Raw genomic sequence first — 93,811 nt, forward strand, 5'->3', positions numbered from 1 at the left:
GGTTGTTCGTCGGCGTGCAGACCCATCCAGTCAACGACCCGCGCGACGCACTGCTGACCAGCCTGCGTGAACAGGGCTACGAGGTGGTGGACCTGACCGACAACGAACTGGCCAAGCTGCACATCCGCCACACCGTAGGCGGGCACGCCGGGCCGGGCGCCGACGAGCGCGTGCTGCGTTTCGAATTCCCCGAGCGGCCGGGCGCGTTGCTGGGCTTCCTCGAAAGCCTGGGCAAACGCTGGAACATCAGCCTGTTCCATTACCGCAACCACGGCGCCGCCGAAGCCCGGGTGTTCGCCGCCCTGGAAGTGCCCGCGGAGGAGCGCGAAGGCCTGCCGGGCGCGCTGGATGCCATGGGTTATCGCTATTGGGACGAGACCGATAATCCGGCATACCGGCTGTTTCTTGGCTGAATTGTCGTAGATCAACACGTGCTGGTCAGGACAGGTGGATGCTTGAAAGTACCGAGATAAAGCCACTGAGGGACAAGACCATGAGCAGCACGTTTTTCATTCCAGCCGTGAATATCATGGGTATCGGCTGCCTTGACGAGGCCATGGCCGCGATTGCCGGCTACGGCTTTCGCAAGGCCTTGATCGTCACCGACGCGGGCCTGGCCAAGGCCGGCGTCGCCGAGCGGATCGTCGAGCAACTGGCGCTGCGCGATATCGATGCCGCGGTGTTCGATGGCGCCAAACCGAACCCGAGCATCGCCAACGTCGAGCAGGGCCTGGCGATGCTGCAACGCGAGAAGTGCGATTTCGTGATTTCCTTGGGCGGCGGTTCGCCCCATGACTGCGCCAAGGGCATCGCGCTGTGCGCCACCAACGGCGGCAAAATCGCCGACTACGAGGGCGTCGATCGCTCGGCCAAGCCGCAACTGCCGCTGGTGGCGATCAACACCACCGCCGGCACAGCCAGCGAAATGACCCGTTTCTGCATCATCACCGACGAAGCGCGTCACGTGAAAATGGCCATCGTTGACCGCAACGTCACGCCGATTCTCTCGGTCAACGACCCGGCGCTGATGGTCGGCATGCCCAAATCACTGACCGCCGCCACCGGCATGGATGCGCTGACCCATGCGGTGGAGGCCTATGTGTCCACCGCGGCGTCGCCGATTACCGATGCCTGCGCCGTGAAGGCCATCGAACTGATCAGCGCCAACCTGCGCCAGGCCGTGGCGGACGGCACCGACATGCAGGCGCGCGAGAACATGGCGTATGCCCAGTTCCTCGCCGGCATGGCATTCAACAATGCGTCGCTGGGCTATGTGCACGCCATGGCGCACCAGTTGGGCGGCTTCTATGACTTGCCGCACGGCGTGTGCAACGCGGTGCTGTTGCCCCATGTGCAGCGCTTCAACGCCCGGGTGGCCGCGGCGCGGCTGCGGGATGTCGCGGCGGCGCTGGGTGCGCAGGTGCGCGAACTGGACGCGGAGCAGGGCGCGGCGGCGGCGATTGCCGCGATTGAGCAACTGAGCCGGGATATCGACATCCCGCCGGGATTGGCGGCGTTGGGGGCGAAGGTGGAAGACGTACCGATCCTCGCGGCCAACGCCCTGAAAGACGCCTGCGGCCTGACCAACCCACGGCCGGCGAGCCAGGCGGAGATCGAGGCGGTGTTCAAGGCGGCGTTTTGAGTTTGGGTTGAGGGAGATTTCATCGTGACCAGGCGCTAGCCGAGGGTTTTTCTTCGCTCTCAAGATCGAGCGCTGTCCGCGCATCGCGAGCACGCTCGCTCCTACAGTCGTGCATGCGCCAAGGCCCGCAACGCCATTTCCGCAGGCCATGGTGCGTTGCAACTTGTGTAGGAGCGAGCTTGCTCGCGATGCGCGGGTAGCGCTCGATCTCAAGAGCGCTGGAAAACTTCCGGCATACGCCTGGTGGCTACTACCCTCAATCACACCAAAAACCTACCCGCCTGAATCCTTGCCAGCCCGCCACCGCATCTCTAACCTTGCCGGTCTTTGCGTCTTGCCCCCGAGCCCCCATGACCCGCAGCACCTCCCGCACCACCGGACGTCCCACGCTGGCCGAAGTGGCCCGGCTTTCCGGGGTTTCCCCGATCACCGTGTCCCGCGCCCTGCGCGGTGTCGCCACGGTGGCGCCGGAGCTGGTGGAAAAGGTCCGCGCCGCTGCCACTGAACTGGGTTACGTCGCCAACCCGGCCGCTCGCGCCCTGGCGTCGGCGCAGAGCCAGTCGGTGGTGGTGCTGATTCCTTCGCTGTCCAACCAACTGTTCGTCGAAACCCTCGACGCCATTCATGACGTCCTGCGCCCTCGCGGCCTGGAAGTGCTGATCGGCAATTACCACTACGACGTCACGGTGGAAGAAAACCTCATCCGCAATTACCTGGCCTATCAGCCCCGCGGCCTGCTGCTCACCGGTTTCGAGCGCAGCGACGCTGCCCGGCAGATGCTCGCCGCCAGCCGCGTGCCTTGCGTGCACATGATGGAACTGAGCCACGCGCCGGGAACGCTGTCGGTGGGTTTCTCCCAGCAAGACGCCGGTCGTGCCGTGGCCCGCCACTTGATCGAACGCGGGCGGCGGCGCCTCGGCTTTATCGCCGCGCAACTGGATGCACGGGTTATGCAGCGCGCCGAAGGCTTCCGTCAGGCCCTCCTTGAGGCCGGGTTGTACGATCCGTCCCTGGAATTGCTGGTGCCGCAGCCGTCGTCCATCGGACTGGGCGGTGAGTTGTTCAGCCAGTTGCTGGCCCGCCACGGCGATATCGACGGCCTGTTCTTCTGTAACGACGACCTCGCCCAGGGCGCGATCTATCAAGCTCAACGCCAGGGCATCGCGGTGCCGGAACAGGTGGCGATGGTCGGTTTCAATGACCTGCCGGCCTCGGCCCATATGGTCCCGCGACTGACCTCGATCCGCACGCCACGGGCCGCCGTAGGCCATCACGCGGCGCAAGCGCTGCTGGCCTTGCTTGACGGAAAGAGTGGGCAAGCGCTCACCCGCGACCTCGGTTTTGAGCTGATGGTGCGGGAAAGCAGTTGATTAAAGCCGATAAGCGGTGCTGGCAGACTGCTTGCAGCGCGCTTTGGCGCATCTACGCTTAGCTCAATTCCGCCCATGGAGTGAGCGCGACATGTTTGACTCCCATCGCAAAACCGATCTTGCAGAAATCGAGCGGTGTAACCGGGCCTTGGCAGAAGCCAACGCGAAACTGGCTGCGATCAGCCGTTCCATGGCGATGATCGAGTTCAGCCCCGACGGAGTAGTACTCAACGCCAACGAGCACTTTTGCAACACCATGGGCTACCGCCTCGAAGACATCCGCGGTCAGCACCACCGGATGTTCTGCGAGGAAGCCTTCACCAAGACCGAGGACTACCGCCAGCTCTGGCGCGACCTGGCGCGGGGCGAGCCGCGCAGTGGCACGTTTTTGCGGCTGAATCGGCAACACAAGGAAATCTGGCTCGAAGCCAGCTACATGCCGGTGTTCGGCACGGGCGGGCAGGTCACCAGCATCATCAAGGTGGCGACCGATATCACCGAACGGGTGGTTCACGAGCACGAGGCTGACTGCCTGCTCGAAGCCATCGGCCGCTCGATGGCGGTCATCGAGTTCACCCCCGACGGGCGGGTGATCAAGGCCAACGACAATTTCCTCACCACCATGCGCTACCGCCTCGACGAGGTGGTCGGCCAGCACCACAGCCTGTTTTGTCACAAGAGCGAAAGCGAGTTGCCGGCCTACAAGGCGTTCTGGGCTTCGCTCAACCGCGGCGAATACCATTCGCACCGCTTCGAGCGAGTCAACAAGCTGGGGCAGATGGTCTACCTCGAAGCCTCCTACAACCCGATCTTCGACACCCATGGCCGGCTGTACAAAGTGGTCAAGTTCGCCAGCGATATCACCCAGCAGGTCTGCACCCAGCAATCCGCCGCCGAGGCCGCCCACGCCACCTCGGTGCAGAACGACGCCTGCGCCCGCAAGGGCTCGGAGGTGGTGCAGCAGACCGTGCATGTGATCGAAGAAATTTCCCACGACCTCAATGAAGCGGCGCGCAGCATCGATGCGGTGAGTCGCCAGTCGGAACTGATCGGACAGATTGTCCAGACCATCCGCGGCATCGCCGACCAGACCAACCTGCTGGCGCTCAACGCGGCCATCGAGGCGGCCCGGGCCGGTGAGCACGGGCGCGGGTTCGCGGTGGTGGCCGATGAGGTGCGCAACCTCGCGGCGCGCACCAGCAAGGCGACGCTGGAGATTGTCGAGGTGGTGCGGCAGAACCACGACCTATCGCTGAATGCCGTGGCCAGCATGCAGTCAAGCCTGAGCCGCACCGGGCTGGGAGTGGAACTGGCCAATGAGGCCGGGGAAGTGATCCTTGAGATCCAGCAGGGCTCGCAGCATGTGGTGGATGCGATCAGCCAGATCAATTCGACGTTGCAATTGCATTAGCCTGTCGGGCCTCATCGCTGGCAAGCCAGCGATGGGGCCCTCAGCTCAAACAGCCGCCGCCAACTGCGCCACCACATGCTCCCGGCGAATCCGCGCCAGCGGCACGCTGACCAGCGCCAGGGTCAGGATCACCGTCACGGCGATGCCCCACGCCGCAAGGGTGAAGCCGCCGAGGGAAATCAACCCGCCGGAAATCGCCGGGCCCACGGCCAGGCCGAGGCTGAGGAAGCTGCCGGCCGCCGCCACCACGCGACCTTCACGGTCCAGTTCCGCCGCCAGGCCGGTCAGGTAGCTCAGGGCGTAGAAATAGGTGATGCAGATGGTCATGACGCCGGCGGTGTACATGGTCTTGGAGTGTTCGCCTAGCACGTAGGCGAGGCTGGTGCCGCCGGTCAGCAGCACCGCGAGGATCACCGGGGTGCTCATGCCGAAGCGCTTGCCGATCATCGCCGCCAGCAGCGGGCCGATCAGGCCGACCACCGATTGCACCGACAACAGCACGCCCAGTTCATCGCCGCTGTAGCCGACCATGGTGCCGATCCGTTCGACGAAGGCCCAGCCCATGGTGTCGCGGGCCTGAAAGACGAACATCGCCAGCATCATGCAAACCGCCGGCAGGCTCAGCAGCACATTGCCTTTGCCGCCGGCCGGGCTGGCGATAACGGTTTCCGGCAGCGGTGCCCGTTGGGCCATCGCCGGAATCGCCAGCAGCATCACTGCCATGGTCGCCGCCATCGCGTAATACAGGCCGGGCAGGCCGTACAGCGCCATGACCTTGGCGTAGCCCAGCATGACCACGATCATCAGCAGCACCGACAGCACGTTCATGTGCCCGGCGATGCGGTCCGGGTGTTTGGCGCTGGCCACCGCGGCGTTGCCGCAGGCCAGGGCCAGGCCCGCGCCGATGCCGGCGATGCAGCGCACGGCGGCGAGGGCGTAGAGGTTCTCGATGTTGGCGCTGACCAGGTTGGCGGCGATCGCCAGCAGGGTGCCGGCCAACGCCAGCGTGCGGCGTGGCGCGCGGCCCATGAACGGCGCGACCAGCAGCGAAGCGAGCATGGTGAAGCCGAATTCCGCCGACATCAGCAACCCGGCCTGGGCTTCGTTGAGTTGCAGGTCGTGGATGATGGCGCTGATCAGGAACGGCAGGGCCCAGAGGCCCAGCAGGCCAACCCCGTAGGCGGACCCCGCGGCGGAGAACACCAGGCTCCAGCTTTCAGGCAGGACGTTACGTATTGTTTTCATTGTGTATTCCCGGAGTGCACGCAAAAAAGCGCGCCATTATCGGCGCGCTGATGGAGATTTACTGCTGACTTTCGTCGACCGGCGTGCCGTCGTCGTACTGCGACAGCCAGGTCACCATGGCCTCGCGGTAACGGGTGAAGCCCTTGTAGTCCACCAGTTCCTGGTCGAGGTCGCGGATTACGCGGTGCATGCGCTTGGCCCATTGCGGGGCGAACTCGGCCAGTTGAGCGAGGCTGACCAGGTAGGTGCGCACCGGGAACAGCACGGCGTTGCTGCGCGGCAGGCGGTGCAGCGGTTGCAGCTCGATTCGCAGGTTGACCAGCTCGCCGGCGTTTTCCGCGGTGACGATGGTGCGGTCCGGCGCCCAGTCCGGCAGGGTCTCGGCGGAGGTTTCCAGGCGCGGGTTGACGGTGATCGACCAGTTGGTGCGGCGCACCGGGTGGCCGGGACGCAGGCGCAGGAGGAATTTCAGCGCGCGCTGCAGGATGCCCATTTCATGCAGCTTGGGCACCGGGCCGTGGAATTCCATGAAGCTCATGCCAAGGTTGAAGCGCAGCGAGTAGTCGGCGCGCTGGGTCGCCATGCCGGCGCCCATCACCAGGGTGTCGTCGCGCTCTTCGAGAAGGATGAACTCGCCCTGGGCCTGACGGGTGATGTATTCCATCGGGTCCATTGGCAGGGTGCTGGCGTCGCCGAACACGAAGGTGTCGTCGAGCTGCAGCGGACGGTTGATCCAGTGCCACTGGGTGCCTTTCTTCTCCAGGGTGAAATGCTCGGGGTAGTCCCGGGAATAGGACTCCATCAGCAGTTCCAGCAAGTCCCACTGCGCTTCCATCATGTGCGGCAGGGCGGCGTAGTGCACGCCCGGCTGGCTTTCGAGGATCTGCGCGCGGTGATGGCATTCGGAGATGTAGTGTTCGTCGATGTCGAACTGGCCGCGCAGCGCGCCCTCGCCGAACGGTACATGCGGCTCGACGTTCATCGAGTACATGTACTGGTCTTCCGGGTAGGGGAAGGGCAGGCGCAGCACCGCGTCGCGGCTGTTGCTGTAGGTGAAGTCGCTGGCGTCGACGTCGGCGTAGGTTTCGATCGGCTTGAATACGGTCATGTGTTGTCTTCCTGTCTCAGAGGTCTACGACCAGGCGGCTGCAGTTGGCGCGGGATACGCAGGGCATGAATTTGCGCTTGCTCAGCTTGTCTTCGTCGCTGAGCCAGTCATCGCGGTGGTCGAGTTCGCCCTCGACTTCCAGCACTTCGGTTTCGCAGTAGCCGCAGGCGCCGCCGCGGCACAGGTACGGCACGGTGTAGCCGGCCTGTTCGGCGGCTTCGAGCAGCGACTGTTCGGCCGGCACTTCGATGGTCACGCCCTGGCGCGCCAGGGTGACGCTGAACGGCAGGCCGTTGGAGCCTTGCTCGACGAAGCGTTCGTAGTGGATGTGGCTGTCGGTCCAGCCCAGGGCGTGGGCGCTTTCGACGGTGTCGTCGATCATGCTGTCCGGGCCGCAGACGTAGACGTGGCTGCCCAACTGACGGCCGGCGAGGATACGCGGGATGTCCATGCGCTCGTCCTCCCCCTGCACATACAGATGCACCCGGGCGCCGTAGCGGGCTTGCAGTTCGCGACCGAGGGCGAGGTGCTCCGGGCCGCGCACGGCCAGGTGCAGCTCGAAGGTGGACTGCTTGAGTTGCAGCTCTTCCAGTTGCGAATACACCGGGGTGATGCCGACGCCGCCGGCGATGAACAGGTGCTGGCGGGCGTGCTTGGCCAGCGGGAACAGGTTGGCCGGTTGCAGGATTTGCAGCAGGTCGCCTTCGCTCACCCGGTCGTGCAGGTAGCGCGAGCCGCCGCGGCCTTCGCTGACCCGGCGCACGGCGATCTGGTAGGCGCTGGCGTCGTAGGGCGAACTCATCAGCGAGTAGGCGTTGCGGTGAGTCTTGTCGCCGTCTTCGAGCACCACCACCACATGGCTGCCGCCGGAGAAGGCGGGCAGGCTCTTGCCGTCCGGATCGACCAGGGTGAAGCGGGTGATTTCCGGGGTCAGCGGTTCGATCCGGGCCACGCGGACGGCGAGGGTGCCGTTATGGGTATTCATGTGTCGAGCTCCTCGGCAGCGGGCAGTTCGCCTGGGACTTCGCCGTCGGCCTTGATGCCCTGGAAGGCGGCCAGACGACGGGAATAGTGGTCGCGCACCACGAGGTTGAGCTGGCAACCGGGGCAGGTGAAGACACGCTGCGCGACGTTTTCGGTGTAGGTGTCGCAGTGCGCGCACCAGACCCGGCGAACCAGGGTGCCGCTGTGTTCACGCAGCACTTCGTCGCGGTTCAGGTCGACTTCGTTGGCGGCCTGCATGGCGGTGCCGATAAAGCTTTCCGAGCCGCTCAGGTACAGGCGGGTGCCCATGCGGGCGGCGCCGAGGCGTTCGCGCAGGGCGTCGAGCAGCGCCTGGTTGCTGGGGAACACTTCCAGTCCCGCCACGTCGGCGTCTTGCAGGTCCTGCAAGTGGGTGTGGCCGGAGAAGGATTCGGTGGAGTAGAGCAGGGCGCTGTTGTGGCGCTGTTCGGCGGACATGTCCGCGATCAGGCGCAGCATGGCCGCGCCGCCGCTGCCCTGGCCCGCGATCAGGTGGCGCAGGCCGCCCGTCATGGGTTGCAGCCGGTCGTAGACCGGACGGCTCTTGATGCCGGTGATAAGCATGGGTGACACACCTCGTAAGTCGTTACCCCGGTTTGGGCCGGTGGGTAACAATGGCGACCGGTTTCTGCTTCGTGTCGGGGATAAAGCAGAACCTATGCCATATTGCCTATGGTTTTATATGTTTTATCGCAAAGGCCGGTTTTGAGCCGGTTTCATCAGGTGTTGCAAAGGTGAAGGGTGGTGCCGGCGACCGGATCGGTGCTGCGAAATGGGGCGCAAGGCACCCCTTCGGTGCGAATCAGTGCTTGAACATCACGTGGCGGACGCAGGTGTAGTCTTCCAGGCCGTACATCGACATGTCCTTGCCGTAGCCCGACTGCTTCATGCCGCCGTGGGGCATTTCGCTGACCAGCATGAAGTGCGTGTTGACCCAGGTGCAGCCGTATTGCAGGCGCGCGGCCAGGCGGTTGGCACGGCCGACGTCGCGGGTCCAGACCGAGGAGGCCAGGCCGTAGTCGGAGTCGTTGGCCCAGGCCAGGGCCTGCGCTTCGTCGTCGAACGGGGTGATGCTGACCACCGGCCCGAAGACTTCACGCTGAACGATTTCATCGTCCTGGCGGGCATCGGCCAGAACGGTCGGCTCGAAGAAGAAGCCCGGGCCGTCGACGCGGTTGCCGCCGGTGACCACACGGATATGCGGCTGCGCCTTGGCGCGCTCGACGAAGCCGGCCACGCGCTCAAGGTGATCGCGGGTGATCAGCGGGCCGAGTTCAGTCTCCGGGTCGTCCTGCAGGCCCATGCGCAGGCTTGATACCGCCTCGCCCAACTGGCTGACGAAGCGCTCGTAGACCCCTTTCTGAACGTAGAGGCGGCAGGCGGCGGTGCAGTCCTGGCCAGCGTTGTAGAAGGCGAACGCGCGGATGCCTTCGACGGCGGCGTCGATATCGGCGTCATCGAAGATCAGCACTGGCGCCTTGCCGCCCAGTTCCATATGGGTGCGCTTTACGCTGCTGGCGGTGCTGGAAATGATGCGCGCCCCGGTGGCGACCGAACCGGTCAGCGAGACCATGCGCACCTTGGCGTGATTGACCAGTGGCTCGCCGACGCTCGGGCCCCGGCCGAAAAGGATGTTGACCACGCCGGCAGGGAACAGCTCGGCGATGATTTCGCCGAGGGCCAGGGCGGTCAGCGGCGTCTGCTCGGACGGCTTGAGCACCACGGTGTTGCCGGCGGCCAGGGCCGGGGCGAGTTTCCAGGCGACCATCATCAGCGGGTAGTTCCACGGCGCGATGGAAGCGACCACGCCCAGTGGGTCGCGGCGGATCATCGAGGTGTGGCCCGGCAGGTATTCGCCACCCGCGGAGCCCGACAGGCAGCGGCTGGCGCCGGCGAAGAAGCGGAAGACGTCGGCGATGGCCGGGATTTCATCGTTGAGGGCGGCCTGATAAGGCTTGCCGCAGTTCAGCGATTCGAGGCGGGCGAGGGTTTCGGCCTCGGCCTCGATGCGATCGGCCAGCTTCAGCAGCAGGTGCGCGCGGTCCTTCGGCGGGGTCTGCGACCAGCCGTCGAACGCCTGGTCGGCGGCCTGCACCGCGGCGTCAACCTGAGCGCTGCTGGCTTCGGGGATGTTCACCAGGACGCTGCCCTCGGCGGGGTTGTACACGGCGTAGGGAGCACCTTGCCCATCGATCAACTGGCCATTGATCAGGAGTCGGGTTTGCATGGCGTATTCCTTGGTTGGATTTGTTGACGGAAATCGCTGATGCAGGCGCGGACGTCGTGAATGCTCGCGTTCCTGCTTTAAACATATGAAACCATATCTTAAAGTTTGATTCTTGCCAACTGGCTTGAAAAAGCTAAGTCGAGGCGAGTTCGGCGCTATCAAGCGTCCGGTTCTTCGCTATAAGATGCGGGATTGAATTTTTTCGCCGAGGCTGGCTTCAGGCTCTGCAATGCTCGATAGGGAGAGGCAATGACTGCCCTTAATAGTGCTCGTAACACCGCATTCATCCGGCTGCGCCAGGAAGGGCGCACCGATGAGGTGGCGCGCCGGCTGGTGGAGGCCATCGAACTGGGGCTGTTCGCCGAAGGCCAGCAGTTGCCCAGCGAGGCGGAACTGGCGCTGCAACTGGGCGTGGCCACGGTCACGCTGCGCGAGGCGCTGGTGGTGTTGCGCCAGCGCGGGTTGATCGAAACCCGGCGCGGGCGTAACGGCGGCAGTTTCGTCTGCGCGCCGATCGAATTACCCGAGGCGTTGCTGCTGCAACGCCTGCGCGACATGAGCGGCCCGGACCTGCGCGACCTGGGCGATGAGCAGACCGCCATTTCCGGCACCGCCGCGCGCCTGGCGGCCCGGCGCAGTTCGCCCGAGCAGCAGGCGCGCATCGCCCATCACATCGACATGCTCCGACAAGCCGCCTCGCGTCAGGCGCGGCATCGCGCCGATGCCCGTTTCCACATCGAGGTGGCCGCGGCCGCCCAGTCGCTGCGCCTGACCAACGCAGAGATGCGCTTGCAATCCGAAGTGGGCGAACTGTTGTGGATGGACGCGGCGGGCGGCAGCGATGTGGCGGTGGTCGAGCAGGAACACCAGGCGATCCTGCAGGCGCTGGTCGCGGGGGATGCGGTGCTGGCCGGCGCGCTGGCCGAGGCCCATGTCAGCCGCGGTATCAAGCGCCTGATCAGCCTGCGTCTGGAACTGCTGGCCGAAACCGATGAAGACTGAAATGGCGTGACACAACGCCTGATGACATAACAAGAAATGCCGAACCTGCGTGAGGTAATGCCATGTTTGCCCTGAGCGATAACGCGTCCTTTTCGGCCTGCGCCCAGCAGTTGGACAGCACCCTGGGGACTATTTTCAACCAGGTCCGCGAGTTGGTGGAGGACACCCGCTCGCTCTGGGAGCGGGTTCTGGCCGAGGGCCGGCAGCCCGCCGCGAAAGACCTGGCGTCCTTGCGCCCGGCCATCGACCGCCAGTTGCTCGCGACCGGTGCCTTTGGTTGCGGTGGCGGTGTGATCGTCGAGCCCAACTGTCTGGCCGACCGGGAAATGCACCTGGAATGGTGGTACCTGGCGGACGGCGGCAAGACCCTGCCGCTGCGGCCCAATTTTGACCGGCGCCGCGAGAATTACTACGACTACACCGAAATGCCCTGGTACCGCCGTCCCCGCGATACCGGCAAAAGCGTGGTGGAGGGGCCTTACGTCGACCTCTACGGCACCAACCTGTACGTGTTGACCTTCACCATGCCGATCATGGTGCAGGGGCGTTTCATTGGTGTCGCCGGGCTCGACCTGTCGTTGCACAACGTCGAACGCCTGCTGGTGCGCAGCTTGATGCGCCTGGACCATGAGGCGGTGTTGTTGTCCGCCGATGGTCGGGTGATCGCGTCCAACACGGCCAACTGGATGGTGGGGGACCTGGTCTCGACGTTGCTGAGCAATATGCAACTGGACGAGATTCGTTTGACCTTGTCGGAGTCGGAGACGGGGTGGTCGCTGGTGCGGTTGCCGGGGTTGCGCAAGGCGCTTTGATCTTTTATTGCGAGTATCGCGAGCAAGCGCGCTCCTACAGGGTTCAATCGCAATCCTGTAGGAGCGAGCTTGCTCGCGATGCGGCCCCATCAATCAAGCCTGCGCAACAACCTCTCCAAACTCTCCTCCAGCCGCCCCTTCAGCACCTGCAATTCCCCATCCCCCAACTTCTGCGCACACCCTCGTTCCAGCGCATCGCAATGCGCCACCAGCCCGCGCGCCTTGAGCATTTTCATGCCGCCGCGAATCCGGTGGACCAGTGCCTTGAGCGCCGGTCGCGGCGAGTCCGGGCCGAGGGCGCGCAAGGCAGCAAGGTCCAGGGTGGTGCTGTGGGCCAGTTCGGCGATCAGGCGCTGGATCAGTTGCGGGTCGTTGAGGGTCAGGTGACGCAGTTCATCGAGGTCGAAACCGCTGTCGTCCTCGCTGGCTGCCATGGCGGGCGTCACGTCCAGCCCGCTCAGGTGCTGGCGCAAGGCGCCAAGGCCGATGGGCTTGAACAGGCAGTCATCCATTCCCGACGCCACGCAATGCTCGCGTTCCTCGGCCTGGGCATTGGCGGTCAGGCCGAGGATCAGGCAGCGGCGCCGCTGGCTCGCGGCCTCTTCAGCGCGCACCGCCTGGGCCAGCTCATGACCGTCCATGCCCGGCATATTGCAATCGGTGATCAGCACGTCGAACTGGCCGTCGCGCCATAGCTGCAACGCCGCGCTGCCGTCGCTGGCCTGGCTGACGCGGTGGCCGAGTACGCCGAGTTGCTTGTCCAGCAGCATCAGGTTGGCCGGGTAGTCATCCACCACGAGGATGTTCAGCGCCGGGCTGTTGGCCTGCGTCTCGCTGGTCACTTGCGCGCGCTCCAGCGGGCCGGCCCACGGCAGGCTCAGGTCGATCACCACCCGGGTGCCCTGGCCGGGTTCGCTGGAAAGCCGCAGCGCGCCGCTCATCAATTCGCACAGGGTCCGGCTGATCACCAGGCCTAGGCCGGTGCCCTGGCGCGCCGGCTGCTGGCCGACCTGGGCGAACGGGCTGAATAGCCGCGCCTGATCGGCGGCGCTGATGCCGATGCCGCTGTCCCGCACGCTGAGTTCGATGCGGGCATTCAGGTCGTCGCTCGCCGCCTCGATGTTCAACTCGACCCGCACCACGCCGTGTTCGGTGAATTTGATGGCGTTGCTCAGCAGGTTGGACAGCACCTGGCGCAATCGCAGCGGATCGACCAGCACCGACCGCGCCGGGCCGCGCAGGTCCAGTTCCAGGGTCAGGCCCTTGAGCCGGGCGCTGCTGTCGAAGACTTGCGCGGCACTGCGGATCAGCAGCGGCAGGTCGGTAGGTTCGGGGGCCAGGGCCATGTGCCCGGACTCGATGCGGGCGATGTCGAGCACGTCACCGATCAGTTCCAGCAGCCCGCTGGCGGAGTCGAACGCGACCTGCAACGACGGCTGGTCGATGCGGCCCTGGGCGGCATCTTTCAGGGCCAGTTCCAGCAGGCCGATCACCGCGTTCATCGGCGTGCGGATTTCATGGCTCATGGTGGCGAGAAACGCACTCTTGGCGTGGTTGGCGTTGTCGGCCTGTTCCTTGGCCTGGCGCAGTTCGAGCAGCAGTCCTTCGCTGATTTTCAGTTGCCGTTGCAGCGCCTGTTCGGCCTCGGTGCGCTGGCCGATCAGGCGGCGCAGGTAGCGGTTCCAGAACACCACGGCGGCGATCAGCAGGCCGGCGACCACCAGAATCTGCAGCACCAGCTCGCGGTAGTTGCGCCACGGGTTGTCGCTGATCAAGGCATTGGTCCGCCAACGGTTGGCAAGCTGGGTCATCTCATCCGGCTCGATGCTGAGCAGGGTCTTTTCCAGGATCGAATGCAGCAAGGTGTTGCCGTGAGCGGTGGCGAACGCGGCGGTCGCCGGGGTGTCGTCGAGCAGCGCGGCGATGCGCAGGCGGTCCTTGAACAGCCGGCTGATGAAATAGGCGGCGTTGATCTGTGAGCTGATGGCGGCATCGGCGCGGCCCTGAGCGACGTACTCCATCAACGCCAGCGGGTCATCGACTTCCACCAGTTCGATAGCCGGGTGCTCGCGGCGCAAGGTCTGCGCGTACGGCGTGCCACGGATCAGCGCCAGGCGTTTGCCGGCCAGCGCTTCGGCGGTGTCGGGGGCATTGGCGTGGGCGGCGGTGACCAGCACCCGTGGCGTGGTCAGGTAAGGCCGGGTGAAATCAAGGGTACGGGCGCGCTCGGCGCCGTAGGGCAGGGTGCCGACCAGATCGGCCTGACCGTCTTCGACCAACTGGATCATCTCCGGCACCGAGGCCGCCTCGACGACCTGGAAGTCGAGGCCGGTGCGCAGGCCGATCTGTTCCAGCAGGTCGGCGGTGATGCCGCGAAACTGCTGTTTGTCATCAATGAACGTCAGCGGCGCAAAGTACTTGTTGATCGCCACTCTGACCTTGGGATTAGCGCGGATCCACGCCAGTTCGTTCGGCGTCAGGACCAGCGCGCCGCGGTTGAGCAGGACGCTGTTGAGGCCGCTGCTCCAGCGCCGGGCGACATTCATCCGGTCGCTTTCCGACAGGCTGTCGAGGGCCTGGTTGAGCACCCGCAGCAAGGTGCTGTTGTCGTGTTCGAGGGCGAAGTTGAAGGACGAGCGCAGCGGTTTGACGTAGTAGCTGATCTGCACGCTGTCGCGGTAGTGGTTGCCGATCAGGTAGTCGGCGCTGATGGCATCGCCGATGAAGGCGTCGGCATCGCCCTGGGTCAGGGCCGACAACGCGGCCATGCTCGACGCATAAAGCTGCAGGTTCGCGCGGGGATAGACCTCGCGGATGCGTTCGGCCGGCAGGTAGTGATCGACCATCGCCAGGCGCAGCCCGGCGAGGTCATCGTCGGGGTTGCGTGGTTTGCCCAGTGGCGTGGCGATGACCGCCTGATCCTCGGCGTAGGGCAGGCTCGACAGCAACTCGCTGTCGGCGCCCTCGAAACCGTTGGCGCTGCCTAGCAGGTCGATTTCGCCACGGTGCAGGGCCTGGATCGCCTGGCTGCGGTCGGGGTAATGCAGCACCTGGACGCCGACCCGCAACTGCTCAGCCAGCAGCCCGGCGTAGTCGGCGGTGAGGCCTTCGTAGTCGTGCTGGCTGACGTTGATGTCGAAGGGCGGGTAGTCCGGCGCCGAGGTGCCCAGGCGCAGGACTTTCTTGCGTTCCAGCCATTGCCGGTCGGCGCTGCTGAGGATTGGCGCCGCGCTGCTGCTGACCGAACGATCGAGCAATTCGCGCTGGGTCACCGGCTCGCTGGCCGGCAGCGGCCCGGGCAGCAGCAGGAGCAAGCCGCCGAAGCCCCAGGCGCAGAACAGATGGGCGTTCATGAGCGCTTCAGAGCATTTCGTGGCGGTTGGCCAGGTCGAGCAGTTCCGCCAGCGAGCGGACCTGGAGCTTGTCCATGATGCGGGTCTTGTAGGTGCTGATGGTCTTCGCGCTGAGGATCATGGCGTCGGCGATTTCGTTGTTGCTTGCGCCTTTGGCCAGTTGCCGCATCACCTCGAACTCGCGATTGGACAAGCGCTCCAGGCGCTCGGCCTCGGAGTTGGAGCGGGGCGCCATGCGCAGGGCGTCGGGCAGGTAGGAGTAACCGTTGAGCACGGCCTTGAGGGCGCCGCTGAAAATCTGCAGATCCTCGTCCTTGCGCACGAAGGCCGACGCGCCGGCCTCGATGCAGCGCTTGGCGAACAGCCTGGGCGGCAGCCCGGTGAACACCAGAATCCGTGGCGGCGGGTCCAGGGCGCGCAGGCGTTCCAGCACGCTGAGGCCGTCGAGCCGCGGCAGGCCGAGGTCGAGAATCACCACATCGGGGCTGTGTTCCTGGCTCAGGCTGACGGCGGTGACGCCGTCGTGGGCCTCGCCGACGACCTCGTAGCCTTCGCGCTCAAGCAGCAGGCGAGTGGCAAAACGAATGGTGGGGTGATCATCGACGATCAGAATCTTGTGCATCGCAGGCCCTGCATCAGGAATGGATTTTTCCCGAGTCACTCAGGAGAGGAAACCGCCGGTTCTGACGGGCCGCTCACGATACGTCGAATCAGGTTCGATGAGTACGAGGAGTATAGAAGCGTGGAACAATTCCGGCTGGATAGATGAAAAGTCCTACAGGAACTGTGAAGAGTCTGTCAGTGGTACACGGCGCCAAGGGCGTTGGGCGCCGGGTGTGTTGCTGACGGGGCAGGGGGAATTGTGCTGACACGCCGTTTCCCCTTGAGTCGCTTGAAGGGTCGGCTCAATGCGCCGGATGCGCGGCGAGGGTGGCGCCCGGCGCCAGTTTGAGCGCTTTGCCGACCTCGGCCTGGATCGCATAGGCCGGCGCTTCCACCGCATCGAAATTGCGCGTGTAGCGCGCGGCGAACCCTTCCACGCCCCATTGCTGGTATTGCTGCACATGCTTGAGTTCGTGGGCCCACAGGGCGACGTTGTCGCGGGCGTCTTCGGCAGTGCGGAAGACGATCACGTCGACCAGGGTCACGGCGCTGACGTCGGGGTTCTGCAGGAAGGCGCTGGCCGCGTCGAGTTGCTGGGTGTTGCCGACCTGATAGCGGGCGGCATCGAGCACCTGGAAGTCGTACCAGCGCTCCAGTTGCGCGCGGATGTGCAGCGGAATCGGTTCGACCCCGCTGGCCACGGCGCTGTCGCGTGACAGCGCGAGCCAGTTGGCCAGCCCCGAAGAGGCCATGCGCGTGACATTGTCGAGCAGGGTGAACAGGTCATCGGCCTGGCCCGTCGCCGGTGTGGCGGCGGATGCGCCAGGCGCGGCGCCGAGCGCCAGGCACAGCAGCAGCGAGGGGCACAGCCTGAAGGGAACGCGGAGGGACATGTAGCTCCTGCCGGGGATCAGCGGCGAATGTCGGGGATGTGCAGTTTGACCGGTCGCGCAAACTTTAGTTACTGCCGTCCGACAAATTGTCCGGGGGCTTGAGTGGGAAGGGCGGCGCAGGCATCCTTCGCGCTTTGATCTGCCTGGAGCCGTCATGGACGCCTCGACCCTTCTGCTTTACGTCATCGCCGCCAGCGCGGTGATGGTCACGCCCGGCCCGGCGATGCTGCTGGCCCTCAACAACGGCGCCAGCCACGGCATGCGCGTGGCCGGCTTCGGCATGGCCGGGGCGATGCTCTCCGACCTGATCCTCATTGGCGCCGTGGGTTGCGGCCTTGGCGCCTTGCTGCAAGCCTCGGAGCACTTGTTCAGCCTGGTCAAATGGGTGGGCGCGGCGTACCTGCTGTATCTCGCGGTGATGCTCTGGCGTGCGCCGGTGCAGGCGTTGAGTACCAGCGGCACGGCGGTCGCTGTGAGCGGTCGTTCGAGCTTTCTGCGGGCGCTGTTCGTCGGCCTGTCCAATCCCAAGGGCTTGCTGTTCTTCTCGGCATTCCTGCCGCAGTTCATTCGCCCGGACCAACCGGTGTTGCAGCAGTACCTGGTGCTCGCGGTTGTCACCGCGTCGCTCGACTGCCTGGTGATGATTGTCTATGCCCTCGGCGGGCGACACGCGGTACGTGCCTTCTCGGCGCGGGTGATGCAATGGATCAACCGCGGCTGCGCCGGCATGCTCGCGGTACTGGCGGTCGGCGTCAGCCTGTACCGCCGCAACGACCTGCACTGATTCCCCTCACGGCACTTGCTCCAGCGCCTTGCGCGCAAATCCCCGGCTGGCCGCCAGCACGGCCTCCCGGGTGTCTTCCCCGGCGAGCATCCGCGCCACCAGCAGCGCCCCGACACACTGACTCAGCAGCACCCAGGCCAAGGCTTCGTCCTTCAGCGTGACAGCCCACGCCTGGTGCAACGTTTTCAGCCAGTGCTCGGCTTCTTCCCGCACCTTGATATCCGCCCGGGCGATTTCCGCGCCCAGGGCCGGAATCGCGCAGCCGTTTTCCGGGTTGTGCAGGTGCGCCAGGCTCAGGTACTGGTCGAGGCAGCGTTGCAGCTTGTCCCGGTTCAGCTCGCCGGCCTGGGTTTGCAGGTTGATGAAACTGTGGGACAGCTCCTCGCGGACGATCTCGCTGAACAGGTCGTCCTTGGACGGGAAGTGGTTGTAGAAGGCGCCGCCGGTCAGGCCGATGGCCTTCATCAAGCCGGCCACGCCGGTGGACGAGAACCCGCCCTGCTTGGCCAGGGCGCCGCTGCTTTGCACCAGCCGCTGCCGGGTCTGTTCCTTGTGGTCGTTGGAATAGCGCACCTGGGAAATCCTCTGTTACACGCTTGACGAATGTGCGGATCGTAGCATAGCGTTCGTTCACTAAACGATCATTCATCAATGAGGCGACACCCATGACCGATAACAACAAAAAAGTCGTACTGGTGATCGGCGCTGGCGATGCCACGGGCGGCGCCATAGCCAAGCGGTTTGCCCGTGAAGGCTATATCGCCTGCGTTACCCGGCGCAGTGCCGACAAGCTGCAACCGCTGCTGGATGAAATCCGCGCCGAGGGCGGCCAGGCCCATGGTTTTGGCTCCGATGCGCGCAAGGAGGAGGAGGTCGCGGCTCTGGTGGAGGAGATCGAAAGCAGCATCGGCCCGATTGACGCCTTCGTCTTCAATATCGGCGCCAACGTGCCTTGCAGCATCCTCGAAGAAACCCCGCGTAAGTACTTCAAGATCTGGGAAATGGCCTGCTTCGCCGGCTTCCTCACCGCGCAGGCGGTGGCCCGGCGCATGGTCACCCGTGAGCGCGGCACCATTCTCTTTACGGGCGCCACCGCCGGTTTGCGCGGCGCCGCCGGCTTCGCTGCCTTCGCCGGGGCCAAGCACGGCATCCGCGCCCTGGCCCAGAGCATGGCGCGGGAGTTGGGACCGCGTGGCATCCACGTTGGCCATGTGGTGGTGGATGGCGCCATCGACACCGCGTTTATCCGCGACAGCTTCCCCGAGCGCTACGCGCTCAAGGACCAGGACGGCATCCTCGACCCCGCGCATATCGCCGACAACTACTGGCACCTGCACGCTCAGCCGCGGGATGCCTGGACCTTCGAACTGGACCTGCGCCCGTGGATGGAACGTTGGTAAGCCCCGTCGCTCGCCCTGGAATGACCCCATCTGCGCACAAGGACCTGAATCTCATGAGCAAGACCGTCGAATTCTTCTTCGATCTCGGAAGCCCCGCCAGCTACCTGGCCTGGACCCAACTGCCGCGGCTGCGTGCCGAGCACGGCGCCAACGTGGTGCTGCGCCCGATGCTGCTGGGCGGCGTGTTCCAGGCCACCGGCAACAGCTCGCCGGTGACCGTCCCGGCCAAGGCCCGCTACACCTACGCCGACTTCCAGCGCTATGCCGCCCGTTATGGTGTGACGCTGCGCTTCAGCCCGTATTTCCCGATCAACACCCTGACCTTGATGCGCGGCGCGATCGGCGTGCAACTGCGCCAGCCGGAGCGTTTCGAAGATTACCTGGCGGCGATGTTCACGGCGTTGTGGGTGACCGGGCGCAACCTCGGTGACCCGGCCGTGGTGGCCGAGGTGCTGACGGAGGCGGGGTTCGAAGCGGACGGCTTCGTCGCGCTGGTGGGCGATGCCGAGGTCAAGGCGGCGCTGAAGACTGTGACCGAAGAAGCGGTGGCCCGCGGGGTGTTTGGTGCGCCGACGTTCTTTGTCGGCGAGCAGATGTTCTTTGGTCAGGACCGCCTGGACTTTGTGGTGGACGCCCTGGGCTGATCGGCCGTCGCGCGCTGGGCGGTGTCCTTCACGAACACCGCGCCAGCGCCGGCCGGGGTTTGCCGCCGCCGCGAAAGTCGCTCGGGCTCATCCCGGCGTGCTTGCGGAAGAACCTGCTGAAGTAACCGACATCGACGAAGCCCAGCTCATGGGCGATGCCTTTAACGCTCAGATCGGAATGCCCCAGGCCGCGCTTGGCCTCCAGCACCATGCGGGCGTTGATCACGTTCATCGGGGTCATGCCCAAGTGTTCCTGGCACAGGCGGCCGAGGGTTGCGACCGTCATGCCCAGATCGCTGGCGTAGGCGTTTAGCGGGCGATGCTCGCGAAAATGCATGTCCACCAGTTCGCGGAATGCGGTGAGCTGCTGGCTGCGACGGGACGGCACGCGGCGCTGCGCGTCATCGCCGCCCAGATGCTCGTGGCGCAGGGCCTGGACAAACAGCGCCAGCAGCAGCGACATGCTGCACGCCACATGCTCGCGGGCCCGGTTGTGGTACTCCTCGCTCAACGCGCGGCACAGCGGCAGCAGCGGGTCTTCGTCCTCGCGCCAGTGCGGCAGGGCGATCACATGGGGTTTGCGAATCTGGCTCGACAGGCTAGGTGCCAGCACCTGGGCGATGCTTTCCAGCGGATGCTGCGCCGCCGTGATGACCTGGCCCTCGACCTGGCCGGCCCAGTGGAAACCATGCACCACCTGGGCGGGCACGAACACCACGCACGGCGCCTGCACCGGCACCCGGTCGCTGTCGAACAGCACTTCACCGCCGCCGCTCTGCACGTAGAGCAACTGCAACAGGCCGTCATGGCGGTGGGCGGCGATTTCCCAGTTGTGGGCGCCGGAGCGTTTCGAGATCGACTCCACATGCAGCGACTCATGCCACACCGGCTGGGCCGTCTCGCCGTAGAGGGCGTAATTGGGGATCTTGTTCATGTTCTTGTAATTGTGTGATCGCGACCCGGCCACTGTGCCACAGCCCTGGCCGGGCATCAGGCGTGGCCGGCGATTTTGTCGAAAATGTCTGGACGGTTGCAGGTTTTGTCCATTCTTGCCGCAGGGCCGCGGTCCTAGTCTGTTCGCCAGAACAAGCGACACTCTGGAGAGCAGCATGAATAACAACACTTCCTCCCATTGGCTGGGCCTGGACGCCGCCGTTTGCGTGGTCACCGGCGGTGCCGGCGGGATTGGCGCGGCGCTCGCGGCGGCATTGGTGGAGCAGCAGGCCCATGTGGTCCTGCTGGACCGCGACGCCGATAAATGCCGCGAACTGGCGGCCACCCTTGGCGAACACAGCGTCGGCGAGGTCAGCGCCCTGGCCTGCGATATCGCCGACCCGCGCAGCGTGGCCGAGGCGGCGGCCAAGGTGCAGGCGCTGCACGGCCGCTGCGATGTGCTGGTCAACAACGCCAGCGTGCTGCGTCCGGGGGCGCTCGAAGGCCTGGACCTCGATCACTGGAATCAGGTGCTGGCGGTCAACCTCAGCGGCTATCTGCTGTGCGCCCAGGCGTTCGGCCGCTCGATGCTGGAGCGCGGTAGTGGCCGCATCGTCCATATCGCTTCGATTGCCGCCCATTTCCCGCAGCCCAACAGCGGCGCTTATAGCGCGGCCAAGGCCGGGGTCAGCATGCTGTCGCGTCAGCTCGCGGTGGAGTGGGGGCCGCGCGGGGTGCGCAGCAACGCGGTGTGCCCGGGCTTGATCCGCACGCCGTTGTCGGCGGCGTTCTACGCCGACCCGGAGATCGAGCGTCAGCGCAGCGCCATGACTGCCAATCGCCGTATCGGCGAGCCGGTGGATATTGCCCAGGCAGCGCTGTTTCTTGCCAGCCCGCGGGCCGATTACATCAACGGTGCCGAACTGACGGTGGATGGCGGCCTGGAAAGCATGCCCATGGCGCTGATTCCGCGTCCCGGTTTCGAGGGGGCACGGTCATGAACGAGAGAAGCTGCGATGTGCTGGTGATTGGCGCCGGTGCCGGTGGCCTGGCCACCGCGATCACCGCGAAGAAACACGGGCTGGATGTGCTGGTCATCGAGAAGGACGACTGCTTCGGCGGCACCACGGCGTTTTCCGGTGGCGTGCTGTGGGTGCCGGGCAATATTCACGGCAAGGCCCAGGGCGCCGGTGACAGCCGGGAAAAGGCCCTGACCTATCTGCGCAATGAAACCGGCGCCTGCTTCGATGAGGCCGGGGTCGAGGCGTTCCTGCGCTACGGCCCGGAGATGGTGGAGTACTTCGAGCGGGAAACGGCGGTCAAATTCGTCCCCACCCTGTACCCGGACTACCACCCCGAGGTGGGCGGCGGCCTGGACATCGGTCGCTCGATTCTCGCCGCGCCCTACGATATCCGTGGCCTGGGCGCGGACATGGCGCGCCTGCGCCCGCCGCTGAAGACCATCACCTTCATCGGCATGATGTTCAATTCGTCCAATGCCGACCTCAAGCACTTCTTCAACGTCACCCGTTCCCTGACCTCGTTCGCCTACGTCACCCGGCGCCTGTTGACCCACCTCAAGGAGCTGGCGCTGTACCGCCGTGGAACCCAGGTCACCAGCGGCAATGCCCTGGCGGCGCGGCTGGTGCGCTCGGCGCTGGACCTGGGCATCCCGATCCTCACCGGGACGCCGGCTCGCCAGTTGCTCAGCGAAGGCGGGCGGGTCACGGGCGCGCTGGCCAGCGAAGGCGGGCGTGAATTTCGCATCAATGCCCGGCGCGGCGTGGTGCTGGCCTGCGGTGGTTTCTCCCACGACCTGCAACGGCTGAAACAGGCCTATCCCCATGTGCGTCGCGGTGGCGAGCATTTCTCGCCGGTGCCGGCGGGTAATAGCGGCGACGGCGCGCGCATGGCCGAAAGCCTCGGCGCTCGGGTGGAAATCCGTCTGCAGGCGCCCGCTGCGTGGATGCCGGTGTCCAAGGTGCCCATGGGCGGCGGGCGCTATACCGCGTTTCCGCACCTGCTCGATCGCTACAAGCCAGGGGTGATCGGCGTGCTGCGCAGCGGCCGGCGTTTCACCAATGAATCGGACTCCTATCACGATGTCGGCGCGGCGCTGATCGACGCCTGCACCGGAGAGACGGAAACTGCCATGTGGCTGGTCTGCGACCGGCGCACCCTCGGCAAATACGGCCTCGGCTACGCCAAACCGGCGCCAATGCCTCAAGGCCCGCTGCTGCGCAACGGCTACCTGTTCAAGGGCCGCACCCTCGCCGAACTGGCAGCGCGCACCGGCATCGATGCCCAGGGGCTGGAGCAGACCGTTCGCCAGTACAACCTCGGTGCGGTAAAGGGCGAGGACCGCCAGTTCGGGCGCGGCACCACTACCTTCAACCGCTACCTGGCCGATCCCGCGCACCAACCGAACCCGTGCGTGGCGCCGATTGGCGAAGGCCCGTATTACGCAGTGAAAGTGATCATGGGCGATCTCGGCACCTTCGACGGCATCCGCACCAGCGTCGTCGGCGAAGTGCTTGGCGCCGACCAGCGGGCGATTGCCGGCCTCTACGCGGTGGGCAACGACCGCGCGAGCATCATGGGCGGCAACTACCCCGGCGCCGGCATCACCCTCGGCCCGATCATGACCTTTGGCTACATCACCGGCCGCCATCTGGCCGGCGTCGACCAGGGCCTTGACGATGCCGGTGCTGCGCAGGAGGTGGCGTGATGGACAAGGCCATCGTCGATCACCGCATCTACACCATCAGGCCACGGTGCATGGCGGCCTTTCTCGACGCCTTCGACCAACTGGCGATGCCGATCCTGCTGCGCCACCTCGGCGCGCCGCTGGCGTTCTACACCAGCAGCATCGGTCCGCTGAACCAGGTGGTTCATCTATGGGGCTACGACAGCCTCGACGATTTCGAAAAACGCAGTGCCGCGCGCGACGCCGACCCGGATTTCGCCGCCTACCTGCACGCTACCCGCGATCTGGTGCTGGCCCAGGAGACCCGCGTCATCAAGCCCGTGCACCTGCGCAGTCTCGACCGCCGTTGAGTTGCCGACCGCCGCACGCCCACACGCGTGCGGCGGATTTCCGCGTACTGCAACCACACACAAAAACAACAAGAGGCAAGGGCAGTGGACACTTCCAACAGCATCAACATCCGCCGGCTGATCGATGATCAGCCGGTCAGCGGCTACCAGAAATGGGTGGTCTTCCTCGGTTTCCTGATCATCGCCCTGGATGGTCTGGATGTGGCAATCATCGGCTTCATCGCGCCGCAACTGAAAAGCGAATGGGGGCTGGGGCCGCAGGACCTCGGCCCGGTGCTCAGCGCCGCGCTGATTGGCCTGGCCTTGGGCGCGCTGGTGGCCGGGCCTCTGGCGGACCGCTACGGGCGCAAGCTGGTGCTGTTGGGCAGCGTGTTGCTGTTCGGCGGCTGGACCCTCGCTTCGGCCTTCGCACCGAATCTGGAAACCCTGGTGGCGCTGCGTTTTCTCACCGGGCTCGGCCTCGGTGCGGCGATGCCCAACGCCAGTACCCTGGTCAGCGAATACGCGCCGACGCGCAGCCGTTCGTTGCTGATTACCCTGGCGTTCTGCGGGTTTTCCCTCGGCGCGGCGCTGGGCGGCTTCGCCAGCGCCTGGATGATTCCCAACCTGGGCTGGCGCAGTGTGCTGGTGCTGGGTGGCGTGCTGCCGTTGCTGGTGGCGCCGCTGCTGTACTGGCGGCTGCCGGAGTCGGTGACCTTTCTGGTGCGCCAGGGCGCCGACCTCGAGTGCATTCGCGCCATCGTCCGCCGCCTGGCACCGGAGCGGGTCGGGCCGGGCACGGTCTTCACCTTGCCGGCAGCCGTGACGGCAGGCGGCGGGGCGGTCGGCACCATCCTGTCGCCGGGCTATCGCTTCGGCACCCTGATGCTCTGGGGTGGTTACATCCTCGCGTTGTTTCTGGTCTATCTGTTCAGCGGCTGGTTGCCGACGCTGGTGAAGGAGGGCGGTGGTTACTCGGTGGCCGAGGCGGCGATCGTGACCGCCTGCTTCCAGATTGGCGGGCCGGTGGGCGCGATTTCGGTGGGCTGGGCCATGGACCGCTGGAACCCGCAACGGGTACTGATGCTGGCCTTCGTGTTCAGTGGCGTGGTGATTTTCGCCATCGGCCAGGTGGCCGGTGCGTTTGCCTGGTTGTGCGTGATCGCCTGGGCCGTGGGCTTTGGCCTGAACGGCGCCAGCGTCGGCATGAATGCGCTGGCGGCGGCGTTCTACCCGGTCGAGGTACGGGCCACCGGCGCCAGCTGGATGAGCGGCATCGGTCGTCTCGGGGCGATTCTCAGCGCCTTCGCCGGGGCGCAGATGCTGGCGGCGGGCTGGAGCTTCGCCCAGGTGTTCGCGTCATTGCTGATTCCGGCCGGGCTGGCGGCGCTGGCGGTGTTGCTGCAGGGGCGCCAGACCGGTCGAAGCGCCCCAGTGGCCGTCCGCGCGCGCTAGTTAGTTGTCCAGCCGCTCCAGCAGGCTCCAGGCCAGCTTCACCCGCTCGCTATTGGGGTAGTTGCGGTTGGCCAGGATCACCACGCCACGCTGTTGCTCCGGCACGAACGCGATATACGCGCCGAAGCCGTTGGTGGCGCCGGTCTTGTTCACCCAGGCCCGTTGCTGCGGCGCCAGCGGCGGGTCGAGGGCCTTGACCGGCGCGCCCTGCAGCGCGGTGAGGTTGTCGTTGCCGTCGAGCAGGGTCTGCAAGGTCAGAGGATAGGCGTATTGCTCCCAGATCAGGTCCTGGGTCATGGCGCCGCGCTGGAAGTAGCCGCGATGGGTTGCCTGCACGGCCTGTTCATAGGGTGCGGCGAGTTTCACCCGGCCGAGGTTGATCTCGACGAAGCGCAGCAGGTCGCTGCTGCTGCTTTTCAGCCCGTAGGCTTGGTCGGCCAGCACGCCGGGATTGACCCGCACCGGGGCGCCGCCCTTGTCGTAACCCCAGGCATACAGCGCCTGTTGGTCTTTCGGCACGGCGAGATAGGTGTGCTTGAGTCCAAGTTCGGGCAGAAGCTGTTCCTGCATGGCCGTGACAAACGGGGTTTGCAGTTGCTTGGCGGCAATCACGCCGAGCATGCCGATGCTCGGGTTGGCGTAGGTGCGCCAGGTGCCCGGCGGCTGTTGCGGCGTCCAGACCTTGAGCCACGCCAGCAGTTGCGCGTCGTTGCTCACGGCATCGGGGAATTGCAGCGGCATGCCGCCGGTGGTGTGGGTGGCGAGGTTGATCAGCGACAGTTTGCCGAACGGCGTGCCGGCCAGTTCCGGCAGGTAGTCGCCAGCGCTGGCGGTCAGCGACAGCGTGCCCTTGGCCTGGGCGTAGCCGGCGAGGGTGGCGGTGAAGGTCTTGCTGATGGAACCCAGCTCGAACAGGGTGTCACGGGTCACCGGCTGGCCGCTGGCCTTGTCGGCCACGCCGAATTCATAGAAGTGCTGGCGGCCGTTATCCGTGATGGCGATGGCCAGGCCAGGAATGGCGTTGTCACGCATCAGCGCTTCGGCGGCGTCGCGCACATGTCGGTCGAAGTCGGTATCGGCCCAGGCGACCAGGGGCGTGGCGCAGAGCGCAACAAGGGCAAGAAGGCGCATGGAAAGCTTCCGTGTCGAAAAACACGCACCCTGCTTGAGATGGGCGGAAGTATCAAGGCCGATACTTCCGCCGTGTCACCTCAGGACTTGAAGCGGCCCACCAGGCCACTCAGCTCCTGCGACAACTCCGACAGCCGTCCGGAGTCCTGCTGCGCCGAACGGGCCAGGTCCTCGACCCGCCGCGCTTCGTCGTAGATCTGCTGGATATGCCGGTTGATCTCTTCGGCGACGCTGTGCTGCTCTTCCGCCGCCGCCGAGATCTGCAGGTTCTGGTCGCGGATCTCGTTGACCGACAACTGGATGCCTTCGAAGCTGTCCTGCGCGCTGGCGATGGACGATACGCTGGCACGGGACAGGTCCAGGCAGCTTTCCATTTTCTGCGAGACTTCCTGGGTCTTGCTGCCGAGGGTGCCGAGCAACTGATCGATCTCGCCGGTGGAATCGGAGGTGCGCTTGGCCAGTGCCCGCACTTCATCGGCCACCACCGCGAAGCCGCGGCCCTGATCGCCGGCCCGGGCCGCTTCGATGGCCGCGTTCAGCGCCAGCAGGTTGGTCTGTTCGGCGATGGCGCGGATGGTGCCGAGGATCTGGTTGATGTCGCGGCTGCCCTGTTCCAGCTCGACCATGGCCTGGGACGATTCAGTCAGGCGATTGCTCAGGCGGTTGACGTTATTGGTGGTCTGCTCGATCTGCTGCTTGCCTTCGGCAACCCGGCGGTGGCCATTTTCCGCCGCGTCGGCGGCGCTGCTGCAGGAGCGGGCGACTTCGTTGGCGGTGGCGACCATCTCGTTGAAAGCGGTTGACACCAGTTCGACGGCTTCGCGCTGGCGCCCGGCGGCGTCGTTCATGTTGCCGGCCATTTCGCTGTTGGTCTGCGAGGCGCGTTGCAGATTGCCCGAGGCGGCGCCGATGTGCTGGATCAACTGGCGGATCGCCGCGAGGAATTTGTTGAACCAGCCGGCCAGCTCGGCCGTTTCATCCTTGCCTTGCACCTGCAGGTCACGGCGCAGGTCGCCTTCGCCTTCGGCGATCGACTGCAGGCCGGTGCTGACCTGGCCGATCGGCTTGACGATCACCCGCGAGAACGCCGCCGCAACGAGGGCGAAGACCAGCGCCAGGACGATGACGATGATCGCCGTGAGCCAGGTCATGCGGGTGGCGGTGCCCATCACTTCCTTGTGCTCGATCAGGCCGATGAAGTGCCAGCCCAGGCCCGGGGAGGTCCAGGTGTTGGCCATGTAGCGCACGCCATTGAGTTCGACTTCGGTGACGCCCTGGCCGGTGGCTGCCAGGTGTGCGTACGGCGCGCCGAGGTCGGCGAGCTTCTTGAAGCTGTGGCTGGCGTCGCGCGGATCGACCAGCACGGTGCCGTCCTCGACCAGCATCACGTAGCCGCTGTCACCCAGCTTGATGCTCTTGATCAGCTCGGTGAGGTTTTTCAGCGAGACACTAACGACGAACACGCCCTTGGCCTTGCCGGCCTCGTCGAGCAGCGCCCGCGCGGTGCCGACCAGGGCCACGTCATCCTTTTCGTAGTAGTACGCCGCCGTGCGCACGGTCTTCTGCGGGCTGGCCATCGCGGCCTTGTACCAGGGGCGGGTGCGCGGGTCGTAGTTGGCCAGTTGCGGGTCATCCGGCCACTTGGCGTAGCTGCCGTCTTCCAGGCCGATGGACAGAATCGCCGCGGCCGGATGAGTGGCGCCATAACGGGAAAAAGCTTCAATCACTTGTTTCGCCGCTGGCGGCAGTGGTTGGCTGGGGGCGTCGGTACTGATGTACTGTTTTAATTGTTCTACAGAGTTGTATACAGGATCTTTGGACATTTGATCGACGTTCTGTGAAGTGCCGTCGAAGAACTGCCGCATATTACCGTCGATCTGGCGTATTTCACGGGTGCTGCTTTCGACGAACTGATCGACCGCATCACTGCGGATACTCAGCACCGACAGGGCACCGACAAGGCTTACCGGAATAAATGCCACCAGTACGAAGGCAAGTATGAGTTTGTTCTTTATTTTCATCGTGAGGTACATCCATGCAGGCAGATGGCAGTGTTGTTTGCGGTAATGGCAACTTGCTATTTTTTGCTTCATCAGACCGTGTACATAAATATTTGGCAAGTACTTCGTATACACGTTGCGAGTTAATTGTTTTGATCTGTTGGTCAGGTTTTACCCTGTTGCTGACTGGCCTTTCTGTTCATCCGATGGAACTCCGTCCTCGGCGTGCGCATCCTAGACTGAGTAATACCTGTCATTTCCGGAGGATTCCGTCATGCGGCGTACATTGCTCGTTTCTTCGTTGTTGCTCTGCCTGCCTTTCGGCACGGCGCTGGCCCGGGTTGATGCTGGTGATGTCGCCACTTCGGCCGGTGTCTCCGCTTCGCTGTATTCCACCTTCAAGGACGACAAACGGATCATCCCGGCGCGTGACGAGGCGTCCAGCTTTGTCGCCAGCGGTGGCGCGATCCGCGGCGCTTACCTGGAGTCGGTGCTGCAACGCGTGCGCCAGGAAAACCCCGGCATCCAGGCCAGTGACGAAGAACTGGCGCGGGCGATTCTGGTGAGCGATCACTTCGGTGATGAGCGCTGAAAACGGCACCAGGCGGACGGCTGGACGCCGCGCGGGTCTTCGACTTGACTGGTTACACCCCGTGACCTGACCAGGAGATGACCATGAGCAGCAACACCGTTCGCCTGTACCGTGTGTTCAAGGCGCCCGCCGAGCGCGTCTACCGGGCGTTTCTCGACGCCGAGGCGATGGCCAAATGGCTGCCGCCCCACGGCTTCACCTGCAAGGTCGATCACTTTGACCCGCGGGTGGGTGGCACCTACAAGATGTCCTTCAGCAATTTTTCCAGCGGCCAGCGCCACGGCTTCGGCGGTGAGTACACCGAGTTGCTACCCAACGAGCGCATCCGTTACACCGATCGTTTCGACGACCCCAACCTGCCCGGCGAAATCATCGCGACCATCACCTTCAAGGCCGTGTCGTGCGGGACCGAGGTGCATATTGTCCAGGAGGGTCTGCCCAGCGTGATTCCGCTGGAAGGCTGCTACCTGGGCTGGCAGGAGTCGTTGAATCAATTGGCGGCACTGGTGGAGCCGGAAATCCCCGGCTGAGGCGCTTTCCGCGAGAAAGGGCATCGTATTCATGTTTTGTTACTGTTTTAATGGCGAGTCCAGTTGCACGGACCGCCTGAATCATGCCCGAAGCTCACGACGCCGTTCTCCCATCCCGCGCTGAAACCTCGCCACGCCGCCGCGCCTTGCTGGCGGCTTGCGGCGCGCACGCTGTACACGATGGCCTGACTGACCTGATCTATGTGCTGCTGCCGATCTGGCAGGTCCAGTTCGGCCTGAGCTATGCGCAGATCGGCCTGCTGCGCGGCGCGTGGTCAGCCACCATGGCGGCGTTCCAGTTGCTGGCCAGCCGTGCGGCACGGCGCTTTGGTCGCGAGCAGTTGCTGATTGGCGGCACCGTGCTGATTGGCGTGGCCTACCTGCTGGCGGGGCAGGCCGGTGGCCTGATCGCCTTGTTCGCCGCGCTGGTGCTTGGCGGACTTGGCGCCAGCACGCAGCACCCGCTGGCCTCGTCGCTGGTCAGCGATACCCACGAGCCCGGGGCGCCGGTCAAACAGGCGCTGTCGCATTACAACTTCGCCGGTGATATCGGCAAAACCCTGATTCCGGCGCTGGTGGGCGTGTCCCTGACGGTAATGAGCTGGCGCTTGAGCGTGACCCTGGCCGGGGTGCTCGGCTTGCTGGCGGCGCTGGCGATGTACCTGTTGATCCCGCGCGGCAACAGCGAGCATGCGGCCGCCGCGAAAAAGGTCGGCGATCATGCCGGCACCGGCTCGGTGGCTGGCCTGCGGGCGTTGCTGGCGACCGGCTTTCTCGACAGCGCCGTGCGCATGGGTTTTCTCACCTTCCTGCCGTTCCTGCTCACCGACAAGGGCGCGGGTACGGCCGGTATCGGCCTGGCGTTGACCCTGCTGTTTATCGGCGGCGCCTTCGGCAAGCTGATCTGCGGCTACCTGGGCGCGCGTTTCGGCCTGCTGAAGACGGTCTGGCTCAGCGAGTCGCTGACGGCGGCGCTGGTGGTGGCGGCGGTGTTCCTGCCGCTCAACGCGCTGATGATCATGCTGCCGCTGCTCGGGCTGGTGCTCAATGGCACCTCGTCGGTGCTCTATGGCGTGGTGCCGGAACTGGCGGCGGCGGGCCGGCGCGAACAGGCGTTTGCCCTGTTCTACACCGGCACCATCGGTGGCGGGGCGCTGGCGCCGATCGTCTTCGGACGCCTGGGGGATGCCAGCGGGGTGCCGTTCGCGCTGATGGTGCTGGCGGCGACCCTGCTGTTGACGCTGCCGCTGACCTGGTATGTGGACCGCGGCCTGCAGCGCTGACACTCAGCCTTCTGGCAAGGCGTCGAGGGCTTTGCGCAGGGCGTCGGCGTCGGTGAAGGTCTGCTTCGACACCAGCGTGCCGTTCTCCAGTTGCAGCACCAGCACCTGGGCTTCGCCGACCGCGTACTGCGGCACCACCTGGCCGTCGCGGTCGAGCACCACGCGGTAGTTGTAGTCGCGCATTGCAGGGACGGCGAACAGCTTGCTGATCAGCGCCGGCATGCGCTGGATATCGGCGACGAACACCGCATGGCGGGCTTCCAGGTAACCCTTGGGCTGTTCCGCCACGGCGGCCTTGACCAGCTTGGCGCCGTCCATGTCGCCAGCGGCAAGCAGGACCCGGGTGCCGGCGTCGAGGCTGAAGGCCTGGTCATGCTGGTCGTTGAGGGTGAAGGGCTTGAGGGTGTCGCCGACTTCGGCGGCGTTGGCCATGAACGGCAGCAGGCCCAGCAGCAGTACGCAAGCAGCTTTCACGAGTCGAATCCTTGAGCAGATTGGTAGGGAATTGCAGCAGGGGCGCAGCATAGCAAGCTCTGGTGACGTCGACCTGCGGCATGCTGCCGCTTACGCATGACCTCGTCCCAGTTCACCCGGCGACAAACCGAACAGCCTGCCAAACGCTGCGCTGAAGGCCGATAGCGAGTCGTAGCCACAGGCCAACGCCACATCGGTAACCCGCTCGCCGCGCTCCAGCGCCGGCAGCGCGCTGACCAGGCGCATGCGCTGGCGCCAGGTGCGGAAGGTCATGCCGGTTTCCTTGAGAAACAGCCGGCTGAGGGTCTTTTCGCTGACCCCGGCTTTTTCGCTCGCATCCATCAGGCTGATGCTCGCATGCGGGCGGGCCTGGGCTTTGCGGCACAGCGCGCGCAGGCGCGGGTCGCGGGGTTGCGGCAAGACCAGATCGAGCTCTTCGGCCAGACGCAGGCGATCCACCAGCACCTCGGCCAGACGGCCGTCGGCGCCGCTCAGATCGTAGTCCACCGGCACCTCGCCAAAGGAGCGGATCAGCTCGCGCAACAGCGGATCGACGGCGATCACCCGGCATTCTTCGCCGGGCCAGAGGGCCAGAGCGGGATCGAGGTAGAGGCTGCGAATGCAGGCGTCGGCCGTGCAGGTGACCCGGTGCGCGACCTGCGCCGGCACCCACACCGCACGGTGTGGCGGCACCACCAGCCGGGCGTTGTCGGTGTGCACTTGCAGCACGCCGTGCAGCGCGTGGGACAACTGGCCCCACGGATGCCGGTGGCGATAGTCGAGGGCGATGTTCGGCAAACTGCTGCGCTGCCCGTACAGCGGGCGCGGCAGGGCGGTGAGGTCGCTCAGTTGCAGCTGGTTTTGTCCGTTCGACGACATTAGTGGCGTTCTGGCGTTAGTCGGAAATTGCCGGACACCTTATCGTCTCCGCCACTTCCACCACAACACGTCGGGAACGCACGATGAAACACCTGCGGTTACTGTTCGACAACTTCACCCTGGCCCTGCTCGCGGTAGTCGCCCTGGCCACCTGGTTGCCGGCGTCCGGCGCGGTCGCGACGTTCTTCGAAGGGCTGACGCACCTGGCCATCGGCCTGTTGTTCTTCCTGCATGGCGCCAAGCTGTCGCGTGAGGCGGTGATCGCCGGGGCAGGGCACTGGCGCCTGCACCTGCTGGTGTTCGCCTGCACCTTCGTGATGTTCCCGCTGCTCGGGCTGCTGCTCAAACCGCTGATCCTGCCGCTGGTGGGCGATGCGCTGTACCTGGGCGTGCTCTACCTGTGCGCCTTGCCGGCCACGGTGCAATCGGCCATCGCCTTCACTTCCCTGGCCCGCGGCAACGTGCCGGCGGCAATTTGCAGCGCGGCGGCGTCCAGTTTGTTGGGGATCGTCCTGACGCCGTTGCTGGTGATGTTGCTGATGGGTGTTGAGGGCGACAGCGGTTCAAGCCTCGAAGCGGTATGGGCGATCGTCCTGCAACTGCTGGTGCCGTTTGTCGCGGGGCAACTGGCGCGGCGCTGGATTGGCGGCTGGGTGGCGCGCAATGCCGGTTGGCTGAAGGCGGTGGACCAGGGCTCGATCCTGCTGGTGGTCTACACCGCGTTCAGCGGTGCGGTGGTCAGCGGGCTGTGGAATTCGGTACCGGTATCGCATTTGCTCGGGCTGACGCTGGTGTGCTGTGTGTTGCTGGCGCTGGTGCTGTTCTGCACCCAGAGCCTTGGGCGCTGGCTGGGGTTCAATGTCGAGGACCGCATCACCATTCTGTTCGCCGGATCGAAGAAGAGCATGGCGACTGGCGTGCCCATGGCCCAGTTGCTGTTTGCCGGCAGCGCGGTGGGGGCGCTGATCTTGCCGCTGATGCTGTTTCACCAGATTCAGTTGATGGTGTGTGCGGTGCTGGCGCAGCGGTATGCGGGGCGGGGGAGTGATGTCTGAGGCTTGGATCGAGCGATGCGCATCGGTATCTACACATTTTTCGGTCATGTGGTGGTTGGAAGGCGCTTGTCAACAGACCGAGGAATGGCCACCAGGCGCATGCCGGAAGTTTCTAGCGCTCTCAAGATCGAGCGCCGCCCGCGCGGCGCTCGATCTTGGCAACGCTGAAAAAACGCCGCCATAAGCATTCCTTACAAATCAATGATGACTTCGTCGTAAAGCTGGTCTGGCGCCAAACGCTCGGTGTCGTGCAGGTGCGAGTCCTTGGCCAGTGCTTCGAGCAGGGTGCGCCTTGGCACTTCGGTGTTGCCGGCCTCGTCCTTGCTGCCGTACTGCTCGGGCAGGGTGGACAGCACGCTGGTCAGGCGCCCGGGCTTGTCGGCGTTGCCTTTCTTGTGGAAGTCGTCCCACAGGTTTTTCGGCGTCGCGTTGCGGCTGCCATGGTGGCCGACCTTGTACAGGTCTACCGAGCTCAGCCGTTCGGCGACGCCGGGCTGGCTGAGGGCATAGCGCCAGTTTTCAATTTGCGCATCACCAGGGAACAGCAGTTTCTTCTCGCCGATCTCGAACAGCAGGATCAGGCTGGTGTTGTTCATCGCCTTGTCCAGCGCGGTGACGATCGACATCCATTGCGTGCCGCGACTCTCGCGCACGCGCTGGGCGATCCAGCGCGCCCGCCGTGGCAGCTTGCCGCCGGGGCTGTAGGGCGCCTCTGGAAACGGCGAGGTGCTGGCGCCACGGCTGACCCGCTGGCCGAACAGCAGTTCGGGCTGGCGCAGCCAGTATTGCGGGTCGTCCTTGGCCTGGCGGCGGACTTCCGCCCTCTGTTCCACGGTCGGCGGGCCGAGGACCAGGGTGGTAACCCCCGGCAGCACGCCGGTCAGCGGGTCGTCGGTGCCGTAGTGGGCGTAGGCGGCGCGGGCGCCCGGGCGGTTGCCCATGTCGATGAGGTTGTTCACCGCAGCCTTGTTCTTGATGTTGTTCTCGCCGAGGAAGCCCAGGCGCCGGGTCTGTTCCGGGCTGAGGCCCTTGGGTTGGGTTTTCAGGCGTTCGGTAAGGTTTTCGGCGAGCTGGTTCATGCCGTCCAGGGCCTGGGCATGGGCACTGGCCAGCGGCGCGGTGGCTTTTTCCGGGAGGTCCGGTTGCTCGGTCCAGGGTTGCAGGACCACATCCGGCTCCAGGGCGCGAATGATATCGCCCGGTCCCTGGCCGTCCTTGCCGGGGGTAAAGCCGCTGATATGGTCGGCGTGGCGGTGGGTGGCGACCAGCGCCTGCAGCTTGCCGCCGCAACGCGCCTTGATGTCGTTGGCAATCTTGAGGATCTGCGCGGACTTGCTCATGCCTTTGGGCATGCCCACGGTGCCGAAGTCGATCAGCACATGGCGCTGGCTGTCGTCCGGGTAGACGAAGCGCAGCAGGAAACAATCGCCGAAACCGACCTGGTAGGCGAACAGGTGCAGGCGGACCGGGCTCATGGCTGCACCTCCCCGGCGGGCGGTTGCATGGCCCGGGCCCGGTGGATGCGCACCAGGTCGGCGGCGGAGCCGGGCGCCGCGCCGTTGCTCTCGGGACCGTACAGCCATTCCAGGCGCCGCACCTGCCAGCGGGCATCGGTCAGCGGACGATCGATGTGGTACTTGATGCGCCCGTATTGATCGAAAATCAGCGTCCCGGCGCCATACACGGTCATCGCGTCGGTGGTCGCCATCCACGCCGGGCGCGGCTCCTTGAACACCGCCTTGAACTCGGCGCCGAACAGATTGACCCGGCTGGTGTACTCGCAGACCGTCTCGCGCAGGATGAAGCCGTCCGGGCCGAAGCGCAGGCTGGGACGGACCGAGGTCACCTCGGTGTAAGCGTCGGTGTCGATGTGCAGCGTTTCGCGGTTCTCCCAGATGAAACGGAACACCTCTTCGGAGTCGCGCAGCATCGAGTCGAAGTGGCTGCTGCGGTACTGGATCTTTTCGTTGTCGGCGAAGGTCAGCCAGCAGCCGTCGGCATCGGTGCGCCCGGCGGGCACCTGGATGCCGTAGGCGGCGAAAGTGTCGCGGATGATCTGCCGGTAGCTGTAGCGCGAATCGTCCGGCGCCACTTCGGCGTCCACGGTGAGCAGCGCGGCCAGGTAGTGGCCGAATTCCAGGTCCAGCGGCGGCGAGTAATCGAGGGCGCGGATGGCGATGGTCAGCAACTGGTCGGCGGCCTTGGCGCCTTCGTCGATCACCGCGTCGAGGTTGTAGCGGTTGTTGCCGAAGGTGCCGAGGGATTTGCGCCGTGCCACCCACAGCTCCAGCATGCTGCGCAGCATGGCTGCGGCGAAGATTTCACCGCGGCTGTGGGGCTCGGCGTAGTCGGGGCTGTCGAGGTAGTCGGTGGACGGGCGCAGTTGCACCGAACGGCGCAGCGGGTTGGCGCGCAGGCCGGTCATGGCCTGGCCGAACTGCTCGCCGAGGCCGAACAGCAGCGTGTCGGCCAGGGCGTCGATTTCCAGGGCGTCGCCGTCGATCAGGCGCACGCCGTCCTGTTGCTGGATGTCCACGCCGCGATAGCGGGTCAGGGCGAACTCGATCACCTCGCGCAGGGAAAACACCGAGAGCAGCGCCACCACATCGGCGAAGCCTTCATGAAAAGCCGCCTGGTCCGGGCCCGAGGCGTTCATGAAGCCGGCGCGCAGGCCGTCAAGGATGGCGTGGGTCGCCTCGTGGGCAACGATGTCGTGGGAGAGGGCGGTGAATACCCAGTCCTCGCCGTCCTGGAAGTAACCGAACATCAGCGCGCGGTCATCCCGCGAGTAAAAGGCATTCGCCTCGACGAAGGCGTGGGGGACGATGTGCAACTGGTGCCCGTCGAAGCCCCAGGCGATGCGCCGGCCCAGCGCCAGTTCGAAGCGCGACAGGGTACGCATGACCACCGCGTAGACCTGCTGGCAGTGAAAGCGCGGGTCTGCCAGCACGCCGGCCTGCGGCGGATCGAAGGGGTCGACGGCCTTGTCGCCTGGCGCCTGCTGGTAGGTGTGCGGGGTGTACAGGCGGTTGGCCGAGGCGTCGAAGTCGATCACCTTGACCCGGTAGCCGGTGGGCCCGTCCGCCAGCGACTCCAGCGGTACGCTGACCTTGGCGAACAGCGGCGTGCCGTCCGGGCTGGCCACCGCCGGGTCCTGGGCGAGGATGGTGAAGGGCTGGGTATTCGCTTTCGCCGCCATGGTTGCTGTACTCCCCTGTTCAATCCGTCGAAGTGGGTGTGCTGCGGGTATCAGCCCTGGGCGAAGTTGCGCAGGGTGTCGCCTTCCATGCGGTAGCGCACCCACTCGTCCTGGGGCTGCGCGCCGATGGAAAGATAGAAGTCGATGGCTGGCTGGTTCCAGTCCAGCACGCTCCATTCGAGGCGACCGCAGTCGTTGGCGCAGGCCACTTGGGCCAGGTGGCGCAGGAGCGCTTTGCCGGCGCCGGTGCCGCGGGATTGCGGCGTGACATACAGGTCTTCGAGGTAGATGCCGTTGCGGCCCAGCCAGGTGGAGTAACTGAAAAAGTACACGGCAAAACCGATGGCCTGGCCGTCACGCTCGCAGATCAGTCCCTTGGCGGTGCTGTCATGACTGAACAGGCTGCGCTGGATGTCGTCGACGCTGGCGATCACTTCATGGCGGGCGCGCTCGTACTCGGCCAGTTCAGTGATGAAGGTGAGGATCTGCGCGGCGTCTTCGGGTTGGGCGGGGCGGATGTGCAACGACATGAAAGGCATTCCGAGGAAAAAGGTGCCGACATCGTAGTCCACTTTACTGGCGCTCGTCAGAGGGTAAGTGACAGCGGAACAGTAAAGTGTATGTGCGCAATAGTGCGGAACTGTATCGCTGTGCCGAGAAGGTTTCCCGGTAGGGTTTTACCTACAACGCCAAAGGGCGCGACGCCCCGATAATCAGGAACACCGCCATGCTGCTGACCTCCCTCAATCTGCTTTCAGCCTTCGTTCTGTTCGCCTTCGTTTCCTCGATCACCCCGGGGCCAAACAACACCATGTTGATGGCCTCGGGGGTGAACTTCGGCGTGCGTCGAAGCATTCCGCATGCGCTGGGGGTGAGTATCGGCTTCATGCTGATGGTGCTCGGCGTCGGGCTCGGCCTGGGCGAGCTGTTCAAGCTCTACCCGATGGCCTACACCGTGCTGCGCTATGCCGGTGCCGCGTACCTGTTGTACCTGGCGTGGAAGATCGCCACGTCCGGGCCGATGTCCGTCAGCGATGGGCAAAGCCGCAAGCCGCTGGGCTTCTGGGGCGCGGCGGCGTTCCAGTGGGTCAACCCCAAGGCTTGGGTGATGGCGGTCGGCGCAATCACCACCTACACGCCGGCCCAGGGCTACCTGTTCAACGTCGTGGTCATCGCCGCGGTGTTCTGTCTGGTCAACCTGCCGGCGGTGTGTGTCTGGGTCATGTTTGGCAGCGCATTGCGGCGCTTCTTGCAGGATCCGCGTTGGCTTCGGCTGTTTAACCTGCTAATGGCAGCGCTGTTGGTGCTATCTCTGTATCCGCTGCTGTTTGTAGAATCGGGCTTTTCCTGATTCCTGCTGCGAGCCCCGATGGAACTGATCCCCTGGTCGCATGATTGCGCCGAACACTTCACCCTGCGCGGCTGGCGTTCACCTGCCAGCGGCAGGCCGCTGCTGCACTTCATTCATGGCAACGGTTTCTGCACCCTGGCGTACCAGCCGCTGCTGGAACGCCTCGCGGTGCACTTCGACCTCTGGCTCAGCGATGTTCAGGGCCACGGCGACAGCGATCACGGTGGCACCTTCGTCGGCTGGAACCGCAGCGCCGAACTGGCGCTGGAAGCCTTTCACGCCGGGCGCGGTGTCTATGGCGATGTGCCGATGTTCGCGGTGGGCCACAGTTTCGGCGGCGTGCTTACCGGGTTGATGCTGGCTCGCGAGCCGCAGCTGTTCCGCCGCGCGGTGCTGCTCGACCCGGTGGTGTTCAGCCGCTCGATGATCGGCGTGATGGGCGTGGCCAGCCTGTTCGGCATGCACCGCCGTCACGGTCTGGCCCGCAAGGCCGCGACCCGCCGCAGTTTCTGGCCGGACCGCCAGGCCGCCCATGACTCGCTGCAAGGCCGCGGCATCTTCAAGGGCTGGAACGAAGCGGCACTGCAGGCCTATGTCGATCACGCCATCGGCGACTGCGGCGAAGGCGTGGTGCTCAAGTGCCGGCCCAGCCGCGAGGTGGAAATCTTCAGCTCCTTCCCGCAACGGATGTGGGCCTCGCTGACCAGCATCGAGGTTCCGACCCTGGTGCTCTATGGCGAGCAGACCTATCCCTTCGTGCCCTTGTCATTGGCGCGCTGGGCACGCCTGAACCGCAAGGTCGAACCGCGCAAGGTGGCGGGCGGGCATTGCTTCATGCAGGAAGATCCGCAAGAAAGCGCCGCGCAGATCGAGGCCTGGGTGCTGGAAGCGCTGACCACCGCGCAAGTGAAATCTGCCTGATTGTTCCACTAATGGAACAGTGCGGGCGTTTTTAGCCCTCTACCGCCTTTTTCGTTTCATGGGTATTGTTGGTCCCATGCAACGAGGAGGTTCTCAATGAAAAAGATTCAAGGCGTTTACCAAAGCCCGGCGGCCCATTGGGTCGGTGACGGTTTTCCGGTGCGCAGCCTGTTCACCTACGACAACTTGGCCCGGCATATCAGCCCGTTCCTGCTGCTGGATTACGCGGGGCCCCATCATTTCAGCCCGACCAACGCGCGCCGTGGCGTCGGCCAGCACCCGCACCGCGGCTTCGAGACCGTGACCATCGTCTACCAAGGCGAACTGGAGCACCGTGACTCCACCGGTGCCGGTGGCCTGATCGGGCCGGGCGACGTGCAGTGGATGACCGCCGCGGGCGGGATCATCCATGAGGAATTCCACGCGCCGTCGTTCGCCCGCACTGGCGGCATGATGGAAATGGTGCAGTTGTGGGTCAACCTGCCGGCACGGGACAAATCCGCGCCCGCCGGCTACCAGACCCTGCTCGCCGCTGACATTCCGCGGGTCCCATTGCCTTCCGAGGCCGGCAGCCTGCGCGTGATCGCCGGTGATTACCTCGGCCACAAAGGCCCGGCGCGGACCTTCACGCCCATGGACGTCTGGGACCTGCAACTGCAGGCGGGCAATTCCGTCAGTTTGTCCACCCAGGACGGGCACAACGCCGCGCTGGTGGTCCTGGCCGGCAGTGTCACGGTCAATGGCCAGAAGGACGTGGGCAAGGCGCAACTGGTGTTGTTCGAGCGCGACGGTGCAGCGGTGCAGTTGGACGCCAGCAGCGACAGCAAATTGCTCTGGCTCAGCGGCGAACCGCTGGACGAGCCCATCGTCGGCTACGGGCCGTTCGTGATGAACAGCCAGGCAGAAATCGCCGAGGCGTTCGATGATTTTCACGCCGGCCGTTTTGGCCAGATGGGCGCGGAGGGGTGATCCGACAACCTTTCGTCCGATGGGCCATCACTTTGCCTGAACCCGCTAGCGAGCGCGCCGCTCCCTAAATCAGGGCCTACGGGTTTGGCTGGTGACGGCCATGCGCGGGTTCAATGAGGGAAGCGCTGACCAATGGCTTTTTGCAATTTGAACCTGCTGCCGGGCAGGCCTAACGTGGGCGACAGCCTTGATGACCAGAGGGTTGAATGATGCCAATGCATGGAGTGTGCGATCTCGAATTGCGGCAATTGATAGAGGGTGCGTTCCTTCCGGACCGCTGCGAGGTGCGTTGTGGTGACGGGATGTCGCTGACCCTGTATTTCCCTGCCGATGCCAAACGCCAGGCGATGGTGGTTGGCGATATCCAGCTCAACAGCCTGCCCGATTGCCGGGCGCTGGCCGATCTGGTGATGAAAGTGCGTCAGCAGCGCGAACTGCACAGCCATGGGCGGGTGGACGTGCCGCATCTGATGACTGGGCGCTGAGTTTTTAGCGCGTTCGCAATCGAGCGCCGCTAGCGCGGCGCATCGCTGGCAAGCCAGCGCCCACAGGGTCCCCGGTGCACACAGACCTTGTGGGAGCGGGCTTGCCAGCGATGAGCCGCCCCCAATTCACCCCGCCTTGCGCAACGTAAAATTGATCCGCCGCGCCCCCAGCAGCGGATGCACGCCGTCCTTGAGCGGCAGAATCCCGTGAAAGCGCAACCGATCCTCGCCACCCCAGACCATCACATCCCCATGCTGCAGCCCGATCCTCTGGGTGCGGTCGGCGCGCGCGTGCCCACCGAACAGAAAGGTCGCCGGCAACCCCAGTGACACCGACACGATCGGCTGGCTGAAGTCGCGTTCGTTGCGGTCCTGGTGCAGGGTCAGGCGATTGCCGGGCAGGTAGCTATTGACCAGGCAGGCATCCGCGGTGAAATCGGCGAAGCCGGCCTTGCTCGCGGCCTCGCGCGCCAGTTCGAGAAAGACCGGCGGCAATGGCGGCCACGGCTGTCCGCTCAGGGGATCGAGCGGGCTGTAGCGATAGCCGCGCTGGTCGCTGACCCAGCCCAGTTCGCCGCAGTTGGTCACCCGCACCGCGATGGTCCGCCCGCCGGGCGTGGTCATGTTGCGAAACGGCGCGGCATGCACCACCCGGCGCAAGGCTGGCAGCAACTGTTCCACCCGCTCGAGGGCGAAGCCGGGCAGCAGCACCGTCTGTTGGCCGACCCACTGCGGTTCGCGGCGCTGCGGTGAATCGAACAGCGCAAGTTCTGTCTGCATGCTCAAAGAGGCTCTTGGAAATCAGGTTGCCAGTATGAACCGGCGCGTACAGGGTTGCCGGCTCACGCGACCGAACGGCGCTCCACGCCCGGCGGATAAGTATCGGGACACTGCTGGAGCAGAAAGTCGCGCAGCGTGGTGAGGCTGTCCTGCCAGGCGCTGCCTGTCGGCCAAACCAGGTAATAGGCATCGCCGGTCGCCACCGCCTGCGGAAACGGCAACGCGAGCCGGCCATCACGCAAATGGGCGCCGATCAGCGCCAGGTCGCCGACGGATAGCCCATGTCCGGCCATGGCCGCGGCCATGCCCTGGTCGAGGGTGTCGAAGCAGATGCCGCGCGTCAGGTCGATGTCCGTCGCCAGCCCGCTGCCGCGCAGCCAGCGCTGCCAGTCGCGGCGGTCGCTGGACGGATGCACCAGCGCGGCGCTGCCCAGGCGTTGGGCATCCCAGGGCGTATCGCCCAGCAGCGCCGGCGCGCAGATCGGGATCAGCCACTCCTCGAACAGCTTGCAACTCTGCACCTGCTCACCGAAATAGCCGTTGCCCAGCAGCACCGCGCAGTCATAGGGCTCGTTGGAAAAATCCACGGCGTCCTGGTCCATCCACACGCTGGCCAGTTGCACGGCGACGTTTCGCGGGTCGTGCCTGAAACGCTCCAGGCAGCCCAGCAGCCAGTGCATGGTCAGGGTCGACGGGGCTTTCAGGCGCAGTTGCCGGCGTGCGCCGCGAAATGGCTGGCACGCTTGCTCGATCAGGCTGAAGCCGGCGTTGAGCTGCCGGGCCAGGCGTTGCCCGGCGTCGGTCAGGCGCAGGCGCGGGCCATGACGTTCGAACAGGCGGCAGCCGAGGTGGCTTTCCAGGCTGCGGATGTGCCGGCTGATGGCGCTCTGGGTCAGGGCCAGTTCATCGGCGGCGCGGGTGAAGGAACAGGAGCGGGCGGCGACCTCGAAGGCGCGCAGGGCATACAACGGGGGCAGGCGGTCAGCCATGGTGAAGGCTCATCATGAGTTTGGATCATAGTAGGCCAGCGCTTTTTGCGTTTTTCAAGGCGGCGCTGTCTGCCCAGAATGCGCGATTCACCGCTACGAGAGTCAGACATGAACACACCGCTGCTGATCGCCTACCTGGGCACTGTCATCCTGTTGATCGCCACACCCGGCCCGGTGGTGCTGGTGGTGGTGGAGGCCAGTAGCCGCGCCGGCACCGCCACGGCGGTGAAAACCGCGCTGGGCGCCAACGCCGCATCGTTGATTCTGGTCGCGGCTGCTGCGGCGGTGCTGGCGGGCAGCCTGGCGATCAGCCCGCACTTGCTGCAATGGGGCGGTCTGCTGGGTTGCCTGTTTATCGGCTGGCTGGGTTTCAGCGGCTTGCGCGATTCCGCCAGCACCGAGACGGGCGTGGCCCCGCGCGCCAGCGGCTGGTGGCAAGGCTTCGTGATCGGTATCTCCAACCCCAAGGACATTCTGTTTTTCGTGGCCCTGTTCCCGCAGTTCATCCCGGTGACCGAATCGTTCGGCACCAGCATCGGGTTGTTGGCACTGCTGTGGCTGATCGTGGACCTGAGCATTCTGGCGCTGTACATCGGCCTGATGCGGCACAGCCTGGCGCAGCGTTACCGGGCGTCGGTATCACGGGTATCGGCGGGATTGCTGTTGCTGGTGGCGACGGCGGGCGCGGGGTACTGGCTGACGGTGTTGCTGGGCTAACGGGGCGCAATGCAGGGTGATTGCGCCCGGAGGGAGGAAATCAGGCGCTGGCCCGGCTGGGCGACTGGGCCTGTTGCAGCATCAGGTTCAGGCGGGCTACCTGCTCCTTGAGCTGGTCACGTTCCTGCTTCAGACGTTGCAGTTCGTCACGGCGAACCTGGACATAGAGCGTCTGGGGTGGGCTTGCCGGCATCAGGGTTTGCATTGCGCACCTCGCAAATGGGTTGTCACAGAACTGAAGCGTAGACGCTTGACGGGGCGCGATTCTGAATTCTTTTTCCGCCGGGTGGAACTTTTTTGTTTGTCGCTGTCGTGCCGTTCGTCGTGAAACCATCCTCCGGTCGTCTGGACTAACCTTGTGCACCTGATGAGGCATTTCTTCCTTTCGAACGGAGCGTCGGCACATGCAACTGGGAATCGTGGGGCTGGGCCGCATGGGCGGTAATATCGCAAGGCGCCTGATGCGCAATGGCCATCAACTGGTGGTGAACGACCGCAATCAGGCGGCAATCGACACCTTGGTGGCGGAGGGCGCGCTAGGCGCGCCGGACCTGCCGGCGCTGGTGGCGCAACTGGGCAAGCCGCGGGCGGTGTGGGTGATGTTGCCGGCAGGCGCCCCGACCGAAGAGACCATCGCGCAACTGGCCGACCTGCTGGAGGCGGGCGACGCGATCATCGATGGCGGCAACACCTTCTACAAGGACGACATTCGCCGCGCCAGTGAGCTGAGCGCGCGCGGCCTGCACTATGTGGATGTCGGCACCTCAGGCGGCGTCTGGGGGCTGGAGCGCGGCTACTGCATGATGATCGGCGGTGAACAGGCGGTTATCGAACACCTCGACCCGCTGTTCGCCAGCCTTGCTCCGGGCGTTGGCGACATCCCGCGTACTCGCGGACGCAGCGGCCCGACCGGCCGTGCCGAACAGGGCTACATCCATGCGGGGCCGGCCGGCTCCGGGCATTTCGTCAAGATGGTCCACAACGGCATCGAGTACGGCCTGATGCAGGCTTACGCCGAAGGCTTCGACATCCTGCGCGGCAAAGCCAGTGAGGAACTGCCCCCCGAACAGCGCTATCAACTGGACCTGGCCGAGATCGCCGAGGTCTGGCGGCGCGGCAGCGTGGTCACCTCCTGGCTGCTTGACCTGACCGCTGATGCGCTGGCGGCCGATCCGCAGTTGAGCCATTACAGCGGCGCGGTGGACGACAGCGGCGAAGGCCGCTGGACCATCGATGCGGCGGTGGAGCAGGCCGTGCCGGTGCCGGTGTTGTCCAGCGCGCTGTTCGCCCGCTTCCGTTCGCGACAGCAGCAGGGCACCTATGGCGATCGCCTGCTGTCGGCGATGCGCTTCGGGTTTGGCGGGCATGTCGAGCGTTCCGAATGAATGAATACAACGTCGAAACCGCACCACCCTGCACCCTGTTCCTGTTTGGCGCCAATGGCGATCTGGTCAAGCGCCTGTTGATGCCGGCCCTGTACAACCTCAGCCGCGACGGCCTGCTGGACCGCAATCTGCGAATCGTCGGCGTCGATCACAACACCGCCAGCGGCCCTGAATTCGCCGCCCGCCTGGAAGCCTTCATGCACGAACGCGACAAGGCGGCGGGCGAGGGCGCGCAGTGCCTGGACCCGAAGCGCTGGGCCAAACTGGCAAAGCGTATCGATTACCTGACCGGGGACTTTCTCGACGACGCCACCTACCAGGGCATCGCCCGGCACATCGACAAGTCCCGCAATGGCAACGCGATCTTCTACCTGGCGACCTCGCCGCGCTTCTTCGCCGATGTGGTGCAGCGCCTCGGCGCCGCCGGGCTGCTGGACGAGCGCGATGGCTTTCGCCGGGTGGTGATCGAAAAACCGTTCGGCTCGGACCTCGCCAGCGCGGAACTGCTCAATGCCCGCCTGCTCAGCGTCATGAGCGAAAAGCAGATCTACCGAATCGACCATTACCTGGGCAAGGAGACGGTGCAGAACATCCTCGTCAGCCGTTTTTCCAACGGCCTGTTCGAAGCGTTCTGGAACAACCACTACATCGACCATGTGCAGATCACCGCGGCGGAAACCGTCGGGGTGGAAGAGCGCGGCGGTTTCTATGACGGCACCGGCGCCTTGCGCGACATGGTGCCGAATCACCTGTTCCAGTTGCTGGCGATGGTCGCCATGGAACCGCCGGCCGCCTTCGGCGCCGATGCGGTGCGCAGCGAAAAGGCCAAGGTCATCGGCGCGATCCGGCCCTGGTCGAAAGCCATGGCGCTGAAGAACTCGGTGCGCGGGCAGTACAGCGCAGGCAAGCTCGGGCGCAAGAAGCTCAAGGGCTATCGCCAGGAACGGCGGGTCGACGCGGACAGCCAGACCGAAACCTATGTCGCCCTGAAAGTGATGATCGACAACTGGCGCTGGGTCGGCGTGCCGTTCTACCTGCGCACTGGCAAGCGCATGAGCGTGCGCGACACCGAGATCGCCATCTGCTTCAAGCCGGCGCCTTACGCGCAGTTCCGCGACAGCGATGCCGAACGGCCCAAGCCCAACTACCTGAAGATCCAGATCCAGCCCAACGAAGGTATGTGGTTCGATTTGCAGGCCAAGCGTCCCGGGCCTGCGCTGGCGATGGAGAACGTCGAGCTGGGCTTCGCCTACAAGGATTTCTTCAAGATGCGCCCGGCGACCGGCTACGAGACCTTGATCTATGACTGCCTGATCGGCGACCAGACCCTGTTCCAGCGCGCCGACAACATCGAGAACGGCTGGCGGGCGGTGCAGCCGTTTCTGGATGCCTGGAAGGACGGCGGCGAGGTTCATGAATACCCGGCGGGTGAGGATGGTCCGGCGGCGGGGGATGAATTGCTCGGGCGGGAGCGGCGGAGCTGGCATCGGTTGGGGTGAGCTCTTGTGGGCGCCGGCTTGCCGGCGATAAGGCCCGTTGCCTCACCTGACCGTTCATCCAGGAAATCCGTCCAAACGGATGCTTGCCAAAGCCGCCAGTATTTTCCCGCATAGCCCGTAACACGCGGGCTACAGCCATTCCTTGACGCCATTTATTCGCCGCCAATGGCAACTGGCTATATTGTTTCGGATGCGGCATCTTAGAAAAAAAGCGAGCGCGATCGGGCTTTTTGCAACCCGCCACGAGAGGCGATCGCGTTTCATTTTTCACGTATCCGTTGAAGGGTTTCGCATGGACGCCGTCTCGGCAAAGTCAGGGAATTGCACGCCATGAGCCGGCCGGGCGGACTGCAACAGGTCCTGGACGACAGCAACGGGCGGTATCCGGGCAAGGCGGCGATCATTTACGCCGGCGAGACCTACACCTACGCGCAAGTGGAAGACGCCAGCCAGCGACTGGCCGGTGGGCTGCTGGGGGTCGGTCTGCGCACGCAGGACCGGGTGCTGTTGTGCCTGGGCAACCGCATCGAGACGGTCTGCGCCTTTTGGGGTGTGCTCAAGGCCGGCGGGGTGGTGGTCAATGTCGAGCCGCAGGTCAGCGCCACTCACCTCGACTACATCCTGCGCGACTGCGAAGCCACGGTGCTGATCACCACCTGCGCCACCCTGGCCGGCCTGCCGGTCAGCATCGCCGGGCTGCCGCACCTGCGCAGCATCGTCCTGCTCGACGGCGAGCCGGACGCCAAGGCCACCCGCACCTTTGAAAGCCTGCTCGGCCAGGAGGCGTGGTGCGCATCGGCGATGCCGCCGCAGGAGCAGGACCTGGCGACCATTTTCTATCCCGACGACGTTCCGGGGCCGCCACGCGGGATCATGGTCACCCACCGCAACATGCTCGCGGCTCTCGGGTCATTGCGGCGCAACCTGGCCTATCAGGTCAGCGACAACGTGCTGTGCTGCTTGCCGCTGTCCTCGGACTACGGCCTGTACCAGATGCTGATGGCGCTGGATGCTGGCGCTACTCTGGTACTGGAGAAAGCGTTTGCCTGGCCGATATACCTGGTTGAGAGCATCGAGCGGCATGAAGTCAGCGTGGTGCCCTTCGTTGCCAACACGCTGATGCTGTTGCACGAGCACGCGGCCCGGCGCGGTATCTGCTTTCCCGCGGTGCGGTTGGTCACCAACGGCGGCACCGGGTTGCGTCGGCGTCAGGTTGCGCGGATCGGCACGCTGTTTCCCACGGCGCAGATCTGCACGCTGTACGGCCTGCCGGAGTGCAAATGCTGCGCCTACCTGCCCGCCGAAGATGTCCACGGCAAGCCGGGCAGCCTGGGGATACCGGTGCCCGACACCGAGGTCTGGCTGATCGACGAGGAGGGCCGCGACATTCTCCAGCCGGACCGCATGGGCCAACTGGTGATCCGCAGCCCGTCGATGATGCCGGGCTACTGGCGCAACCCGGTGGTTACGGCGCAGCGGCTCAAGCCGGGCGTCGAGCCGGGCGAGACCGTGCTGCACACCGGTGACCTGTGCAGTCGCGACGAGGACGGTTATCTGTATTTCCATGGCGCGATCCAGCGCCTGGTGACCTGCGACGGCGTGCGGGTCAATCCAGTGGAGGTGGAGAGTTTTCTGCATGCCCTCGAGGGCGTGCAGGACGCCGCGGTGGTGGGCATTGCCGACCCCGTGGCCGGCGAGCGGCTGTGGGCTTTCGTGGTGCCGGACAGCAACGGGCCGCCAAGCCCCGGTGAAGTGCTGGAGCGATGCCGGGCCGGATTGACCGCCTGGCAGGTGCCGCAAGGGGTCACGTTCAGAGGCGTGTTGCCCAGCACCGGTAGTGGTCGGGTGGATTTCACCCTGTTGCAACAATGGGCACGTAACGAGCAGATGCAGGGAGATGGACAATGACAGCCGCCGAAACAACCCTTGAGGAACCGCACTTTGATTTCGACAGCATGCTCTGTTTCGCCCTGTATTCCACGGCCAACGCCATGGTCCGTGACTATGGCGAACCGCTGCGCCGGCATGGCGTGACCTACCCGCAATTGTTGGTGCTGATCGGCCTGTGGGGCGAGGACGACCTGTCCATCAGCGCCTTGAGCGCGGTGACCCTGTTCGACCTCGGCACCCTGACGCCGATCATCCGTCGCCTAGGCGAGGCCGGGTTCATCACGGTCTACCTGGACCCGGGCGACCGCCGCCGGCGCAAGGTGCTGCTCACCGACAAGGGCCGCGACCTGAAGGTCGAGGCGGCGCGGCTATTCGACAGGATGCAGGACAAGTTGGCGCTGGCGCCGCAGAACAAGCAGCAAGTGCTCGACACCTGCCTGCAGATCCGCTCACGGCTGCGCTGAAGCGGAGCCGTCGAGGTGCTGCGGCGTGTTGAAGTTGGCCAGCCGCGGATCGTCCTCGGCACAGTCCAGGGCCACTAGCGGCCCGCTGCGCAACACTCGCAACAGGCTGCGTTCACCGGCATCCCAGGCGTCCGCCAGGGATTCGCGCAGGGCCCGCGGGATCACGCTGAACATCGGCTGCCATTGACCGGCCTGGCGCACCATCACCGGGGTGTTGTGCGTTGCGGCGAGGGCCCGCATCGACGTCAGCAACGCGTCGTCCACTTGCGGCGCATCGCAGGCCAGCACCAGCAACCACTCATGCCGCGCCACCGCGAGCCCGGCCAGGACGCCGGCCAGCGGGCCGGGAAAATCCGGCTCGTGGTCGTGGACCAGGGTGTCGGCGTACAGCCGGTAGGTGTCGGCGTTGCGGTTGCAGGAAATGATCAGGTCATCACTGAGCGGGCGCACCACCGCGTGCAGGTGGGCGACCAGCGGCGTGCCGCGCCAGGGCAGCAGGCCCTTGTCCTGGCCGCCCATGCGCTGGCCGCGACCGCCGGCCAGGATCAGGATCGAACAGGGCGGAAGAGGGGCGGCGCTCATTGCGAAGTGTTTCCGTCGGACAGGGTCCGCCACCTTCCCATGAGCGCCGCCGGGCTGTCCATCAGCTTTCGCTGACGGCGGCCGATGCGGCCTCGGCCTTGTTGCGGCGGTAGCCGGTCAGGCGCATCACCACCACGAAGAACACCGGCACGAACACCACCGCCAGGGTGGCGCTGAGCATGCCGCCGACCACCCCGGTGCCGATCGCCTGTTGGCTGGCCGAGCTGGCGCCGGTGGCGATGGCCAGCGGCACCACGCCGAGGATGAACGCCAGCGAGGTCATGACGATCGGCCGCAGGCGCAGGCGCGCGGCCTGCACCGTGGCGTCCACCAGGTCGTGGCCCTGATCCACCAGGCTCTTGGCGAACTCGATGATCAGGATGGCGTTCTTCGCCGACAGGCCGATCAGGGTAATCAGGCCGACCTTGAAGAACACATCGTTGGGCAGCCCGCGCAGGGTTACCGCGAGCACCGCGCCGAGAATCCCCAGCGGCACCACCAGCAGCACCGAGGTCGGGATCGACCAGCTTTCATACAGCGCCGCCAGGCAGAGGAACACCACCAGCAATGACAGGCCCATCAACAACGGCGCCTGGCTGCCGGACAAACGCTCCTGCAATGACAGCCCGGTCCATTCCAGGCCGAAGCCCAGCGGCAGTTCGCCCACCAGCCGTTCGACCTCGGCCATGGCGTCGCCAGAGCTGTAGCCCGGCGCCGGTTCGCCGCTGACGGCGATGGCCGGATAGCCGTTGTAGCGGGTCAGTTGCACCGGCCCGGACACCCATTGGGCGCGGGCGAAGGCGGCCAGCGGAACCATCTTGCCGCTGCTGTTGCGCACGTGAATCTTCAGCAGGTCCTCGACCTGGCTGCGGCGGTCGCCCTCGGCCTGCACCACCACCCGCTGCATGCGGCCCTGGTTGGGGAAGTCGTTGACGTAACTGGAGCCCACCGCGGTGTTCAGCACCGTGCCGATATCGGCGAAGGACACGCCCAGGGCATTGGCCTGCTTGCGGTCGATCTCCAGTTGCACCTGCGGGCTTTCGGCCAGGGCGCTTTCGCGCACGTTGACCAGCACCGGGCTCTTTTCCGCGGCGGCGAGCAACTGGTCGCGGGCGGCCATCAAGCGGGTGTAACCGAGGCCACCACGGTCCTGCAGGCGGAACTCGAAGCCGGTGGAGGTGCCCAGGCCGTCCACCGGAGGCGGCAGCACCGAGTAGGCGATGGCGTTCTTGAACTGGCTGAAGGCGATGGTCGCGCGCTCGGCGATGGCTGCGGCGGCGTCGTTGGCGCTGCGTTCGGACCAGTCCTTGAGCGTGGTGAACACCAGCGCGGCGTTCTGGCCGTTGCCGGAGAAACTGAAACCGAGGATCACCGTGGTGTCGCCCACGCCCGGTTCAGCGGCGTTGTGCGCCTCGATCTGCGCCGCCACCTGCTCGGTGCGTTCGCGGCTGGCACCGGGCGGCAACTGCACGTCGGTGATGGTGTAGCCCTGGTCCTCGGTGGGCAGGAACGACGACGGCAACTGGCTGAAACTCATCACCAGCACGCCCAGCAGCACGGCATACAGCAGCAGGTAGCGACCGCTGCGGGCGATGGCGTGGACCACCCAGCGCTGGTAGCCGTTGCTCATCGACTCGAAACGGCGGTTGAACCAGCCATAGAGGCCGCGACGTTCGTGGTGCTCGCCCTTGGCCACCGGTTTGAGCAGGGTGGCGCACAGCGCCGGGGTCAGGCTCAGGGCGAGGAAAGCCGAGAACAGGATCGACACCGCCATGGACATGGAGAATTGCTGGTAGATCACCCCCACCGATCCGCTCATGAAGGCCATCGGCAGGAACACCGCCACCAGCACCAGGGTGATACCGATGATCGCGCCGCTGATCTGGCCCATGGCCTTGCGGGTCGCCTCACGCGGCGGCAGGCCTTCTTCCATCATGATCCGCTCGACGTTCTCCACCACGACGATGGCGTCGTCCACCAGGATGCCGATGGCCAGTACCATGCCGAACAGGGTCAGCACGTTGATCGAGAAACCCAGCGCCAGCATGCTGGCGAAGGTGCCCATCAGCGCCACCGGCACCACCAGCGTCGGGATCAGCGTGTAGCGGATGTTCTGCAGGAACAGCAGCATCACCAGGAACACCAGCACCATGGCCTCGCCCAGGGTGTTGATCACCTGGGTGATCGAGACCTTGACGAACGGCGAGGTGTCGTAAGGGATCGACCAGGTCGCGCCCGGCGGGAAGTAGCGCGACAGCTCCTCCATCTTCGCCCGTACCAGGTCGGCGGTCTGCATGGCGTTGGCGCCGGGCGCCAGTTGCACGCTGAAGGCGGTGGCCGGCTTGCCGTTGAGGCGGGTGCCGAACTGGTATTCCTGGCTGCCGATCTCGACCCGGGCGACATCGCCGATGGTCACGCTGGAGCCGTCCTGGTTGGCGCGCAGGACGATAGCGGCGAACTCTTCCGGGCTCGACAACTGGCCCTTGACCAGCACGTTGGCGGTGATTTCCTGACCGGAGCGGCCCGGCAGGTCGCCGATGCTGCCCGGTGCGACCTGGGCGTTCTGCGCGGCGATGGCGTTGTTGACGTCCTCGGGTGTCAGGTTGAAGCCGATCAGTTTCTGCGGATCGATCCAGATCCGCATGGCCCGCTCGGAGCCATACAACTGCGCCTTGCCGACGCCTTCGAGGCGGCGGATCTCGTTCATCACGTTGCGCGCGAGGAAGTCGCTCAGGGCGGTTTCGTCGAGGCGATCGTCGTCAGCGGTGAGGGTCACCAGCAACAGGAAACCGGTGGAGACTTTTTCCACCTGCAGGCCCTGTTGAGTGACGGCGCGGGGCAGGCGCGACTCGACGATCTTCAGGCGGTTCTGCACATCGACCTGGGCCAGTTCCGGGTTGGTGCCGGGTTCGAAGGTGGCGGTAATGGTGGCGCTGCCGAGGCTGCTCTGCGATTGGAAATAGAGCAGGTGATCGGCGCCATTGAGTTCCTGCTCGATCAGGCTGACCACGCTTTCATCCATGGTCTGGGCCGAGGCGCCCGGATAGACGGCGTAGATTTCCACCTGCGGCGGCGCCACGTTGGGGTACTGCGCGACCGGCAGCTTGGGCAGCGCCAGCGCGCCGGCAAGCAGGATAAACAGCGCGACCACCCAGGCGAACACCGGGCGATCAATGAAAAACTGCGGCATGAATCAGGCCCTCACTGGCCGGTGGTCTGGACGATGGGTTGGTCACCCGCGGCGCCCGGCGTGATCTGAACCGGGTCGCCGGCCTTGACGTGCTGCAGGCCCTCGGTCACCACGCGGTCGCCGGGGCTCAGGCCGTCGCTGACGATCCAGCGGTTGTTCTGTGCGCTGCCCAGGGTCACCGCGCGTTCGGCGATGCGTTGCTCGGCGTCCACCAGCAGCACTCGCGGCTGGCCGGCGCTGTCACGCAGGATGGCCTGTTGCGGCACGCTGATGCCCTGGGGCTGGACCGCCTGTTCCAGGCGCACGCGGATAAAACTGCCGGGCAGCAGGTCGAGGTCCGGGTTGGGGAATTCGCTGCGCAGGGTGATCTGCCCGGTGCCCGGGTCGACGCTGATGTCCGAGAACAGCAGCTTGCCGGCCAACGGGTAGGGCGTGCCGTCGTCCTGGATCAGGGTGACTTTCGCCTGGTCCTGGCCGACCTGCTGCAACTCGCCGGCGCGCAGTGCGCGGCGCAGGGCGTTGATCTCGCGGGTGGACTGGGTGAGGTCGGCGTGGATCGGGTCCAGTTGCTGGATGATCGCCAGCGGCGTCGATTCGTTCTGGCCGACCAGCGCACCCTCGGTGACCAGCGCGCGGCCGACCCGGCCGGAAATCGGCGCGGTCACCGTGGCATAGCCCAGGTTCAGCCGCGCCCGTTCGACGGCGGCCTTGGCCGCGGCAACATCAGCGTCGGCCTGCATGATTGCGGCGCGGGCGTTGTCGCGGTCCTGGCGGCTGACCGCGTTGATCTCGATCAGCTCGGCATAGCGCTGGTCTTGCAGGCGCGCCTGGTAGCGGGTCGCCTCGGCCTTGGCCTGGGCGGCGCGGGCGCTGTCGAAGTCGGCCTGGAACGGCGCCGGGTCGATGCGGAACAGCACGTCGCCCTGTTTCACGTCGCTGCCTTCGCGGTACTCGCGCTTGAGCACCACACCGGCCACGCGGGCGCGGACTTCGGCGATGCGCGGCGCCTGGATGCGCCCGGACAGTTCGCTGCTGATGGCCAGTGGCTGCACCCGCACGGTTTCCACCGTGACGTTCGGCGCGGGGGCTTTTTGGTCCTCGGGCGGCTTGCTGTCACAGGCGCCCAGCAGCAGGGCGAGGGCGGTGAGGGGGAGCAGACGTCGCAGACGGGCGGGGCTTGAAGGCAACATACGGATCTTCCATAAATGACCGCCGAATGGTAAGGCAGGCGCGCGACCAGCGGCTGTGAAGCTCTGTAGAGCGTCTGTTAAAAAGTGTGAACAAATAACTCGTTACCTTTTCCGGTTCTATATTCTGCGTTCCTTTCTCTGTTCTCCAAGTCAACTCATGCCCAACATTCTCCTGGTCGAAGACGACTGCGCCCTGTCCGAACTGATTGCCAGCTACCTCCAGCGCAACGGCTTTACCGTGAGCGTCATCGCCCGTGGCGATCTAGTGCTGGAGCAGGTGCGCCGCGACAAACCTGATCTGGTGATCCTCGATTTGATGCTGCCCGGCCTCGACGGCCTGCAGGTCTGCCGCCACCTGCGGGGCGAGTCGCAGAGCCTGCCGATCCTCATGCTCACCGCCCGCGACGACAGTCACGATCAGGTGTTGGGCCTGGAAATGGGCGCCGACGACTACGTTGCCAAGCCCTGCGAACCGCGGGTGTTGCTGGCGCGGGTGCGGACCCTGCTGCGCCGCAGCAGCATTACCGAGCCGCACCTTGAGAGCGACCGGGTGCTGATCGGCGCCCTGTGCATCGACCTCGCCGAGCGCACGGTGTCCTGGCGCGGGCAGCCGGTGGAACTGTCCAGCGGCGAGTTCAACCTGCTGGTGGTGCTGGCGCGCAATGCCGGCACGGTGCTCAGCCGCGACCACATTCTCCAGCACCTGCGCGGCATCGAGTTCAACGGCACCGACCGCTCGGTGGACGTGGCGATTTCCAAGTTGCGCCGCAAGTTCGACGACAACGCCGGCGAAGCACGGAAGATCAAGACCGTGTGGGGCAAGGGCTACCTGTTCAGCCGCGTGGAATGGGAGGTCTGAGGCCGGACCATGCTGAAAATCCTCGTTCGCCTCTACCTGCTCACCATCGTCACCTACGCCGGGGCGATCTTCCTGGTGCCGGAAGTCATCCTCAAGGCGTTCAACGAACGTTACCTGGCGTACAACCTGGAGCAGGCGCGGGGCGTGCAGGCGCTGATCGTCCGCCAGTTCCGCCAGGCGCCGGAGAGCGAGTGGCCGGCGGTGGCGAAGGCGCTGGCGGTCGATTTCGCGCCGCTGGCGGTCGAGCTGATGCCGAGCACCTCGGCCGATCTGACCGAGCAGGAACGTGTGCGACTGGACGCCGGGCAGAACGTGGTGCGCCTGGGTGACTGGGGCTATTACGAGACCGCCATCGCGCCGCTCAACGGCCAGTGGCTAGTGGCCCTGCGCAACCCGCCGGACCCGTTCGACATCAACCTGTTGTCGTGGGGCATCACCGTGCTCATCGGCGCCGCGCTGCTCGGCTGCCTGCTGCTCTGGCTGTGGCCGCACTGGCGCGACCTGCAACGGCTCAAGGCCACCGCGCAGTTGCTCGGGCAGGGGCAGTTGTCGGAGCGCACGATGATTTCCTCGCGTTCCAACATCGGCGAACTGGCCCAGGTGTTCGACACCATGGCCCACGACCTGGAGCAACTGCTGACCCAACAGCGCGAACTGCTCAACGCGGTGTCCCATGAGTTGCGCACACCGCTGACCCGTCTCGACTTCGGCCTGGTGCTGCTTTATGACGAACTGCCGGCCACCAGCCGCAAGCGCCTGATGCAACTGGTCGGGCATGTTCGCGAGCTGGATGAGCTGGTGCTCGAACTGCTGTCCTACAGCCGCTTGCAAACCCCTGGGCAAAACGTCGAGCGGGTCGAGGTGTCGTTGCTGGAGTTCGTCGACAGCATTCTCGGCAGCTTCGCCGAGGAACTCGACAGCCGTGACATCTGCTGGGAGGTCTGCGCGGCCAACGACTTGCCGCGATTCGCTCTGGACCCACGGCTTACCGCCCGCGCCGTGCAGAACCTGATCCGCAACGCCATGCGCTACTGCGACCGGCGACTGCTGCTGGAACTCGGCCAGGACGCGGCGGGCAACTGTCTGCTGAGCGTCGAGGACGACGGCATCGGCATCCCCGAACACGAGCGTGAGCAGATCTTCCAGCCGTTCTATCGCCTGGACCGCAGCCGCGACCGGGCTACCGGCGGGTTCGGCCTGGGCCTGGCCATCAGCCGTCGGGTCATCGAGAGCCAGGGCGGGCAACTGACGGTCGGCCCGTCTGCGTTGGGCGGTGCCCGGTTCAGCATTCGACTGCCCCGGCGATAGGCACCCCGGCGCTTTTCCCACGGCGCCGGGTGTACTCACATTCAATCCTTCCTTCCGCAATAACGGCCCAGCGCCACGCGCCATTCGCACATTTCCCCGAGCTGTTTCATGGGCTGTAAGTAGGCTCGGTGGGAAATTTCCCGGTGTCACTGGGATACGTCTGATGTAAGCCTTTTTCCCAGTCACGAATAATCCGTCCTGCCCATCTGGCGCCAGCAACCCTTCCCCGGCGGCGTCTTTGGTGGGCTTCGGAATTTTCGTTCCTCAGATAGGGAAAAGATCATGAAATACAGTGCGTTCGCGCTTCCGTTGGCCTTGATGCTGGCGGCGGGCACAGTTTCGGCGGCCGAGCCGATCAACAAGCAGGTCAAGCTCGTCGGCACCATTCCGACCGAGTTCTTCAACGTGATCGATAGCGGCAACTGGTGGGGCAAGAATCACGAGTTGAGCTGGGTGGAAGGTCAAGGTTTCGCCTTGTTCAAACAGCGGCTCATCTTCGTGAGCACGGTCGGTGCCGTCACTGCGCACCTGACGCTGCCGGCGCAACTCACCAATGACAAGGACGATGTGATCGCCATGCGCCTCAGGGTCGCCGGAAAGACCCTGAGCACCCTGCCGCAGGAAGTGGCCAGCGCGGAAGAGATGCTGACGGGCAAACCGTTCATGGTGGATTTCGATCTGTCCGCCGACTCTACGGCGATGCCCGCGCCCGGCGACTATTCGGGGGTCTTCGGCATGATGTTCGAGACTAAGGCGCCTTTGTAAGCGGCGGCAGGTCGTCGAAATCAATCCGTACTCCCACAAGGAACTGAATTATGAAATACCGTTTTTTCGCGCTTCCTCTGGCGCTGATGCTGGCCTCGGGAGGCGCATCAGCCGTCCAGCCGATCGAAGGTAACTTCACGGTCTCCGGCACGGTGCCCACGGAAAGCTTCAGCGTTATCGACCCCGCTAACTGGATGAGCCAGACCCAGACCCTGAACTGGAACGTCATCGGTACCGGGTTTAGCCCGCTCCAGCAAAAACTCCTGCTGAAAAGCACGGTCGGCGCCATCACGGCATACATGCTCGAACCGGCGCAAATCAGCAGTGGCGATAACGTGATTCCGATGCAGGTGGCGGTCAACATGGTGGCTCTTACCGAGTCTCCCAGAATCGTGCTCAGGGCCGACCTGGCTCCGCCGGGCCTTCTGGTGCAATTCAATGCCAGCGTGCTCAACCCGAGCACCATCGAACGTACTCCGGGCGATTACGCCGGCACCTTGAGCATGATGTTCGAGACCGCGCCCCCCCTGTAGCCATTCATTCACCGGGCCCTCTTTGCCTATTACCGGGTCGCTCCGGGTTCTTGCCTGCACAGGCGCGGGGCGACTGCTGGGCTTTTTCCATTCGCTGACGAGCAGCGACACGTCTTTGGCGATACCTGTTCGACCGGCCTGAGCGCCGGGATGATCGCCAATGACCTGTTGCACCCCCTGGTAGTCGCCGGCCTTTCGGCGCAGCGGGTTGATGAGTGCATGCAATACGGTTCTTCGCTTCCTGGGCCAGATGTTCGAGACCGCCGCGCCGCTGTAGCCAGCGGCCGGTCGCCGAAATCAATTGGTACTCCGACAAGGAACTGAATCATGAAATACAGCATTTTCGCGCTCCCTCTGACACTGATGCTGGCCTCGGAATGCGCATCAGCCATCGAACCGCTCGAAGGGCACTTCAGCCTCACGGGCACGGTGCCCACGGAAAGTTTCAGCGTCGTAGGTCCCGGCAACTGGATGGACCAGACCCAGACATTGACGTGGGGCGGCGCCGGCACATCCTTTGGCATATTCAGGCAGAAGATCCTGATGAAAAGCACGGTGGGCGCCATTTCGGCCTATCTGGTCGAGCCCGCGCAAATCAGCAATGGCGATAACGTCCTCAGCCTGATGGTGCAGGTCAACAACGTCACCCTTTCGGAGGTTCCCAGAGAGATCGTCAGACCCGAGGTGGCCGCGCCCGGTGTGCTGGTGAACTTTCAGACCTGGGTGCCCCCCAGCAGCAACCCTCAGTACCTCCCGGGGGATTACGCCGGCGCGTTGAACATGATGTTCGAGACCGCTCCCCCCTTGTAGCCATTCACCGGCTGCTTCCTTGCCCATTTTCGGGGCGCACTGACTTTTGCCGGATTGCAGGAGTGGGGCGACCGCGGGCCTCTTTTCATTCGCTGATGAGCAGTGACATGTCTTTGGCAATATCCATTCGACTGACCTTGGGCTGCTGTGCCGCAACGGTCTGGCTGGCATCTGCCTGGGCAAACGGGTCGACGGAGCAGAGCAGTCGACCAGGGATTCTCCGGCAGGCGGAAGGCTTGCCCAAAGGGTTTGATGAGCATTTTTTCGAGGTGCCGCTGGCGGTGCGGGTCGAGCTGGACGGTCGTTTGCTGGGCGAGGCACTGGTGGTGCTGAGCCGCGACGACCGCGTCCAGTTGCTGAACTTCACCGACAGCCGCGACAGCCAGGAGCCGGAAATCCTCCGCCAGGCCTGGGCGGTCGCGTTGGGCAACGGGCTGGCGCTGGGCAACTGCGAGCGTAGCTGCCCGCGTGATTTGCTGGCGCTTCACTACGACCTTCTGGAATCGCGGCTGTCGATCCTCACCCGCGGCGCGGAAAGCAGCGGCCAGGAGACGTACCACCGTTTGCCGGAGCAGGGCAGCCGCGGGCTGATCCTGCGCAACCAGCTCAACCTCAGCCGCGACGGCGAACAGACCGTCGGGCGCTACGCGCTGCAGGGGCAGGGCAGCATCGGCAACTGGACCGCGTTGGCCGAAGCCCGTTTTGACCGCAGTGGCGGTCGCTATGAAGAAACCCGGCAGAACATCGACCAGCTCTACGCCGAGCGAATCCATGAGGACCGTTTCTTCCGCCTGGGCTATTTCACACCCGATGTTCAGGGCCTGAGCCGCCAGCCGCTGTTGCTCGGCAATACACCGGAAACCACCCTGGGGGTGATGTTCGGCAGCAGCGACAGCCTGGCGGTGAACAATGGCAGCGCCAGCGTCACGCCGATCTATGTCACCCCCAATCGCCAGGGCCAGGTGGAGATTTACCGCAACGGCCAGTTGATCCAGACGCAGCCGGTCGCGCCGGGTTTGCAGGTGCTGGACACCCGTGGCCTGCCCGGCGGCATCTACGAGGTGGAAGTGCGCCTGATCGAGGACGGCCAGATCACCTCGCAGAGCAACGAGTTCGTCTACAAACCCAATAACTGGAGCAACACCGATTCGCCCTGGCGCTACAACCTGTATGCCGGTCAGCGCCAGGAACTGCTGGGCAGCGACGACGAATCAAGCGCCGGCGGCCTGAGTGCCGGGGTCATCGCCAATTACCTGCTGCACCCGCGGGTGGTCACCGGCCTGTCGGCGCAGCGGGTCGATGACTACCTGCAATACGGCTCCTCCCTCGATTGGCATGTGCTGGATCGCTTGCAATTGCTGGGCAGCGTGTTTCGTACCGACGGCCTGGGCAATGGCTACGACCTGCGGGGTATTTTCCAGTACGGCAGCGGCAGCGTGATTCTCAGCCACAGCAGTACGGCATTCGAGCCGCGCCGGACCGGGCGCGATGAGGTGATGGCGCCGGGACGCACGGGGCAGTCTTCGCTGTCGTTGAATCACCGCCTCAACCGTGAATACACGGCCAGCCTGCGGGTGAGCCGCGACACGGGCGGCAGCGCCGGCACGGCGATGGACCTGGGCCTGTCCTATTTCGGCAAGCTCTGGGACAGCAATGCGAACTGGCGGGTTTCACTGTTCGACCGGCCCGGCACCGAGAGCAGCGGCGATCGCCGCAGCCGTGGCATCAATTTCAGCGTCAGCACCAGCCTGGGCGGCTCGGACCGCCGCCTGTCCGCCAGCCTGGGAACGCGAACCTCGCGCGACGGCGGGCAGGACCGCAACGCCGCGCTGACCTACCAGCACCTGCCCGAACAGGGCAGCGTGCGCAGCATCGCCGGCACGGTCAGTTTCGACCGCTACGGCACCGGCCTGACGGCAGACACCCAATTTGAAAACAGCGCCTTGAACGGCGATGCCTTCATCCAGCGCTCGTCCTTCAACCAGGACTTCAGCGCCGGCCTGAACCTCGACAGCACCCTGGCCGTGGGCGGCGACCACCTGGGCTTCAGCGGCCAGTACCTGCCGTATGCGGCCGGGCTGATCGTCGATGTGGAAACCGACGTGCCCAACCTGCAATTGCGCGCCAACGACTCCGAAGGCAGCAGCAGCGTGTTGCGCCCCGGGCGCAACGTGGTGCCGGTCAATGCTTACAAGTCCGGCCATGTGCTGCTGGATTTCCAGTCCGGCTATGACGCCAGCGCTGTCATCCAGCCACCGACGCTGACCTATCACCTCAACCGCGGCGGCGTCGAGTACCACCGGTTGCGGGTCATGCGCACGGTCACCGTGATCGGTCGCTTGCTGGATGAGCAGAGCAAGCCGCTGCGCGGTGCGATGTTGATCAACCACGCCAGCCGCGGCGTGAGTGAAGCCGACGGATTTTTCGTGGTGGAAGTCAGCGAGGCGGTGCCCACGCTGGAGGTCCAGCACCGGGGCCGGCAGTTGTGTGTGCTGCGGGTCGACCCGCAAGGGCCGCGTGAAGACGGTGTGTTGCTGGCCGGTGATCAGCGGTGTGAGGCGAGGACTCTGGTTCGCGGTGAACCAGGCCCGTCAGGAGAGGGTGTATGACGCAGTTCCACGCTTGGAAAACGCTTGCATGCCTGCTGCTGATGCTGCAGGCGGGCGCGGGGTCGACCCCGGCCAACGCGACGGAGGTGACGGTCAGTGCCGAGTACCGTGGTGGCCTCGACTTTGTCCACACGTCCCGCGCGCCGGACTTCTGCGCACGCTGGCCGGGGCAATGCAACGCCGGGCCGGCACTCGACCTGCCCATCAGCTATGAGCTGGCGACGCAGGACAAGGAGGGCGGCGGCGCGGGTTACTCGATCCGGGTGCCGGGCCGGCGCCAGGTCACGGTGACCAACGAGCGAAGCGGCGAATCTTACTCGCTGGGATTCGAAATCCTCGCGCTGGGCCTGCAGGTCGACACGGCGGCCGGCGCGGCGGCGTCCCGCCCAGTGCAGGGCGGATGCGCCGTCGCCGGCGCGCAGAATGCCGGGGTACGGAGCCACTACCTGTGGCGGATCAACACGCCGGCGCAACCGGCCACTTGTTTCTCGGCCAGGCCGGATGACGCTGTCGATGATGCCGCCCGGTTGCGCATCGGTGAGCTTGGCCTGGCCTACCGGCTGAGCACGCCGTCACCCTTGAAAATGAAGCCGGGCAAGTACCGCGGACGCCTGGTGCTCAGCGTCGGCCCCGGCGCGGACTTCGACCTCGGCCGCGGCGTGGCGGGGCTCACCACCGACAGCCTCGGGATCAGCGTCGAACTCGACGTGGTGCATGCCTTCCGCCTCGAATTCGCCCAGGGCAGCGAGCAGGTCGTGCTGGAACCTCCCGGCGGCTGGGGCCAGTGGTCCAACCGCCTTCCGCACCGGCTGTACCGCGATGTCGCCCTGCGCGTCTGGTCGTCCGGTCCTTTCAGTGTCCACCTGCGCTGCCAATACACCGAGGCGCAACGCTGTGGCATGCGCAATCGAGCCAATGAGCATCAGGTGCCGCTGCACGTCGCCCTGACGTTGCCGGGAGGTTTCCTGCACTCCGGGCAAGCCGTGAGCCGGCTGACGCTGCCGGTGGGCGAGGCCATGGCGCTGAAACTGGAAAGCCTCCAGCCAATGCTCAATCAGGGCGGGGTTTTGCACTTCGACGTGGGCAAAACCCAGGTCAGCGAAATGGCCCGCTACCCCGGAATGGAGTACGCGGGCGATGTAACCGTGATTTTCGATGCGGGCATGTAGCGCCCGGGCACAAACGTATTTTTAACGAGGTGATGAACGATGAGAAAAACCCTTTGCGGCGTGTTGCTGCTGATAACCGGCGCCACGGCTCACGCCGCTCCACAGATCAACGTGGGCAACCTGTACGACTACATGGACGGCGAGCGCAGCACGATGCTCAAGCGGATACGCAACAGCGGCGACACCACGGCATTCGTCAAGGTCAGCGTGTTCGAGCTGGTCTATGACGCCCAGGGCAACATCACCGAGGTGGCGCAAGACGACCTCCCCCTGGAACAGCGGCCACTGATAGCCAGTCCCGCCAGGCTGATCGTGCCGGCCTCGGGGATGCAGACGATGCGCGTGCTGTATCGCGGTGACCGGGCCAAGGAGCGCTATTTCCGCTTGCGCTTCATTCCGGTCGTCCCGGAACGCGGCGATGGTTTCGCCATCAGCGAAGCGGACGCCGAGCAATATGAAGCGCTCAAGGCCAAGGTCGAAATCCTCACCGGCTTCGGGTCGCTGCTGTTCGTCCATCCCAACGGGGTGCAGTACCAGACCGACGTCTCGCGCGAAGGCCAGCGCTTCATCGTGCACAACCGTGGCAGCAGCACCGTGGTGCTGGACCATTTCAACGATTGCGACGCCACCGGCAAGCAGTGCTCGGTGGCGACCAAGCACCATATCCGCCCCGGCATCGACCGCGAATTCAGCCGCGACCCAGGGCGGGTGTATCGCTTTGAACTGATCGAAGGGCAGGAGCGGCGGCGGGTGGAAATCAAGGGTTGATCTAGTCGCTGGGAAATTTCCCTCGTTGATTAGGGAATTGTCCGATGCACATGTGCCTACCTGGCGGTCGATACTCTGCACCCTAAGTGCTGGCCTTTTGATGCTATTGAATCGCTTCCCCCCCAGGTAGGCACGGCATTCGAAACGGACCCTGCACGTTATCCAAAAACAGGGAGGATTCATGTACAAAGCCATGATCGTGGACGACCATCCGTTCATCCGCGCCAGTGTCAGAATGCTGCTCCGTCAGGAGCAATTCGAGGTCGTCGCCGAGGCCGACAACGGTATCGACGCCATGCGCCTGATCCGCGAACACGAGCCTGACATCGCCATCCTCGATATCGCCATCCCGCGTATCGACGGGCTCGAGATCATCACCCGGGTCAAAGCGGCGCAACTGAACATCAAGATGCTGGTGTTGACGTCCCAGGCGGTCGGTTATTTCTCGCTACGCTGCATGCGCCTGGGGGCTTCGGGCTTCGTCTCGAAGAACGATGACTTGAGCGAGCTGCGAAAGGCGGCGCTGGCAATCATGTCCGGCTACACCTACTTCCCGGAAATTTCCCTGAGCTCGGTAAACCGTTTCGACTGCCACGCCACCGAAACCCAGCGCATCGAAAAACTCACCGACCGCGAACTGCTGATCCTCCAGCAACTGGCCCGTGGCCTGAGCAACAAGGCCATCGGCGAGGCGATGCTGCTCAGCAACAAAACCATCAGCACCTACAAGACCCGCCTGCTGGAAAAGCTGCGGGTCAGCTCCCAGGTGGACCTGGCCGACCTGGCCAGGCGCCACACACTGATCTGACGCCCACTTGCGGTCTTTCCCTCCTATGCGGCGCGCCTTGCTGCTGTCGCTGGCGGTACTGTGCGTGTGCCTGTTCAGCGGCCTGACCAGGGCGGAAACGCCGAATCTGCTGGCCCGCTCGAGCCTCGACGACAACCTGCGCCTGGACCTGAACGACAACGACCGCCACTGGTTGTGGGCGCGGCGGACGTTGTGGCTCGGGGTTAGCCGGCCCGACCGCGTGCCGTTCGACATCACCGCCACCGGGCGCGATTACGAAGGCCTCACCGCCGATTACGCCGGTCTGCTGGGGGAATTGCTCGACGTGCAGATCCGCGTGCGCCGCTATGGCTCACGGGCCGAGGCGATCAGTGCGTTGCAGCGCGGCGATATCGACCTGCTGGGCACCGTGTCTGCCGATGAGGCGGCGCGCAGTCGCCTGCTGCTGTCGCGGGCCTACGTGGAAAACCAGCCGGTGCTGGCCACGCGCAGCGACGATGGCGGCTCGCCGGACTCCGGCCGGCCCGGCGTGCGCCTGGCGATGCGCGAGGGCTACCTGTCCGAGGACCGCGCCCACGAACTGTTTCCCAATGCGCGCCTGGCATTCTATCCGTCGCTGCTCAACGCCCTCGGCGCCGTGGCGTTCGGCCAGGCCGACCTGTTTCTCGGCGATGCCCTGGGTGCGCAATACCTGTTGCACAAGAATTACCTGGCCCACTTGCAGTTGTTCCCCACCGAGCTGCTTGAGGGCGGGCACTACGGCTTTGCCGTCAACAGCGACAACCTGCGCCTGAAACGGCTGGTCAACCAGGCCCTGGAGCGGATTTCCGAACAGGCGCGGCTTGCCATTCTGCGGCGCTGGAGCGGCGGTGCGACGAGCTTCGCCGCGCGGGGACAGCTCGACTTCACTGATGCCGAGCGCGAGTGGCTGCGTCAGCACCCGCGACTGACCGTGGCCATCGACGAGCAGTTCCTGCCGGTCAGCTACCTCGACGACCAGAACGTGTTTCGCGGCATCAGCGCCGACTTGCTGGAGCGTATCGCCCAGCGCACCGGGCTGGCCTTCGACATCGTCGCCGGCGGCGGTTTCGATGACATGGCCCAGCGCCTGGACGTGCAGCAGGTCGATCTGGTGGCGGCGCTGCCGTTCAGCCGCGGCCGCCAGGAACAGGTGGGTTTCAGCCGTTCCTACCTGAGCAACAGCCTGGTGCTGGTCACCCGGGACAACGACCGTTACCTCGACAGCCTCGACGACCTGGCTGGCAAGCGCCTGGCCCTGGTTCAGGGCAGCGTGCTCGAAGACTACATGCGCGAACGTCACCCGCAGGTTCAGGTGCTCTGGAGCAGCGGCCCGCAGCAGGCGCTGGAACGGGTCGCCAGCGGTGAGGCGCAGGCGGCGGTGACCAGCCTGATCGGCGCGCGCTACAGCATCGCCCGGCAATTCCGTGGGCAACTGAGCATCCGCGCCGCGCTGCCGGTGCCGGCGGTGCATTTCGCCTTTGGTACGCGGCGCGGCGCGCGGGAGTTGCTGTCGATCATGAACAAGGCGCTGCTGAGCATCGCGCCGCAGGAGATGGACGAACTGACCAATCGCTGGCGCAACGAAGTGATCGTTGTCGACAGTTACTGGCAGAAGTATCGCGGGATGATCCTGCAAGGCTTCCTTATGGCCCTGATCCTTTTGCTGCTGGCGATGTATTGGATTCGCAGCCTGCGCCGCCAGGTGCACAAGCGCTTGCAGGCGGAACAGGCCCTCAACGACCAGCTCGAATTCATGCATGTGATGATCGACGGCACGCCGCATCCGATTTACGTGCGCGATCACGAAGGCTGCCTGCTGACCTGTAACGCCAGCTACCTGCGGGCCCTCAACGTCGAGCGCGACGCGGTGATCGGCCAGCCGGTGCCGGAATGGCTGATCGGCGCGGACCAGGCGCGGCGTTACCGCGAGTCCTATCGCCGGGTCATCGCCCAGGGCGCGTCGGTAGTGGAAGACCGCGAACTGCTGCTGGCCGGCGAGCGGCTGATCATCTACCACTGGATGCTGCCGTACCGCGCGAGCGACGGCCGGGTGGCCGGGGTGATTGGCGGCTGGGTCGATATCTCCGAACGCCAGCAACTCTACGACGCCCTGCAACTGGCCAAGGACGAAGCCGAGGCGGCCAACCAGGCCAAGACCACGTTCCTGGCGACCATGAGCCATGAGATCCGCACGCCGACCAACGCCTTGCTGGGCATGCTCGAACTGGCCTTGCGCAAAGCCGAGGAGGGCGTGCTCGACCGTCTCGCCATCGAAGTGGCGTCTGGCGCCGCCCGGGGCCTGCTGGATCTGGTGGGCGACATCCTTGATATCACCCGTATCGAATCCGGGCACCTGGAGCTGGTGCCGCAGCAGGTCGACCTGTGCCGCGAGGTGGAAAGCACGGTGCGCATGTTCGAGGCCCAGGCCCGACAGAAACGCCTGCACCTGGCGCTGGACATGGACAGCCACTGTTCGGTGCAGGTGCTGGTCGATCCGGTGCGCTTCAAACAGGTGCTGTCCAACCTCATCAGCAATGCGATCAAGTTCACCCACGAAGGCGAGGTCTGCGTGACCCTGGCGCTGGACGTGGACCGTGAACGGGTCGGGCTGTGCCTGTCGGTGGAAGACACCGGCGTGGGTATTCCGCCAGACGAAATGGCCCTGCTGGGCAGCCCGTTTCGCCAGGCCAGCAACAACCAGCAGAGCGCCCGCTGCAGCTCGGGGCTGGGCTTGAGCATCAGCCACACGCTCTGCGCCATGATGGGCGGCGACATGTTGCTGGACAGCACCCTCGGCGTGGGCACCCGGGCGCGGATCAATCTTGACCTGCCGCGCCTGACACCGTCCGAGGCGGTACTGGCCAGCCTGCCGCAACTGCCCGCCCGCAGCGATGCGCCGCTGGATATCCTGGTGGTGGACGATTACCCGGCCAACCGCCTGCTGTTGCAGCAGCAACTGAGTTTTCTCGGCCACCGCGTAGTGACCGCGACCAACGGCGACGAAGGGCTGCGCACCTGGTTGCGACAGCGTTTCGATGTGCTGATCACTGATTGCAATATGCCGGGCCTCAACGGCTATGCCCTGGCGCGGGCGGTGCGCGAGGACGAGCGGCGCAAGGGCAAGGTCTCGATCCTGTTGCTCGGCTGCACCGCCAATGCCCAGCCCGAGGAGCGCAAGCGGTGTATCGAGGCCGGAATGGATGACTGCCTGTTCAAACCACTGAACCTGAAGGACCTCGCTGGCAAGCTGGTCTCGGGCGAGCCGGGCCTGGTGCCCGACGCCGGCGAAGGTGAGCTGAAACCGGGCAACGGGCTGGACCTGTCCAGCCTGCACAAGATCACCGGCGGCGATCCGACGGCGATCAAGGCCCTGTTGCAAGACTTGCTGACCAGCAACCGCGAAGACCTGGAAAAACTCGCCTACCTGCACGGCGAAGGTGACCTGGGCGGCCTCGCGGACCTGGTGCACCGGATCAAGGGCGGCGGCCGGATCATCAAGGCGCGCCGTTTGCTGCACGCCTGCGAAAACCTGGAAAAGGCCTGCCAGGACAGCGCGCCGGCGGAACGCATCGATCCGCTGGTGGACGACCTGCGTCAGGCCGTGACCGCGCTGACCCAGCGCCTGGAACTGTTTTGTCAGTCTTGAAGCGTCGGAGATTTCTGTCGAATGCTGGGAAGCCGCCTGATTCTTCCTGGCTGAACGGATAGGAATATGGGGCCTGGCCTATACGAGGGAAGCGGTTGTGCCTGCGAAGTCTTTGCGTGTCCTGATCCTTGAAAATCACTCTTTTCAGCGCGCCATCGCCGTGAAGATCCTTTGTCAACTCGGTTGCCGGGACGTCTTGGAAGCGTCCGCCGGCAGCGAAGCGATCACCTTGCTCGAGCGCATCGGCCGGGTCGATGTGGTGGTCTGCGATGTGCGCATGGAAGGTATGGACGGCCTCGAGTTTCTCCACCGCGCGGCGCACGCGTCGCTGATCGGCGGGGTGATCGTCAGCAGCGGGCTGCATTCCGAGGTGCGCCGGGCCATTACCCTGCTGGTCGCTCGCCTGGGCGTGGTGTTTCTCGGCGATGTCGGCAAGCCGCTGCACCTGGAGAGCATGCGTGACGCACTGGCGCGGGTGCGCACCTTGCCCGCGCACTCACTGGCCGCACCGGCCCAGGGGGTGGTGGTGACCGAAGCGGATATCCGCCGAGGGCTGTCGTACAAGGAGTTCGGCGCGCATTTCCTGCCGCGCTGTGATCTCGGCAACGGCGAAATCAAGGGCGTGGACGTGCGGGCGAGCTGGAAGCACCCGGTCCATGGCCTGCTGGCCGACAACCTGTTCATGCCCTTGGTGGAACGCGCCGGCCTGCTGGACGACATGCTGGTGGTGTTGCTGGAACAGGGCCTGGCCTTGCAGCGCGAACTCATGGCGCAGGGGCGGGTGCTGCGCCTGTGCTTTGCCCTGCGCTTGTCGCAGCTGTGTGGCCGCAGCCTGACCCGGCGGATCAAGTCGCTGATGCAGTTTCATCGCTCGGTGGGCCAGGGCATCGCCTTTGAATTGGCGTTCTGCAGCCCGCTGGAGACTTCGGCGATGCACCTGGAAAGCCTGACGCGCCTGCGCATGCTCGGTTGTGGCTTGTGCCTCGGTGAGTTCGGTAGCAATGGCGGGGCTTTCCAGCGCTTGTGCCAGCTGCCGTTCAATGAAATCAGGCTGGCCAGCCAGTTCATGCACGAACTGGAACACCAGCCCCGCCACCGCGCGGTGATCAGGAACAGTCTGGCCCTGGCCGGGTCGCTCGGCCTGGGCGTCACCGTCACCGGGGTGGAAAGCGCCGGCCAGCACCTGATCCTGATGGACATGGGCTGCGCGGTCGGCCAGGGCAGCTACTTCGCACCGGTGCTGGACCGTGAAGAACTGGTCCGGCGCCTCGGTCGGGGCACGCGCGGTTGCTGATGGACATGTTTATGACGGAAGGAGGTGTGGTGCGTCTGTACCGAATGCTAGCAATGTGCTACAAACTTTCGCTTTAACTTCAGGCTTTTAACCGCGCAAGGAAGGTGACCCCGTGACTGCCAATACCCTGATCGAAACCGTAAGTGCCGATTCCCTGACCACCCTGCTGCAAGACGCCGGTTGCCGGGTCAACCGCACCGAGCAAAACGCTGTGATTCAACTGCTCAGCGCCAGCCAGGGCGTCGGTTACGCCGTCCGTTTCGGTAACAGTGCCCCGGAAGAAGGACAATTCCTGGACTTCACCTACAGCTGTGCACTGCGCATCCAGGGTGAGCTGCCTGAAGGCCTGACCAACCTGTGGAACGCTTCGCGTCGTTTCTCCCGTCTGGCTCAACAGGGCGAGTTCCTGGTGCTGGAAAAAGACGTGATCGTTGCTGACGGCGTCAGCCTCAAGCACCTGCAAGGCTCCCTGGTGCTGTGGGACCGCCTGCTGCAAGAATTCGTCGTCTACCTGCGTGACTACAGCCGCAACCTCGCGGCCGCCGAGACTCCAGTGGAAAGCGCTTCGTGAGTCGCGGTCGCCTGTGGGCCGGCGCTGGTGCGCTGGCCGTGCTGACCGTTGCGGTCACCCTGGCCCTGCGTCCTGGCGACGATCTGGAGGCGGCCAGCCGCACTGTTCCGGAAACCGAAAGCGGTACCGCGCTGGCTCGCCTGGGTGACCAGCAGGTCAACGCCGAAGAGCTAAAGGCGCTGTTCGCCCAATTGCCGGAGCAGGCTCGCCTGCAACTGCGCAATGATCGTCCTGCGCTGGAAACCTGGATCCGTGCACGCCTGGCGGAAAAGGCCCTGTACCAGCAGGCCGAAGCCAAGGGCTGGTCGAAGCGTCCCGATGTGGAAGCCCAGACCCGCGCCGCGATCGAGCAGATCGTCCTGCGCAGCTACCTGAGCAGCGTGACCAAGGTGCCGGATGACTATCCGCCCGAGCAGGACCTGAAGCAGGCCTATGAGAACGGCAAGGCTTCGTTGCAGGTGCCGGCGCTGTACCGGGTCAGCCAGATCTACCTGGCCGTACCGGACGAGCAGGCCCTGGAGTCGGTGCGCAAGCAGGCTGAAAGCATCGCCAAGCGTGCCCAGGCTTCCGGCGCCGACTTTGCCAAACTGGCAGAGACCTACTCGCAGGACACCGGCAGTGCGAAGCAGGGCGGCGATATCGGTTTGCAACCGCTGACGCAGTTGCTGCCGGAAGTCCGTACCGCAGTGTCGAAGCTGAAGGTCGGCGCGGTCAGCGAACCGTTGCAAAGCCCGCTGGGCCTGCACATCGTCAAGCTGGTCGAACTGCAACCGGCGCGCGTCGCCACCTACGACGAAGTTCGCGGACAACTGCGTGACGCCCTGCGTGCGCAGCGTCAGGAACAGTTGGCCAAGAGCTACGTCGAAGGCATGTTCAACAGCGCCACCCTGAGCATTGACGGGGCTGTACTGAACAAGGTTATCGAAGCCGAGAAGTAATTGCCCTTCGCTAGCACGGCTATCACAGGCGGCTGGGATGTAGTGGCCGCCATGTGCTAGCCGGAGTGTCTTCAGCGCTGTTCAGATCGAGCGCCGCCCGCGCGGCGCATCGCGAGCAAGCTCGCTCCTACATCGGTTGCAAAGTACCTATGCCTGCAAGGCCATGGTTGGCCGCCTTGGTGGTTCGGCTTGATTTCGAGGCTGACGCCAATCCCACAGGCCATGGCGCGTTGCAACCGATGTAGGAGCGAGCTTGCTCGCGATGCGCCGCGCGGGCGGCGCTCGATCTCAAGGGCGCTGAAAACATACCGGCAGGCACATGACCGAAAGATCTGCAGACACCCATCCAGCAATCGGGCCTTCAACTCAAACGCCGACCACTGCTCCCGCCACCACATCCTCTGCCTGTAGCTGCCGCCGATACCGCGGCAACGCCATCGCCAGAAACCCCGCCGCCAACACCAGCAACGACACCGACGCCGCCAGCGCATAGCGCAGCGATTCGCCGCCCAGCGAGGCGACGAAGAAATCACTCAGCACGCCAATCACCAACGGCCCCAGGCCAACGCCCAACAGGGTCATGGACATGACGAAGATCGCCGTGGCCTGGGCCAGGCGCGTGGCCGGGAACAAATGGGTGATGGCCCCCAGGCACGGCGTCGCCCACCACACGCCGAAGAAACCGAACGCGCTGTAGAACAGGAACGCCTCGGGCACCGGGATGCTGCCGATATGAAAAGCGATGCCCTGCGGCCAGAGGAAATAGGCGAGGGCGAAGGGGATGCTCAGCAAGGTGCCGAGCAGCGGCACGCCGATCTGCCAGCCGACATCACGCCGGGCCAGACGGTCGGTGAGCAGGCCGCAGGCGAGGGTGCCGATGGTCGAGCCGGTGCCGCCAACCACCCCCACCAGGAAGCCGGCTTCCTGCATGTTCAAACCATGGGAGCGGATCAGGAAACTCGGGCTCCAGGTGCCGATGGCATAACCGGCGATCGCCGCCGTGCCACCGGTCAGCACCAGCCAGAAGAATGACGGCATGCGGAACAATTCCACCAGGGTCTTGGCCCAGCCATCCTGCGGCGCCGCCGTGGACTGGCGGATCACCGCGGGCTTGGGTGCACGCACGGTCAGCAACAGGACCAGGCCGAGCAGGATGCCCGGTGCGCCGATCAGCAAGAACGCATAGCGCCAGCCGTGGTGCTGGGCAATCCAGCCGCCGAGGCCGAGGCCGACGATCGCGCCCAGGCTCGAACCCAGCATCAGCACCGACAGCGCTGTGGAGCGGCGGTTGGCCGGGTACAGGTCGGAGACCATCGCCACCGACGGCGCGGTGCCGCCGGCTTCGCCCACCGCCACGCCGACGCGGGCCAGCACCAGGGTGAGGAAGTTGCCGGCCATGCCGCAGAGCATGGTCATCAGGCTCCAGGCCATGCAACTGAAGGCGATCACCGGCTTGCGCCCGATGCGGTCCGAGAGCCGTCCCAGCGGGAAGCCGAAGACGGTGTAGAACACCGCGAACGTGACCCCTGAAAGCAGGCCGATGCCGGTGTCGGAAATGCCGAATTCGAGCTTCACCGGCTCGATCAGGATCGCCATCAACTGGCGGTCGATGTAGTTGAAGACGTAGATGCTGGCGAGCACCAGAAGCGCGTAGTGCGTGCGCCAGGTGACGGGATTGGGTGGGTTCACTGCGCTGCTCCGGTTCTTGTTATATCGAGCTGGATCGTCGGCGCATCCCGCACCTCTTTCATCGTCCGTTCAGACCATTTTTCCTGCGCTTTTCAAGGCGCTGCCGACCTTACCTGAAGCCGCGAAACTAGTCTTGTCGGACGATGTTTCAGCCTCGCCGCGGATCAATCATGCAGCCCATCTCCGGGGTTGCGGCAATGCGCCAAGCGGCCCGTCAGCCCCGGACACAACAAGAAGTTAAGGAGCTGACATGAGCATCTTGTTCGAGCCGGTGCGCCTGGGCGAACTGCAACTGGCCAACCGTATCGTCATGGCCCCGATGACCCGCAGCCGCGCCGACGCGCAGGCCGTTGCCACCGCCGACATGGTCGAGTACTACCGCCAGCGGGCCAGCGCCGGGCTGATCGTCGCCGAAGGCACCGCGCCGTCGGCCAGTGGCCTGGGCTATTGCCGCACCCCGGCGATCTACACCGCCGAACAGATCGCCGCCTGGCGCCAGGTGACCCGCGCCGTGCACGAGGAGGGCGGGCGCATCGTCCTGCAACTGATGCACGTCGGCCGCGCCGCCAGCCGTTACAACAAGCCGGCCGGGGCGGCCACCGTGGCGCCCTCGGCGCTGCGCGCTAACACCCAGGTGTTCACCGACGCGGTGGGCATGGCCGACACCGAGCAGCCCGAAGCCCTGAGCATCGAAGGCATCGCCGCGGTGATCGCCGAGTACCGCCAGGCCGCGCTGAATGCCCGCGAGGCCGGCTTCGACGGCGTCGAATTGCATTGCACCAGCGGCTACCTGCCGATGCAGTTCCTCGCCTCGGGCAGCAACCAGCGCACCGACGCCTACGGCGGCAGCGCGGAAAATCGCGTGCGGTTCGTCGCTGAAACCGTGCAGGCGATGGCCGATGCCATTGGTGTCGGGCGGGTCGCCGTGCGGTTCTGCCCGGGCAATCCCTACAACGACATCCAGGACGACGACCCCGCCGCCACCGCGATTGCCCTGTGCACCGCGCTGGCGCCGCTGGAGCTGGCCTACCTGCATGTGATGCGTTCGCCGCTCGGCAACCTCGATGCCTTCGCCCTGGCCCGTGCCCACGGCAATCAGCGGCTGATCCTCAATGACGGTTTCGACGGCGCCTCGGCCCGCGTCGCGCTGGACGCGGGCGAGGGTGTGGCGGTGTCGTTCGGTCGGCATTTCATCGCCAACCCGGACCTGGTCGAGCGCCTGCGCCACGGCCAGCCACTGGCCGCCTTCGACCGCAAGACCCTCTACACCGCCGGCCCACGGGGCTACACCGATTACCCCGCGCTCAGCCTGGCGGCGGAGGTGACCCCATGACCCTGCCATCGTCCGGCCTGCCGTCCAGCGTCGTGGTGCCCCGCGAGCAGACCCAGGCCATCCTCGACCGGCGCGGCGCGGCGGCCGCGCAGATCAAGCCGGCGGACCACTACACCCTGGCCGATCGCCTGGAGCAACAAGCCGCGCGCTTCGCCGAGCGGCCCTTTCTGATCTACGGCGAGCAGACCCTGAGCTACGCCGAAGTGGACGCCCGCGCCAACCAGATGGCCCACACCTTCTACGCCAAGGGCCTGCGCGCCGGCGACGTCTGCGCCATGGTCATGGAGAACCGCCCGGCGTTCTTCTGCACCTGGTTCGGCCTGGTCAAGCTGGGTGTGGTGGTGGCTTTCATCAATACCCAGGTCAACGGCCGGCCGCTGTTGCACGCACTGGAAACCACCGCGGCCAAAGCCCTGGTGATCGGCGAAGAATGCCTGGGCAACGTGCTCGCCACCGAGGGCCTGCCGACGCTGGCCTACTGGCTGGTGGGCGACGAGGAAAACCGCTGGGCGGGCGATCTGCCCGGCTTTATCGACCGCCAGTTCGCCACGCGCCTGGACAGCGCGCCGCGCAGCGCCTTCCCGCGGGATATCCGCGCGGCGGTCGAAGCGCAGGCGCCGACCTTGCTGATCTTCACCTCCGGCACCACCGGCCTGCCCAAGGCGGCGCGCTACAGCCATATGCGCTGGATGTCCTCGGGGGATGTGATGGAAGTCACCCTGGCGGCGACCTGCGACGACGTTTTCTACTGCTGCCTGCCGCTGTACCACGGCGCCGCCGCCACCTCGGTAACCTCCACCGCGCTGCGCGCCGGCGCCAGCATCGTGGTGCGGCGCAAGTTCAGCGTCAGCGAGTTCTGGCGCGATGTGGTGCGCCACAACATCAGCGTGTTCCAGTACATCGGCGAAATCTGCCGCTACCTGCTCAACCGCCCGGAACAACCCGGCGAGCGGGACCACAACCTGCGCTGCATGCTCGGCGCCGGCCTGACCCCGGAGTCCTGGCAGCGCTGGATCGAGCGCTTCGGCCCGGTCCAGGTGTTCGAAGGCTGGGGCGCCACCGAGGCCAACACCGCGCTGATCAACGTCGACAACTACGTCGGCGCCTGCGGCCGGGTTCCCGATTGGACACGCACCAACCTGCGGCTGATCCGCTTCGACGTGGAAAACGACTGCCATCCGCGGGATGAAAACGGCTTCTATCAGGTCTGCGAAGTGGGCGAGGTGGGCGAGGCCATGGGCTTTATCGTCAACCACCCGGAGATCGGCGGCGGGCGCTTCGAGGGCTACACCTCGGCCGACGCCACCGAGAGCAAGATCCGCCGCAATGTGCTGCGCGAAGGCGATGCCTGGTGGAGCTCGGGCGACCTGCTGCGCCAGGACGCCGATGGCTACTGCTACTTCGTCGACCGCATCGGCGACACCTTCCGCTGGAAGAGCGAGAACGTCTCGACCCAGGAAGTAGCCGACGCGCTGGGCGACCTGCCGGGACTGGAACTGATCAATATCTACGGCGTGCAGGTGCCGGGCCACGAAGGCCGCGCCGGCATGGCGGCGGTGCTGATGCAGGCGGGCGAGGTGTTCGATCCGCAGGCGCTGTATGCCCTGAGCGAAGAGCGTCTGCCGCGCTACGCCGCGCCGCTGTTCGTGCGGGTCAGCGCGGCGGCGGACCTGACCAGCACTTTCAAGCTGCGCAAGGTCGATCTGCAACGCCAGGGTTATTGCCCGGACGCCTGCCGCGATCCGCTGTACATCCGTGACGAGCAGTCCGGCACTTACCAGCCGTATTCGCGGGCCTTGCTGCAGCGCCTGGAACTGGCACCGTTCGTGGTCGCCGACCATGGCTGACCTCGACCACAACGGCCACGAACTGCGCGATGGCCTGCGCTACCCCTGGCCCGAAGCGCCGGCTGGCGGCGAGGTGCGCCAGGTGGCGGACGGCGTGTTCTGGCTGCGCATGCCGCTGCCGTTTCGCCTCGACCACATCAACCTCTACCTGCTGCGTGACGGCGACGGCTGGGTGGCGGTGGACACCGGGATGAACACCGAGCAGACCCGCGAAGTCTGGGAGCAGGTGTTCAGCGGGCTGTGCGCCGGCCAGCCGCTGCGGGCGGTGGTGTGCACCCATTTCCATTCCGACCACGCCGGTGTCGCCGGCTGGCTGGCCGAGCGCTTTCGTTGCCCGGTGTACATGACCGAGGCCGAGTACCAGTCGCTGTACGTGAAGGTGCCGAGCGGCGCCGAGCCGGGCTGGGACTTCCTCGCGCACTACGCCCGGGCCGGCTTCAACGCCGAACAGGCCGGCGACATGTACCGGACCATCCAGAACGGCCATTTCCGCCCGCTGCACTTCAACAGTTACCGGCGCCTGCGCGAGGGTGATCGCCTGCGCATCGGTGGCCGCGCGTGGCGGGTAGTGGTGGGGCGCGGCCATTCGCCGGAGCACGCCTGCCTGTACGCCGAAGACGACGGGTTGCTGATTTCCGGCGATCAGGTGCTGCCGCGCATCACCTCGACGGTGGGCGTGCACGCCACCGAGCCGGACGCCGATCCGCTGCGCGACTGGCTGGCCTCCATCGATCACCTGCGCGACGTCCCCGACAGCGTGCTGGTGTTGCCGGCCCACGAACGTCCGTTCTTCAACCTGCATGCACGCCTGGACCAGTTGGCGGCCCATCACCGGGCCCACCTGGCGCTGCTGTTGGCCACCTGCGACGAGCCGCGCAGCGCGCTCGAGCTGATGGCCGTGCTGTTCCCGAAGCTGTCCGGTCGTTTCGACGAACTGATGGCGCTGGGCGAAACGTTGGCCCATGCCAACTACCTCATGGCCGAAGGGTCGCTGTCGCGGGCGGAACACGGCGGGCTCTACCGCTACCGACGGCGCGATCCCGACGCACCCGCCACCGATCCGCCCGACGTGTTGTGAGCGTCCGGCACGGCGGCAATGTTGCTCAAACCCGGCAACCCGACGGTTGCCACACAGGAGAGTCAGTGTGATCGATAAAAACAACAATAATGCGCCTGGCCTTGGCTCACGCGGGGGCCAGGTCACCTGCCTGGCGGCGGCCATTGCCCTGGCATCGACGCAGGCCTTGGCCGGCGAGACCATCGAGTTCGACAACGGCGCCACCATCGACTGGTCGGTGACCACCAGCTACGGCGTCGGGGTGCGCCTGGGCGAGCAGAGCAGGCGGTTGATGGGCGTCAACGCCGACGACGCCAACCGCAACTTCGACCGTGGCGCCCTGACCACCAACCGCATCGGCGCCCTCGGCGAGATGATCCTGCGCAAGGACAACTACGGCGCGGTGGTGCGCGCCAGCACCTTCTACGACGACGTCTATCACAAGAGCAACGACAACGACTCGCCGGCCACCGTGAACAAGAGCGGCGACCACGACGAATTCACCAGCGACACCCGCTACTACAGCGGCGGCCGCACCCGCCTGCTGGATGCCTACGTGTTCGGCGGCTGGCGCTTCGACAACGACACCATGCTCGACGTCAAGGCCGGGCGGCATATCGAGTCCTGGGGCGAAAGCCTGTACTACCCCGGCGTCAACGGCGTGCAGAACCCGTCCGACGCGGTCAAGGCCGCGCAGCCCGGGGTCGAGGTCAAGGAAGTGCTGCTGCCGGTGGGGCAGGTTTCGGCGTCGTTCCGCCTCAACCCGCAAATCACCTTCGGCGCCTATGTGCAGTACGAATGGAAGGGCACCGAACTGCCGCCGGTGGGCAGCTACCTGTCGAGCAGCGACGTGATTGGCCCGGGCCGCGAATTCCTTTACAGCGGCACCAGCAAGATCGCTTATCGCGGCACCGACGAACCGCGCGACAGCGGCCAGTGGGGCGTGCAGGTGCGCTTCCGGCCGGTGCCGGCGATCGAGATGTCGCTGTTCCACGTCAACTACCACGACAAGAACCCGGCCACCGCCCTGGTGGGCTATGACCCGGTGCCGGTGGGGGGTGGCCTCTATGCCTTTGCCGCCAACGGCTACAAGGTCAAGTACTTCGAGGACATCAAGCTCACCGGTATCAGCGCTTCGACCAAGCTCGGCGAGTACCAGATCGGTGGCGAATGGTCGTACCGCGACGGCGCGCCGGTGATGGTCAACACCGGTCTTGGGCCGGTGCCGACCCGCGGCAAGGGCCAGCAGATGCAACTGTCGGCGATGCGCGTGCTGGGCGACCGGCCCTGGGCCAGCCAGACCACGCTGACCGCCGAAGTCGTTCATGTACGGGTGGACAGCGTCGATGACGCTTCCGCCGCGCCCAACCTGCAAGGCGTCAACCTGTTGCCGTCGCTCGGCGGCATGGTGGGGAATTCCGATGACTACACCTACAAGACTTCATCCGCCTGGCGCAGCCGCGACTCCAGCGCCTACACCCTGGGCGCATCGTTCAGTTATCCGGGGGTTTTCCAGGGCTGGGATCTGGAAGTGCCAGTGCGCTTCTCCAACGTGTTCAGCGGCTCGACACCCATGGCCGGCAGCATCTCCGGCGTGCAGGGCGACCGACGCCTGAGCGTAGGCACCACGTTCAAGTACCTGGGCAACCTCGAAGTCGGCCTCAACTACACCGGCTACCTGGGTTCGGCGGACCCGGTCAAGCGTCCGTTCGCCGACCGCGACTACGCCACGTTCTCGATGAAATACAGCTTCTGAGTCGCACGCGGCCCGGGCGGCCTGCGCTGGCCCGGGCTTTCACCATCATCGACACAACAACCGGGCCACAGGCCCGGACGGGGAGGGACTATGGGCCTCAAAGGGCACGCGGCCATCGTTGGCACCGCGCAATACAAGCCGGAGAAGTACGCCACCGCGCCGAAGATGTTTCACCTGGAGCAGGTCGCCGACCTGGCCGCCCGCGCCTTGCGCGACGCCGGGCTCAAGGCCGAGGACCTGGACGGGCTGGTGATCAATGGCCCGCAGTTTCATGAGGCGTCGGTGTTCGTCCCGGCCATGGCCGCCGAGTACCTGGGTCTGCGCCTGAACTTTGCCGAAGTGGTGGACCTGGGCGGCTGCACCTCGGTGGGCATGGTCTGGCGCGCCGCCGCCGCCATCGAACTGGGCCTGTGCCAGGCCGTGCTGTGCGTGCTGCCGGCGCGCATGGCGCCGTTCGGCCCGGACGAAGACCCGAGCTGGATGGCCCGGGCCATGCGCTTCGGCGGTCACAGCACGGCGTTTGGCGCGCCGGAAGCCGAGTTCGATCTGCCTTACGGGCACATGGGCCAGAACACCGGCTACGCGATGATCGCCCAGCGCTACGCGGCGCAGTACGGCTACGACCCGGTGGCCCTGGCGAAAATCGCCGTGGACCAGCGCACCAACGCCCAGGCCAACCCGGAGGCGATGTTCTACGGCCAGCCGCTGACCATCGAGCAGGTGCTGGCCAGCCGCATGGTCGCCGACCCGCTGCACGTCCTCGAAATCGTCATGCCGGTGGCGGGTGGCGCGGCGATGATCATCGCCTCGAAGGAAGTCGCGGCCCGTTCGCGCAAGCGCCCGGCCTTCGTCACCGGTTTCGGCGAGCACCTGGCGTTCAAGTCGCCGTCCTATGCCGCGGACATGATCCACACGCCGATCGGCCCGGCGTCCCAGCGCGCCTTCGCCATGGCCGGGCTCAAGCCGGCGGACGTCGACGCCGCGCAAATCTATGACTGCTACACCATCACCGCCTTGCTGACCCTGGAAGACGCCGGTTTCTGCGGCAAGGGCGAGGGCATGGCCTTTGTCCGCGAGCACGACCTGACCTGGCGCGGCGATTTCCCGATGAACACCCATGGCGGCCAGCTCAGCTTCGGCCAGGCCGGGTCCGCGGGCGGTATGTCGCAGGTGATCGAGGCGGTGACGCAGATTGCCGGCACGGCGGGCGAGCGTCAGCTCAACGGCTGCGACACCGTCTATGTCTCCGGCACCGGCGGCGTGATGAGCGAGCAGGGCGCATTGATACTTCAGGGAGCATAAGAGCATGTCCAACAACAAACCGATGCCCGTTGCCACGGAGATTTCCGCGCCGTTCTGGGAAGGGATCAAGGCCCGCCGCCTGCTGATCCAACAGTGCAACGCCTGTTCGCACTGGGTGTTTTACCCGCGCCGGCATTGCCCGTCGTGCCTGGCCCACGACCTGGCCTGGCGTGAAGTGCCGGGCCGGGCAACGTTGTACAGCTACACCCTGACACGCATCCCGACCCTGCCGGACTTCGCCGATGAAATGCCGCAGAAACTGGCGGTGGTCGAACTGGCCGAAGGCGTGCGGATCAACAGCAACCTGGTGGGCCTGGACGAAGACGAGATCCACATCGGCATGGCCTTGCAGCCGGTGTTCGCCGAAGTCGACGGCAAGGGCAACCGCCTGCTGCGCTTTACCGGCCTGGACAAGGACGCCGCCGCGCTGGAGCCGCTGCCGGGCCTGGAACCCGAGCCGCAACCGGCCGAGGATACGGCGCCGGTGCGCAAGATCGACTTCAACGATGCCGCCGCCTTGCAGTCACTGGTCAGCGACAGCTTCAGCGACTGGAGCAACGTGATCGTCGTCGACCAGGCGCTGATCGACGCCTTTGCCCAACTGTCCGGCGATGACTACTGGATTCACACCGACCCCGAGCGGGCGCGCCTGCAAAGCCCGTTCGGCGGCACCATCGCCCACGGTGCGCTGGTGCAGGTGCTGCAATCGCGAATGAAACTGGCATTGGGCTTCGAGATCACCGGCTTCGGCACCCAGATCAACTACGGCTCCGACCGCCTGCGCTTCCCCGCGCCGGTGCCGGCGGGTGCGCGCATTCATGCGCGGGCGCGGGTCAAGAGCGTGGAACTGCTCGGGCGCGGCACGCAACTGACGCTGGAGATCAATATCCATGTGCTGGGGCAGGAGCGGCCTTCGGTGATCAATGATCTGGTGATTTTGTACCGGGCCTGAACGGGGTTGGATGCTCTGATGACGCCGCACGCCGCGGCGTCTGGACTTGCGCGCAGGTGTAGGAGCGAGCTTGCTCGCGATAAGGTTGGGTGTTGGCGTCGTGGGCTTATCCATTCAATGGGGAGACGCTGAGGACGCCATCGCCGGCAAGCCGGCTCCCACAGGGTTCGTGTGGCGCACCTGATATTTCTGTCAGTTGCGCCAACAACGGCGCGGTGCTGGGATGGCGCATGATTCGCCCCCGCAGGAGCACCGTCCATGGCCTCTGTTAATCCGGAACTGTTCCACAAGCATGTTTCCATTAACCCGCAGACCGGCCAGGGCATGTTCTCTTTGCCGATCGCCGATCTGTATGCGGATGAAGGGCTGAGTACGCCTTACAAATTAAGCGTGTTCTGCAGCCTGGACAGGCCTTTTTTGCAACTGGTGCCATCGGGGAAGATGCGTGGGGCGTTATTGGAAGGATTGCCGCTCAGTGATGGGCGTTTGATCAGTCAGGAGCTGACCTGGGGCGAGAATGACTTCGGTGATATCGGCATTACCTACACGCGCTTCAATCATCTGATCCGCGTGTCTCACAAGGGCGGCGGGGGGGAGGTGTTTTCCAGGTTCGGGGAAAACATCGCCGAGGTGGTGTTGACCCGGTTCAGCGCTCCTGGCGGCAAGTCCTTGAACTTTGAGTGGACCTACGATGACAAGGTCTATGAACGAAAAGATGGCTGTGCGCGACTGCATTCCATTGATGCGGGTGATCGATGCTTGCTCAAGGTCAAGGGCGAGCACTGCCGTCGGGTAGAAGTGAGGGTGTTAAAAGCGGGCAAGTACCAACGTACTTCAAAGGACGCTCAAATCTTCGAAGCGTTTGTAGTGTTCCCCGGTACGCCTGAGCAAGTTACCTATACCTTCAAGGAAACCGAGCGCAAGGGGCACGACCCGATTGTCACCTTCGAGGTCGAGGGCTGCGGCATCCTGGGCAAGACGGTCTATCGGCTTGAAACCACCGACGGCAAGCTCTGCAAGATCGACGTCTGCCGGCAGCACAGCATTGCCGGTGCGAAAGTAGGCGATGCGCCTGTGGTGGAGAGCTCTACCCACACGGAAACCTTGCTCTTCGACGGGGATAAAGTCAGCAGCTACAGCCTTTCACCCGGGGCCGGGGTCGATACCTTTGTTGAAACCTATGAATACAGTGACGACAAAACCACGATGACTTGCCGTCAGGTCAGCGCGGGCGATGACGTGGCCGAGGGCACGGTGCTCAGTATCCGCGAGTGCCTCTTCGAGGAAGGGCGCCAGGTTGCCGAATCGGTGGTCGCCAACGGCATCAAGGTCACTCGGGAACAACACGTCACGCTGGACCAGAAAAATGCGCTGGCCATGGTCAAATCCACCCGGGCCGTCGATGGGGTAACGGTCGATGAGGAAACCCTGGAATACGATCCGAGCGGCAATCTGGTGTCCAGAACCCGGGGTGACACGGTCACCGAATGGACGTACTACAACAATTACAAGAAGTACCGGGTAGAAGAAAAAGCTACAAAATTCGAGGACACGAGCTTCTTCGGTCTGTTCTTCAAGGCCTTCGACTATCTGAATCCGATTGGTTGGGGAATGCATGCTTTCGCCTCGCAGGGGTTTACCTGGGGCACGATCATCGACAGTGAAGTAAGCATGAGTTACGCGGCCAATGATTACGCCAAAGAAGCGTTTCAGTTGCCGGTGGCACTCAACTACCCAGGCGATATGAGTGGCGGTTGCACGCATGTCGAATCAATGTTCGTTTACCGCAAGGATGGCAAAAAGAAACGGGCCCTGAGCCTGACTTACTATGGTTACCAAACCCTTGGCGCGGGGCTTGTTCCCGTACAGAAACTCACGGTGTTGCAGCCGTCGTGCGAAGAAGTCGATGTGTCCGCTCAGCAACTTGAAGTCGCCAATGCCGCCGCCAGGGAGTTGCTGGAGAGTTTCAAAAAGCAGAAAGCAGACGATGACCTTGCCGCCCTGAAAAAGAGCCTGGTCGCGCAAAGCAAGGAAAATGCCCGAGGGTTCAAGCTGCTAAAGCCCTGGACCAACGGCGGCATGCTGTTGGAAACACTGGAGTACCAGAGCGATACCAAGAAACCGGGCTATGGACTGATTACCCAGAAAACCCGGCGTCAACTCGACGCCGAGGGTGCGCCGAAAGGCCGCGACGGCGTTGTCTCCACCTTCGACTACCGGGTGGAGCCTTCGCAGGACGGCAGCGGCGATGCGCTGTGCATTGACACCACGGTTTCAGGCCGACGCACTTCGGCGTCAACCAGCCCCGAGGTCCATTCGTCCCAGCGCCGCTCCATCTACAGCGGGCGCCGGCAGTGGGCCAAGGACTGTGACGGAATCGAGACCGCCTACCGATACGACGAGCAGGGCAGGTTGGTCGCCCAGGAGGTGACGCTGCCGGACGGCACGCGCACTGACCGGCTGTTTCAGTGGACCGCGCTCAAGGGCGGGCTGTACCAGTGTGAAACCCACAGCACCGACGCAACCCGGCGAACCCGGGTCATCAAGGATGTGCTCGGCCGTGAGCGCGAGCGCTGGGTCAGTCCGGATGGCGTTGCCTGGCTGCAAACCAGCAGCACCAAATATCACCCCAGTGGCCGGCGGGCCAGCCGTTGTGATGACGATTACGACAGCAGCCACAACAAGTGCATGACCCGGGAAACACACTGGAGCGACGCCGACCCCCAGAGCAGCCGCACGGTCACTCATGTCCTCAAGGATGCCGACGGCAAGGAACTGGACCGCAAGAGCCAGACGCTGACCATCGGCGCCGACAGTGAAACCCTGACCCAAGGTAGTTTTCAGGTACAGCGCCAGTACGGGCAGCACGGTGCGCTGAAGGAAACCTTTGGCACGCCCGGAAAAGACCGGCTGCTGGTTCACCGCTCCTGCAACGCGGCCGGGCAACCGGGATTGGTCAAATTCCTGAAGCTGGATAAGGACGACAGGCAAACCGAGCTGGACAGCCTTTTGTTCAGCTACGACGCCTATGGCCAACTCGAAAAACTGACGTCCACCTTCGCGGGTGCGTCTGCCTACACCTATGACTCGATGGGGCGCGTGCTCACGGCCACCACCGAGGGGATTGAAATCAGCCGGACGTACACCAACGTCACCGCCAATGACGTGGACATCCATGTTCAGGATATCGGCGCCGGAACGGAGCGCCGGCTTGTCGGCCGTCAGAGCGCGGATGGCCTGGGCGCCGTTTATTCGCAGCGCGTCTGGGGCCAGGTGAAGACGCTCGACGCGGCTCAGAACGATGAGACTGTGCCGCCAACCCTGGCGGGCTACGAAAGCAGCAACAGCGGCTTCACCTGCAGCGAGCGGATAGTCGCTCCACAGGGCACCTGCGAATCCATTTCCCGCTACAGCCTGCGCGGCAACCTTATCGGGTTCGAGGGCCTGGAAGGCGGGGCAACGCGCTATCAATACGACGCCTTGGGCCGCATCACCCGGTCCAGCAACGCGCGCTGCGAATCGACGTTCGCCTATACCGACAGCGGCCTGCTGGCAAAAGAAACCATCAAGGCGCTGAACCCCGACGTCAGCATGACCGTGACCTACCAGTACAACGAAAGCGGCCATGAGACCAGTCGCACCTTCGCCTGTGACGGCCTTGATACCCATGTGATCGAGCGCACGGTGCTGGGCGACGGTCGCCTGCAAAAGAGCAGCTTGAACGTCAAAGGCAAGGCCAGGCGTAGCGACAGCTACGAATACGATGGGCTCAAACGGCTGAAAAGCTGGTCATGCTCCGGCCCCGGCGCAAGCAACGGCGAGGGCGAGCGTTGCGTCCGGCAGGTCTTCACCTATTGCCCGTTGGGTAATGTGCTGTCCCGGGCAGATGACTGCTACAGCGGCAACACCCGCCCTGACGCCTGCACGACCCGCACCCTCGAATACTGCTACGGAAAACTCGAGGAACTCACCGCGTCGAACAACGGCCCGACAGAACACGACCCGTTCGGCAAGGTGACCCGGCAGGCTGACCGGCGCTTCACCTATCACGGCAATGGCCAGGTCGACACCTGTTCTGTCGAGGGCGAGGCGGATTATGTGTTTGCCTACGACGATCTCGGCCGGACCCGCGGCGCACGCCAGGGTGAATGGAGCGAGCACTACCATTACCGCAACGAGCGGATTTACGCGCTGGTCCAGCGCGACGGCAAAAGCAGCCAGGGTTTCAGTGAGCGCCGGTTCGTGCTGCTGAACGACAGCCCGAGTTGCTATCTACAGGACCGCGTTGTGTTCAGCGCTGCGGGTGACCCTTCGCGAACCCGTTCTTTCGAGCTGCGCGACGCCGCCGGCAGTGTTTTCGCGAGCATCGACCTGAGCGACAAGCACGTCACGTACTTCACCTACACGCCTTACGGTTATCGCAAAGCCGACTCGCGCGCCGTAACCTGGCTCGGCTTCAAAGGCGAGCCGCTCAATGCCCTGGGGCTCTATCACCTGGGCAACGGCTACCGCCTGTACGACCCGCAACTGCAACGTTTCCAGGCCGCCGATAGCTGGAGCCCGTTTGGCGCAGGAGGACTCTCACGGTTCAGTTACTGCGACGCGGACCCGGTCAACAACCATGACTACAACGGGCACACGGTGGTTGCGCAATACAGTCGCCATGGCGGGATGCCCTTGATCCATGCCCGTGAGTTCAGTCTGGTACTGACCGGCCTGGGCGCGATGCTGGCACCCTTGTCGGCCGGAGGCTCACTGGCCTTTTCCATCGCGGTGACGGGCGCTTCCGCGGCGTCATTCTATTTCGACCTGGCGTCGATCCTGTTGCAGGACAGCGATCCGAAATTATCCAAGGCCCTGGGAACCGCGGGGCTTGCGTTCGGGCTCGCGTGCATCACGGCCGGTATCGTCAAACCCGTTGTGGGGCTCGCTGCGCATGCGGTGTCCCACGGCACGAACTCGATTGCGCGTGCCGCGCAGGCCCTGAGCAATAAATCGCTGGCGCTCTCCGGGCGCTATATGCGCCTGCACACCTCGGCACTTGGCAAATCCGCGCTGGGTGCAGCGCAGCGTTGGCAAGACGTTGCCAAGGCGTCGGACTACCTCTACCGGGGCATGGGCCCGATTTCTCATCGGGCCCATGCCACCTTTATGAAGCGAGTGCTTGAAAGGGGCTCTACCATGCCGTTGGCCCTATCACGCGCCGATGACGCGCTTCGCTACTGGACCCAGATCCAGGATTTCCAGATTATTGCCGCGACTGACAGTTTCAGTCATTGGTTGAGCGGGGACATGGATATCGATGGGGACGTGGAACTGGATGAGTTCGACGACGAGGATCCCTTTGAACACCCGGAGTTAGAACCGGCAGCGCTTTATCGAAACTTCCAATAAAGCCGCTAGCAGGTTTTTTTAAGGCCACAACTGATAATTCTGTCAGTTGTGGCCTTTTTGCGGCGGTGGTGGAATGGGTGAGGCGTAGTGCCATTCCTTTCAGGAGCACCGTTCATGTCTTCCAATCCGAATCTTTTCGAGAAACATATCTCGATCAATCCACAGACTGGTCAGGGTAGATTTTCAATCCCCATTGCTGGTCTTTATGCGGATGAAGGGCTGAGCGTACCGTTAAACTTGAGTTTGTTTTGTAGCTTGGAGGCCCCCTGCATTACGCTCCTGCCTGCTGGTGTTTTAAGCAAGATATCCGGTGCCAGGGATGATGAAGTCCTGCATATACTGGACTTGCCCATTCGTGACGGGCGCTTGATTACCACGAGTATTAGTGCGAAGAGCGAGAAGGATTTTGGTGATTTTACACTGTCGGCCGGGCCCATTCACCATGCTGTGAATGGTGTTTTTTGTGATATCTACGTGCGTCATGAAGACGGTGGCAAGGAGCATCACGTTTATTCGAGTAGAGGTGGGCTGTTGTTGGCGTACTCTGCCCCTACGGGGAAATCATTAAAGCTAGATTGGGACACCGATATTGACGAGGTTTCTTTTTTTGATCCGGGGTCCAGATTACGTTCAATTTGTGCGGGTGATCGATGCCTGTTAAAAACTGAAGCAGCACCGCGAAATGACCGGAATATCTATAAATCTAGGGAGAGTTTGATTTTCAAACGACTCATCGTGTTTCCGGATACCCATGAACAAGTGACGTATGAGTTGGAGGCGCATGATAACTTCAGGGTGGGCGGCATTGAGTTCAAGGTCACGGTCACGGGGTGCGGAATCCTGGGCAAGAAAATATACCGGAGCACTCTCGTCGACGGTAAATTAAGCCGCATCGATATCATCACGGAGCACATGATTGCCGGGGCCAAGGAAGGTGACGCTCCGCAGTTAGACACGTCCACCCATACCGAGTCCGTGACCTACGCAGGCGATAAAGTCAGTGAATATAAAGTTTCACCTGGCGCGGGCGTCGATCCTCTTGTTGAAGCGTATGAGTACACGGCCGACAAGACGACCATTACCTGTCGCCAAATGAAAAAGGGTGATGAAGACGCTGTTGTGCTCTGCACTCGTGAATACCAGTACAAGGACGGCCGGCAGGTGTCGGAGACGGTCATTGCCAATGGCGTGGCTGTCACTCAGGAGCAAGAGGTCAAGGTGGACGATAAGCGTGCCGTGGCCACGGTGAAATCCACCAAGAAAATTGATGGGGTCACGGTCGATGAGGTGACACTGGAATATGACCCCAGCGGTAACCTGGTGTCGAGAACACAGGGTGACACGGTTACTGAATGGACCTATTTCAATAACTACAAAAAATACACCGTGACGGAGAAAAAAGTCGGCTACACCAACACCAGTTTCTTCGGCATCCTCTTGGCGCCCCTCGACTATTTGAACCCGATCGGCTGGGGAGCCCTCGCATTCGGTTCATCCGGGTTTACCTGGGGTACCCGCATAGAAACAACCGTCAGCATGAGTCATGCGGCCAATGACTATGCCCGGAATGCATTCAATCTGCCTGTGGATATCAAATACCCAGGTGATGAAAGTGGCGGATGCACGCACGTTGAGTCTGAGCTGGTCTATCGCAAAGAGGGTGAAAACAAATATTCCTTGAGCCTGGCTTTTTATGGCTATAAAACCCTGGACAAAGGCCCCTTGGGCGTGATGGTCGTGCCGGAGATAAAATTGACGGTATTACGGCCGGCCTACACCGAGGTCGATGTTTCCGCGTTGCAGTTGGCGGTGGCCAGAGAGGCGGCCAAGGCACTGCTGGACAGCCTGAAAAAACAAGACGGGGAAAAAGCCAAGAAAACGTTGGCTGATCTGGAGAAAAGCCTGGACTTTCAGAGCAAGCAAAATGCGCGAGGGTTCAAGTTGGACGCTGTCGAGTCGACATTCGCAATATGTAGAGAAACATTGAAGTATCAAACCGACAGTAACTTGCCAGGCTTTGGCCTGGTCAGTCAAAAGGACATGGCGTGGCTCACGTCTGAAGGGGTAAAGGAGAGAAGGTCTGGGGTTACGACCACCTTTTCTTATAAAGTTGAGTCTGCCGCGGACGGGGGCGACGATGAATTCCTTACCGAAATTGTTGTTCAGCCCCAATGCAACTCCTCGCGGGCCGAGCCCGTTAAGGAGATTCACACGTCTTGTCGTAGTTCCATTTACACCGGGCGTTTGCATGGGTCGAAAAACGGCGAGAACGTCGAGACGTCTTACGAATATGACAAACAGGGAAGGCTGACGGCGCAGAAGGTGACGTTAGCGGACGGCACAACCACTGAACGGCTGCATGAGTGGACTGCGCTCAAAGGCGGACTGTATCAATGTGAAACCCACGAGGGCGGGACTGGCGTACGAACCCGGGTGGTCAGGGATACGCTGAACCGGGAGTGCCAGAGTTGGCTGAGCCCCGATGGCAAGGCATGGCTGTCGACCAGTACTACCACCTATCACCCTTGCGGTGCGGTCGCCAGCCGGTGTGACTACGACTACGACAGCGCCCACAAACACTGCATGACCCGCGAAACGCGCTGGAGTGAAGTCGGCACGGACGGCAGCCAGACGGTCACCCAGGTGCTCAAGGGCAGCGACGGCAAAGAACTAGACCGCAAAATCCAGACGCTCACCGTTGCCGCGGGTCGTGAAACCCTGACACAGGGCAGTTTTCAGGTTGAGCGCCAACGGGATGCGCAGGGCACTAGCAGTGAAACCTACGGCGTCCCGGGCGGTAATCGTTTCAAGGTTGTTCGCGCCATCAACGCTGCCGGGCAGCCGACGTCGATCAAGTACCTGAACGTGGACAAGGACAACAAGGAGACCGAACAAGACAGCCTCTCTTTCCGCTACGACGCCTACGGTCAGCTCACAACCCTCACTCCCTGCATCGGTGCCCCTACGACATACACCTATGATGCGACCGGGCGCTTGCGCACCACCACGACAGACGGGCTTACCTCCTCCATCTCCTGGAGAGGCCGTTACTCGAAGTGGCTGAGTGCGCAGATCGAAGGTGAGGAGGCCACGACCTTGGGTGTTCAGGTGAACGATGCCTTGGGCCGTGGCTTTACACGGAAAGTGTGGGAGCAATCACGTCTGATGGATGACTATGGAACCCCTGTGTCAGAAACAGGAACCCACGCTGCAGGAGACACCGCAGCGCAAGAAAACGCCGGAGTAGAAGATAGCGGCGCTCCATCTCCCCTGGCAGGTTACGAAACCGTTTGCACCGGGTTCACGCGAAGCGAGCGCATTGTCGAGCCGAAAGGCACCGGCGCTTCAACCAGCACCTTCAGCTTGCGTGGCTGCCTGCTCGGGTTCGAAGGGTTGGAGGGCGGACTCACCCGCTACGCCTATGACGCCTTTGGGCGCATTACCTCCTCGAAGAACAACCGTTGCGAAACAACCTCGGTATACGCGGATAGCGGCCGCCTGGAAAAAGAGACCATCAAGGCGCTGAACAGTAACGTCACGATGACCGTCACCTACACATACGACGCGAGTGGTCATGAGATCAGCCGCGCGTTTGTCTGTGACGGTGTTGATCCCCATGTCATTGAGCGCACCTTGTTGGGCGACGGCCGTCTTAAAAAAAGCAGTTTGAAGGTCAAAGGCAAGGAGAAATGCGCCGACAGCTATGAATACGACGGCCTCAAGCGCTTGCAAACGTGGTCCTGCACCGGCCCAGGTGTTGTAAATGACAACGGCCAGCACTGTGTCGAACAGGCCTTCGTTTATGGGTGCGTGGGCAACGTCCGGTCACGCCTGGACGACTGCTATACCGGAGCCACTCGCCCCGCATCCGTCGCAACCACCACGATCGGCTATACCTACGGGGAAAAACCTGAGGAGATGACGGGTTCGGATAAAGGTGAAACCCGATATGACCTGTTTGGTTTTGTCCTCCAGCAGGGTAACCGCAACTTCGCTTATCACCGCAACGGACAGGTTGATACCTGCACTATCGCTGGCGAGGACGCCTATGTGTTCGCGTATGACGACCTCGGGCGGATTCGCGGTGCCAACCAAGGCAAATGGAGTGAGCGCTACCATTACCGCAACAACCGGATTTATGCGGTGGTCCAGCGCGACGATGAAAGTACCCATGGTTTCAACGAGCGCACACTTGTGCTGCAAAACGACAGCCCGAGTTGCTACCTGCAAGACGCGGTGATAACGAGCGGTACAGCCGCCGCGTCGTCCAGTTGTTCTTTCGAGTTGCGCGATGCGGCAGGTACGGTATTCGCCAGTATCGATGTCGCCAGCAAGGCCATTACCTATTTCACGTATACCCCTTACGGCTATCGCAAACCCGAGCCGAAGTCCGTGACCTGGCTCGGTTTCAAAGGTGAGCCACTTAATCGCCTGGGGTTTTACCATCTGGGTAACGGCTACCGTTTATATGACCCGCAGTTGCAGCGGTTTCAGTCACCGGATAGCTGGAGTCCGTTTGACGCAGGAGGGCTTTCCCGCTTCAGTTACTGCGATGCCGACCCGGTCAATAACCATGACTACGATGGGCATCAGGTGGTCATGCAATACAGCCGCTATGGTGGAAAACCGTGGATGGAGACGCGGGAGTTCGGTCTTGTCATCACCGGGATGGGAGCGATGTTGGCACCACTGACATCCGGTGCCTCGCTGGCCTTTTCAATGGCGGTGACCGGTATCTCAATGGGCGCCTTCTATTTCGAGTTGGCTTCGATCATGTTGAAAGACAGCGACCCGAAGACGTCCAACGTATTGGGGAAAATCGGCCTCGGTCTCGGAGTGATGTCAGTAGGCGCGGGCCTGGCAGGGCCTGCATTGGGCATAGTAGCGCATGGCGTTTACCGGGCTGCAAAACCCGTCGCTCAATTAGCCCAGGCATTGAGCCGGGGCTCACTCAATGTTACCGCTCGTTATATATCGCTTTACGCAACGGCGCTCGGCAAGTCAGCGTTGGCCGCCGCTCAGCGTTGGTACAGTGCGGCAAAAGTTCCTCAATATTTGTACCAAGGCGCGCGCGCGGTTTCCTACCGCGCACAGGCAACCCATCTGAAAATGCTCGCTGAAAACGCACCCACAACCGTTTATAAAGTGGCGGAAATCACGGACAACACCCTTGATTTCTGGAGCATGACTCAAACCGTCGAACCGGTAACGGGCAATGACTTCGTCAGTGTTCAACTGGGTGAGGCCCGGGACATCAATGATGTAGAACTTTCCGGCAATGCCCGTTTTGCCGATCCCTTCCAGTCGTTGCCGCAAAAAGCGGGTGGTGCGTTTGAAGAAACCCCGTTTGCCTGAAGGCGGTCGTTGCCGCCGTGATGTTGCTGTTGATTCACACCGTTCGAAAACCCCGTGGCCCGTCGACGCTCAGACAAGCCACGGGGTTTTCGTTTCAGCGGTTATTAAGCCATTTGGACGATGCCGCAAACCCTCTCAGCCTTGACTATCCCCTGAAACAAGAACACCGGATCAGGGAGCGGTTTGCATGAGAGACGCACAATGAATCAGGTCAAGCAATGGGTGACGCACAGCGTCGAGTTCGTCGCGGACTGGCTGATGGCCTGGCGCAAGGGGCTGCTGGCGTTATTCGTGCTGCTCAGCCTGGGGCTGGGCTACAGCGCCCTGAACACGCAACTGGACCCCGGTTTCAACAAGCAGATCCCGGTCCGCCACGCCTACATGGTGAATTTCCTCAAGTTCAGCCAGTACTTCACCGGCGCCAACCGGTTGCTGGTCAGCGTGCGCTGGAAAGGCGAGGGCGACATCTATAACCCCGAGTTCCTCGAAACCCTGCGCAAGGTCACCGACGATGTGTTCTTCATCAGCGGGGTCAGCCGGCCCAGCGTGACGTCGTTGTTTACCGCCAACGTGCGTTATATCGAGATCACCGAAGAAGGCTTCTACGGCGATGTGGTGGTGCCGCCACGCTTCAGCGGCAGCCCCGACGACCTCGCCCAGGTGCGCAGCAACGCCGCGGCGTCCGGGCAGGTCGGCCGGTTGATCGCCAATGACCTGAAATCGGCGATGGTCCGCGCCGACCTGCAGGACCTCGACCCGCGCAGCGGCAAACCGGTGGACTACACCCAGGTCGCCAACAGCCTGGAAGAGATCCGCCAGAAATATGCCAGCGACACCATCGAGATCAACGTCGTCGGCTTCGCCAAGCTGGTGGGCGACGTGGTGGAGGGCCTGACCACGGTGATCGGTTTCTTCGCCATCGCCTTCGTCATCACCGGCCTGTTGCTGTGGTTGTATTCCCGCTCTTTGCGCCTGACCGTGGTGGCGCTGGTGGTGGCGCTGCTGCCGGTGGTCTGGCTGCTCGGCCTGCTGCCGCTGCTGGGCCTGGGCATCGACCCGATGTCGATCCTGGTGCCGTTCCTGATCTTCTCGATTGGCGTCTCCCACGCGGTGCAGATGACCAACGCCTGGAAACAGGACGTGGTCGCCGGTGCCACCTCATTGCAGGCGGCGCGCACGGCGTTCTGCAAGATTTTCATTCCCGGCTCGCTGGCGCTGCTGATGAACGCCCTGGGCTTCGGCGTGATCATGCTGATCGACATTCCCATCGTCCACGAACTGGGGGTGACCGCCTGCATCGGCGTCATGCTGATGATCATCACCAACAAACTGATGTTGCCCATCATCATTTCCTGGCTGCCGCTGGAACGCGGCCTGCTCAGCCGCGAGCAGGCCAGCCGGCAAGCGCGTCATCGGCTGTGGTGGCGGCTGTCGGCGCTGGCCGAACCGGGCCCGGCGCTGGCGGTATTCGGCCTGAGCCTGTTGCTCCTCGCGGCCGGCGCCTGGAAGGCCCGCGACCTGGCGGTGGGCGATATCGGTGCCGGCGCGCCGGAGTTGCGCGCCGACTCGCGCTACAACCAGGACAACGCCCGCATCATCAGCAGCTATTCGATCGGCCTGGACGTGCTGGCGGTGTTCGTCCAGACCCACGGTGTCGAGGAAGGCTGCCTGAACCCGGAAGTGATGCGCGCGGTGGAAGGCTTCGACTTCCGCATGCGGGCGGTGCAGGGCGTGCAGTCGGTGCAGAGCGTGGCCGGCATGGGCAAGCGGGTGATCGCCGGCAACAACGAGGGCAACCCGCGCTGGGCGGCGATTCCCGGTTCGTCTCGCGGCCTGAGCCAGGGGGCCCGCGCTTACATGCCGGACGACGGGCTGGTCACCGATGGCTGCCAGCAGATGCAGATCCTGGTGTTCCTCGCCGACCACGAAGGCGCCACCGTCAGCCATGCGGTCAACGAAGCGAAGCGGATCATCGCCGAGGTGGCCACGCCACGGGTGGAGTTCCTCCTGGCCGGCGGCAATGTCGGGGTGATGGCGGCCTCCAACGAAGCGGTCAAGCGCGCCGAGGTAATCATGCTGGCGGCGCTGTTCGGTTCGGTGGCGCTGTTCTGCTGGCTGACCTTCCTGTCGGTGCGGGCGGTGCTGTGCATCCTGGTGCCGCTGGCGATCGTGGCGATCCTCTGCAACGCGCTGATGGCCATGCTCGGCATCGGCCTGAAAGTCGCGACCCTGCCGGTGATGGCCCTGGGCGTCGGGGTCGGCGTGGACTACGGCATCTACCTGTACGAGCGCATCCAGCACGAGATGTCCGCCGGCGCCGATTTGCGCGAGGCCTTCTACCAGGCCATGTGCCAGCGCGGCACGGCGGCGGTGTTCACTGCTCTGACCATGTCCATCGGCGTCTGCACCTGGGCCTTCGCGCCGCTGAAGTTCCAGGCCGACATGGGCGTGCTGCTGTCGTTCATGTTCCTGGTCAACGTGCTTGGGGCGATCTTCCTGCTACCGGCCCTGGCCGCCTGGTTCAATCGCGGGCGGCCGCTGGTGGCCCGGGAGGCGCAATCGGTGGAGGTGGTGCGGGGCGAATTCCGTCTGAAGAAACAGCCAGCGGCACCACATATCCGGTAATCAAAAATATAAGCGGACGCCCTATTGTGGGCGCTGCGGGAGATAGGGAGACTGTGGCGCGGGCCGATTTGTCCTACAAGGCAGAAAGGCCTCGCCTTGCGAGATGTGCACTGTCAAAGGGGCAGCAATGCCCCCGAGCCGAAATTATAAAAATAACAAGGGAAGGCCAGCGCGCCTTACCCGAGCGAGGAGAAGACTGTGGAGAATCCTGTCTTGACCCAAGACGCCCTGAGCAGCCTCGGTCTGGATCTGGCCGGCTACGACCGGCTGGTCGGCGAAGTCTATGACGGCGCGATGGACCCGAAACTGATGGCCCGCGCCCTGACCAGCTTCCGCACCCTCTACGACGCCAACTACGTGACCCTGATCCTGCGCGTGCCGGATCAGCCGGACATGGGCGTGATGATCATCGTCGGCGACATCGAGGGCGCCGGCGACGTCAGCTACATGACCTACCCGCAAACCCACACGCCCTTTACCAACCAGCCACTGGACTATGTGTTCACCGTCGATGACGTGATGTCGTCCACCGAGTGGGAACACTGCGCCTATTTCAAGATGTTCTGCGGCCCGCAAGGGGTCTACCACGTGATGGGCGCGGACATCTCCACCCCCGATGGCGGCAAGCTGCGCTTCCGGATCACCCGGCCGAAACAGGCGCCGGCGTTCTCGCGCAATGATCGCGCCCTGTGCGCGATGTTCCTGCCGCACCTGCGCCGGGCCTTGCAAGTGCACAACCTGCTGGACCGCAGCGAATCCCTCAGCGACCTCTATGCCCAGGCCATCAGTCGCCTGTCGGTGGCGACCCTGGTGCTGGACGAGAGCGGCAGCGTGCTGCGGGTCAACCCGGTGGCCCAGGACCTCCTGGCCCAGGCCGACGGCCTGAAACTGGTGGGCGGGCGCCTGGAAGCGACGTACCCCAGCGACAACCGCGAACTGCAACGGCTGATCCGTGCGGCGTTCTCCCCGGATGCGCCGAAGAGCGCCGAAGCCATGTCGGTGACCCGGCCTTCCGGGCAGGTCAACCTGGGCCTGGTGGTCGAATCGATTCCGTCGCTGGACTGGGCGGAAGAGAAGGGCAAGCCGGCGGCGCTGGTGTACATCCGCGATGCCGCCAGCAAGTCGCTGGCCAGCGAATTGGTGACCAAGCAACTGTTCAACCTGACCAAGGCCGAAACGGCGCTGGCCATGGAGCTGGCCAACGGCTTGTCGCTGGAAGAGGCCGCCGAGGAACTGAACATCCGCCGCAACACCGCTCGCGCCCACTTGCGCTCGATCTTCTCGAAGACGGGCGTGCGCCGGCAGACCGAGCTGGTGCGGATCCTGCTCAACAGCGTGGTGGCGCTGGGCAAACCGAAAATGCCGCTGAAGACCCCCGGCAAGCTGAAGGTGCCACCGCCGCAACTGGCGGTGCCGCTGGCGCGGCGGGCATGAGCGGCTCATGCGTGTAGTGAATGAGCGTTACGCCAAAACGGTCTGAAACACTATCAGTATTGTCAGGTGCGCAACCTGAACGGCACGCGAAGAATGGGGCAGCGGGCAGGCAACCTGTCGCCCCTTCTTGTGAGGTGAACCGATATGGCCGGCGTAGATGACATTGTTCTGCAAGTCTCCCAACTCACCGAGGTCGAGGAATTGGAAACGGTGAAGGCAGCGGTTACAAGCAGAGAAGTGGCCTTGCAAGGCGAAGAAGTGAAAAGCGGGGGGCGCAGTCTGAAAGGCCTGAAAGACCTGAAAGATCTGAAAGAAATGTTGGATAGAGACATCGATTCAGGCGAGCACAGGACTGAATAAGAAGGGCAACCGCTGTCCTTGGTGTTCCACAGTAAAAGCCCAGAGTCGTCCCGCTGGGCTTTTGTTTGCAGTGTGTTTTTAGTCTTCTCGGACGATGTTTCTGGCCGGGTTGCTGCTGATTATTGGGGGGGCG

General features: G+C 64.3%; 73 protein-coding genes and 2 pseudogenes (1 of these 75 only partly in view). 51 read left to right on the forward strand and 24 right to left on the reverse strand.

What is annotated here, in order from left to right; genetic code table 11:
* The 5 genes and pseudogenes from ilvA to NTD82_RS29365 all read left to right on the forward strand — a co-directional run.
* Positions 1–413 carry the 3' portion of a threonine ammonia-lyase, biosynthetic gene (ilvA, locus tag NTD82_RS15535; RefSeq protein WP_262129342.1) on the forward strand. Its footprint begins 1,150 nt before the window's first position, so 413 of the gene's 1,563 nt are visible here — the last part of the coding sequence; its start codon lies beyond the left edge, outside the window; the stop codon is at positions 411–413.
* Positions 414–493: 80 nt separating this feature from the next.
* Positions 494–1,642 carry an L-threonine dehydrogenase gene (gene yiaY / locus NTD82_RS15540; protein WP_262129343.1) on the forward strand — a complete coding sequence of 383 codons (1,149 nt, stop codon included), beginning with the start codon at positions 494–496 and terminating at the stop codon, positions 1,640–1,642.
* Between the two features lie 350 nt (positions 1,643–1,992).
* Complete coding sequence (locus NTD82_RS15545) at positions 1,993–3,012, forward strand: LacI family DNA-binding transcriptional regulator (protein WP_262129344.1); 1,020 nt, start codon at positions 1,993–1,995, stop codon at positions 3,010–3,012.
* 91 nt (positions 3,013–3,103) lie between these two features.
* Positions 3,104–3,886, forward strand: a pseudogene (locus NTD82_RS29360) (PAS domain-containing protein); the annotation flags it as partial.
* A gap of 111 nt (positions 3,887–3,997) precedes the next feature.
* A pseudogene (locus NTD82_RS29365) lies at positions 3,998–4,423 on the forward strand (methyl-accepting chemotaxis protein); the annotation flags it as partial.
* Between the two features lie 45 nt (positions 4,424–4,468).
* On the opposite strand, the gene NTD82_RS15560 reads toward NTD82_RS29365, so the two are convergent.
* The 5 genes from NTD82_RS15560 to NTD82_RS15580 form a co-directional block, all read right to left on the reverse strand.
* Positions 4,469–5,668: an MFS transporter gene (locus tag NTD82_RS15560; protein ID WP_262129345.1), complete on the reverse strand. Its 1,200-nt coding sequence runs from the start codon at positions 5,666–5,668 to the stop codon at positions 4,469–4,471.
* A 58-nt stretch (positions 5,669–5,726) separates the two neighbouring features.
* Positions 5,727–6,776, reverse strand: coding sequence for a heme-dependent oxidative N-demethylase family protein (locus NTD82_RS15565; protein WP_095155043.1), 1,050 nt, complete (start codon positions 6,774–6,776; stop codon positions 5,727–5,729).
* A gap of 16 nt (positions 6,777–6,792) precedes the next feature.
* Positions 6,793–7,761 (reverse strand): PDR/VanB family oxidoreductase, encoded by a 969-nt coding sequence (locus NTD82_RS15570; RefSeq protein ID WP_262129346.1) that lies wholly within the window; start codon positions 7,759–7,761, stop codon positions 6,793–6,795.
* Positions 7,758–8,363 (reverse strand): dimethylamine monooxygenase subunit DmmA family protein, encoded by a 606-nt coding sequence (locus NTD82_RS15575; protein WP_262129347.1) that lies wholly within the window; start codon positions 8,361–8,363, stop codon positions 7,758–7,760. The genes NTD82_RS15570 and NTD82_RS15575 overlap by 4 nt, the downstream gene beginning before the upstream one ends.
* A gap of 238 nt (positions 8,364–8,601) precedes the next feature.
* Positions 8,602–10,026, reverse strand: a complete 1,425-nt coding sequence (locus NTD82_RS15580; protein ID WP_262129348.1) for a gamma-aminobutyraldehyde dehydrogenase — start codon at positions 10,024–10,026, stop codon at positions 8,602–8,604.
* 249 nt (positions 10,027–10,275) lie between these two features.
* Here NTD82_RS15580 and NTD82_RS15585 point away from each other — a divergent pair, with 249 nt between their 5' ends.
* Both NTD82_RS15585 and NTD82_RS15590 read left to right on the forward strand, forming a co-directional pair.
* On the forward strand, positions 10,276–11,028 hold the full coding sequence (locus NTD82_RS15585; RefSeq protein ID WP_095155039.1) for a FadR/GntR family transcriptional regulator: 753 nt from the start codon (positions 10,276–10,278) through the stop codon (positions 11,026–11,028).
* Positions 11,029–11,090: 62 nt separating this feature from the next.
* Entirely contained in the window at positions 11,091–11,840 is a 750-nt protein-coding gene (locus tag NTD82_RS15590; protein ID WP_095155038.1) for a cache domain-containing protein, read from the forward strand.
* Between the two features lie 89 nt (positions 11,841–11,929).
* On the opposite strand, the gene NTD82_RS15595 is transcribed toward NTD82_RS15590, so the two are convergent.
* The 3 genes from NTD82_RS15595 to NTD82_RS15605 all read right to left on the reverse strand — a co-directional run bounded on the left by NTD82_RS15595 (position 11,930) and on the right by NTD82_RS15605 (position 16,689).
* On the reverse strand, positions 11,930–15,193 hold the full coding sequence (locus NTD82_RS15595; protein ID WP_262129349.1) for a transporter substrate-binding domain-containing protein: 3,264 nt from the start codon (positions 15,191–15,193) through the stop codon (positions 11,930–11,932).
* A 7-nt stretch (positions 15,194–15,200) separates the two neighbouring features.
* Complete coding sequence (locus tag NTD82_RS15600) at positions 15,201–15,815, reverse strand: response regulator transcription factor (RefSeq protein WP_095155036.1); 615 nt, start codon at positions 15,813–15,815, stop codon at positions 15,201–15,203.
* Positions 15,816–16,098: 283 nt separating this feature from the next.
* Complete coding sequence (locus NTD82_RS15605; RefSeq protein ID WP_262129350.1) at positions 16,099–16,689, reverse strand: DUF4157 domain-containing protein; 591 nt, start codon at positions 16,687–16,689, stop codon at positions 16,099–16,101.
* A 154-nt stretch (positions 16,690–16,843) separates the two neighbouring features.
* Between NTD82_RS15605 and NTD82_RS15610 the strand changes: the two genes are divergently transcribed.
* Positions 16,844–17,473: a LysE family translocator gene (locus tag NTD82_RS15610; protein ID WP_095155034.1), complete on the forward strand. Its 630-nt coding sequence runs from the start codon at positions 16,844–16,846 to the stop codon at positions 17,471–17,473.
* A 6-nt stretch (positions 17,474–17,479) separates the two neighbouring features.
* Here the strand turns inward: NTD82_RS15610 and NTD82_RS15615 are convergent, their stop codons facing one another.
* Entirely contained in the window at positions 17,480–18,046 is a 567-nt protein-coding gene (locus NTD82_RS15615; protein WP_262129352.1) for a TetR/AcrR family transcriptional regulator, read from the reverse strand.
* 92 nt (positions 18,047–18,138) lie between these two features.
* Between NTD82_RS15615 and NTD82_RS15620 the strand changes: the two genes are divergently transcribed.
* Together NTD82_RS15620 and NTD82_RS15625 are read left to right on the forward strand one after the other, a co-directional pair.
* On the forward strand, positions 18,139–18,873 hold the full coding sequence (locus NTD82_RS15620) for an SDR family oxidoreductase (RefSeq protein WP_095155032.1): 735 nt from the start codon (positions 18,139–18,141) through the stop codon (positions 18,871–18,873).
* Positions 18,874–18,926: 53 nt separating this feature from the next.
* Entirely contained in the window at positions 18,927–19,517 is a 591-nt protein-coding gene (locus tag NTD82_RS15625) for a 2-hydroxychromene-2-carboxylate isomerase (RefSeq protein WP_262129353.1), read from the forward strand.
* Between the two features lie 28 nt (positions 19,518–19,545).
* Here NTD82_RS15625 and NTD82_RS15630 read toward each other — a convergent pair whose 3' ends face one another.
* Positions 19,546–20,451: a helix-turn-helix domain-containing protein gene (locus NTD82_RS15630; protein WP_262129354.1), complete on the reverse strand. Its 906-nt coding sequence runs from the start codon at positions 20,449–20,451 to the stop codon at positions 19,546–19,548.
* 175 nt (positions 20,452–20,626) lie between these two features.
* Here NTD82_RS15630 and NTD82_RS15635 point away from each other — a divergent pair, with 175 nt between their 5' ends.
* The 4 genes from NTD82_RS15635 (at position 20,627) to NTD82_RS15650 (ending at position 24,941) form a co-directional block, all read left to right on the forward strand.
* The gene (locus NTD82_RS15635; protein ID WP_095155030.1) at positions 20,627–21,451 is read left to right on the forward strand and encodes an SDR family NAD(P)-dependent oxidoreductase; all 825 of its coding nucleotides are present in this window, start codon (positions 20,627–20,629) and stop codon (positions 21,449–21,451) included.
* The gene (locus NTD82_RS15640; RefSeq protein ID WP_262129356.1) at positions 21,448–23,178 is read left to right on the forward strand and encodes an FAD-dependent oxidoreductase; all 1,731 of its coding nucleotides are present in this window, start codon (positions 21,448–21,450) and stop codon (positions 23,176–23,178) included. Before NTD82_RS15635 ends, NTD82_RS15640 begins: the two co-directional genes overlap by 4 nt.
* Entirely contained in the window at positions 23,178–23,507 is a 330-nt protein-coding gene (locus tag NTD82_RS15645) for an NIPSNAP family protein (RefSeq protein WP_262129358.1), read from the forward strand. Before NTD82_RS15640 ends, NTD82_RS15645 begins: the two co-directional genes overlap by 1 nt.
* An 84-nt stretch (positions 23,508–23,591) precedes the next feature.
* Positions 23,592–24,941 (forward strand): MFS transporter, encoded by a 1,350-nt coding sequence (locus NTD82_RS15650; protein ID WP_262129359.1) that lies wholly within the window; start codon positions 23,592–23,594, stop codon positions 24,939–24,941.
* Here the strand turns inward: NTD82_RS15650 and ampC are convergent, their stop codons facing one another.
* Positions 24,942–26,072, reverse strand: coding sequence for a class C beta-lactamase (ampC, locus tag NTD82_RS15655; protein WP_262129360.1), 1,131 nt, complete (start codon positions 26,070–26,072; stop codon positions 24,942–24,944). It lies immediately after the preceding gene.
* A gap of 80 nt (positions 26,073–26,152) precedes the next feature.
* Positions 26,153–28,093, reverse strand: coding sequence for a methyl-accepting chemotaxis protein (locus NTD82_RS15660; RefSeq protein ID WP_095155025.1), 1,941 nt, complete (start codon positions 28,091–28,093; stop codon positions 26,153–26,155).
* A 253-nt stretch (positions 28,094–28,346) separates the two neighbouring features.
* On the opposite strand from NTD82_RS15660, the gene NTD82_RS15665 reads away from it, so the two are divergent.
* The 3 genes from NTD82_RS15665 (at position 28,347) to NTD82_RS15675 (ending at position 30,477) form a co-directional block, all read left to right on the forward strand.
* Complete coding sequence (locus NTD82_RS15665; RefSeq protein WP_095155024.1) at positions 28,347–28,664, forward strand: DUF2388 domain-containing protein; 318 nt, start codon at positions 28,347–28,349, stop codon at positions 28,662–28,664.
* Positions 28,665–28,747: 83 nt separating this feature from the next.
* On the forward strand, positions 28,748–29,194 hold the full coding sequence (locus NTD82_RS15670; RefSeq protein WP_262129361.1) for an SRPBCC family protein: 447 nt from the start codon (positions 28,748–28,750) through the stop codon (positions 29,192–29,194).
* 83 nt (positions 29,195–29,277) lie between these two features.
* Positions 29,278–30,477 carry an MFS transporter gene (locus NTD82_RS15675; RefSeq protein WP_262129362.1) on the forward strand — a complete coding sequence of 400 codons (1,200 nt, stop codon included), beginning with the start codon at positions 29,278–29,280 and terminating at the stop codon, positions 30,475–30,477.
* Between the two features lie 3 nt (positions 30,478–30,480).
* Here NTD82_RS15675 and NTD82_RS15680 read toward each other — a convergent pair whose 3' ends face one another.
* Positions 30,481–30,951: an FAD/FMN-containing dehydrogenase gene (locus NTD82_RS15680; protein WP_262129363.1), complete on the reverse strand. Its 471-nt coding sequence runs from the start codon at positions 30,949–30,951 to the stop codon at positions 30,481–30,483.
* A 90-nt stretch (positions 30,952–31,041) separates the two neighbouring features.
* Positions 31,042–31,830, reverse strand: a complete 789-nt coding sequence (locus NTD82_RS15685) for an AraC family transcriptional regulator (RefSeq protein WP_262129364.1) — start codon at positions 31,828–31,830, stop codon at positions 31,042–31,044.
* 83 nt (positions 31,831–31,913) lie between these two features.
* On the opposite strand from NTD82_RS15685, the gene NTD82_RS15690 reads away from it, so the two are divergent.
* Positions 31,914–32,885, forward strand: coding sequence for a bile acid:sodium symporter family protein (locus tag NTD82_RS15690; protein WP_262129365.1), 972 nt, complete (start codon positions 31,914–31,916; stop codon positions 32,883–32,885).
* Positions 32,886–33,076: 191 nt separating this feature from the next.
* On the opposite strand, the gene NTD82_RS15695 is transcribed toward NTD82_RS15690, so the two are convergent.
* From NTD82_RS15695 to NTD82_RS15705, 3 genes are read right to left on the reverse strand one after another with little or no spacing between them, the layout of a single operon-like run.
* Entirely contained in the window at positions 33,077–34,360 is a 1,284-nt protein-coding gene (locus NTD82_RS15695) for a hypothetical protein (protein WP_262129366.1), read from the reverse strand.
* Positions 34,357–36,084, reverse strand: a complete 1,728-nt coding sequence (locus tag NTD82_RS15700) for a hypothetical protein (protein WP_262129367.1) — start codon at positions 36,082–36,084, stop codon at positions 34,357–34,359. The genes NTD82_RS15695 and NTD82_RS15700 overlap by 4 nt, the downstream gene beginning before the upstream one ends.
* Before the next feature lie 50 nt (positions 36,085–36,134).
* The gene (locus NTD82_RS15705; RefSeq protein ID WP_262129368.1) at positions 36,135–36,614 is read right to left on the reverse strand and encodes a GNAT family N-acetyltransferase; all 480 of its coding nucleotides are present in this window, start codon (positions 36,612–36,614) and stop codon (positions 36,135–36,137) included.
* A gap of 197 nt (positions 36,615–36,811) precedes the next feature.
* On the opposite strand from NTD82_RS15705, the gene NTD82_RS15710 reads away from it, so the two are divergent.
* The 4 genes from NTD82_RS15710 (at position 36,812) to NTD82_RS15725 (ending at position 39,810) form a co-directional block, all read left to right on the forward strand.
* Complete coding sequence (locus NTD82_RS15710; protein ID WP_262129369.1) at positions 36,812–37,435, forward strand: LysE family translocator; 624 nt, start codon at positions 36,812–36,814, stop codon at positions 37,433–37,435.
* Between the two features lie 18 nt (positions 37,436–37,453).
* A complete protein-coding gene (locus tag NTD82_RS15715) occupies positions 37,454–38,356 on the forward strand; it encodes an alpha/beta fold hydrolase (RefSeq protein ID WP_262129370.1) in 903 nt (300 codons plus the stop codon).
* 96 nt (positions 38,357–38,452) lie between these two features.
* Positions 38,453–39,325: a pirin family protein gene (locus NTD82_RS15720; protein WP_262129371.1), complete on the forward strand. Its 873-nt coding sequence runs from the start codon at positions 38,453–38,455 to the stop codon at positions 39,323–39,325.
* Positions 39,326–39,540: 215 nt separating this feature from the next.
* On the forward strand, positions 39,541–39,810 hold the full coding sequence (locus NTD82_RS15725) for a DUF1652 domain-containing protein (protein WP_256587714.1): 270 nt from the start codon (positions 39,541–39,543) through the stop codon (positions 39,808–39,810).
* Positions 39,811–39,936: 126 nt separating this feature from the next.
* Here the strand turns inward: NTD82_RS15725 and alkB are convergent, their stop codons facing one another.
* Positions 39,937–40,590: a DNA oxidative demethylase AlkB gene (alkB, locus tag NTD82_RS15730; protein ID WP_262129372.1), complete on the reverse strand. Its 654-nt coding sequence runs from the start codon at positions 40,588–40,590 to the stop codon at positions 39,937–39,939.
* Between the two features lie 62 nt (positions 40,591–40,652).
* The gene (locus NTD82_RS15735) at positions 40,653–41,579 is read right to left on the reverse strand and encodes a LysR substrate-binding domain-containing protein (protein WP_262129374.1); all 927 of its coding nucleotides are present in this window, start codon (positions 41,577–41,579) and stop codon (positions 40,653–40,655) included.
* Positions 41,580–41,687: 108 nt separating this feature from the next.
* On the opposite strand from NTD82_RS15735, the gene NTD82_RS15740 reads away from it, so the two are divergent.
* A complete protein-coding gene (locus NTD82_RS15740) occupies positions 41,688–42,296 on the forward strand; it encodes a LysE family translocator (protein WP_262129375.1) in 609 nt (202 codons plus the stop codon).
* Positions 42,297–42,336: 40 nt separating this feature from the next.
* Here the strand turns inward: NTD82_RS15740 and NTD82_RS15745 are convergent, their stop codons facing one another.
* Positions 42,337–42,501, reverse strand: coding sequence for a DUF6026 family protein (locus NTD82_RS15745; protein WP_175650522.1), 165 nt, complete (start codon positions 42,499–42,501; stop codon positions 42,337–42,339).
* A gap of 199 nt (positions 42,502–42,700) precedes the next feature.
* On the opposite strand from NTD82_RS15745, the gene gnd reads away from it, so the two are divergent.
* From gnd to NTD82_RS15765, 4 genes are all read left to right on the forward strand, one after another.
* Entirely contained in the window at positions 42,701–43,681 is a 981-nt protein-coding gene (gene gnd / locus NTD82_RS15750; RefSeq protein ID WP_262129376.1) for a phosphogluconate dehydrogenase (NAD(+)-dependent, decarboxylating), read from the forward strand.
* Positions 43,678–45,180: a glucose-6-phosphate dehydrogenase gene (gene zwf / locus NTD82_RS15755; protein WP_262129377.1), complete on the forward strand. Its 1,503-nt coding sequence runs from the start codon at positions 43,678–43,680 to the stop codon at positions 45,178–45,180. Before gnd ends, zwf begins: the two co-directional genes overlap by 4 nt.
* 330 nt (positions 45,181–45,510) lie before the next feature.
* Complete coding sequence (locus NTD82_RS15760; RefSeq protein ID WP_262129378.1) at positions 45,511–47,088, forward strand: class I adenylate-forming enzyme family protein; 1,578 nt, start codon at positions 45,511–45,513, stop codon at positions 47,086–47,088.
* The gene (locus NTD82_RS15765; RefSeq protein ID WP_095155008.1) at positions 47,085–47,534 is read left to right on the forward strand and encodes a MarR family winged helix-turn-helix transcriptional regulator; all 450 of its coding nucleotides are present in this window, start codon (positions 47,085–47,087) and stop codon (positions 47,532–47,534) included. Before NTD82_RS15760 ends, NTD82_RS15765 begins: the two co-directional genes overlap by 4 nt.
* On the opposite strand, the gene mobA is transcribed toward NTD82_RS15765, so the two are convergent.
* From mobA to NTD82_RS15780, 3 genes are all read right to left on the reverse strand, one after another.
* Positions 47,520–48,116, reverse strand: coding sequence for a molybdenum cofactor guanylyltransferase MobA (gene mobA / locus NTD82_RS15770; protein WP_262129379.1), 597 nt, complete (start codon positions 48,114–48,116; stop codon positions 47,520–47,522). The two genes, NTD82_RS15765 and mobA, sit on opposite strands and share 15 nt — an antisense overlap.
* Before the next feature lie 61 nt (positions 48,117–48,177).
* Positions 48,178–51,306, reverse strand: a complete 3,129-nt coding sequence (locus NTD82_RS15775) for an efflux RND transporter permease subunit (RefSeq protein ID WP_262129380.1) — start codon at positions 51,304–51,306, stop codon at positions 48,178–48,180.
* Between the two features lie 11 nt (positions 51,307–51,317).
* Positions 51,318–52,496 (reverse strand): efflux RND transporter periplasmic adaptor subunit, encoded by a 1,179-nt coding sequence (locus NTD82_RS15780; protein WP_262129381.1) that lies wholly within the window; start codon positions 52,494–52,496, stop codon positions 51,318–51,320.
* Positions 52,497–52,653: 157 nt separating this feature from the next.
* Between NTD82_RS15780 and NTD82_RS15785 the strand changes: the two genes are divergently transcribed.
* The 13 genes from NTD82_RS15785 to NTD82_RS15845 all read left to right on the forward strand — a co-directional run bounded on the left by NTD82_RS15785 (position 52,654) and on the right by NTD82_RS15845 (position 68,574).
* Entirely contained in the window at positions 52,654–53,355 is a 702-nt protein-coding gene (locus tag NTD82_RS15785) for a response regulator transcription factor (RefSeq protein ID WP_262129382.1), read from the forward strand.
* A 9-nt stretch (positions 53,356–53,364) separates the two neighbouring features.
* A complete protein-coding gene (locus NTD82_RS15790) occupies positions 53,365–54,663 on the forward strand; it encodes an ATP-binding protein (RefSeq protein ID WP_262129383.1) in 1,299 nt (432 codons plus the stop codon).
* Positions 54,664–54,945: 282 nt separating this feature from the next.
* Positions 54,946–55,428 carry a CS1 type fimbrial major subunit gene (locus tag NTD82_RS15795; protein ID WP_095155002.1) on the forward strand — a complete coding sequence of 161 codons (483 nt, stop codon included), beginning with the start codon at positions 54,946–54,948 and terminating at the stop codon, positions 55,426–55,428.
* Between the two features lie 50 nt (positions 55,429–55,478).
* Positions 55,479–55,961 (forward strand): fimbrial protein, encoded by a 483-nt coding sequence (locus tag NTD82_RS15800; RefSeq protein WP_262129384.1) that lies wholly within the window; start codon positions 55,479–55,481, stop codon positions 55,959–55,961.
* Positions 55,962–56,288: 327 nt separating this feature from the next.
* The gene (locus NTD82_RS15805) at positions 56,289–56,771 is read left to right on the forward strand and encodes a fimbrial protein (protein WP_262129385.1); all 483 of its coding nucleotides are present in this window, start codon (positions 56,289–56,291) and stop codon (positions 56,769–56,771) included.
* Positions 56,772–56,878: 107 nt separating this feature from the next.
* On the forward strand, positions 56,879–59,380 hold the full coding sequence (locus tag NTD82_RS15810; RefSeq protein WP_262129386.1) for a TcfC E-set like domain-containing protein: 2,502 nt from the start codon (positions 56,879–56,881) through the stop codon (positions 59,378–59,380).
* Positions 59,377–60,549 carry a hypothetical protein gene (locus NTD82_RS15815; protein ID WP_262129387.1) on the forward strand — a complete coding sequence of 391 codons (1,173 nt, stop codon included), beginning with the start codon at positions 59,377–59,379 and terminating at the stop codon, positions 60,547–60,549. The genes NTD82_RS15810 and NTD82_RS15815 overlap by 4 nt, the downstream gene beginning before the upstream one ends.
* A gap of 39 nt (positions 60,550–60,588) precedes the next feature.
* Positions 60,589–61,317 (forward strand): molecular chaperone, encoded by a 729-nt coding sequence (locus NTD82_RS15820; RefSeq protein ID WP_095154999.1) that lies wholly within the window; start codon positions 60,589–60,591, stop codon positions 61,315–61,317.
* A gap of 181 nt (positions 61,318–61,498) precedes the next feature.
* Positions 61,499–62,125 (forward strand): response regulator transcription factor, encoded by a 627-nt coding sequence (locus NTD82_RS15825; protein ID WP_095154998.1) that lies wholly within the window; start codon positions 61,499–61,501, stop codon positions 62,123–62,125.
* 25 nt (positions 62,126–62,150) lie between these two features.
* Positions 62,151–65,771, forward strand: coding sequence for a transporter substrate-binding domain-containing protein (locus tag NTD82_RS15830; RefSeq protein WP_262129388.1), 3,621 nt, complete (start codon positions 62,151–62,153; stop codon positions 65,769–65,771).
* 97 nt (positions 65,772–65,868) lie between these two features.
* The gene (locus NTD82_RS15835) at positions 65,869–67,065 is read left to right on the forward strand and encodes an EAL domain-containing protein (RefSeq protein ID WP_262129389.1); all 1,197 of its coding nucleotides are present in this window, start codon (positions 65,869–65,871) and stop codon (positions 67,063–67,065) included.
* 112 nt (positions 67,066–67,177) lie between these two features.
* Complete coding sequence (locus tag NTD82_RS15840; RefSeq protein ID WP_262129390.1) at positions 67,178–67,636, forward strand: YbjN domain-containing protein; 459 nt, start codon at positions 67,178–67,180, stop codon at positions 67,634–67,636.
* A complete protein-coding gene (locus NTD82_RS15845; protein ID WP_262129391.1) occupies positions 67,633–68,574 on the forward strand; it encodes a peptidylprolyl isomerase in 942 nt (313 codons plus the stop codon). Before NTD82_RS15840 ends, NTD82_RS15845 begins: the two co-directional genes overlap by 4 nt.
* A gap of 366 nt (positions 68,575–68,940) precedes the next feature.
* On the opposite strand, the gene NTD82_RS15850 is transcribed toward NTD82_RS15845, so the two are convergent.
* Positions 68,941–70,263: a spinster family MFS transporter gene (locus NTD82_RS15850; RefSeq protein WP_262129392.1), complete on the reverse strand. Its 1,323-nt coding sequence runs from the start codon at positions 70,261–70,263 to the stop codon at positions 68,941–68,943.
* Between the two features lie 250 nt (positions 70,264–70,513).
* Here NTD82_RS15850 and NTD82_RS15855 point away from each other — a divergent pair, with 250 nt between their 5' ends.
* The 11 genes from NTD82_RS15855 (at position 70,514) to NTD82_RS15905 (ending at position 93,678) form a co-directional block, all read left to right on the forward strand.
* Positions 70,514–71,596, forward strand: a complete 1,083-nt coding sequence (locus NTD82_RS15855) for an alkene reductase (protein WP_262129393.1) — start codon at positions 70,514–70,516, stop codon at positions 71,594–71,596.
* Positions 71,593–73,443, forward strand: coding sequence for a long-chain-acyl-CoA synthetase (locus tag NTD82_RS15860; protein ID WP_262129394.1), 1,851 nt, complete (start codon positions 71,593–71,595; stop codon positions 73,441–73,443). The genes NTD82_RS15855 and NTD82_RS15860 overlap by 4 nt, the downstream gene beginning before the upstream one ends.
* A complete protein-coding gene (locus NTD82_RS15865) occupies positions 73,436–74,521 on the forward strand; it encodes an MBL fold metallo-hydrolase (RefSeq protein WP_262129395.1) in 1,086 nt (361 codons plus the stop codon). Before NTD82_RS15860 ends, NTD82_RS15865 begins: the two co-directional genes overlap by 8 nt.
* Before the next feature lie 67 nt (positions 74,522–74,588).
* Positions 74,589–76,256, forward strand: coding sequence for a DUF1302 domain-containing protein (locus NTD82_RS15870; protein ID WP_095154989.1), 1,668 nt, complete (start codon positions 74,589–74,591; stop codon positions 76,254–76,256).
* 90 nt (positions 76,257–76,346) lie between these two features.
* Positions 76,347–77,558 carry a thiolase family protein gene (locus NTD82_RS15875; RefSeq protein WP_262129397.1) on the forward strand — a complete coding sequence of 404 codons (1,212 nt, stop codon included), beginning with the start codon at positions 76,347–76,349 and terminating at the stop codon, positions 77,556–77,558.
* Positions 77,559–77,562: 4 nt separating this feature from the next.
* The gene (locus tag NTD82_RS15880) at positions 77,563–78,510 is read left to right on the forward strand and encodes an OB-fold domain-containing protein (RefSeq protein ID WP_095154987.1); all 948 of its coding nucleotides are present in this window, start codon (positions 77,563–77,565) and stop codon (positions 78,508–78,510) included.
* A 258-nt stretch (positions 78,511–78,768) separates the two neighbouring features.
* A complete protein-coding gene (locus NTD82_RS15885; RefSeq protein ID WP_262129398.1) occupies positions 78,769–83,904 on the forward strand; it encodes an RHS repeat domain-containing protein in 5,136 nt (1,711 codons plus the stop codon).
* A 114-nt stretch (positions 83,905–84,018) separates the two neighbouring features.
* Entirely contained in the window at positions 84,019–89,259 is a 5,241-nt protein-coding gene (locus tag NTD82_RS15890; RefSeq protein WP_262129399.1) for an RHS repeat-associated core domain-containing protein, read from the forward strand.
* A 201-nt stretch (positions 89,260–89,460) separates the two neighbouring features.
* Positions 89,461–91,884: an efflux RND transporter permease subunit gene (locus NTD82_RS15895; protein ID WP_095154984.1), complete on the forward strand. Its 2,424-nt coding sequence runs from the start codon at positions 89,461–89,463 to the stop codon at positions 91,882–91,884.
* A gap of 198 nt (positions 91,885–92,082) precedes the next feature.
* Positions 92,083–93,318, forward strand: a complete 1,236-nt coding sequence (locus NTD82_RS15900) for a helix-turn-helix transcriptional regulator (protein WP_095154983.1) — start codon at positions 92,083–92,085, stop codon at positions 93,316–93,318.
* A gap of 144 nt (positions 93,319–93,462) precedes the next feature.
* The gene (locus tag NTD82_RS15905; protein WP_262129400.1) at positions 93,463–93,678 is read left to right on the forward strand and encodes a hypothetical protein; all 216 of its coding nucleotides are present in this window, start codon (positions 93,463–93,465) and stop codon (positions 93,676–93,678) included.
* The last annotated feature ends 133 nt before the right edge of the window (positions 93,679–93,811 follow it).

It is taken from the genome of Pseudomonas sp. 5P_5.1_Bac1, assembly GCF_025466015.1.
Lineage (GTDB): Bacteria > Pseudomonadota > Gammaproteobacteria > Pseudomonadales > Pseudomonadaceae > Aquipseudomonas.

What these genes read in the sequence shown, in the direction of transcription:
- NTD82_RS15780 (WP_262129381.1), bottom strand. Translation starts at nt 52,496, where the DNA reads ATGTTGCCTTCAAGCCCCGCCCGTCTGCGACGTCTGCTCCCCCTCACC.
- mobA (WP_262129379.1), bottom strand. Translation starts at nt 48,116, where the DNA reads ATGAGCGCCGCCCCTCTTCCGCCCTGTTCGATCCTGATCCTGGCCGGC.
- NTD82_RS15785 (WP_262129382.1), top strand. Translation starts at nt 52,654, where the DNA reads ATGCCCAACATTCTCCTGGTCGAAGACGACTGCGCCCTGTCCGAACTG.
- NTD82_RS15705 (WP_262129368.1), bottom strand. Translation starts at nt 36,614, where the DNA reads ATGTCGTTGCACATCCGCCCCGCCCAACCCGAAGACGCCGCGCAGATC.
- NTD82_RS15745 (WP_175650522.1), bottom strand. Translation starts at nt 42,501, where the DNA reads ATGCAAACCCTGATGCCGGCAAGCCCACCCCAGACGCTCTATGTCCAG.
- NTD82_RS15905 (WP_262129400.1), top strand. Translation starts at nt 93,463, where the DNA reads ATGGCCGGCGTAGATGACATTGTTCTGCAAGTCTCCCAACTCACCGAG.
- NTD82_RS15895 (WP_095154984.1), top strand. Translation starts at nt 89,461, where the DNA reads ATGAATCAGGTCAAGCAATGGGTGACGCACAGCGTCGAGTTCGTCGCG.
- NTD82_RS15865 (WP_262129395.1), top strand. Translation starts at nt 73,436, where the DNA reads ATGGCTGACCTCGACCACAACGGCCACGAACTGCGCGATGGCCTGCGC.
- NTD82_RS15715 (WP_262129370.1), top strand. Translation starts at nt 37,454, where the DNA reads ATGGAACTGATCCCCTGGTCGCATGATTGCGCCGAACACTTCACCCTG.
- NTD82_RS15760 (WP_262129378.1), top strand. Translation starts at nt 45,511, where the DNA reads ATGAGCCGGCCGGGCGGACTGCAACAGGTCCTGGACGACAGCAACGGG.
- NTD82_RS15815 (WP_262129387.1), top strand. Translation starts at nt 59,377, where the DNA reads ATGACGCAGTTCCACGCTTGGAAAACGCTTGCATGCCTGCTGCTGATG.
- NTD82_RS15810 (WP_262129386.1), top strand. Translation starts at nt 56,879, where the DNA reads ATGTCTTTGGCAATATCCATTCGACTGACCTTGGGCTGCTGTGCCGCA.
- NTD82_RS15630 (WP_262129354.1), bottom strand. Translation starts at nt 20,451, where the DNA reads ATGAACAAGATCCCCAATTACGCCCTCTACGGCGAGACGGCCCAGCCG.
- NTD82_RS15685 (WP_262129364.1), bottom strand. Translation starts at nt 31,830, where the DNA reads ATGTCGTCGAACGGACAAAACCAGCTGCAACTGAGCGACCTCACCGCC.
- NTD82_RS15880 (WP_095154987.1), top strand. Translation starts at nt 77,563, where the DNA reads ATGTCCAACAACAAACCGATGCCCGTTGCCACGGAGATTTCCGCGCCG.
- NTD82_RS15640 (WP_262129356.1), top strand. Translation starts at nt 21,448, where the DNA reads ATGAACGAGAGAAGCTGCGATGTGCTGGTGATTGGCGCCGGTGCCGGT.
- NTD82_RS15635 (WP_095155030.1), top strand. Translation starts at nt 20,627, where the DNA reads ATGAATAACAACACTTCCTCCCATTGGCTGGGCCTGGACGCCGCCGTT.
- NTD82_RS15585 (WP_095155039.1), top strand. Translation starts at nt 10,276, where the DNA reads ATGACTGCCCTTAATAGTGCTCGTAACACCGCATTCATCCGGCTGCGC.
- NTD82_RS15590 (WP_095155038.1), top strand. Translation starts at nt 11,091, where the DNA reads ATGTTTGCCCTGAGCGATAACGCGTCCTTTTCGGCCTGCGCCCAGCAG.
- NTD82_RS15665 (WP_095155024.1), top strand. Translation starts at nt 28,347, where the DNA reads ATGCGGCGTACATTGCTCGTTTCTTCGTTGTTGCTCTGCCTGCCTTTC.
- NTD82_RS15740 (WP_262129375.1), top strand. Translation starts at nt 41,688, where the DNA reads ATGAACACACCGCTGCTGATCGCCTACCTGGGCACTGTCATCCTGTTG.
- yiaY (WP_262129343.1), top strand. Translation starts at nt 494, where the DNA reads ATGAGCAGCACGTTTTTCATTCCAGCCGTGAATATCATGGGTATCGGC.
- NTD82_RS15600 (WP_095155036.1), bottom strand. Translation starts at nt 15,815, where the DNA reads ATGCACAAGATTCTGATCGTCGATGATCACCCCACCATTCGTTTTGCC.
- NTD82_RS15790 (WP_262129383.1), top strand. Translation starts at nt 53,365, where the DNA reads ATGCTGAAAATCCTCGTTCGCCTCTACCTGCTCACCATCGTCACCTAC.
- NTD82_RS15800 (WP_262129384.1), top strand. Translation starts at nt 55,479, where the DNA reads ATGAAATACCGTTTTTTCGCGCTTCCTCTGGCGCTGATGCTGGCCTCG.
- NTD82_RS15890 (WP_262129399.1), top strand. Translation starts at nt 84,019, where the DNA reads ATGTCTTCCAATCCGAATCTTTTCGAGAAACATATCTCGATCAATCCA.
- NTD82_RS15595 (WP_262129349.1), bottom strand. Translation starts at nt 15,193, where the DNA reads ATGAACGCCCATCTGTTCTGCGCCTGGGGCTTCGGCGGCTTGCTCCTG.
- alkB (WP_262129372.1), bottom strand. Translation starts at nt 40,590, where the DNA reads ATGCAGACAGAACTTGCGCTGTTCGATTCACCGCAGCGCCGCGAACCG.
- NTD82_RS15565 (WP_095155043.1), bottom strand. Translation starts at nt 6,776, where the DNA reads ATGACCGTATTCAAGCCGATCGAAACCTACGCCGACGTCGACGCCAGC.
- NTD82_RS15545 (WP_262129344.1), top strand. Translation starts at nt 1,993, where the DNA reads ATGACCCGCAGCACCTCCCGCACCACCGGACGTCCCACGCTGGCCGAA.
- NTD82_RS15875 (WP_262129397.1), top strand. Translation starts at nt 76,347, where the DNA reads ATGGGCCTCAAAGGGCACGCGGCCATCGTTGGCACCGCGCAATACAAG.
- NTD82_RS15580 (WP_262129348.1), bottom strand. Translation starts at nt 10,026, where the DNA reads ATGCAAACCCGACTCCTGATCAATGGCCAGTTGATCGATGGGCAAGGT.
- NTD82_RS15795 (WP_095155002.1), top strand. Translation starts at nt 54,946, where the DNA reads ATGAAATACAGTGCGTTCGCGCTTCCGTTGGCCTTGATGCTGGCGGCG.
- NTD82_RS15830 (WP_262129388.1), top strand. Translation starts at nt 62,151, where the DNA reads ATGCGGCGCGCCTTGCTGCTGTCGCTGGCGGTACTGTGCGTGTGCCTG.
- NTD82_RS15805 (WP_262129385.1), top strand. Translation starts at nt 56,289, where the DNA reads ATGAAATACAGCATTTTCGCGCTCCCTCTGACACTGATGCTGGCCTCG.
- NTD82_RS15855 (WP_262129393.1), top strand. Translation starts at nt 70,514, where the DNA reads ATGAGCATCTTGTTCGAGCCGGTGCGCCTGGGCGAACTGCAACTGGCC.
- NTD82_RS15605 (WP_262129350.1), bottom strand. Translation starts at nt 16,689, where the DNA reads ATGTCCCTCCGCGTTCCCTTCAGGCTGTGCCCCTCGCTGCTGCTGTGC.
- NTD82_RS15645 (WP_262129358.1), top strand. Translation starts at nt 23,178, where the DNA reads ATGGACAAGGCCATCGTCGATCACCGCATCTACACCATCAGGCCACGG.
- NTD82_RS15610 (WP_095155034.1), top strand. Translation starts at nt 16,844, where the DNA reads ATGGACGCCTCGACCCTTCTGCTTTACGTCATCGCCGCCAGCGCGGTG.
- NTD82_RS15700 (WP_262129367.1), bottom strand. Translation starts at nt 36,084, where the DNA reads ATGGCGGCGAAAGCGAATACCCAGCCCTTCACCATCCTCGCCCAGGAC.
- NTD82_RS15720 (WP_262129371.1), top strand. Translation starts at nt 38,453, where the DNA reads ATGAAAAAGATTCAAGGCGTTTACCAAAGCCCGGCGGCCCATTGGGTC.
- NTD82_RS15765 (WP_095155008.1), top strand. Translation starts at nt 47,085, where the DNA reads ATGACAGCCGCCGAAACAACCCTTGAGGAACCGCACTTTGATTTCGAC.
- ampC (WP_262129360.1), bottom strand. Translation starts at nt 26,072, where the DNA reads ATGCGCCTTCTTGCCCTTGTTGCGCTCTGCGCCACGCCCCTGGTCGCC.
- NTD82_RS15860 (WP_262129394.1), top strand. Translation starts at nt 71,593, where the DNA reads ATGACCCTGCCATCGTCCGGCCTGCCGTCCAGCGTCGTGGTGCCCCGC.
- NTD82_RS15690 (WP_262129365.1), top strand. Translation starts at nt 31,914, where the DNA reads ATGAAACACCTGCGGTTACTGTTCGACAACTTCACCCTGGCCCTGCTC.
- zwf (WP_262129377.1), top strand. Translation starts at nt 43,678, where the DNA reads ATGAATGAATACAACGTCGAAACCGCACCACCCTGCACCCTGTTCCTG.
- gnd (WP_262129376.1), top strand. Translation starts at nt 42,701, where the DNA reads ATGCAACTGGGAATCGTGGGGCTGGGCCGCATGGGCGGTAATATCGCA.
- NTD82_RS15885 (WP_262129398.1), top strand. Translation starts at nt 78,769, where the DNA reads ATGGCCTCTGTTAATCCGGAACTGTTCCACAAGCATGTTTCCATTAAC.
- NTD82_RS15620 (WP_095155032.1), top strand. Translation starts at nt 18,139, where the DNA reads ATGACCGATAACAACAAAAAAGTCGTACTGGTGATCGGCGCTGGCGAT.
- NTD82_RS15725 (WP_256587714.1), top strand. Translation starts at nt 39,541, where the DNA reads ATGCATGGAGTGTGCGATCTCGAATTGCGGCAATTGATAGAGGGTGCG.
- NTD82_RS15660 (WP_095155025.1), bottom strand. Translation starts at nt 28,093, where the DNA reads ATGAAAATAAAGAACAAACTCATACTTGCCTTCGTACTGGTGGCATTT.
- NTD82_RS15675 (WP_262129362.1), top strand. Translation starts at nt 29,278, where the DNA reads ATGCCCGAAGCTCACGACGCCGTTCTCCCATCCCGCGCTGAAACCTCG.
- NTD82_RS15710 (WP_262129369.1), top strand. Translation starts at nt 36,812, where the DNA reads ATGCTGCTGACCTCCCTCAATCTGCTTTCAGCCTTCGTTCTGTTCGCC.
- NTD82_RS15670 (WP_262129361.1), top strand. Translation starts at nt 28,748, where the DNA reads ATGAGCAGCAACACCGTTCGCCTGTACCGTGTGTTCAAGGCGCCCGCC.
- NTD82_RS15775 (WP_262129380.1), bottom strand. Translation starts at nt 51,306, where the DNA reads ATGCCGCAGTTTTTCATTGATCGCCCGGTGTTCGCCTGGGTGGTCGCG.
- NTD82_RS15625 (WP_262129353.1), top strand. Translation starts at nt 18,927, where the DNA reads ATGAGCAAGACCGTCGAATTCTTCTTCGATCTCGGAAGCCCCGCCAGC.
- NTD82_RS15560 (WP_262129345.1), bottom strand. Translation starts at nt 5,668, where the DNA reads ATGAAAACAATACGTAACGTCCTGCCTGAAAGCTGGAGCCTGGTGTTC.
- NTD82_RS15570 (WP_262129346.1), bottom strand. Translation starts at nt 7,761, where the DNA reads ATGAATACCCATAACGGCACCCTCGCCGTCCGCGTGGCCCGGATCGAA.
- NTD82_RS15575 (WP_262129347.1), bottom strand. Translation starts at nt 8,363, where the DNA reads ATGCTTATCACCGGCATCAAGAGCCGTCCGGTCTACGACCGGCTGCAA.
- NTD82_RS15735 (WP_262129374.1), bottom strand. Translation starts at nt 41,579, where the DNA reads ATGGCTGACCGCCTGCCCCCGTTGTATGCCCTGCGCGCCTTCGAGGTC.
- NTD82_RS15820 (WP_095154999.1), top strand. Translation starts at nt 60,589, where the DNA reads ATGAGAAAAACCCTTTGCGGCGTGTTGCTGCTGATAACCGGCGCCACG.
- NTD82_RS15695 (WP_262129366.1), bottom strand. Translation starts at nt 34,360, where the DNA reads ATGAGCCCGGTCCGCCTGCACCTGTTCGCCTACCAGGTCGGTTTCGGC.
- NTD82_RS15825 (WP_095154998.1), top strand. Translation starts at nt 61,499, where the DNA reads ATGTACAAAGCCATGATCGTGGACGACCATCCGTTCATCCGCGCCAGT.